The 100707-nt window shown below is 71.5% G+C and carries 96 protein-coding genes, 3 tRNA genes, 1 pseudogene and 1 riboswitch (1 of these 101 cut by a window edge); of the genes and pseudogenes, 26 read left to right on the top strand and 74 right to left on the bottom strand.

The window, feature by feature from the left end:
• Positions 1–207: pseudogene (locus CGQ25_RS05595) on the bottom strand (IS481 family transposase); the annotation flags it as partial.
• A gap of 389 nt (positions 208–596) precedes the next feature.
• Here CGQ25_RS05595 and CGQ25_RS05590 point away from each other — a divergent pair.
• Genes CGQ25_RS05590 through CGQ25_RS05580 form a run of 3 tightly spaced genes read left to right on the top strand, consistent with a single transcriptional unit; the run spans position 597 to position 2754 of the window.
• Positions 597–1385, top strand: coding sequence for an ABC transporter ATP-binding protein (locus CGQ25_RS05590; protein ID WP_208712183.1), 789 nt, complete (start codon positions 597–599; stop codon positions 1383–1385).
• An 8-nt stretch (positions 1386–1393) separates the two neighbouring features.
• On the top strand, positions 1394–2137 hold the full coding sequence (locus CGQ25_RS05585; protein ID WP_222703728.1) for an ABC transporter permease: 744 nt from the start codon (positions 1394–1396) through the stop codon (positions 2135–2137).
• A complete protein-coding gene (locus CGQ25_RS05580; RefSeq protein WP_208712181.1) occupies positions 2134–2754 on the top strand; it encodes a TetR/AcrR family transcriptional regulator in 621 nt (206 codons plus the stop codon). Before CGQ25_RS05585 ends, CGQ25_RS05580 begins: the two co-directional genes overlap by 4 nt.
• Here CGQ25_RS05580 and CGQ25_RS05575 read toward each other — a convergent pair.
• Genes CGQ25_RS05575 through CGQ25_RS05545 form a run of 7 tightly spaced genes read right to left on the bottom strand, consistent with a single transcriptional unit; the run spans position 2751 to position 9315 of the window.
• On the bottom strand, positions 2751–3539 hold the full coding sequence (locus CGQ25_RS05575; protein WP_208712180.1) for a hypothetical protein: 789 nt from the start codon (positions 3537–3539) through the stop codon (positions 2751–2753). The two genes, CGQ25_RS05580 and CGQ25_RS05575, sit on opposite strands and share 4 nt — an antisense overlap.
• A gap of 41 nt (positions 3540–3580) precedes the next feature.
• On the bottom strand, positions 3581–4390 hold the full coding sequence (locus CGQ25_RS05570) for a GNAT family N-acetyltransferase (protein ID WP_369802301.1): 810 nt from the start codon (positions 4388–4390) through the stop codon (positions 3581–3583).
• A 31-nt stretch (positions 4391–4421) separates the two neighbouring features.
• Entirely contained in the window at positions 4422–5588 is a 1167-nt protein-coding gene (gene ispG / locus CGQ25_RS05565) for a flavodoxin-dependent (E)-4-hydroxy-3-methylbut-2-enyl-diphosphate synthase (RefSeq protein ID WP_208712179.1), read from the bottom strand.
• A 41-nt stretch (positions 5589–5629) separates the two neighbouring features.
• Positions 5630–5920, bottom strand: a complete 291-nt coding sequence (locus CGQ25_RS05560) for a YciI family protein (RefSeq protein WP_208712178.1) — start codon at positions 5918–5920, stop codon at positions 5630–5632.
• A gap of 37 nt (positions 5921–5957) precedes the next feature.
• Positions 5958–7292, bottom strand: a complete 1335-nt coding sequence (locus tag CGQ25_RS05555; RefSeq protein WP_208712177.1) for an RIP metalloprotease — start codon at positions 7290–7292, stop codon at positions 5958–5960.
• Between the two features lie 12 nt (positions 7293–7304).
• Entirely contained in the window at positions 7305–8543 is a 1239-nt protein-coding gene (gene dxr, locus CGQ25_RS05550; RefSeq protein WP_208712176.1) for a 1-deoxy-D-xylulose-5-phosphate reductoisomerase, read from the bottom strand.
• Between the two features lie 37 nt (positions 8544–8580).
• The gene (locus CGQ25_RS05545) at positions 8581–9315 is read right to left on the bottom strand and encodes a sulfite exporter TauE/SafE family protein (RefSeq protein ID WP_208712175.1); all 735 of its coding nucleotides are present in this window, start codon (positions 9313–9315) and stop codon (positions 8581–8583) included.
• 272 nt (positions 9316–9587) lie between these two features.
• Here CGQ25_RS05545 and CGQ25_RS05540 point away from each other — a divergent pair, with 272 nt between their 5' ends.
• On the top strand, positions 9588–10943 hold the full coding sequence (locus tag CGQ25_RS05540; RefSeq protein WP_208712174.1) for an MFS transporter: 1356 nt from the start codon (positions 9588–9590) through the stop codon (positions 10941–10943).
• Positions 10944–11006: 63 nt separating this feature from the next.
• Positions 11007–13010, top strand: a complete 2004-nt coding sequence (locus CGQ25_RS05535) for an acetoacetate--CoA ligase (RefSeq protein WP_208712173.1) — start codon at positions 11007–11009, stop codon at positions 13008–13010.
• Positions 13011–13014: 4 nt separating this feature from the next.
• On the opposite strand, the gene CGQ25_RS05530 is transcribed toward CGQ25_RS05535, so the two are convergent.
• From CGQ25_RS05530 to CGQ25_RS05520, 3 genes are read right to left on the bottom strand one after another with little or no spacing between them, the layout of a single operon-like run.
• The gene (locus tag CGQ25_RS05530) at positions 13015–13812 is read right to left on the bottom strand and encodes an IclR family transcriptional regulator (protein ID WP_208712172.1); all 798 of its coding nucleotides are present in this window, start codon (positions 13810–13812) and stop codon (positions 13015–13017) included.
• A gap of 15 nt (positions 13813–13827) precedes the next feature.
• The gene (locus CGQ25_RS05525; protein WP_208712171.1) at positions 13828–15132 is read right to left on the bottom strand and encodes an MFS transporter; all 1305 of its coding nucleotides are present in this window, start codon (positions 15130–15132) and stop codon (positions 13828–13830) included.
• 2 nt (positions 15133–15134) lie between these two features.
• Complete coding sequence (locus tag CGQ25_RS05520) at positions 15135–15896, bottom strand: SDR family oxidoreductase (RefSeq protein ID WP_208712170.1); 762 nt, start codon at positions 15894–15896, stop codon at positions 15135–15137.
• A gap of 208 nt (positions 15897–16104) precedes the next feature.
• Between CGQ25_RS05520 and CGQ25_RS05515 the strand changes: the two genes are divergently transcribed.
• A complete protein-coding gene (locus tag CGQ25_RS05515; RefSeq protein WP_208712169.1) occupies positions 16105–16596 on the top strand; it encodes a GyrI-like domain-containing protein in 492 nt (163 codons plus the stop codon).
• A 31-nt stretch (positions 16597–16627) separates the two neighbouring features.
• Here CGQ25_RS05515 and CGQ25_RS05510 read toward each other — a convergent pair whose 3' ends face one another.
• The 7 genes from CGQ25_RS05510 to CGQ25_RS05480 all read right to left on the bottom strand — a co-directional run bounded on the left by CGQ25_RS05510 (position 16628) and on the right by CGQ25_RS05480 (position 24400).
• On the bottom strand, positions 16628–17470 hold the full coding sequence (locus CGQ25_RS05510) for a CoA ester lyase (protein WP_208712168.1): 843 nt from the start codon (positions 17468–17470) through the stop codon (positions 16628–16630).
• A 9-nt stretch (positions 17471–17479) separates the two neighbouring features.
• A complete protein-coding gene (locus tag CGQ25_RS05505) occupies positions 17480–18001 on the bottom strand; it encodes a MaoC family dehydratase (protein WP_208712167.1) in 522 nt (173 codons plus the stop codon).
• On the bottom strand, positions 17985–18671 hold the full coding sequence (locus CGQ25_RS05500) for a CoA transferase subunit B (RefSeq protein WP_208712166.1): 687 nt from the start codon (positions 18669–18671) through the stop codon (positions 17985–17987). Before CGQ25_RS05500 ends, CGQ25_RS05505 begins: the two co-directional genes overlap by 17 nt.
• Positions 18672–18674: 3 nt before the next feature.
• On the bottom strand, positions 18675–19433 hold the full coding sequence (locus CGQ25_RS05495; protein ID WP_208712165.1) for a CoA transferase subunit A: 759 nt from the start codon (positions 19431–19433) through the stop codon (positions 18675–18677).
• A 76-nt stretch (positions 19434–19509) separates the two neighbouring features.
• A complete protein-coding gene (locus CGQ25_RS05490) occupies positions 19510–20685 on the bottom strand; it encodes an acyl-CoA dehydrogenase family protein (protein WP_208712164.1) in 1176 nt (391 codons plus the stop codon).
• Positions 20686–20715: 30 nt separating this feature from the next.
• Positions 20716–22785, bottom strand: a complete 2070-nt coding sequence (locus CGQ25_RS05485; RefSeq protein ID WP_208712163.1) for a biotin carboxylase N-terminal domain-containing protein — start codon at positions 22783–22785, stop codon at positions 20716–20718.
• A 7-nt stretch (positions 22786–22792) separates the two neighbouring features.
• On the bottom strand, positions 22793–24400 hold the full coding sequence (locus tag CGQ25_RS05480) for a carboxyl transferase domain-containing protein (RefSeq protein ID WP_208712162.1): 1608 nt from the start codon (positions 24398–24400) through the stop codon (positions 22793–22795).
• A 108-nt stretch (positions 24401–24508) separates the two neighbouring features.
• On the opposite strand from CGQ25_RS05480, the gene CGQ25_RS05475 reads away from it, so the two are divergent.
• Positions 24509–25111 (top strand): TetR/AcrR family transcriptional regulator, encoded by a 603-nt coding sequence (locus CGQ25_RS05475; protein WP_208712161.1) that lies wholly within the window; start codon positions 24509–24511, stop codon positions 25109–25111.
• Between the two features lie 3 nt (positions 25112–25114).
• Here the strand turns inward: CGQ25_RS05475 and CGQ25_RS05470 are convergent, their stop codons facing one another.
• From CGQ25_RS05470 to pdhA, 3 genes are read right to left on the bottom strand one after another with little or no spacing between them, the layout of a single operon-like run.
• Positions 25115–26509, bottom strand: coding sequence for a dihydrolipoamide acetyltransferase family protein (locus CGQ25_RS05470; RefSeq protein WP_208712917.1), 1395 nt, complete (start codon positions 26507–26509; stop codon positions 25115–25117).
• A 2-nt stretch (positions 26510–26511) separates the two neighbouring features.
• The gene (locus CGQ25_RS05465) at positions 26512–27534 is read right to left on the bottom strand and encodes an alpha-ketoacid dehydrogenase subunit beta (protein ID WP_208712160.1); all 1023 of its coding nucleotides are present in this window, start codon (positions 27532–27534) and stop codon (positions 26512–26514) included.
• Between the two features lie 2 nt (positions 27535–27536).
• Complete coding sequence (gene pdhA, locus CGQ25_RS05460) at positions 27537–28667, bottom strand: pyruvate dehydrogenase (acetyl-transferring) E1 component subunit alpha (protein WP_208712915.1); 1131 nt, start codon at positions 28665–28667, stop codon at positions 27537–27539.
• 173 nt (positions 28668–28840) lie between these two features.
• Here pdhA and CGQ25_RS05455 point away from each other — a divergent pair, with 173 nt between their 5' ends.
• Positions 28841–29317 (top strand): Lrp/AsnC family transcriptional regulator, encoded by a 477-nt coding sequence (locus CGQ25_RS05455; protein ID WP_208712159.1) that lies wholly within the window; start codon positions 28841–28843, stop codon positions 29315–29317.
• A gap of 16 nt (positions 29318–29333) precedes the next feature.
• Positions 29334–29858, top strand: a complete 525-nt coding sequence (locus CGQ25_RS05450; protein ID WP_208712158.1) for a hypothetical protein — start codon at positions 29334–29336, stop codon at positions 29856–29858.
• A 98-nt stretch (positions 29859–29956) separates the two neighbouring features.
• On the opposite strand, the gene CGQ25_RS05445 is transcribed toward CGQ25_RS05450, so the two are convergent.
• Positions 29957–31561 (bottom strand): cation acetate symporter, encoded by a 1605-nt coding sequence (locus CGQ25_RS05445; protein ID WP_208712157.1) that lies wholly within the window; start codon positions 31559–31561, stop codon positions 29957–29959.
• Entirely contained in the window at positions 31558–31953 is a 396-nt protein-coding gene (locus CGQ25_RS05440; protein ID WP_208712156.1) for a DUF485 domain-containing protein, read from the bottom strand. Before CGQ25_RS05440 ends, CGQ25_RS05445 begins: the two co-directional genes overlap by 4 nt.
• 172 nt (positions 31954–32125) lie before the next feature.
• Here CGQ25_RS05440 and CGQ25_RS05435 point away from each other — a divergent pair, with 172 nt between their 5' ends.
• Genes CGQ25_RS05435 through CGQ25_RS05420 form a run of 4 tightly spaced genes read left to right on the top strand, consistent with a single transcriptional unit; the run spans position 32126 to position 35992 of the window.
• Complete coding sequence (locus CGQ25_RS05435; RefSeq protein ID WP_208712155.1) at positions 32126–33352, top strand: sensor histidine kinase; 1227 nt, start codon at positions 32126–32128, stop codon at positions 33350–33352.
• 5 nt (positions 33353–33357) lie between these two features.
• On the top strand, positions 33358–34089 hold the full coding sequence (locus tag CGQ25_RS05430; RefSeq protein WP_208712154.1) for a LytTR family DNA-binding domain-containing protein: 732 nt from the start codon (positions 33358–33360) through the stop codon (positions 34087–34089).
• The gene (locus CGQ25_RS05425) at positions 34086–34499 is read left to right on the top strand and encodes a hypothetical protein (RefSeq protein ID WP_255405595.1); all 414 of its coding nucleotides are present in this window, start codon (positions 34086–34088) and stop codon (positions 34497–34499) included. The genes CGQ25_RS05430 and CGQ25_RS05425 overlap by 4 nt, the downstream gene beginning before the upstream one ends.
• Positions 34496–35992, top strand: coding sequence for a cation acetate symporter (locus tag CGQ25_RS05420; RefSeq protein WP_208712153.1), 1497 nt, complete (start codon positions 34496–34498; stop codon positions 35990–35992). Before CGQ25_RS05425 ends, CGQ25_RS05420 begins: the two co-directional genes overlap by 4 nt.
• Before the next feature lie 77 nt (positions 35993–36069).
• Here the strand turns inward: CGQ25_RS05420 and CGQ25_RS05415 are convergent, their stop codons facing one another.
• The 6 genes from CGQ25_RS05415 to rpsB form a co-directional block, all read right to left on the bottom strand.
• A complete protein-coding gene (locus CGQ25_RS05415) occupies positions 36070–36645 on the bottom strand; it encodes a DivIVA domain-containing protein (RefSeq protein WP_255405594.1) in 576 nt (191 codons plus the stop codon).
• 55 nt (positions 36646–36700) lie between these two features.
• Entirely contained in the window at positions 36701–37657 is a 957-nt protein-coding gene (locus tag CGQ25_RS05410; RefSeq protein WP_208712151.1) for a phosphatidate cytidylyltransferase, read from the bottom strand.
• On the bottom strand, positions 37657–38214 hold the full coding sequence (frr, locus tag CGQ25_RS05405) for a ribosome recycling factor (RefSeq protein WP_208712150.1): 558 nt from the start codon (positions 38212–38214) through the stop codon (positions 37657–37659). The genes CGQ25_RS05410 and frr overlap by 1 nt, the downstream gene beginning before the upstream one ends.
• A gap of 100 nt (positions 38215–38314) precedes the next feature.
• Positions 38315–39103 (bottom strand): UMP kinase, encoded by a 789-nt coding sequence (pyrH, locus tag CGQ25_RS05400; protein ID WP_208712149.1) that lies wholly within the window; start codon positions 39101–39103, stop codon positions 38315–38317.
• Positions 39104–39233: 130 nt separating this feature from the next.
• Positions 39234–40070 carry a translation elongation factor Ts gene (gene tsf / locus CGQ25_RS05395; RefSeq protein ID WP_208712148.1) on the bottom strand — a complete coding sequence of 279 codons (837 nt, stop codon included), beginning with the start codon at positions 40068–40070 and terminating at the stop codon, positions 39234–39236.
• Between the two features lie 128 nt (positions 40071–40198).
• On the bottom strand, positions 40199–41065 hold the full coding sequence (gene rpsB, locus CGQ25_RS05390; protein ID WP_208712147.1) for a 30S ribosomal protein S2: 867 nt from the start codon (positions 41063–41065) through the stop codon (positions 40199–40201).
• A gap of 501 nt (positions 41066–41566) precedes the next feature.
• Here rpsB and CGQ25_RS05385 point away from each other — a divergent pair.
• Positions 41567–42094 carry a M23 family metallopeptidase gene (locus tag CGQ25_RS05385; RefSeq protein ID WP_222703706.1) on the top strand — a complete coding sequence of 176 codons (528 nt, stop codon included), beginning with the start codon at positions 41567–41569 and terminating at the stop codon, positions 42092–42094.
• A 71-nt stretch (positions 42095–42165) separates the two neighbouring features.
• Here the strand turns inward: CGQ25_RS05385 and CGQ25_RS05380 are convergent, their stop codons facing one another.
• The 13 genes from CGQ25_RS05380 to CGQ25_RS05320 all read right to left on the bottom strand — a co-directional run bounded on the left by CGQ25_RS05380 (position 42166) and on the right by CGQ25_RS05320 (position 53769).
• Positions 42166–43350 carry an acyl-CoA dehydrogenase family protein gene (locus CGQ25_RS05380; RefSeq protein WP_208712145.1) on the bottom strand — a complete coding sequence of 395 codons (1185 nt, stop codon included), beginning with the start codon at positions 43348–43350 and terminating at the stop codon, positions 42166–42168.
• Between the two features lie 122 nt (positions 43351–43472).
• Positions 43473–43546, bottom strand: a tRNA-Ile gene (locus CGQ25_RS05375).
• An 85-nt stretch (positions 43547–43631) separates the two neighbouring features.
• Positions 43632–44858 (bottom strand): glycosyltransferase, encoded by a 1227-nt coding sequence (locus tag CGQ25_RS05370; protein ID WP_208712912.1) that lies wholly within the window; start codon positions 44856–44858, stop codon positions 43632–43634.
• Between the two features lie 68 nt (positions 44859–44926).
• Positions 44927–45862, bottom strand: coding sequence for a DMT family transporter (locus CGQ25_RS05365; protein WP_208712144.1), 936 nt, complete (start codon positions 45860–45862; stop codon positions 44927–44929).
• Positions 45862–46503 (bottom strand): CDP-alcohol phosphatidyltransferase family protein, encoded by a 642-nt coding sequence (locus CGQ25_RS05360; RefSeq protein ID WP_208712910.1) that lies wholly within the window; start codon positions 46501–46503, stop codon positions 45862–45864. Before CGQ25_RS05360 ends, CGQ25_RS05365 begins: the two co-directional genes overlap by 1 nt.
• A 31-nt stretch (positions 46504–46534) precedes the next feature.
• Positions 46535–47377, bottom strand: a complete 843-nt coding sequence (locus tag CGQ25_RS05355; RefSeq protein WP_255405738.1) for a phage holin family protein — start codon at positions 47375–47377, stop codon at positions 46535–46537.
• 170 nt (positions 47378–47547) lie between these two features.
• Positions 47548–47958, bottom strand: coding sequence for a hypothetical protein (locus CGQ25_RS05350; RefSeq protein WP_208712142.1), 411 nt, complete (start codon positions 47956–47958; stop codon positions 47548–47550).
• A gap of 71 nt (positions 47959–48029) precedes the next feature.
• Positions 48030–48102 (bottom strand) — tRNA-Asn (locus tag CGQ25_RS05345).
• 13 nt (positions 48103–48115) lie between these two features.
• Positions 48116–48188: transfer RNA gene (locus CGQ25_RS05340), tRNA-Asn, on the bottom strand.
• Positions 48189–48241: 53 nt separating this feature from the next.
• Positions 48242–50140 carry a DNA primase gene (dnaG, locus tag CGQ25_RS05335; RefSeq protein ID WP_208712141.1) on the bottom strand — a complete coding sequence of 633 codons (1899 nt, stop codon included), beginning with the start codon at positions 50138–50140 and terminating at the stop codon, positions 48242–48244.
• A 13-nt stretch (positions 50141–50153) separates the two neighbouring features.
• Entirely contained in the window at positions 50154–51437 is a 1284-nt protein-coding gene (locus CGQ25_RS05330; protein WP_208712140.1) for a deoxyguanosinetriphosphate triphosphohydrolase, read from the bottom strand.
• Positions 51430–52581: a tRNA dihydrouridine synthase DusB gene (gene dusB / locus CGQ25_RS05325; protein ID WP_255405737.1), complete on the bottom strand. Its 1152-nt coding sequence runs from the start codon at positions 52579–52581 to the stop codon at positions 51430–51432. Before dusB ends, CGQ25_RS05330 begins: the two co-directional genes overlap by 8 nt.
• A gap of 141 nt (positions 52582–52722) precedes the next feature.
• Positions 52723–53769, bottom strand: coding sequence for a hypothetical protein (locus CGQ25_RS05320; protein WP_208712139.1), 1047 nt, complete (start codon positions 53767–53769; stop codon positions 52723–52725).
• A 257-nt stretch (positions 53770–54026) separates the two neighbouring features.
• On the opposite strand from CGQ25_RS05320, the gene CGQ25_RS05315 reads away from it, so the two are divergent.
• Positions 54027–54866: a 1-acyl-sn-glycerol-3-phosphate acyltransferase gene (locus CGQ25_RS05315; protein ID WP_208712138.1), complete on the top strand. Its 840-nt coding sequence runs from the start codon at positions 54027–54029 to the stop codon at positions 54864–54866.
• Between the two features lie 9 nt (positions 54867–54875).
• Here the strand turns inward: CGQ25_RS05315 and CGQ25_RS05310 are convergent, their stop codons facing one another.
• From CGQ25_RS05310 to CGQ25_RS05295, 4 genes are all read right to left on the bottom strand, one after another.
• Positions 54876–56327: a YibE/F family protein gene (locus tag CGQ25_RS05310; RefSeq protein ID WP_208712907.1), complete on the bottom strand. Its 1452-nt coding sequence runs from the start codon at positions 56325–56327 to the stop codon at positions 54876–54878.
• Positions 56328–56500: 173 nt separating this feature from the next.
• Complete coding sequence (locus tag CGQ25_RS05305; RefSeq protein ID WP_208712137.1) at positions 56501–57529, bottom strand: GNAT family N-acetyltransferase; 1029 nt, start codon at positions 57527–57529, stop codon at positions 56501–56503.
• Between the two features lie 4 nt (positions 57530–57533).
• Positions 57534–58919 (bottom strand): glycine--tRNA ligase, encoded by a 1386-nt coding sequence (locus CGQ25_RS05300; protein ID WP_208712136.1) that lies wholly within the window; start codon positions 58917–58919, stop codon positions 57534–57536.
• A gap of 115 nt (positions 58920–59034) precedes the next feature.
• Positions 59035–60015 carry a DMT family transporter gene (locus CGQ25_RS05295; RefSeq protein WP_208712135.1) on the bottom strand — a complete coding sequence of 327 codons (981 nt, stop codon included), beginning with the start codon at positions 60013–60015 and terminating at the stop codon, positions 59035–59037.
• 39 nt (positions 60016–60054) lie between these two features.
• On the opposite strand from CGQ25_RS05295, the gene CGQ25_RS05290 reads away from it, so the two are divergent.
• Positions 60055–60315, top strand: coding sequence for an RNA-binding S4 domain-containing protein (locus CGQ25_RS05290; RefSeq protein WP_208712134.1), 261 nt, complete (start codon positions 60055–60057; stop codon positions 60313–60315).
• 133 nt (positions 60316–60448) lie between these two features.
• Here the strand turns inward: CGQ25_RS05290 and CGQ25_RS05285 are convergent, their stop codons facing one another.
• Positions 60449–61150, bottom strand: coding sequence for an alpha/beta hydrolase (locus CGQ25_RS05285; RefSeq protein WP_208712133.1), 702 nt, complete (start codon positions 61148–61150; stop codon positions 60449–60451).
• Between the two features lie 83 nt (positions 61151–61233).
• Between CGQ25_RS05285 and CGQ25_RS05280 the strand changes: the two genes are divergently transcribed.
• A complete protein-coding gene (locus CGQ25_RS05280) occupies positions 61234–62097 on the top strand; it encodes an SGNH/GDSL hydrolase family protein (RefSeq protein WP_255405591.1) in 864 nt (287 codons plus the stop codon).
• Positions 62098–62109: 12 nt separating this feature from the next.
• On the opposite strand, the gene CGQ25_RS05275 is transcribed toward CGQ25_RS05280, so the two are convergent.
• The 9 genes from CGQ25_RS05275 to CGQ25_RS05240 all read right to left on the bottom strand — a co-directional run bounded on the left by CGQ25_RS05275 (position 62110) and on the right by CGQ25_RS05240 (position 69748).
• The gene (locus tag CGQ25_RS05275; RefSeq protein ID WP_208712132.1) at positions 62110–62337 is read right to left on the bottom strand and encodes a ferredoxin; all 228 of its coding nucleotides are present in this window, start codon (positions 62335–62337) and stop codon (positions 62110–62112) included.
• The gene (locus CGQ25_RS05270) at positions 62334–63548 is read right to left on the bottom strand and encodes an NADH-ubiquinone oxidoreductase-F iron-sulfur binding region domain-containing protein (protein ID WP_208712131.1); all 1215 of its coding nucleotides are present in this window, start codon (positions 63546–63548) and stop codon (positions 62334–62336) included. The genes CGQ25_RS05275 and CGQ25_RS05270 overlap by 4 nt, the downstream gene beginning before the upstream one ends.
• 6 nt (positions 63549–63554) lie before the next feature.
• Positions 63555–64109 carry a ferric reductase-like transmembrane domain-containing protein gene (locus CGQ25_RS05265; RefSeq protein ID WP_208712130.1) on the bottom strand — a complete coding sequence of 185 codons (555 nt, stop codon included), beginning with the start codon at positions 64107–64109 and terminating at the stop codon, positions 63555–63557.
• A complete protein-coding gene (locus CGQ25_RS05260; protein ID WP_222703705.1) occupies positions 64106–65032 on the bottom strand; it encodes an FAD:protein FMN transferase in 927 nt (308 codons plus the stop codon). The genes CGQ25_RS05265 and CGQ25_RS05260 overlap by 4 nt, the downstream gene beginning before the upstream one ends.
• A 1-nt stretch (position 65033) precedes the next feature.
• The gene (locus tag CGQ25_RS18280) at positions 65034–65369 is read right to left on the bottom strand and encodes a hypothetical protein (protein WP_222703704.1); all 336 of its coding nucleotides are present in this window, start codon (positions 65367–65369) and stop codon (positions 65034–65036) included.
• 90 nt (positions 65370–65459) lie between these two features.
• Positions 65460–66536: a homoserine O-acetyltransferase gene (locus CGQ25_RS05255; RefSeq protein WP_255405736.1), complete on the bottom strand. Its 1077-nt coding sequence runs from the start codon at positions 66534–66536 to the stop codon at positions 65460–65462.
• A 98-nt stretch (positions 66537–66634) separates the two neighbouring features.
• A complete protein-coding gene (locus tag CGQ25_RS05250; protein WP_208712129.1) occupies positions 66635–68062 on the bottom strand; it encodes a bifunctional o-acetylhomoserine/o-acetylserine sulfhydrylase in 1428 nt (475 codons plus the stop codon).
• Between the two features lie 13 nt (positions 68063–68075).
• Positions 68076–68188: riboswitch (SAM riboswitch) on the bottom strand.
• Positions 68189–68249: 61 nt separating this feature from the next.
• Positions 68250–69521, bottom strand: coding sequence for a type II toxin-antitoxin system HipA family toxin (locus tag CGQ25_RS05245; RefSeq protein ID WP_208712128.1), 1272 nt, complete (start codon positions 69519–69521; stop codon positions 68250–68252).
• Positions 69518–69748 carry a helix-turn-helix transcriptional regulator gene (locus CGQ25_RS05240; RefSeq protein WP_208712127.1) on the bottom strand — a complete coding sequence of 77 codons (231 nt, stop codon included), beginning with the start codon at positions 69746–69748 and terminating at the stop codon, positions 69518–69520. Before CGQ25_RS05240 ends, CGQ25_RS05245 begins: the two co-directional genes overlap by 4 nt.
• Positions 69749–69894: 146 nt before the next feature.
• Between CGQ25_RS05240 and CGQ25_RS05235 the strand changes: the two genes are divergently transcribed.
• From CGQ25_RS05235 to CGQ25_RS05215, 5 genes are all read left to right on the top strand, one after another.
• Complete coding sequence (locus CGQ25_RS05235) at positions 69895–70638, top strand: phosphatase PAP2 family protein (RefSeq protein ID WP_208712126.1); 744 nt, start codon at positions 69895–69897, stop codon at positions 70636–70638.
• A 6-nt stretch (positions 70639–70644) separates the two neighbouring features.
• On the top strand, positions 70645–71280 hold the full coding sequence (locus CGQ25_RS05230; protein ID WP_208712125.1) for a VTT domain-containing protein: 636 nt from the start codon (positions 70645–70647) through the stop codon (positions 71278–71280).
• A 76-nt stretch (positions 71281–71356) separates the two neighbouring features.
• Positions 71357–72043 (top strand): response regulator transcription factor, encoded by a 687-nt coding sequence (locus tag CGQ25_RS05225; RefSeq protein WP_208712124.1) that lies wholly within the window; start codon positions 71357–71359, stop codon positions 72041–72043.
• Complete coding sequence (locus CGQ25_RS05220) at positions 72040–73074, top strand: sensor histidine kinase KdpD (protein WP_208712123.1); 1035 nt, start codon at positions 72040–72042, stop codon at positions 73072–73074. Before CGQ25_RS05225 ends, CGQ25_RS05220 begins: the two co-directional genes overlap by 4 nt.
• Positions 73075–73121: 47 nt before the next feature.
• Positions 73122–73760, top strand: coding sequence for a VOC family protein (locus tag CGQ25_RS05215; RefSeq protein WP_208712903.1), 639 nt, complete (start codon positions 73122–73124; stop codon positions 73758–73760).
• A gap of 100 nt (positions 73761–73860) precedes the next feature.
• On the opposite strand, the gene CGQ25_RS05210 is transcribed toward CGQ25_RS05215, so the two are convergent.
• Positions 73861–74661, bottom strand: a complete 801-nt coding sequence (locus CGQ25_RS05210) for a CPBP family intramembrane glutamic endopeptidase (RefSeq protein ID WP_208712122.1) — start codon at positions 74659–74661, stop codon at positions 73861–73863.
• 81 nt (positions 74662–74742) lie between these two features.
• On the opposite strand from CGQ25_RS05210, the gene CGQ25_RS05205 reads away from it, so the two are divergent.
• Complete coding sequence (locus tag CGQ25_RS05205; RefSeq protein ID WP_255405589.1) at positions 74743–75423, top strand: histidine phosphatase family protein; 681 nt, start codon at positions 74743–74745, stop codon at positions 75421–75423.
• A gap of 6 nt (positions 75424–75429) precedes the next feature.
• Here CGQ25_RS05205 and CGQ25_RS05200 read toward each other — a convergent pair whose 3' ends face one another.
• From CGQ25_RS05200 to CGQ25_RS05150, 11 genes are all read right to left on the bottom strand, one after another.
• Positions 75430–76689, bottom strand: a complete 1260-nt coding sequence (locus CGQ25_RS05200) for an amidohydrolase family protein (protein ID WP_208712121.1) — start codon at positions 76687–76689, stop codon at positions 75430–75432.
• A 10-nt stretch (positions 76690–76699) separates the two neighbouring features.
• Positions 76700–77839, bottom strand: a complete 1140-nt coding sequence (locus tag CGQ25_RS05195) for an FAD-binding oxidoreductase (protein WP_208712120.1) — start codon at positions 77837–77839, stop codon at positions 76700–76702.
• A 50-nt stretch (positions 77840–77889) separates the two neighbouring features.
• Positions 77890–79122 (bottom strand): glycine C-acetyltransferase, encoded by a 1233-nt coding sequence (locus CGQ25_RS05190; protein WP_208712119.1) that lies wholly within the window; start codon positions 79120–79122, stop codon positions 77890–77892.
• Between the two features lie 26 nt (positions 79123–79148).
• Positions 79149–80195, bottom strand: a complete 1047-nt coding sequence (gene tdh, locus CGQ25_RS05185) for an L-threonine 3-dehydrogenase (protein WP_208712118.1) — start codon at positions 80193–80195, stop codon at positions 79149–79151.
• A gap of 48 nt (positions 80196–80243) precedes the next feature.
• On the bottom strand, positions 80244–80768 hold the full coding sequence (locus tag CGQ25_RS05180) for a DUF6069 family protein (RefSeq protein WP_208712117.1): 525 nt from the start codon (positions 80766–80768) through the stop codon (positions 80244–80246).
• 88 nt (positions 80769–80856) lie between these two features.
• Complete coding sequence (locus tag CGQ25_RS05175; RefSeq protein WP_208712116.1) at positions 80857–81492, bottom strand: hypothetical protein; 636 nt, start codon at positions 81490–81492, stop codon at positions 80857–80859.
• 81 nt (positions 81493–81573) lie between these two features.
• Positions 81574–81945, bottom strand: coding sequence for a VOC family protein (locus tag CGQ25_RS05170; protein ID WP_208712115.1), 372 nt, complete (start codon positions 81943–81945; stop codon positions 81574–81576).
• 105 nt (positions 81946–82050) lie between these two features.
• Positions 82051–83562: an Asp-tRNA(Asn)/Glu-tRNA(Gln) amidotransferase subunit GatB gene (gatB, locus tag CGQ25_RS05165; RefSeq protein ID WP_208712114.1), complete on the bottom strand. Its 1512-nt coding sequence runs from the start codon at positions 83560–83562 to the stop codon at positions 82051–82053.
• A gap of 14 nt (positions 83563–83576) precedes the next feature.
• Positions 83577–85109, bottom strand: coding sequence for an Asp-tRNA(Asn)/Glu-tRNA(Gln) amidotransferase subunit GatA (gene gatA, locus CGQ25_RS05160; RefSeq protein WP_208712113.1), 1533 nt, complete (start codon positions 85107–85109; stop codon positions 83577–83579).
• A 3-nt stretch (positions 85110–85112) separates the two neighbouring features.
• Positions 85113–85409: an Asp-tRNA(Asn)/Glu-tRNA(Gln) amidotransferase subunit GatC gene (gene gatC, locus CGQ25_RS05155; protein WP_208712112.1), complete on the bottom strand. Its 297-nt coding sequence runs from the start codon at positions 85407–85409 to the stop codon at positions 85113–85115.
• Positions 85410–85596: 187 nt separating this feature from the next.
• Positions 85597–87051, bottom strand: coding sequence for a CitMHS family transporter (locus CGQ25_RS05150; protein WP_208712111.1), 1455 nt, complete (start codon positions 87049–87051; stop codon positions 85597–85599).
• Positions 87052–87218: 167 nt separating this feature from the next.
• On the opposite strand from CGQ25_RS05150, the gene CGQ25_RS05145 reads away from it, so the two are divergent.
• Both CGQ25_RS05145 and CGQ25_RS05140 read left to right on the top strand, forming a co-directional pair.
• Entirely contained in the window at positions 87219–88946 is a 1728-nt protein-coding gene (locus tag CGQ25_RS05145) for an ATP-binding protein (RefSeq protein WP_208712110.1), read from the top strand.
• Complete coding sequence (locus tag CGQ25_RS05140; RefSeq protein WP_208712109.1) at positions 88939–89622, top strand: response regulator; 684 nt, start codon at positions 88939–88941, stop codon at positions 89620–89622. Before CGQ25_RS05145 ends, CGQ25_RS05140 begins: the two co-directional genes overlap by 8 nt.
• Before the next feature lie 67 nt (positions 89623–89689).
• Here the strand turns inward: CGQ25_RS05140 and CGQ25_RS05135 are convergent, their stop codons facing one another.
• Genes CGQ25_RS05135 through ligA form a run of 3 tightly spaced genes read right to left on the bottom strand, consistent with a single transcriptional unit; the run spans position 89690 to position 93422 of the window.
• Positions 89690–90214 (bottom strand): GNAT family N-acetyltransferase, encoded by a 525-nt coding sequence (locus tag CGQ25_RS05135; RefSeq protein WP_369802300.1) that lies wholly within the window; start codon positions 90212–90214, stop codon positions 89690–89692.
• Between the two features lie 5 nt (positions 90215–90219).
• The gene (locus CGQ25_RS05130; RefSeq protein ID WP_369802299.1) at positions 90220–91077 is read right to left on the bottom strand and encodes an inositol monophosphatase; all 858 of its coding nucleotides are present in this window, start codon (positions 91075–91077) and stop codon (positions 90220–90222) included.
• Positions 91074–93422: an NAD-dependent DNA ligase LigA gene (gene ligA / locus CGQ25_RS05125; RefSeq protein ID WP_369802298.1), complete on the bottom strand. Its 2349-nt coding sequence runs from the start codon at positions 93420–93422 to the stop codon at positions 91074–91076. The genes CGQ25_RS05130 and ligA overlap by 4 nt, the downstream gene beginning before the upstream one ends.
• A 162-nt stretch (positions 93423–93584) precedes the next feature.
• Here ligA and CGQ25_RS05120 point away from each other — a divergent pair, with 162 nt between their 5' ends.
• The gene (locus CGQ25_RS05120) at positions 93585–94922 is read left to right on the top strand and encodes an HNH endonuclease signature motif containing protein (RefSeq protein ID WP_208712108.1); all 1338 of its coding nucleotides are present in this window, start codon (positions 93585–93587) and stop codon (positions 94920–94922) included.
• Positions 94923–95089: 167 nt separating this feature from the next.
• Here the strand turns inward: CGQ25_RS05120 and CGQ25_RS05115 are convergent, their stop codons facing one another.
• The 3 genes in view from CGQ25_RS05115 to CGQ25_RS05105 are tightly spaced (at most 47 nt apart) and all read right to left on the bottom strand, a layout consistent with a single transcriptional unit that may run on beyond the window.
• Positions 95090–99556 carry an FtsK/SpoIIIE domain-containing protein gene (locus CGQ25_RS05115; RefSeq protein ID WP_208712107.1) on the bottom strand — a complete coding sequence of 1489 codons (4467 nt, stop codon included), beginning with the start codon at positions 99554–99556 and terminating at the stop codon, positions 95090–95092.
• Positions 99557–100384, bottom strand: coding sequence for a hypothetical protein (locus tag CGQ25_RS05110; protein WP_255405585.1), 828 nt, complete (start codon positions 100382–100384; stop codon positions 99557–99559).
• 47 nt (positions 100385–100431) lie between these two features.
• Positions 100432–100707, bottom strand: the final stretch of a protein-coding gene (locus tag CGQ25_RS05105; RefSeq protein WP_208712106.1) for a serine/threonine-protein kinase. It continues 1548 nt past the right edge of the window; the window shows 276 of its 1824 coding nt (coding positions 1549–1824); its start codon lies beyond the right edge, outside the window; it ends in the stop codon at positions 100432–100434.

Genomic DNA, 100707 nt, shown 5'->3' with positions numbered 1-100707 from the left:
CCGGCACGGGCTGGTCAGCGGACGGTTCGACCCGACTTCGGTGGCGGCCCACGTCCCCTCGGCCCGGGCCTTGGCGAGGACCTTGTAGAACCAGGCCCGTGAGACACCGTGCCTGCGGCAGAACTGCGCCACCGCTCCGCGCGGGGCGTCATCGGGCCACTGGGCCACACGCATACGGACCTTCAGATCAGGCTCATGGATGCTCATGCCGTGATCTGAGCGGTGAAGTGTCCACACACTCGTGAGACACACCGTCCACGATCTCCTGAGACAGAAGTGTCCATTCAGTCCCGAGACTTCACATCAGCGCCCTGACGCTCTCGGGTACGCGAGAACCGCTGCCTAACGCTCTCGGGTACGCCGATTCCGGTCATTGTGCATGCGGCAAGCCAGAGCCGTGGGTCGGGGGGTCCTCAGGACGCGCATTTCGCGCACCCGAGACGGCGACAACGCGTATTCCGCGTACCCGAGACCGCGTGCGCTGGCATTTCGCGTACCCGAGACGGCAGGGGGGTGATTGACGCCGCCGGACCGCGGACCTACCCTCAATTCATCACGTGATGAATTGAGCGTCTTCGTCCCCTCGGGAGCCAGCCATGCCCCACGTCCCGTCCCACGCCGCCCCCACCGCTCCGGCGATCGAGGCCGATTCCCTCTCCGTCCGCATCCGCCGCTCGCCGATCCTCCACGACCTCGGATTCACGGTTCCCACCGGCCGCATCACGGGCCTCCTCGGTCCCTCGGGCAGCGGCAAGAGCACACTCATGCGCTCGATCGTCGGAGTCCAGCGGATCGCCCGCGGAACCCTCACCATCCTCGGGCGTCCGGCCGGGACGGCCTCCCTCCGGCGCGAGGTCGGGTACATGACCCAGGACGCGAGCGTGTACCGCGACCTGACCGTCCTCGACAACGTCCGCTACTTCGGCGCGCTCCACGGTCGCTCGGCGGCCGACGCGCGGGAGGCCGTCGCCGCCGTCGGGCTCGCCGACCTCGCCAAGCGCAAGGCCGCGGACCTCTCCGGCGGCCAGTTCAGCCGGGTGTCCCTCGCGTGCGCGCTGGTCGGCGACCCGACGCTGCTCGTGCTCGACGAGCCCACGGTGGGACTCGACCCCGTGCTCCGCGTGGACCTCTGGGACCGCTTCCGGGCGCTCGCGGACCGCGGTGCCACGCTCGTCGTCTCGAGCCACGTCATGGAGGAGGCGAGCCGCTGCGACTCGCTCCTCCTCCTGCGCGAGGGGCGGCTCCTGGCGCAGCTCAGCCCCGACGCCCTCCGCGAGCGGGGCGGGAGCGCGGACCTCGAGCAGGCCTTCCTCGGCATCATCCGCGCCGACCTCGAACGGCAGGCCGCCGGGCTCCCGGCCAGGACGAAGGAGCATGCAGCGTGAATCCCCGGATGCTCGGCGCGACGGCCGCCCGGGTCCTGACCCAGCTCCGCCACGACCACCGCAGCGTCGCCATGATCCTGGTGGTGCCATCGGTCCTCCTCGCTGTCGTGTACTGGCTCTTCGAGAACGAGACCCTGCCGCCCGGGGCCCCCCGCACGTTCGACCGTGTGGGCCTCATCATGCTCGCGATCTTCCCCTTCGTGATCATGTTCCTCATCACGTCCATCACGATGCTCCGCGAGCGCACGACCGGAACCCTCGAACGGCTCATGACCACGCCGATCCACCAGGCCGACCTCCTGTTCGGCTACGGCATCGCGTTCTCGGTCATGGCCGCCCTCCAGTCAGCGATCGCCACGGGCGTGGCCTACTGGGTGTTCAACCTCGACATCAGGGGCAACGGCGGCTACGTGGTGCTGGTCGCTGTCGTGAATGCCGTGCTCGGGGTGGCGCTGGGCCTGTTCTGCAGCGCGTTCGCGCGCACGGAGTTCCAGGCCGTCCAGTTCATGCCCGTCGTCGTGATCCCGCAGATCCTCCTGTGCGGGCTGTTCGTCGCGCGGGACCACATGAACGACGTCTTCCACGCGCTCTCCGACTGGATGCCCCTGAGCTACTCGGTCGACGCGCTCCAGGAGATCGCGAAGAACGCGGACGCCACGGAGGCGATGTGGCGCGACTTCGGGATCATGGGCGCGATCGTCCTGGGGCTGCTCGCCCTCGCCTCGTTCACGCTCCCGCGGAAGAGCTCGTGACCCCGCTCCGGCGCGGCAGGCCCGACGACGGCGGCGACCGCCGCGCCCGGATCGTCGCCAGCGCGACGCGGCTGTTCGCCGACGAGGGCTTCGACGCGGTCAGCCTGCGGCAAGTGGCCCGTGACGCCGGCGTGGACCCCGCGCTGGTCCACCACTACTTCTCCGGCAAGGACGAGCTGTTCGCCGCGTCGGTCGAGCTCCCCGCCGACCCCGACGACGTCCTCGCCGGCATGGCCTCCCTCACGGCGCAGGACCGGGGCACCGCGCTCCTGAGTGCGATCGCCAGACTCTGGGAGGGGCCGCAGCGCCACGCCCTCGCAGCCTTTGTCCGGGGCTCGCTGGGCTCGCGCGCACGCACGGCGGCGGTACGCGAGGTGTTCCGGGCACGGGTCATGCCGCGCGTGCTCGAAGGGCTGGAGGGCCCCCGCGAGGAGCTCGAGCTGCGCGCCACCCTGGCCGCCACCCAGGTCATGGGGTTCATCCTGCTCCGGTACGTCGTGCAGCTCGAGCCCCTCGCGTCCCTCCCGCGGGAGCAGGCCATCGCCCTCGTGGCCCCCACGCTGCAGCACTATCTCACCGGTGAGCTCGCGGACCCGGATACCGGCCCCGGCCGCTAGAGGGGCAGCCGGTCCAGCGCCATGTCCGCGTAGGCACGCACCGTCGCCGCAGCATCCTCGGGGCGCGTGTCCACCAGGACCACCTCCACGGCCACGGTGCCCTTCGCCGCGACGGCCCGAACGATGCTGCGCTCCTGGGGAGCGCTCCCTCCGGCGGGGTCAGGGACCTGCGCCGTCGAGACGACCATGACTGCGTGGGGCGCGTCCGCGGCGGGGTCGGCGGCGCGGGCCACGACGGGGACGCGCTGGCCGCCCAGCGTCGCATCGTAGCGCGCGCACGACGCCGCGAGGGCACCGAGCGCTGTGACGGCCGCCGCCGCGGCGGCCGGCGAGGCGTGGCTGGCGAAGCCGATGGCGGTCGTCTGCGCCCGCGCGTCGGAGGGCGCGACGATGAGGGCGGCGGAGGCCTTGTCGAGCCCCGTGGGGGTCGCCGGCGTCGTGAGTGCGGCGCACGACGCCGGCCCCGCACCGGTGAGCGGCGAGGGCACCGCCCGCTCCCCCTGCGCCGCGAGCTGGCCCTGGTCCAGCACGGATCCCCCGAGCCGCAGCGCTGTCCTGGTCTCGGCCGCGGCCGTGACCAGTTCCTGCGCGCTGAACGACCGCTGGGTGCCGGAGGCGTTGAGGCCGGGGCGGCCCTCGCCGCCGGGCGGCGGCACCGCGAGCCCGGGCCGGCAGCCGGCCAGGGCCAGGACGGCCGCGGCGAGAAGCAGGACGGTCCTCCCCGCCCGCCGCCTCCCGCGCGCAGTGCGGCCGGTCCGGGCGCGGCTCATCGGTGGCATGGGCATGCTGGTTCCCCCCAAGTGCGAGTCGTGGCGGCGCGGGTCGATCAGAAGAGGACTGTGGCGAAGGTCCCCACCTGCTCGAAGCCGACCTTGCGGTAGGCCGCGCGGGCGCGGTGGTTGTAGTCGTTGACGTACAGGCTCACGATCGGCGCTATGGCCCTGGCATGCTCGACGATGGCAGCCATCCCCCCGTGGCTCAGGCCCGTGCCGCGGTGCCGGGGGTCCACCCAGACGCCCTGGACCTGCGTGGCGGCGGAGGAGACGGACCCGAGCTCCGCCTTGAACACGACCTCGCCCCGCTCGCCGAAGCGCGCGAACGAGTGCCCTGCGGCGATGAGCTGGCGGACGCGGCGGTAGTAGTTCTCGCTCCCGCCGGCCACCGGCGAGTATCCGACCTCTTCCTCGAACATCGACACGCACGCGGGGGCGAGGACGTCGAAGTCGGCCTCGGTCGTGACCCGCACGAGGGGGTCGACCGGCACGGCCGGCGGCCCGTCGAGGGCGAGGAGCGGCTGGTCGGGGCGCACGTCACGGGCGGGAGCACCGTCGAGCGCCGAGAAGATTGCGAGCGTGGCCTCGGCGGGCCCGAAGATGGACGCGAAGCGGCGGTGCGAGCCCCGGATGGCCTGGGCGTATGTGGGCGCGTGCGCCGGCACGACCTCGACGGGGACGATGTTGGCGCCCAGCCAGCAGGCGCTCGTGAGCCGCCCGTCGCCGTCGAACGCGCCGACGATCTCCGCGCCGCTGCCCACGGCCGCCGCGGAGCCGGTCGCATCCAAGTGGGCGGCGACGAACACGTTGGCCACCGGGTCCACGGAGACGAGCTCCGCGAGCGCCGGGGTGTCCTCGTGCACGAGCCGCCGCACCTGGGGCGCGGCGCTGCGGCTACGAGACGGTGACCACGGGGCCGCCTTGGACAGCATCTTCGCCACCGGCCTCCCCCATCTCCTCCGCGATCTTCATCGCCTCTTCGATCAGGGTCTCGACGATGTCCGCCTCGGCCACGGTCTTGATGACCTGGCCCTTGACGAAGATCTGCCCCTTGCCGTTCCCCGACGCGACGCCGAGGTCCGCCTCGCGCGCCTCGCCCGGGCCGTTCACGACACAGCCCATGACGGCCACGCGCAGCGGCACTTCCATGCCCTCGAGGCCCGACGTGACCTCCTCGGCGAGCTTGTACACGTCCACCTGCGCGCGGCCGCACGAGGGGCACGAGACGATCTCGAGCTTGCGCGGGCGCAGGTTCAGGGACTGCAGGATCTGGATGCCGACCTTGACCTCCTCGACCGGAGGGGCCGAGAGGGAGACGCGGATCGTGTCGCCGATGCCCTTCGACAGGAGCGCCCCGAACGCGGTCGCGGACTTGATGGTCCCCTGGAACGCGGGCCCCGCCTCAGTCACGCCGAGGTGGAGCGGCCAGTCGCCGCGCTCGGCGAGCATCTCGTACGCGCGCACCATGACCACCGGGTCGTTGTGCTTGACGGAGATCTTGAAGTCGTGGAAGTCGTGCTCCTCGAAGAGGCTCGCCTCCCACAGCGCGCTCTCGACGAGCGCCTCCGGAGTCGCCTTGCCGTACTTCTGCAGCAGGCGCGGGTCGAGGGAGCCCGCGTTGACTCCGATGCGCAGGGAGGTCCCGTGGTCCTTCGCGGCCTGGGCGATCTCCTTGACCTGGTCGTCGAACTTGCGGATGTTGCCCGGGTTCACGCGGACTCCCGCGCAGCCGGCCTCGATCGCGGCGAACACGTACTTCGGCTGGAAGTGGATGTCGGCGATGACGGGGATCTGCGACTTCTTCGCGATGATCGGCAGGGCCTCGGCGTCGTCGGCGGACGGGCAGGCCACGCGGACGATGTCGCAGCCGGCGGCCGTCAGCTCAGCGATCTGCTGGAGCGTGGCGTTGATGTCGGTCGTGGGCGTCGTCGTCATGGACTGGACGCTGACCGGGGACTCGGAGCCGACGCCCACCGAGCCCACCCTGATCTGACGGGTCGGGCGCCTCGGGGCGAGGACGGGTGGCGGTGCGGCTGGCATTCCGAGGCTGACCGAGGTCACTGGGTGGCTCCTTCGAGGTGCTTCAGGATGGGTGCGGGGGCTCAGGCGGCCGCGGACTCGGCCAGGAGGCCGATGATCGGGTTCCACTCCGTCGCGGTCTTCTCGGCGACGAGCCCCGCAATGGGGTCCTGGGCGAGGAGGGCGTCGAGGGACCCGCGGTCCTCGGCGCGGAAGACGATCAGCGCGCTCGAGCCGTCCGCAAGCGGTCCGCTCGCGAGGACGGTGCCCTCGGCCGCGAGCCCGCTCAGCCAGGCACGGTGGGCGGGGCGGACTTCGGCGATGCGCTCATCGGCGCCGGACTCGTAGCGGTATTCGACGGCGAAGACAGTCATGGGTCCAGCCTATCCCTCCTCGGGCCGGCGGCCGTCCTCAGCCGAACAGCTTCACGGGTTTGACGATGTCCGCGTAGATGAGCAGGACACTCATCGCGATCAGCACACTGGCCACGGCGTACGTGAGCGGCAGGAGCTTCGCGATGTCGAACGGCCCGGGGTCGGGGCGCTTCCGCCAGGCGGCCACGCGCCGTCGTGCGCCCTCGTAGAGCGCGCCGGCGACGTGCCCACCGTCGAGCGGCAGGAGCGGGACCAGGTTGAACACGGCGAGGGCGAGGTTGACGCCCGCGAGGATGCCGATGAGCGTCCCGATCCGGGCCTCGAGCGGCACCTCCTCCATCGCCGCGACCTCGCCGGCGACACGACCGACGCCGACCACGCTGATCGGGCCGTTCGGGTCCCGCTCCTCGGGGCCGAAGGCCGCCTGGGCGACGGCGACGACGCGTGCCGGGAGGTTGACGACGACGCCGGTCACCTGGGCGATGTTCTCTCCGACGGTGGGCAGGACGGTGGTGGCAGGCTGCGGGGTGAGCTCCTGGCGGGGGGCGATGCCGAGGAAGCCCGCCTGCGTGGTCTGGTACGAGCCGTCGGCGTTCTTGACCGGCTTGCCGTCCGTGCCGAGCACCGGGCGCTCGTTGAGCACCGGGGTGACCGTCGCGGCGACCTCGGCGTCGCCCCGCTTGAGGGTGACGGCGACCTCCCGCCCGGCGGAGGCGCGGATCCACGTGGTGAGCTGGTCCCACCCCGTGACCGTGCGGCCGTCGAATGTGAGCACGGTATCGCCCGGCTGGAAGCCCGCCGCCGCGGCAGGGGTCTTCGTGCAGGTGGACTGGTCCACGTTCTGCTGGTCGCTGCCCTCGGCCACCATGCAGGCCGAGACGCTGGCGACCTGGGTGGTGGGCTGGGGCGTGCCGAAGCCCATGAGCAGGATCGCGGTGAAGATGACGCCCAGGACGATGTTCATCGCCGGGCCGCCGAGCATGATGATGATCTTCTTCCAGACCGGCAGCTGGTAGAAGAGCCTCCCGTGGTCCTCGGGACGGACCTCCTCGTGGGCCGCGTCCCGCGCCGCCTCCGCGAGGCCCTGGAACATGCCCGTGCTCGAGGACCGCACCGACCCGTCCCGCCGGTTTGGCGGGTACATGCCGACCATCGCCACGTAGCCGCCGAGCGGGAGCGCCTTGATCCCGTACTCGGTCTCGCCCCGCTTCCTCGAGAACACGGTGGGCCCGAAGCCGATCATGTAGCGGGTCACGCGGACGTTGAACAGCTTGGCGGGCAGCAGGTGCCCCACCTCGTGCAGGGCGATCGAGGCGGCGATGCCGAGCGCGACGAACAGCACGCCGAGGATGAAGAGGACGACAGGGGTCACGGACACATCTCCTTAGTTCCGTGTTCCCAAACGCTCATGGGCCCGCGCGCGTGCCCACTCCTCCGCCGCGAGGACGGAATCCACAGAGAGCTCGGAGGAGCCACTGTGCTCGGCGAGCACGGTCTCGACCGTCGCGACGATGTCGGTGAACCGGATGCGGCCGGCGTGGAAGGCCTCGACGGCCTCCTCGTTGGCCGCGTTGAAGACCGCCGGGAAGGTGCTGCCCCTCTGCGCGGCGTCGCGGGCAATCCCCACCGCGGGGAAGGCCACCTCGTCGAGGGGCTCGAACGTCCATGCGGAGGCGGACGTGAAGTCGCAGGGCGCGGCCGCGTGCGGAACGCGCTCGGGCCAGCCGAGTCCGAGGGCGATCGGCAGGCGCATGTCCGGCGGCGAGGCCTGGGCGATGATCGAGCCATCGGCGAACTGCACCATCGAGTGCACGATCGACTGGGGGTGCACGACGACGTCGATCGCCTCGAGCGGCACCCCGAACAGCAGGTGCGCCTCGATGAGCTCGAGGCCCTTGTTCACCAGGGTCGCCGAGTTCGTCGTCACGACGCGTCCCATGCTCCACGTGGGGTGGTCGAGCGACTCGGCGGGGGTCACGCCGTCGAGCTCGGCACGGCTGCGCCCGCGGAACGGGCCGCCCGAGGCGGTGAGGATGAGCCGCTCCACCTCGTCGCGGCGTCCGGACCGCAGGCACTGGGCGATCGCCGAGTGCTCGGAGTCGACGGGGACGATCTGGCCGGGTCCCGCCGCGCCCGTGACGAGGGCGCCGCCGACGATGAGGCTCTCCTTGTTCGCCAGCGCAAGGGTGGCACCGGAGCGCAGCGCCGCGAGCGTCGGCGCGAGGCCGATGCTCCCGGTGATGCCGTTGAGCACGACGTCGGCGGGGCCGCTCGCGCCGTTCCATGCGGCGATGCGGGTGGCCGCGTCGGGGCCGGTGAACAGCTCGGGGTCATAGCCCCCGACGCCGCGCATCTCGGCGGCCTCCTCGATCGCGACGCGCAGCTCGTCCGCGCTGCCCACGGCGATGCCGACGGCCTCCGCGCGGGTGTGGACCGCCTGGCGGGCGATCGCGTCGATGCTGGCGCCCCCGGCTGCGAGCGCGGTGACGCGGAAGCGGTGGGGCGCGTTGTCGATGACCTCGATCGCCTGGGTCCCGATGCTCCCGGTCGAGCCGAGGAGGATGACCGAACGCTGTGCCTCGGGTGAGGCGGGCGTGCGCTGCTCGGCGCCGGGGTTCTGCATGTGCCCAGTATCCCCGCTGCCCGTGGCCGCGGCGAAACTACAGCCGGGCGGCACCGTTGGCGATCGCCATCGCCGCGCCGGCGTAGGCGATGCCGACGACGGTGCGGCGCACCGCGTGCCCGGGCAGCCGGTGGGCAAGCAGGTCCCCCATCGCGATCCCTGCGAGCATGCACGCCAGCACCGCGCCCCACTGCCACGCCTCGAGGGCCGGCCAGTGCCAGCCGGTGGCGAAGGCCTTGGAGACGATGGAGGTGGTGCCAGTGGTGAGGAAGAAGGGCTGGAGCGTGGCGCTGAAGCGGCGCTGGTCCCAGCGGCTCAGGACGGCGTAGGCCGTCACCGCCGGGCCTCCGACCGCGGCGGCCGCGTTCATCAGCCCGGACGCGAACCCGCACCCCGCCATGACCCCCAGCCCGTCGATCCGGCGTCTGGCCCGCGCCACGAGCTGCGAGGCCACGAGGGCGGCGATCAGCGTGAGCCCGATCCCCATTTCGAGGGGGGCCGCCGGAACGCGGCTCGCGAGCAGGGCACCGAGGGCGATGCCCGCGAAGCCGGGGACGATGAGGCCCACGTAGCGACCCCACTCCACGTCGCGCCAGACGCGGGCGAGGATGAGCGCCGAGGATGCGGCGCCGCACGCATTGACGATCATGACGCCGTCAAGTGGGCCGAGCAGGACGACGAGCACGGGCGAGACCATGAGCCCGAAGCCGAGGCCGGCCACCCGCTGGGCCATCGCCCCCACCACGACGGCCAGGAGGACGAGGGCGAACACCCCTCGATTCTAGGACGGCCGCCGCGGGCGGTTGTATATTCCTCATCGCGGAATATTGGATGCAGATTTCTGACGAAGCGGCTGGCGGACGGCATCGAAACAGGCACAAAGACACAATCGTGTCGCACAGTTGAGCAGGTTCGTTGATGTTCTCAATGATTCCTCTGTAGGGAATGTTTGTCGAAAGTATCGCAACTCACTTCTCCCCGTGATTACAGTCACTGTGAACGAGGCCCAAGCCTCAGTCCCACACTCACCTCAAGGAACTCACCGTGGACGTTCTCTCCGATATCCGCCGGTCCCCCATGGGCCGGTTCCAGGTCGTGGCAGTCAGCATCGCCCTCGTCCTGATCCTCATCGACGGATTCGATGTGGCTGTCATGTCCTATGCAGCGCCCGCCATCTCGCGGGAATGGCACATCGACCCGGTGATGCTGGGCTACCTGCTCAGCGCCAGCCTGTTCGGCATGGCGGCGGGCTCCATCCTGCTGACCCCGCTGGCAGACCGCATCGGGCGGCGTCCGCTCACGCTCATCTCGATGGCCGTCATCAGCGTCGGGATGGTCCTCTCCGTCGTCGCGGCCGACGCCGGCCAGCTCCTCGCGTTCCGCGTCCTCACAGGGCTCGGGGTCGGCGGCATGATGGCCAACCTGAACGTGCTGGTCTCCGAGTACGCCTCCGACCGGCGCCGCGGCCCCATCATCGGCATCTACGCGGCCGGGTACCCGATCGGCGCGACCATCGGCGGCCTCGCCGCAGGCCCCCTCATCCCCGCCTTCGGATGGCACTCCGCCTTCCTGGTGGGCGCAGTCCTGAGCGTCGCCATGCTCGTCGCCTCCGCCGTCTGGCTCCCCGAGTCGCTCGACTTCCTGCTGGTCCGCCGCCCGGCCAACGCCCTCGGCCGCGCCAACGCCATCCTCGCCCGCATGGGGCGCCCCGCCCTGGCAGAGCTGCCGTCCATGGCCTCCGGCGCGCCGGTGCGCGGCAACGCGGCCGTCCGCGAGGTCCTCGGCACGGAGAAGCTGTTCCGCACCGTGATGCTCTGGATCGGCTACGCCTTCCTCGTCGCCGCGTACTACTTCGCGAACACCTGGACTCCGAAGATCATGGCCGGCGTCTCGGGCAACGACTCCCTCGGCGTGACCGTGGGGACCGTGGCGAACTTCGGCGGCATCCTCGGCTGCTTCATCTTCAGCGCGCTCGCGATCCGCTACCGCAGCAACCGACTCCTCGCCGGATCCCTCGTCGCCGCAGGGGCCGCCTACGTGGTCTTCGGCCTCGCCTTCAGCCAGGTCGCGCTCGCCGTGGCGCTCGCCGTCCTCCTCGGCATCCTCACGACGGCGGGCATCGCCGGGTTCTACGCCATTGCCCCGGGCGTCTACTCTGCAGGCGCCCGCGCCACCGGGCTCGGCTGGATGATCGGACTCGGGCGGCTCATCTCCATCGTCGCCCCGATCCTCGTCGGCTACCTCATCTCGGGAGGCTGGGCCCCGCAGAACATCTTCTTCCTGTTCGCCCTCCCCCTGCTCGGCGCCGCCGCCGCCGTCGTCGCACTGGGCGTCTCGCTGCGCCGCGCCGGCGCGGGCCGCGCGGGCGAACCCCAGCCGACGGACGCCGTCGCCCGCTGACGGCGTCGCCGCCGCCATCTCCCAGCCACCGCCACGCACACAGAACTGGACTCAAGGAACGCCATGTCGCTCTCCCGCACCCCCACCGGCACGCTGCTCCGCCCCGCTCCGGCCCGCAGCGAATGGAACCAGCACCGTCTGGGACGGTTCCTCGAAGGAGTCGAGGCGCGAACCGGCGAACGCTTCGACGACTACGAGGCAGCATGGCGGTGGTCCGTGGAGAACCTCGACGATTTCTGGCAGTCGGTGTGGGACGAGTGCGGCCTCGTGGCGCAGACCCCGTTCAGCGCGATCCTCGGCGACCGCTCGATGCCCGGAGCCGAATGGCTCCCGGGGGCGAGGCTGAACTACGCCGAGCACATTGCCCGTTCCCTGGCCGATCGTCCCGACGCCGTCCGGCTCCTCTCCCGCAGCCAGACCACCGGGAGCACGGACTGGACGGGCTCCCGCCTGCTGGAGGAGATCGGCCGGATCCAGCGCGGCCTCGTCGCCCTCGGGGTCCGCGCGGGCGACCGGGTCGCGGGCTACATCCCGAACATCCCCGAGGCCGTCGCGGCCTACCTTGCCGCAGCTGGGCTGGGTGCGGCGTGGTGCTCGGTGCCGCCGGAGATGGGTGCCCGCAGCGCACTGGACCGTCTCACGCAGCTCGAGCCGAAGGTGCTCATCGCCGTCGACGGCTACCGGTGGGGCAAGCGTGACGTGAGCCGCGCAGATGAGCTCGCGCGCCTCGCCGAGGGCCTTCCCGGGACCCAGACCGTGTTCCTGCCGTACCTCGATGCGGACGCCGAGGCGCCGGCGGGTGCCCTCGCCTACCGGGACTTCACGGCGGAGGCCGCGGAGCCGCAGTTCGTGCCCCTTCCGTTCGCGCAGCCGCTCGTCGTCCTGTTCTCCTCGGGAACCACCGGCAAGCCCAAGGCCATCGTGCACACCCACGGGGGCTTCCTGCTCGAGCACTCCAAGGCGGTGCACCTGCACTTCAGCCTCGACGCGACGGACCGCGCCTTCTGGTTCAGCACGACCGGCTGGATGGTGTGGAACCTGAGCGTGTCGACCCTGCTCACCGGGGCGTCACTCGTCATCGAGGACGGCGACCCGAACTGGCCCTCGCCCGACGGCGAGTGGTCCCAGTGGGCGATCGCCGCCGAGACGGAGGCAACCTACTTCGTCACCGGGTCCGCCTACCTGGCGGCCTGCGCCCATGCCGGGCTCCGCCCCGGGGCCACGTGGGACCTGAGCCGGATCCGCGAGATCCAGTGCTCCGGGTCGCCGCTGTCCGCAGACGTCGCCGGGTGGGTCTACGCCGAGGTTGGACAGGACCTGCTGCTGGCGCCCACCTCGGGCGGCACCGACATCTGCGGGGCCTTCATCGGCGCCTCGCCGCTCACCGCGGTCCACGCGGGCGAGATGGCCTGCCGGCCCCTCGGCGTGGCGGTCGACTCGTGGGACGCCGACGGCCGCCCAGTGAGGGAGCAGCCGGGCGAGCTGGTCTGCACCCAGCCCATGCCCTCGATGCCCGCGTTCTTCTGGGGCGACGCCGACGGGGAGCGCTATCGCAGCAGCTACTTCAGCGTGTACCCAGGGGTGTGGAGGCACGGCGACTGGCTCGTGGGCACCGAGCGTGGCACGTGGGTCATCACCGGCCGCTCGGACGCGACCCTCAACCGCGGCGGCGTGCGCCTCGGGACGGCGGAGTTCTACGAGGCCCTCGACCCCGTCCCGGGCCTGGCGGACACGATGGTCCTTCATTTCGAGGACGACGGCGGCATGGGCAAGCTCGTGCTCATCGCCCAGACCGACGCCAGCGTGGACGACGCCGCGTGGCCGGTCCTCGAGGCACGCATCCGCACCGTGCTGCGCACCGAGCTCTCGCCGAGGCACGTGCCCGACGTGGTCGTCCGCGTCCCTGCGGTCCCCAGGACGGCGACCGGCAAGAAGCTCGAGATCCCGCTCAAGCGGATGGTCCAGGGGGCCGAGGCGGGCACCGCGTTCGACAGCGGTGCGGCCGTCGGTGCGGCCGGACTGGATGAGACGGTGGGGCGGATCCAGGCGGTCCTGGCGCAGGCATGACCGTCTAGCCCTCGGCGGCGGCCCGCCTGAGGCTCTCGGCGAGGGCCTCAGCGGCGTCGTGGAGCGCCGCGACGATCGGCGCGGTCTCCTCGCGGCGGAAGCGCACCGACGGGACCGCGGCCGTGAGCGCGGCGACGGTCTTCCCGTCCGGTCCCTTCACGGCGACCCCGAGGCCGCGCACGCCCTGTTCGGTCTCCTCGATGCTCGTGCCGTAGCCGACCCTGCGGACGGTGGCCAGATTGCGCTTGAGCGCCGTGAGCGTGCTGAAGCGTGCCGTGGGCCACGGCGTCAGGCCCCCGCGGTAGAGGGCCTCCAGCTCCGGGTTGGCGATCTCCGCCAGGATCGCCTTGCCTCCCGCGGAGCAGTACGCAGGCATGAGGTCGTTGCGCCGCGCCCCGATCCGCAGGTTCCGGTCGGTGGCCTCGACGCCGTCGAGGAAGCGCACGCTGTTGCCGCTCAGCACCATGACCTGGACGGTCTCGTGGATGCGCGCTCCGAGGTCCTGGAGCACGGGCAGGGCGAGGTGGCGAAGGGTCTCGTGCGGGACCTCCGCCGGCCGGCCGACGAAGACGGGACCGGCCGTGTAGGACCGGTCCCTCTCCTGGACCGCGAAGCCGCGGTGCACGAGAGCGTTCAGGAGCCTGTGTGCGGTCGACGGCGCGACATCCAGGAGCTGCGCGGCGCCGGCCACGGTCAGCGGCTCCCCCGCGCGGAGCGCCAGCGCGAGCCGCAGGGCACGGTCGACCGATTCGACGGGCGACGCTCCCGCCGGGGACTTCGCGTTCACAGGTTCCTCCGCCATGGTTCTCCAGTGACCCTAGCCCACGGTGGCCGGGGAGCCAGCCTCCGGCGACGGCGTTCCCAGGGCGTCCTCGACGTAACGGCCGGGCCTCGCCATGATGACGGCGCCGAGGGCCATGGGCACGAATGTCGCCACGTACACCCACAGGGGCGCGGCCCAGCCGCCGGTCGCGGCGAAGAGCCCTCCGCCCACGAGCGGGCCCAGGGTGCCTGCGAGGTAGCCGATGCCCATGGCGAACCCGCCCACGCCGGCCGAGCCCGCCGTCGTGCGCGTGCGCAGGTTGAACATCGCGATCGCGAAGGGGAAGGCGCCGCCAGAGATACCCGCCACGAAGACCCAGACCCAGGCGGGGCCCGCGTGGCTCAGGAGGCCGAGGTAGCCGGCGGGCAGTGTCGCGGCGAGTGCCACGGCCAGCCACGTCGGGTTCCTGAGGCGGTTCGCGAGCAGTGGCGTGACGACAGCCATCGGGAGGGTCATGAACGTGAAGATCGAGAACGCGCCCGCGGCGTCTGCCTTCGACAGGCCCCCGTATTGGGCGAGGATGGTGGGCAGCCAGGCGAGCATGGCGTAGGTGTTGAGCGAGGCCATGGCGTAGAAGACTGCGGTGCCCCACGCGACCGGGCTCCTCACGAGCTCACCGAAGCCCACCTTCGGCGCGGACGACGTCGGCACCCGGGTGCCGCTGCCGGCGTCGTGCCTGGCGCGGAGCGAGGCGACGAACTGGGCCGCCCACGGGAGCACGGCGATCAGGGAGAGCAGGCCCCATGAGGCGAGGGAGCCCTGCCAGCCCACGGTGTTGGCCAGGGGCAGCGCCGTCATCGCGGGGAGGGTGGCACCGGCCTGCATCAGGAGCGAGAACAGGGTGATCATGGACGCCTGGCGGTCCGGGAAGTACTTCTTCACGAGCGGGGCACCGGCCACGTTCCCGAGGCCCATGCCCACGAGCGCCACGGCGGTCAGCCCGAGGAACGGCAGCGTCCCGCCGCCGAACGGCCTCAGGAGGGCGCCGACCGCAGCGAGCACGACGGCGATGAGCGCCGTCGCCTCGGGCCCCCACCGGCGCACGAGGGCCGGGGCGAGGAAACCGCCCACGCCGAAGGAGAGCGTCGGCAGCATGCCGAGGAGGGTGGCGCCGGCAGTGTCGATGCCCAGGGCGGCGCGGACGTCGGAGAGGAGGGGAGACATCCCGGTGATCGCGTACCGGAGCCCGATGCCCAGGAGGACGAGGCCGACGATGACGGCGCCGCGTCCCTTCCACAGGCCACGGCGGGCGTCGGGGTTCTCCAGTGCCCGTCCGGCGGAGGCTGCGAAGGCGGCCATTCCTACTGCGCCGCCTTCGAGTCGCCGTCGATCGGGAACATCTGGCCCGAAATGGTGCGGGCGTGCGGGCCCGCGAGGAACAGGATGAGGGCGGCGATGTCGTCGGGGTCGATGAACTTCTTCACCGACTGGTTGGCCATGGCGCTGTCGATCTCCTCCTGCACGGTGCGGCCGGAGACCTTGGCGCGGCCCTCGAAGACGCCCATGATGCGGGGGCCGTCGACGGCACCGGGGTGGATGGTGTTCGAGGTGATGCCGAAGGGACCGAGTTCCATCGAGAGGGTCTTGGCGAAGCCCACGAGCCCCCACTTGGTGGTCGAGTAGGCGACCCGGTTCGGGTAGCCGAAGCGGCCGGCGAGGGAGGACATAGTGATGATCGAGGCCGCCTCGGATTCCTTCAGGAGGGGGATCGCACGCTGGGTCACGGTGAATGTTCCGATGAGGTTGACGCCCAGCACGGCGGCGAAGGTGTCGGCCGGGTACTCCTCCACGGGAGCGGTGGCGCCTGCGATGCCGGCGTTGTTGACCAGGACGTCGAGGCCGCCCAGCTGCTCCCGGACGTCGGCGAACAGCGCGTCGACGTCCTCGGGCCTGCTCACATCGCCAACGCTGCCGGTGATGCCAGGGTTCTCGGCCACGATCTTGGCCACCGCGTCCGCGTTGATGTCCGAGATGTGCACGCGGGCGCCCTGGGCTACGAAGGCCTTGGCGACGGCGAGCCCGATGCCGCCGGCACCGGCTGTGATGAGTACGCGCTGAGACATTGCAATGCTCCTTGCTGGATTGATGGACTGCGTCCCGCGCGGCGGGGCGTTATTCCTTACAGTGCAATGATCCTCGGAAACATTCCGCCTGGGGGGATTCCGGGCGAACGTCACACTGCGGCGAGACCCACGGCACACCACCCCCTTGATCGGCCCGAGGGCCGCGTGGGCCCTTTCGCCGCACCGGCAGGCCCGGCAGGATGGGCGTATGACTGAGTTCAGGCTCGAAGAGCTGACCGAACAGCCCACTGCCGTCGTCCGCGACCGCATCCCGATGGACCAGCTCAAGTCCTTCTTCGACAACGTCTACGGCACGGTGATGGCCGCCCTCGGCAAGCAGGGGGCGCAGCCGGTCGGGCCGCCGTTCGCCAAGTACACGGGCATGCCCTCCGACACGGTGGACGTGGAGGCCGGCTTCCCGGTCGAGGCCGGGTTCACGGAGGGCGACGGCGTCTCGGCCAGCACCCTCCCTGGCGGCCGGGTGGCCGCTGGAACGCACCTCGGCCCCTACGAGGGGCTCTCGGAGACGTACCAGAGCATGGCCGCCTGGATCCAGGGGCAGGGGTTCGCCCCGGGACAGGCCGTGTGGGAGGTCTACATGTCGGACCCTGGCCAGGAGCCGGACTCCTCCACGTGGCGCACCGATGTCTACTGGCCCGTGGTCGAGACGGGCGCCGGCAGCACGCCCGATCGTCCCTAGTCCGGACCCGCCCCTAGTCCAGAGCCGCCCCTTAGTCCAGGCCTGCGCGTCGCAGCACGGCCTCGGCGTGCCTCAGGATCGGGCCGTCGATCATCTTCCCGTGGAACTGGAATACGCCCGCCCCGGCTTCCTGGGCGGCGGCGAGCAGCTCCCGCGCGGCCTCAACCGCCTCGGGCGTGGGCGCGTAGGCCGCGCGGACGGCCCCGACCTGTGACGGGTGGATGCACGCCTTCGCCGCGAACCCTGACGCGACGGCGTCCGCGGACTCGGCGGCGAGCCCGTCGAGGTCGGGGATGTCGGTGTAGACGGCGTCGATCGCGGCCTTGCCGCATGCCCCGGCGGCAAGCAGCACCGAGGAGCGCGCGTGCAGCGCCACGGCGCGGTAGGCGCCGTCGCCGGCGCGGCTCGAGGTGCCGCCGAGGGAGGCGACGAGGTCCTCCGCGCCCCACATGAGGGCCACCGCGTTCGGCTCCGCCGCGATCGACGGCGCGGCGAGCACGCCCGCGGCCGTCTCGCACAGCGCGATGACGCGGTACTGGCGCAGGAGCGCGAGCTGGTCCGCGGACTCGGCCTTGGCGAGCATGACCGTGCGGTAGGGGGTGGCCTCGAGCGCCTCGAGATCGGCCTCGAAGTCCCCCGAGGAGAGCGTCGGACCGGCCGAGTTGACGCGCACGATGGTCCGCTCGGGGTCGAGCGGGACCTCGGCGAGGTTCAGGCGCGCCTCCGCCTTCGCGTCCGGGGAGACCGCGTCCTCGAGGTCGAGGATGACGGCGTCGGCGCGCTCGGCCGCCTTGGCGAAGCGCTCGGGGCGGTCGGCGGGGCAGAACAGGAGGGCGGGGCCCATGGAGAACCCGGGCGAGCTGATCGGCGTCATGCGCCCAGCCTAGGCGCCTGAGCGGTGCGCGTCGCGGAGCCACATGAGGCACGAGCGCCGTGCCCGGCCCACCACGACGCCGTCCTGGTTGCGTCCCGTGAGCTCCATGGTCACGATCCCCTGTCCCGGCCGCGAGGACGAGAGCCGCTTCTCGGTCACCACCGTGTCGGTGTAGAGGGTGTCGCCGTGGAAGAGGGGGTGCGGGAACGCGACGTCGCCGAGGCCCAGCTGGGCGACGATCGTGCCCTGGGTCAGCTGCGCGACCGACTGGCCGACCATCGTGGACAGCGTGAACATCGAGTTCACGAGCCGCTGCCCGAACGGCTGGCCGGCGCTCCACGCGGCGTCGAGGTGGAGCGCCTGGGTGTTCATCGTCAGGGTCGTGAAGAGGACATTGTCCGCCTCCGTGACGGTCCGTCCCGGCCTGTGCGCGTAGACCACGCCTTCCTCGAGCTCGTCGTAGTACAGCCCCCGCTGCTCGACGACCCGCGGGTTCTCGCCGCCGGCTGCAGGATCAGGGCTCGTTGTCATGGATCTCCACCTCGAGGTCCACGCCCGTCTTCCCCGCGACCTCGTCCTCGGTCACACCGGGAGCGAGCTCGCGCAGCACCAGCACGGAGCCGGTGCCGGGTTCCATCCCGGCGCCCACCCCGTCGCGCACGACGTCGATCACCGCCAGGTCGGTGATGATCCGGTCCACACACCTGCGGCCGGTCAGGGGCAGCGTGCATTCTCGCAGGATCTTGGGGTTCCCGTTCCGGTCGGTGTGCTCCATCATGACGATGAGCCGCTTGGCGCCGAAGACGAGGTCCATGGCGCCGCCCATGCCCTTGACCATCTTGCCCGGGATCATCCAATTGGCGAGGTCCCCGGACTGGGAGACCTCCATGGCCCCCAGGACGGCCACGTCCACGTGGCCGCCGCGGACCATCCCGAAGGAGGTGGCGGAGTCGAAGAACGCGGCGCCCTTGTTCACGGTCACGGTCTCCTTGCCCGCGTTGATGAGGTCCGGGTCCACCTCGTCCTCGTGGGGGTAACGTCCCGTGCCGAGGATGCCGTTCTCGGAGTGCAGGACCACCTCCACACCGGCGGGGATGTAGTTGGGGATGAGCGTGGGCATCCCGATGCCCAGGTTCACGTACTGTCCGTTCCTCAGCTCCCGCGCCACGCGGGCGGCGAGCTCGTTGCGCGTCCAGGGCATGGTTCAGGACACCGTCCTCTTCTCGATCCTCTTCTCGCTGTGCGGGCTCCCAGCGGGTACGTGCACGATCCGCTGGACGAAGATGCCCGGCAGGTGGACGTGCTCGGGGTCGAGCTCTCCCGGCTCGACGAGCTCCTCGACCTCGGCGATGGTGATCCTCCCTGCCATGGCACAGAGCGGGTTGAAGTTCATGGCCGTCGCATGGAACACGAGGTTGCCGTGGCGGTCGGCCTTCTGGGCGTGGACGAGCGCGAAGTCCGGGGTCAGCGACTCCTCCAGGACGTAGTCGGCCCCGTTGAAGGCGCGCACCTCCTTCGGCGAGGAGGCGAGCACGACGTTCCCCTCGGCGTCGTACCTCTGCGGGAGGCCGCCCTCGGCGACGAGGGTCCCTACACCGGCCGCCGTGAAGAACGCCGGGATGCCGGCCCCGCCTGCACGGAGCTTCTCCGCGAGGGTGCCCTGCGGGGTGAGGACCACCTCGAGCTCGCCAGCGAGGAACTGCCGCGCGAACTCCTTGTTCTCCCCCACGTAGGAGCTGATGGTCCGCCGGATGCGACCGTCGGACAGGAGGATGCCGAGCCCCCAGTCGTCCACGCCGCAGTTGTTGCTGATCGTGGTGAGGTCCCTCGTGCCCTGGCGGTGCAGGGCGTCGATGAGCGCCACGGGGATGCCGCACAGGCCGAAGCCTCCGACGGCGAGCGACGCGCCGTCGCCGATGTCCGCGACCGCCTCCTCGGCGCTCGCCACCACTTTGTCGATCACGTGCCCCTCCTCGTTCCGTATGAAGTCCGCTGTCCCCATCCAACGGCAGGCCCGCGGAGTTTGGCTAGAGGCCGATTCACAGCCCGAGCTCGCGCGCGATGAGCATGAGCTGGACCTCGGTGGTGCCCTCGCCGATCTCGAGGATCTTCGAGTCCCGGTAGTGCCTCGCCACGGCGGACTCGTTGATGAACCCGTAGCCGCCGAACACCTGGGTCGCGTCGCGCGCGTTGTCCATGGCGGCCTCCCCGGCGACCATCTTCGCGATCGCCGCGTGCGTCTTGAACGGCTTCCCGGCGAGCATCCGCGCCGCCGCGTCGTAGTACGCGAGCCGGGCCGTGTGCGCCCGGGCCTGCATGCGCGCGATCTTGAACTGGATCGCCTGGTAGGTGCCGATGTGGTGCCCGAACGCGCTGCGCTCCTTGGCGTACTTCACCGAGAGGTCGACGCAGCCCTGGGCGGCGCCTGTGCCCAGGGCAGCGATCGCGATGCGCCCCTCGTCGAGGGCGGTGAGGAAGTTCGCGTACCCGCGTCCGCGCTCGCCCAGGAGGTTCTCCTCGGGGACGCGCACGTCCTTGAACGAGAGGGGGTGGGTGTCCGAGGCGTTCCAGCCGACCTTGTTGTAGGCCTTCTCCGCCCGGAAGCCCGGGGTTCCGGACGGGACGATGATCGTGGAGATCTCCTTCCGCGGGCTCCCGTCGTCGCGCTGGCCGGTGCCGGTGACGGCGGAGACCGTCACGAAGCTCGTGATGTCCGTGCCTGAGTTCGTGATGAACTCCTTCGAGCCGTTGAGGACCCACTGCTTCCCGCCCGGCCCGTCCTCGAGCCGCGCGGTCGTCTTCGTGCCCCCGGCGTCGGAGCCCGCCTCCGGTTCGGTGAGCCCGAAGCCGGCGAGCTTCTTCCCGGCCGCGAGGTCCGGGAGCCACGTCTGCTTCTGCTCCTCGGTGCCCCACTTGTAGATGGGCATCGCGCCGAGGGAGACGCCGGCCTCGAGCGTGATGGCGACGGACTGGTCCACCCTGCCCAGCTGCTCGAGCGCGAGGGCGAGGGCGAAGAAGTCCCCTCCCATGCCGCCGTACTCCTCGGGGAAGGGAAGCCCGAACAGGCCCAGCTCCCCCATCTGCGCGATGACCTCGTAGGGGAAGCTGTGCTCCTCGTCGTGCTTCCCTGCCACGGGGGCGACCACCTCGTCGGCGAACTCGCGCACCGTGTCGCTGAGCTCCTTGTACTCGTCGGACAGCTGGAAGTCGACCATGGGGGTCCTCCTGGGGTGGTTGGCGGGCTGTCAGCCAGCGGCGGGGGTGATGGTGGCGACGGCCTGGTCGGCCTTGACCAGATCGCCCGGGGTCACGTGGAGCTGGACCGTTCCGGCGAGGGCGGCGACGAGCTGGTGCTCCATCTTCATGGCTTCGACCGCGACGAGGGGCTGGCCCTCCTCGACGTGCGCGCCCTGCTCGACCGCAACCGAGACGACGGTGCCGGGCATCGGCGTGCGGACCTCGGGATCGGCCTCGCCCTCGTGGCGGTGCACCGCCGCGCGCACCCGTTCGAGGCGGGAGGCCCGGCCCAGGACCGGCAGCGCGACCGACCACCCGGCGTCGCCGAGGAGGACGGTGCGCTCCCCCGTCGGTTCAGTTGCCTCCGCCCACGTGAAGCGGCGGTCCTCGCCGTCGAGGGTGAGCACGACGGCGCCCGGCCCGTCCGGGGCCAGGGTCGCCTTGCGCTCCGGCCCGCCGTCGAGGCGCACGGTGGAGGGCCCGACGCTCACCGTGGCGATGCCCCCGTCCGGAGTGCCGAGGGTGACCCGCCGCGGCGCCGGGGCGCTGATCCGCCAGCCGTCCGGCGCCCACGGGCCCGCGCCGGCCGGGCCCGTTCCTGCGGGGCCGGCCGGGTCCTGCACGGCGATGAGGGCGGCTGCGGCGTACTCCGGCTCGCCGGGCGACCTGAAGGCGAGGTGCTCGAGGCGGCGCTCGATGAGCGTCGTGTCGAGGTGGCCGGCGCGCACGTCGGCATCCGCCAGGAGGAGGCGCAGGTACTCGATGTTGGTCGCGACGCCGAGCACGGTGTAGTCGGCGAGCGCGGCGTCGAGGGCCGAGAGGGCCTCGGCCCGGTCGCGGCCCCACGCGATGCACTTGGACAGCATCGGGTCGTAGTCCGAGCCGATGGTGAGTCCCGTCAGGAGCGAGCTGTCCACGCGCACCCGGGCGCCGGCGTCGTGCGTGGCTGCCCGCACGGGTGCGCCCTCCGGGTCAGCGGACCCGGGTTCGCGCAGCAGCTCGACGCGGCCGGTCGCCGGGAGGAACCCGCGCGCTGGGACCTCGGCATAGACCCGAGCCTCGATCGCGTGCCCGTCCAGGCGGACGTCGCCCTGGGCGATGGCCAGCGGCTCCCCGGCGGCGACCCGGAGCTGCTGCTCGACGAGGTCGACCCCCGTGACCATCTCGGTGACCGGGTGCTCGACCTGGAGCCGGGTGTTCATCTCCATGAAGAAGAACTCGTCCGGGGCCTCGTCGGAGACGAGGAACTCGACCGTTCCCGCGCCGACGTACCCGACCGACCGTGCGGCGTCGCACGCGGCCGCTCCGATCCGCTCACGCGTCTGCGCGTCGAGGAGCGGGGACGGCGCCTCCTCGATGACCTTCTGGTGCCTCCGCTGCAGTGAGCACTCGCGCTCGCCGAGGTGGATCGTGGTGCCGTGGACGTCCGCGAGGACCTGGACCTCGATGTGCCGGGGCGACCGGACGAGCCGCTCGAGCAGGAGCGTCCCATCCCCGAACGCCGCAGTCGCCACGCGTCGGGCGGCCGCGAGCGCGGAAGGGAGCTCGGCCGCGGACTCGACGACGGCCATGCCCTTGCCGCCGCCCCCGGCGGAGGGCTTGATGAGCAGCGGATACCCCACGCCGTCGGCCTTCGCCACGAGGTCCGCGTCGGACAGGCCCGGTTCCGAGACTCCCGGGATGACCGGGACGGCGTAGCGCGCCACATGGTTCTTGGCCCGGATCTTGTCCCCCATGACGGCCAGCGCCTCGACGCCGGGGCCGACGAAGACGATGCCTGCGTCCGCGAGCGCCTGCGCGAAGGCCGCGTTCTCGCTCAGGAAGCCGTAGCCGGGGTGGACCGCCTCCGCGCCCGAGGCCCTGGCCGCCTCGACGATGGCCGGGATGCTCAGGTAGCTCTGGGCCGCGGCCGCCGGGCCGATGCGGACGGACTCGTCAGCCTCGCGCACGTGGCGGGCCGCGGCATCGGCGTCGCTGTAGACCGCGACCGAGGCGATGCCGAGGCGCCGGAGCGTGCGGATCACGCGGCAGGCGATCTCGCCGCGGTTGGCAACAAGGACCTTCGTGAAGGGGGTCACGGTGCGCTCACATCCTGAAGACGCCGAAGGACGTCTCCGGCAGGGGGGACTGGGCGACGACGGCGAGGGCCATGCCGAGCACGCGGCGCGTGTCGGCGGGGTCGATGACACCGTCGTCCCAGAGCCTGGCTGTGGAGTAGTAGGGGCTGCCCTGGGCCTCGTACTGGGCGCGGATGGGCGCCTTGAAGGCCTCCTCGTCCTCGGCGGGCCAGTCCTCTCCACGGGCTTCGAACTGGTCGCGCTTGACCGTCGCGAGGACGCTGGCGGCCTGGTTCCCGCCCATGACGGAGATGCGGCTCGCGGGCCACATCCACAGGAACCTCGGCGAGTACGCGCGGCCGCACATCGAGTAGTTGCCGGCCCCGAAGGAGCCTCCGATCACCACGGTCAGCTTGGGCACGCGGGTCGTGGCGACGGCCGTGACCATCTTGGCCCCGTGCTTCGCGATCCCCCCGTGCTCGTAGTCGCGGCCGACCATGAAGCCGGAGATGTTCTGCAGGAACACGAGCGGGATCCCGCGTTGGTCGCAGAGCTCGATGAAGTGCGCGCCCTTCATCGCGGACTCGGAGAACAGCACTCCGTTGTTCGCCACGATGCCGACGGGGTGGCCGTGGATGTGCGCGAACCCTGTGACGAGCGTGACGCCGTAGTCCTTCTTGAACTCATGGAACGCGCTGCCGTCCACGAGCCGCGCGATGACCTCGTGCACGTCGTACTGGGCGTTGACGTCGGTCGGGACGGCCCCGTAGAGCTCCGACGCCTCGGCCTTGGGCTCGACGGCGGTACGCACCTCCCAGGACGGCGCGGCCGGTGGCGGGAGGGTCTCCACGATGCTGCGGGCGATCTCGAGGGCGTGCTCGTCGTTGTCCGCGAGATGGTCCGCGACTCCGGAGACCTTCGCGTGGACGTCTCCCCCGCCGAGCTCCTCGGCCGTGACGATCTCCCCGATCGCGGCCTTCACGAGCGGCGGCCCGCCCAGGAAGATCGTGCCCTGGTTGCGCACGATCACGGTCTCGTCGCTCATGGCAGGCACGTACGCCCCGCCGGCGGTGCAGGAGCCGAGGACGGCGGCGATCTGCGGGACCTTCGCCGCCGAGAGGCGGGCCTGGTTGTAGAAGATGCGGCCGAAGTGCTCGCGGTCCGGGAACACCTCGTCCTGCTTCGGGAGGAAGGCGCCCCCCGAGTCGACGAGGTAGATGCACGGGAGGCGGTTCTCGAGTGCGATCTCCTGGGCGCGCAGGTGCTTCTTGACCGTCATCGGGTAGTACGTGCCGCCCTTGACCGTCGCGTCGTTCGAGACGACCATCACGTGGCGGCCGCGTACGAGGCCGATGCCGGCGATGACTCCCGCTGCCGGGCACTCGCCGTCGTACATGCCGTCCGCCGCGAGGGGGGCGATCTCCAGGAAGGGCGAGCCGTCGTCGAGCAGGACGTCGATGCGCTCGCGCGGGAGCAGCTTGCCGCGCGCGACGTGCCGCTCGCGCGACCTCTCCGGGCCGCCGAGCGCGGCCGCCGCGAGCCGCTCGTGCAGCTCGGCGGCGAGGGCCCGCTGGGCGGCGTCGTTCTCGGCGAAGGCGGCCGCTGCGGGGTCCACCCGGCTGAGCAGGGTCTCCATTGAACCTCCGGTCCGACGAACTCGGTTAGTGACGGCTAACTGGATTCTAAGTTAATGTGGATTAACTGTGATGTCCAGCACAGGGTTCCCCTGAACCGCAGGAGTGACATGGGAGAGGCAGCCAGCCCGCGCATCCAGGCGAAGGCCGAGCGCCGCCGGGCCATCCTCGACGCCGCGGCCGGCCCGTTCTCCGCGCAGGGGTACGCGGGGGCCTCCCTCGAGGACCTCGGCGCCGCTGCCGGCGTGAGCGGGCCGGCCATCTACCGGCACTTCCCCGGCAAGCAGGCGGTGCTCGGTGCGCTGCTCGTGGGGGTCAGCGAGGAGCTCCTCGCGGGGGGCCGGCGCGTGGCGGGGGCGGAGCACGACGACGCCGCGCGGCTCGGTGCGCTGGTCGCCTTCCACGTGGACTTCGCGCTCACGCGGCCCGACGTGATCCGGGTGCAGGACCGGGACCTGGCCTCCCTCGCCGAGGGCGACCGCGAGCGCGTGCGGTCCCTCCAGCTCGCGTACGTGGACGTCTGGCGGGCGGCCCTCGCTCCGCTCCACCCCGACGAGGACCCCGCGCGGCTGCGCATGCGCGCCTTGGCGGTGTTCGGGCTCATCAACTCGACCCCGCACTCGGTGCGCCGGCACGGGGGGCGCGTCCCGGCGTCGTCCGCCCGCCGGCTCCTCGAGGCGATGGCCACGGCGGCCCTCACAGCCCCCGCGTGACGGTCAGACCATGGTGATGACCAGGCCCGGGTCCGCGAGGATCGCGCCGAGGTCGGCGAGGAAGCGGGACGCCTGTTCGCCGTCGACCAGCCGGTGGTCGAACGACAGCGAGAGCGTCATGACCTCGCGCAGCGCGACCTCGCCGTGGAACTCCCACGGCAGCCGGCGCACCTGGCCCATGGCGACGATCGCCGCCTCGCCCGGGTTGAGGATCGGCGTTCCGGCGTCGATCCCGAACACGCCGATGTTGGTGATCGAGATCGTTCCCCCGGAGAGCTCCTCGGGCGTGGGGCGGCCGTCCCTGGCGTTCTGCGCGAGCACGGCAATGGCCTCGGCGAGTTCCGGCAGCGTGAGGTCCTGCGCGTCCTTGACGTTCGGCACGACGAGCCCGCGCGGCGTCGCAGCCGCAATTCCCAGATTGACGTAGTGGTACTGGACGATCTCCTGAGCCGCCTCGTCCCAGTGCGAGTTGAGCGACGGATTCCGCCTCAGCGCCACGAGCACGGCCTTCGCCACGAGCGTGAGCGGCGTGACCTTCAGGCCGGAGTACGCGCGGTTCTCCCGCAGCCGCGCGAGCAGCTCCATCGACGCCGTGACGTCGACCGTCAGGAACTCGCTCGCGTGCGGCGCAGTGAACGCGCTCGCGACCATCGCAGCCGCCGTGAGCTTCCGCACGCCCTTGATCGGGGTCCGGGTCTCGCGCTCGCCCCGGCTCGGGCGCACGACGCCGGCCGCCTCCTGAGCGGACCCCGCACCGGCGTCGGGGGTTCCGACAGCAGCAAGGACGTCGTCGCGGGTGATCAGCCCGTGGGTTCCGGTGCCGGTCAGCGATTCGAGGTCGATGCCGAGGTCTTTGGCGAGCTTCCTCACCGGCGGGGTGGAGCGGGGGCGCTCAGCCCGAGGCTCCGGCTTCGCCTCCGGGTTCGGCTCCGGGTTCGGCTCATGCGCCGCCTCCGGCTCCGGTGCGTGCGCCTGCTCCGTTCCGCCGGGCTCGGCTGGCGCTGGTCGCACCCCGGCCCAGGCCCTCGTCTTCCGGGCCGGGCGGCCGGTGCCCTCGATCGCGGCGCCGTACCCGACCAGGTTGGGCTCGCGCTTAGGCTTCGCCGCCGCTCCCCGAGAGCCCTCGGCGGGGGGCCGCGCCGCCTCCGCGGCGACCTCGAAGGCGACGATCGGCGTTCCCACCGCGACGATCGTGCCGGGCTCGGCCAGCAGCCGAGCCACTCGCCCCGAGTACGGGCTCGGGAGCTCGACCACGGCCTTGGCCGTCTCGACCTCTGCGATGACCTGGTTGAGCGACACCGTGTCGCCCGGGGAGACTCGCCAGGCCACGATCTCGGACTCGGTCAGCCCCTCCCCCAGGTCGGGGAGGCGGAACTCGCGGATCACCGTCTCGGCCACGGTCACTGGCCCTCCTCCAGCCCGCTGAGTGAGTTCGGCCGGCCGAGGGCGCGGTCGACCCCGTCGAGGATCCGGTCGAGGTCCGGCAGATGGTGGTGCTCGATCTTCGAGTAGGGGTACGGGATGTCGAAGCCGGTCACGCGGACGGGTGCGTGTTCGAGGTGGTAGAAGCAGCGCTCGGTGATGCTCGCGGCGATCTCCGCGCCGAGCCCGCCGGACTCGCCTGCCTCATGGGCGACGACGAGCCGGCCCGTGCGCCGCACCGACGCCTCGAGCGTCGGGTAGTCCACGGGCGAGAGCGAGCGCAGGTCGATCACCTCCACGGACACCCCCTCGTCGGAGGCGGCCACGGCGGCATCGAGGCAGGTCTTGACGAGGGGCCCGTAGGCGACGAGCGTGACGTCGCCCCCCTCGGCCGCGACCCGGGCCTGGCCCATGGACAGTCCACCCGGCCCCTCGAGCCCGACCGACTCGTCGACCTCGCCCCGGTCGTGGTACCGCCGCTTGGGCTCGAAGAACACCACAGGGTCGTCGGAGGCGATGGCCTGCTGGACCATCGAGTACGCGTCCTGGGGATTGGACACGGCGACGACCCGCAGGCCCGACGTGTGCGTGAAGTACGCCTCCGGCGACTCCGAATGGTGCTCCGGGGAGCCGATGCCTCCGCCGAAGGGGATGCGGATCGTCAGGGGCATCCTGACCATCCCCCGCGTCCGGTAGTGCAGCTTGGCGACCTGGGACACGATCTGGTCGAACGCGGGGTACACGAAGCCGTCGAACTGGATCTCCACGACGGGCCGGTAGCCGCGATACGCCATGCCGATCGCCGTGCCCATGATGCCGGCCTCGGCCAGCGGCGTGTCGATGACGCGGTGCGCGCCGAAGTCCTTCTGCAGCCCGTCGGTGATGCGGAAGACTCCTCCGAGCCTGCCGATGTCCTCGCCCATGAGGACGACCTTCGGGTCGCGCTCGAGGGCGCGTCGGAGGCCGGCGTTGAGGGCCTTGCCGAATGTCATCTCGGCCATGGTCAGGCTCCTTCCGCGGCGGGGCCGTGACCGGCGTCGAGCCCCGCGAGGTAGCGCTCGTAGTGGTCACGCTGGCGGTCCAGCCAGGAGTTCGGCTCGGCGTAGACGTGCTCGAACACCGCCTCGTGGGGCGGATCGGGCATATGGATGGTCTCGTCGCGGAGGCGCGCGGCGACGTCGTCGGCCTTCGCGGCCACGCGCGCGCGGAGCGCGTCGTCGAGGATCCCCCGCGCCGCGAGGTAGGACTCGAAGCGGGCGATCGGGTCGCGTTCCCTCCAGTCCTCGAGCTCGTTCGCGTCGCGGTAGCGGGTCGGGTCGTCCGCCGTCGTGTGGGGGCCCATGCGGTAGGTGACCGCCTCGATGAAGGAGGGGCCATTGCCGCTGCGGGCCCGCTCGAGGGCCTCCCGCGTCGCGGCGAGGCACACGAGCACGTCGTTGCCGTCCACCCTGACGCTGGGGATGCCGAACCCCGGGGCGCGGTGGGCGATCGGCACGTGGGCCTGCAGGGCCACGGGCTCCGAGATGGCCCACTGGTTGTTCTGGCAGAAGAACACCACCGGCGCCTGGAAGCTGGCGGCGAAGACCATGGACTCGTTGACGTCGCCCTGGCTAGTGGCGCCGTCGCCGAAGTACGTGATGGCCGCGGACTCCCCGCCGTCGAACTGGATGCCCATCGCGTACCCGGTCGCGTGGAGGGTCTGGGCGCCGATGATCACCTGGGTGGGAGCCATGTTGACGGCGAAGGGGTCCCAGCCCGCGTTCGCGTTGCCCCGCCAGACGCGCATCATGTCCCCAACCTCGACCCCGCGGCAGTATGCGACCGCGGTCTCGCGGTAGCTCGAGAAGACGAAGTCGTCCGGCCGCAGCGCGCGGCCCGAGCCGATCTGCGCGGCCTCCTGCCCCAGGAACGGCGGCCAGAGCGCGAGCTCGCCCTGCCGTTGGAGGGACGTCGCCTCGGCGTCGATGCGCCGAACCACCACCAGGTCCTCGTACAGCCCTGCGAGGACCTCCTCGCCGTCCGGGCCGTCGACGTCGGCCAGGTACTTGTCGAAGCGCGCGTCGTGGGCGCGCCTGCCGTCCGCTGCCAGGAGCTGGACGGGTTGGCCGTCGGCTCCCGCGGTCATCTGGTACATCGACACGTTCTCTTCTCCACTGCTCGCCACTGCCGGTACACATCGCCGTCGGGGCGCGTCCGCCTCGAATTACTGTGACCATACTCACAAGGCACAGGGGGCACAACTGAATGAGCCAAACATGGGCAGGATGCACAATCCGGGGGTGAGACGCCGTGCTAGCGTTGCGCAGCATGCACGTCGTCGACGCCACCGACGCCCGTATTCTGCGGGCCCTCGCCGAGGACCCGCGCCGCACCGTGGTGGCCCTCGCCCAACAGCTCGGACTGTCCCGCAATACCGTCCAGGCCAGGCTCTCCCGCCTCGACGCCGGCCATGTGTTCCTTGGCTTCGACCGACGGATCAATCCGTCCTCGCTCGGGTATCCGCTGCTCGCCTTCATCACGGTCCACGTCCAGCAGCGCAAGCTCGCCTCCCTCACAGCGGAGATCGCACGGATCCCGGAAGTGCTCGAGGGGCACGGGCTCACCGGCACGGCGGACTTGCTCCTGCGGGTGGTCGCGGTCGACGCCGAGGACCTCTTCCGCATCAACGGCAAGATCCTCGCGTGCGACGGGGTCGAGCGCACCGACACCGCCTTGGCGATGGGCGACCTCATACCATTCAGGATGGACCCGCTGCTCGAGCGGGGCCCGCGACCGCCCGCCTAGCGCCCAGGACACCGCCATGACCTTCCCGTCCCTGCCGAACCAGAGCCACGCCAGCCCTTCCCGGCCGCGGCAGCCCACCCAGCAGGAGCTGTGGAACAGCCCGGGTGGCCGGGCGCCACGGGACCGGCGCTGGCTCTGGATCGGCCTCGGGGTGGGCGGCGGGGCGGTGGCAGTCGCCGTGGCCGCCGCCGTCGTGCTCGCTCTGGTCGTGTTCAGCCCCGGCGCGGGGGTCAAGCGCGCCTCGGAGCAGATGATCGAGGACCTCGCTGCGGGTCGGCTCGACGCCGCGCACGCCCAGTTCACCCCGGCCCTGAAGCAGAACCTCTCCGTCACGGATCTCAGGAGCAGGCTCACCGAGCTCGCCCTGGACGGTTCCTGCTCGGCCGACATCCAGCAGGCCGAGTCGCTTGCCCGGGCGGGGCAGCGGCCGCGCGGCACCGCCTCGGGTGTCCTCGTGTGCGGAAGCCGCGCGTTCGACCTCTCCTACGTGTGGGAGGGCGACCCGCTCCTCCTCGACGGGCTCAAGATCCAGCCGCGGTGACACCGCGGGAGCTGGCCGGCACGCGCGACGGCGGCCGGCCCACCTGGGTGGGCCGGCCGCCGTCGTGCGCCCCTCCGGGGCGGTGCGAGCGCGGACCGCTAGTGCGAGACCGCCTTCTCCGCGCCGATGCCGGTGAGGGAGCGGACCTCCATCTCGGCCTGCTTGGCCGGGTCCTCGCGCCGCTTGTCGAGCACGGTGCCGAGCCAGCCGAGCAGGAATGCGAGCGGGATCGAGACGATGCCCGGGTTGCTCAGCGGGAACCACGCGAAGTTGGCGCCGGCGATCATCGAGGTCTTCGTGCCGGAGACGACCGGCGAGAAGGCGATGAGCAGGATCGCCGAGCCGAGGCCGCCGTAGATGCTCCACAGGGCGCCCTGGGTGGTGAACTTCTTCCAGAAGAGCGAGTAGAGGATCGTGGGCAGGTTGGCCGACGCCGCGACCGCGAACGCGAGGGCCACGAGGAACGCCACGTTCTGGCCGTTGGCGAAGATGCCGCCGATGATCGCGAAGATGCCGATCACGATCACGGTACGGCGGGCCACCTTCACCTCGGAGGCGGGCGTGGTCTTGCCCTTGGCGAGGACGTTGGCGTAGATGTCGTGGGCGAACGACGCCGCCGCCGTGATGGTCAGGCCGGCGACGACGGCGAGGATCGTCGCGAACGCGACCGCCGAGATGAAGCCCAGCAGGAGCGGTCCGCCGAGCTGGAACGCGAGCAGCGGGGCCGCCGAGTTCACCCCGCCCGGGGCGGCCTTGATCGCGTCCGCGCCGATGAGGGCTGCGGCGCCGTAGCCGAGGACGAGGGTGAAGAGGTAGAACGCGCCGATGAGCCAGATCGCCCACACGACCGACTTGCGGGCCTCCTTGGAGGTGGGCACGGTGTAGAAGCGCATGAGCACGTGCGGGAGGGCGGCGGTGCCGAGCACGAGGGCGAGGCCGAGCGAGATGAAGTCGAGCTTGGACGTGTCGGACTTGCCGTACTGCAGCCCCGGGTTGAGGATCTTCTCGCCGCCTGCGCCGGCCGCCTCGACCGCGCTGCCGAGGAGGGTGGAGAGGTTGAAGCCGTTGATCGCGAGGACCCAGATGGTCATGGCGAAGGCGCCGATGATGAGCAGGACGGCCTTGATGATCTGCACCCAGGTGGTGCCCTTCATGCCGCCGAGCAGCACGTACATGATCATGAGGGCGCCGACCACTGTGATCACGACCGACTGGCCGGCCCAGTCCGAGATGCCCAGGAGGAGGGCGATGAGCCCGCCCGCGCCGGCCATCTGGGCCAGGAGGTAGAAGAAGCACACGGCGAGCGTGGAGATGGCCGCGGCGATGCGGACCGGCTTCTCGCGGAGGCGGAACGAGAGGACGTCCGCCATGGTGAACTTGCCGGTGTTCCGCAGGAGCTCGGCGACGAGCAGGAGCGCGACGAGCCACGCCACGAGGAACCCGATCGAGTACAGGAAGCCGTCGTAGCCGTTGACGGCGATCGCGCCTGTGATGCCCAGGAACGAGGCGGCCGAGAGGTAGTCGCCGGCGATGGCGGTGCCGTTCTGGCCTCCGGTGAAGGAGCGGCCGCCGGCGTAGTAGTCGGCGGCGGTCTTGTTGTTCTTGCTGGCGCGCAGCACGATCACGATCGTCACCGCGACGAAGAGCGCGAAGATCGCCATGTTGAGCCAGGAGCTCTCCTGCAGGTTGGCTGCGAGGTTCATCGCGCGGTCTCCTCTCCGGCCGAGGCGGTACGGGCCGTGGCGTCGAAGTCGTGGTGCTCGATCTCGCTGCGGATCGCCTCCGCGGCCGGGTCGAGCTTCTTGTTGGCGTGGTGGACGTACCACGCGGTGATGCCGAAGGTGCTCACGAACTGGAGCAGGCCCAGCACGAGTCCGAGGGTGATGTTCCCGCCGACCTTGATGGACATGAAGTCGTGCGCGTAGTCGGCCAGCAGCACGTACAGGAAGTACCAGAGCAGGAACGCTCCGGCGAGGGGGAAGACGAAGCTGCGGTGGCTCCTGCGCAGTTCGCGGAACTCTCCGCTGGACTGGACCAGCTGGAAGTCGGGATGCGCGGCCTGTGCCGTCGCGTCCCGCGAGGCGTCATTGCCCAATGGATCCTCCTCGGGAGGCCGGGATCACGGCCCCGGCATGTGGGTGATGCACATCACTCTCGCGTGCGCCCGGAGTGCCGTTCCAGAGGTTTCGCGCCTCCATCGCCCAGCGGAGGCGGGCGTGCGCCGAACGGCGCACCCTCGACGGCGAGCGGCGGATAGCCTTGGCTCCATGTCCCAGGATGCGCTCTCGCTCGCGGTCATCGCGCTCGTGCTGGTGGCGGGCGCCGTCGTGGCCCTCGTCGCCTGGCGCGTGGGGCGCTCGCGGAGGGACTTCGGCAGCGACGCGGAGCGCGCCAGCTACACGATCCTCCACTCGGCCGCCCAGGCCGGCCGGTACCTGCGGGGCGGCCTCGACCCGGACGGCGCCGCGAAGGCCGCGGGACACCTGCGCTCGATGCTGGGCGCTCCCGCACTGGCGCTCACCGACGAGTCGCGGCTCATCGCCTGGGACGGCGCCGGGAGCGCCCACCAGGGCACCGTCATGGCCCTCGCGCAGCAGACCCTTGCCGCCGGCCGCACGCGCGTCGTGGACGACGCCGAGCTGGACTGCGCCGCCGCAGGCTGCACCGAGCGCGACTGCCCGGTGCGCGGCGCGGTGGTCGCCCCGGTGCGTGCCGCGAACCGCGTGATCGGCACCGTCGTGGCGTTCTCGGCGTCGCCGGGGGCAGGGGCCGGGCTGGTGCGGGCCACGGGCGAGGTCGCGGACTGGGTCGCGACCCAGGCCGAGCTCGCCGAGCTGGACCGGTCCAGGACGCTTCTGATGGAGGCCGAGGTGCGGGCGCTGCGGGCCCAGATCAGTCCGCACTTCATCTACAACTCGCTCAACGCCATCGCCTCCTACATCCTCACCGACCCCGCGCGCGCGCGGGAGCTCGTCGTCGAGTTCGCCGACTTCACCCGCTACTCGTTCCGCCGCCACGGGGAATTCACCACCCTCGCCGAGGAGCTGAAGAGCATCGACCGGTACCTCCTTCTCGAGCGGGCCCGGTTCGGCGAGCGGCTCCAGGTGAGCCTGCGCATCGCGCCCGAGGTGCTCGGCACCGTCGTGCCGTTCCTGAGCCTCCAGCCCCTCGTCGAGAACGCCGTCCGCCACGGGCTCGAGGCCCGCGAGGGCGTCGGGCACATCTCGATCACGGCCGAGGACTCGCCGAACGAGGCCATCGTGCGGATCGAGGACGACGGCGCCGGCATGGACCCCGAGCGGCTCCGCGAGGTCCTCGCGGGGCACGCCGGCGGGGTGCACGTGGGGCTGCGGAACGTGGATGCCCGCCTGCGCCAGGTGTACGGCGACGACCACGGCCTCGTCGTCGAGACGGCGCCCGGGGAGGGCACGCTCATCACGCTGCGCATCCCCAAGTCTCAGCCCCAGCACGACGTGCGGCCGCCACTAGACTGAGGCGCATGATCACCGCCCTCGTCGTCGACGACGAGCTGCCCGCCGTCCAGGAGCTCTCCTACCTCCTCGGCCGCGACGAGCGCGTCTCGACGGTCCACACGGCGACCTCGGGGACGGAGGCGCTCAAGGTCCTCGAGCGCGAGGACGTGGACGCGATCTTCCTCGACATCCACATGCCCGGCCTCACAGGCCTCGAGCTCGCCCGCGTCATCGCCCGCTTCGCCTCTCCCCCGGCGGTCGTCTTCGTCACTGCCGACGATGACCATGCCCTCGAGGCCTTCGACCTCGCGGCCGTCGACTACCTCCTCAAGCCGGTCCGGCCCGAGCGGCTCGAGCGCTGCGTGGGGCGGATCGTGGACCAGCACGACGGCGCGCGCTCCCACCCCGACGCCGCGCCGGAGGTCATCACCGTGGAGCAGGGAGGGGTGACCCGGATGATCAGGCGGGACGACGTCGCGTTCGTCCAGGCACAGGGCGACTACGCGCGCCTCCACACGCCGGAGGGCTCGTACCTCGTGCGCGTCCCGCTGACCGACCTCGAGCGGCAGTGGGGCCCGGCCGGGTTCGTGCGCATCCACCGCTCCTACCTCGTCGCCATGGACGCGGTCCAGCAGCTGAGGCTCGGGGGCCCGCAGCCGTTCGTGGTCGCCGGCGGCGCAGAGCTGCCCGTGAGCCGCCGGCTCCTGCCGGGGCTCCGCGAGCGGCTCGCGGCGACCAGGATCAGGCCGCTGACGTGAGCACCGCACCGGGCGGCGAGGACCCGGAGGCGATGCGCGCCGTCGACCGCTCCAAGCGGGTCCGGGTCACGGCGCCGGTCTCGAGCGCCGCGCCGGCCCCGCGCTCCCCCTCGCTCTCCCGCGAGGTCGCCGAGCAGTCGGACGTGGGCGGCGTCGTCCTGCGGTCCCTGATGCGCTCGCAGCTGCGGCTCGCGCTCGTGGTCGCGGGCGCGTTCCTCGCGGCGATCGGTTCGGTGTGGGCGGTCTCCGAGCTCGCCGCGCAGCTGCCGTGGCTCCCCGGGCTGCCGCTCGTGTGGCTGCTCATCGGCGGCCTGCCGTACCCGGCCGCGGTTGTCTGCGGCATCGCCTACTACCGCGCCGCCACGCGGAACGAGCAGCGCTACGCCGAGCTGCTCGAGGACCGGCCGTGACCCCCGCGATCGGCCTCTCCGCGATCGGGCTCGTCGCCGCGGCGACGGTGCTCGTGGGCTTCTACGGGCTCAGGATCTCCCGCACCACGGGGGACTTCTATGTCGCCTCCCGGACCGTCCGGCCGTGGTGGAACGCCTCGGCCATCGGGGGCGAGTACCTCTCGGCGGCGAGCTTCCTCGGCGTCGCCGGCCTCATCATGGTCACCGGCGCGACCGGGCTCTGGTACCCGGTCGGGTACACCGCCGGGTTCCTCATGCTGCTCCTCTTCGTCGCGGCCCCCCTGCGCCGGTCCGGCGCCTACACCGTGCCGGACTTCGCCGCCGCGCGCCTCGGGTCGCTCGCGGCGCGGCGCACCACCAGCGTCCTGGTCGTGCTCATCGGCTGGCTGTACATCGTGCCCCAGCTCCAGGGCGCCGCGCTCGCGGTGCGCATCACCACGGGCCTGCCAGGCTGGACCGGCTCCGCGGCGGTGGTCGCGGTCGTCGTGCTTGCCGTCATGCTGGGCGGGATGCGCTCCATCACCTTCGTCCAGGCGTTCCAGTTCTGGCTCAAGCTCGCGGCCATCGCCGTCCCGGCGGTGTTCCTCGCGCTGCACTTCGCGGGCCAGGGCGTGGAGCCGTCGTCGGCCCCCTCCTCGCTCGAGGCCATCCCGTACCAGCTCGGCACGCCCGACGGCGGCTACCGCACCGTCTCGCTCATGGTCGCCCTGCTCTTCGGGACCCTCGGGCTCCCCCACGTCCTCGTGCGCTTCTACACCAATCCCGACGGGCGCACCGCGCGCAGGACCACCGTGATCGTGCTCGGGCTGCTGTCGGTGTTCTACGTGTTCCCGACCATGTTCGGGGTCCTGGGCCGCCTCGCGGCGCCGGAGCTGGCCGGCGAGGGGGACGCCCTCGCCATCCTGCTGCCGCAGCGCCTCGTGCCGGGGCCGCTCGGGACGGCCCTCTCGGCGCTCGTGCTGGCCGGGGCCATGGCGGCGTTCCTGTCGACCACGTCGGGCCTGCTCGTGTCCGTCGCCGGCGTCATCAGCCAGGAGTTCTTCGGGGGCAACGTGCGGGGGTTCCGCGCGGCTGCGGCGCTGTCCGCGCTCGTCCCGCTCGTCGCGGCGCTCAGCGCGGGCCCGCAGGCCCTCGCCGGCAGCGTGGGGCTCGTCTTCGCCTTCACCGCCTCGACGATCTGCCCCCTGCTCGTCCTCGGGATCTGGTGGCGCCGGCTCACGACCGTCGGCGCGGTCGCCGGGATGGTGACGGGCGCCCTCGCGTGCGGGGGCGCCCTCGTCGCCTCCGGGGTGCTCGGCGCCGCGGCGGCCGCCAGCGGTCCCGTCGATCCCGCCGTGAAGGTCGCCGCCGCGATGTGTGCCCAGCCCGCGGCGTGGACCGTTCCCCTCGCGTTCGCCGTCATGGCGATCGTGTCGCGGGCCAGCCGGCGGCGCGTCCCCCGCGGGGCGGACCGCTTCCTCGTGCGGATCCACTCGCCCGAACCGACCGACTGACCGCGCAGCCCGGCTGGGCTGCGCCCACGCCGGGCTGCTTCGCGCCCGCACTGCACGGGCGTCAGCCGGTCCCGGCGTCAGTCGATGGCGGCCATGAGCTCGACCACGCGGTCGAGGAACGCGTCGACCTGGGTCTCTTCGTAGCCTTCCTGCCCCGTCACCGTGCGGAAGACGGCGGTGCGCACCTCGTCGGCGCTCATCGGGGAGCCGTTCTCGAGGTAGTCGAGGAGCCGCACGCACAGGGCGTCGACGTCCTGGACCTGGTACGACGGCGCCTTCTGGCTGCTCGGACGGCGGAAGCGCTCGCCGTCGTGCCTCGCCAGCCGGCCCCGCAGGACCCCCGCGAGCTGGCCGATCTCCCTGAGCCAGGCCTCCTCGCCCGAGCGCTCGATGAGCTCCTCGCGCTCTCGCCGCGCGAAGGCGTCCTCGAGGCGGTCGAGCGCCGCGTCGACCTCGCTCGCGTCGAAGCCGCCCCGGACGGCGTCGAAGGACACCATGCGTACTTGGTGGCTTGTCACGGCGGGTGCCGAGGAGTCCTCCAGGTAGGCGCGCGCGGCGGCCATGAACTTCTCCACCTGCTTCGGGCTGTACCCGAGGTCGCCGCGCCCCACCCGGTCGAAGCCTGCAGCAGCGCTGTCGTCGGTGTGCGCCACGGTGCCGCGTCCTCCCCTTCTGTTGACTAGCTCCATCATGCCTCCTGCTCGCCCACTAGGAACCCGGCACCAGCGCGAACACGAGGTACGCCGCCGGCGTCGCGAACAGGATCGAATCGAGCCTGTCCATCATGCCGCCATGGCCCGGGAGGATGCTGCTCATGTCCTTGATCCCCAGCTCCCGCTTGACCATGGACTCCGCGAGGTCGCCCGCCGTGGAGGCGGCGACCATGACGACTGCGAGGACGACGCCGAACCACCACGGCCTGCCCAGGAGCAGCATGACCCCGAGGACCCCCACCACGATCGCCCCGCCGGCCGAGCCGGCGAACCCCTCCCAGGACTTCTTCGGACTGATCTTCGGCGCCATCGGATGCTTCCCGATGCTGGCGCCCACGATGTAGCCGAAGGTGTCGTTGGCCACCACCAGCAGGAGCGTGAGCACGAGCTGGAGCGTGCCGGCGGGGACCACACCGCCCGGCCACAGGCCGAAGCCCGGCGGGACCGGCGCGTCATGCAGCGGCAGGACCGCGTACCCCACGAGGAACGGGACCCACAGGATCACGAACACGCCGGCGAAGACGCTCTTGGCGGCTCCCTCCGGGTGTTCGAGGCTCTGCCACAGGAGCACCGCCGCGCAGCCGAGCACGAGGGTGAAGAGCTGCGCCTCCTGACCGCCGAAGTACGCCGCCACGGGAATGGCGAAGGTCGCGGCCATGACAGGGACGATCGGCACGTGCGTGCCGTGTGCCTCGAGGGCCCGGGATACCTCCCACGAGCCGAGCAGCACCGCCGTCAGGGCGATGAGCAGGAAGCCCAGGGGCCACAGGAACAGGCCCGCGAGGAGCGCGGCCAGGAGCACCAGACCGACGGCGACTGCGGCCGGCAGGTTGCGTCCGGCGCGCGAGACCCTTGCGGCGCGCAAAGCCTTCCGCGCCCGGGGGTCGCCAAGGTCCGGGCCGCCCTGTGCGGGAGGTCCGGACGCCGGCACCTCGGGATGCGGGGTGCTCATCAGACCTCGAGGAGTTCCGATTCCTTGCGCTTGACGAGCTCGTCGACCGCGTCGACGTGCTTCTTGGTCAGGACGTCGAGCTCCTTCTCACCGCGCACGCCGTCGTCCTCGCCGACCTCGCCGTCCTTGACGAGCTTGTCGAGCGACTCCTTGGCCTTGCGGCGGATGCTGCGGATGGAGACCTTCGCGTCCTCGCCCTTGCCCTTGACGATCTTGACGTACTCCTTGCGGCGCTCCTGGGTGAGCTCCGGAAGCACCACGCGGATCACGTTGCCGTCGTTGGACGGGTTGGCGCCGACCTCCGAGTCGCTCAGCGCCTTCTCGACCTCGCGCAGGGCGCTCTTGTCGTAGGGCGTGATGAGGATCGTGCGGGCATCGGAGACCTGGAAGGAGGCGAGCTGCTGGAGCGGCGTGGGAGTGCCGTAGTAGTCCACCATCACCTTCGCGTAGAGGGCGGGGTTGGCACGGCCGGTGCGGATCGACGCGAAGTCCTCCTTGGCCACCTCGACGGCCTTCTCCATCTTGTCGGTGGCTTCGAGCAGGGTCTCTTCGATCACGTCTGTCTCCTAGAAGGGAATCGTTGCAGCTCAGGGTGCGGCCGGTACGGTGCCCGGTCGCTGGGCTAGGAACATCCTAGCCGCGAGGAAGGGGTCCTGCTTAGACGGTCACGAGCGTGCCGAGGCTGTCGCCGCGGATGGCCTTCGTGACGTTGCCCTCGCCCTCCATGCCGAAGACGACCATGTCCAGCTTGTTGTCCTTGCACATGGTCATGGCGGTCTGGTCCATGACACGGATGTCGCGGCGCAGGGCGTCGTCGTAGGTGAGCCGGTCGAGCTTCTCGGCAGTGGGGTCCTTCTTCGGATCGGCGGTGTAGACGCCGTCGACCCCGCTCTTGGCCATGAGCACGACGTCGGCGTGCACCTCGAGCGCGCGCTGGGCCGCGACCGTGTCAGTGGAGAAGTACGGCAGGCCGGCCCCGGCGCCGAAGATCACGACCCGCCCCTTCTCCATGTGGCGGATGGCCCGGCGGGGGATGTAGGCCTCCGCGACCTGGCCCATCGTGATGGCGCTCTGGACGCGGGTCTCGACGCCCGCCTGCTCGAGGAAGTCCTGGAGGGCGAGGCAGTTCATCACCGTGCCGAGCATGCCCATGTAGTCCGCGCGCGAGCGGTCCATCCCGGACAGGGAGAGCTCGGCGCCGCGGAAGAAGTTGCCGCCCCCGACCACGATGGCGATCTCGACGTCGTCGACCGCCGCGGCGATCTGGTCTGCGATCCCCCGGACGGTGGCCGGGTCGACGCCGAGCTTGCCGCCGCCGAACACCTCCCCGGAGAGCTTGAGCAGCACGCGTCGGCGCCGCTGCGGGCGGGGATCGCTGTCCCGGGCATCCGGCTCGGGGAAGGCGGAGGGGGCGAGGTCGGCGTCGGTGGTCTGAACGGTATCCATGAGTGAGTCCCCTCGGGCGAACGTGGGCGAAAGGCCTTGGTCTAGAGTAGCGGCACGGGCTGGGCGTGACACGCGATGGTCGGCACAGCAAAGGGGCGGCCACCGAAGTGGCCGCCCCTCTACGGGAGTGCTAGGCGCCGACGCGGAAGCGGGCGACGGCGGTCGCCTCGACACCCGCCTCGGAGAGCACCTGGCCGACGGACTTCTTGGCGTCCTTGGCGAACGCCTGGTCGAGGAGGACCTCGCCCTTGTAGAAGCCGGTCACGCGGCCTTCGACGATCTTCGTCATGGCGGCCTCCGGCTTGCCCTCGGCCTTGGCGGTCTCCTCGGCGATGCGGCGCTCCGACTCGACGAGGTCGGCCGGGACGTCCTCACGGCGGAGGTAGTTCGGGGCCATCGCAGCCACGTGCACCGCGACGTCGTGCGCGGCCGTCTGGGCGGCCTCGCCCTCGCCGTCGACCGCGAACAGGACGCCGACCTGGGCCGGGAGGTCCTTGGACGTCTTGTGGAGGTAGGCGTCGACCGTCTTGCCCTCGATGCGGGCGATGCGGCGGACGGCGACCTTCTCACCGAGGACCGCGCCCTCCTCGACGACGAACTCGCTCAGCGGCTTGCCCTCGACGTCGGCGGCCAGGAGCGCATCGAGGTCGGCGGCACCGGAGGCGACGGCCGTGGCCAGGACCTTGTCGGCGAGCTCGATGAACTTGGCGGACTTGGCCACGAAGTCGGTCTCGCAGTTGACCTCGACCATGACGCCGACGCCGTTCTCGACCTTGGCGGCAACGAGGCCCTCGGCGGTGGAGCGGCCCTCGCGCTTGGTGGCGCCCTTGAGGCCCTTGATGCGGATGATCTCGATGGCCTTCTCGGAATCGCCGTTGGCCTCGTCGAGAGCCTTCTTGACGTCCATCATGCCGGCACCGGTGCGCTCGCGCAGGGCCTTGATGTCAGCAGCAGTGTAGTTCGCCATGTGAACCCCTTACGTCAGTTGTTCTGCAGTTCTCTTCCGGCCGCGAGGATGGCACCCCCTGACGCAGGGGGCGCCATCCTCGCGGCGGCCTCCGTGTCCCGGGAGTCACGGAGAATTCGTGGATCGAGTTACTCGGCGGACTCGCCGGCAGCCTCGGCAGGAGCCTCAGCAGCGGCCTCGGCGGGAGCAGCAGCCTCGGCGGGGGCCTCGGCTGCAGCGGCCTCGGCCTTCTGCCCCTCGAGGAGCTCGCGCTCCCACTCGGCGAGCGGCTCGGCCTGGGCGCCCTCGTTGCCGGCGGCGCGGTTCGTGCGGGCGATGAGGCCCTCAGCGACGGCGTCGGCGACGACACGGGTGAGCAGGTTCACGGAGCGGATGGCGTCGTCGTTGCCCGGGATCGGGAAGTCGACCTCGTCGGGATCGCAGTTCGTGTCGAGGATCGCCACGACCGGGATGCCCAGCTTCTTGGCCTCGTCGACCGCGAGGTGCTCCTTCTTGGTGTCCACGATCCACAGCACCGACGGGGTGCGGGTGAGGTTGCGGATGCCGCCAAGGGTCTTCTCGAGCTTGTCCTTCTCGCGCTCGAGGATGAGGAGTTCCTTCTTGGTGCGGCCCGAACCGGCCACGTCCTCGAAGTCGATCTCCTCGAGCTCCTTGAGGCGCTGGATGCGCTTGGCGACCGTGGAGAAGTTGGTGAGCATGCCGCCCAGCCAGCGCTGGTTGACGAACGGCTGGCCGACTCGCGTGGCCTGCTCGGCGATGGCCTCCTGGGCCTGCTTCTTGGTGCCGACGAAGAGCACAGTGCCGCCGTGGGCAACCGTGGCCTTGACGAACTCGTAGGCGCGGTCGATGTAGGACAGCGACTGCTGGAGGTCGATGATGTAGATGCCGTTGCGCTCGGTGAAGATGAAGCGCTTCATCTTCGGGTTCCAACGGCGGGTCTGGTGACCGAAGTGGACGCCGCTGTCGAGCAGCTGGCGCATGGTAACGACGGGCATGCCGACGCTCCTTCCGGCAGGTCTTCTTGTACGAGGGCGCCTCGCGGCGGCCCTTGCCCCTGCCATAGTTGACGGTTGTTGACGACGTTCGGCCTGGTTGGCCGCGCGCCCCTGGCACCCCCTGCCCGCCCGAGCCGCCGAGACGGACCGTCAGACGTGCAGTGCGCACCCCCATGCTCTGGCCGAAGAGCACGTGACACATGGGGAAGCGCGCTGGATGCGCGGAGTCGGCCCTCGCGCCACCGCCGGGATACTCACCCCGTGGGGATCGTGGCACAGCAAAGGAGGCGCGAAAAGCCGCGGTCCCCAGTGTACTACAGGGGTTGTGCCCTCCGGCCCGCCGCTCCCCGGCCCGCTCCGCCATCCTCCCCGGCCCGCCCCCCCTTGTGGAACGATGCGCCGAGGAGGTCATTCGCCCTCCACAGGACGCGGCACCGGCGCGTCGTCCACATGGCCTACGCGGCGCCGGCGGGAAGGCCTGCGGCAGGAAAGGCTGGGGCCATGAAGCCGATCCGCCGCATCACGCCGCTGCTGCTGCTCGCCGCAGCACTCCTCGGCGCCGCCCCCGCGGCGCCGCGCCCGGTCGAGGCGCCGGTTCCCCACGCGGCCTGGTCGTGGCCGCTCGAGCCGCGACCCGCCGTCGCGCATCCCTTCGACCCTCCGGAGCGCCCCTGGCTGAGCGGCCACCGCGGCGTGGACCTGGCGGCTTCCGCTGGCACCACCGTAGGTGCTCCGGCCCCGGGGACCGTCGTGTTCGTCGGCTGGGTGGTGGACCGGCCGGTGGTGACCATCGACCACGGCGACGGCCTCAGGAGCAGCTTCGAGCCGGTAGACAGCCCATTGGCGGTCGGGGTTGAGGTTGAGAAGGAGGCGCCTCTCGGGACTCTGGGGTCGGCAGATGCTGGCCACTGCGCCCCCGCTGCCTGCCTCCACTGGGGCGTCAGGCGCGGAGACGAGTACGTCGACCCGCTTCAGTTCATCGAGGACCGCAGGCCTTCGGTCCTCCTGCCGTGGGCCGGTCCACCGTGAGCGCGTTAGTGCCGCCCGAGGCGCGACCTGATCGCCGGATGGCCCCTGCTGGCGGAAGGCGCCGCGAGGCCTCACACGATGGCGGAGTGACCGGTGATGGCCCGTCCCGCGACCAGCGTGTTCACCTCGTGCGTGCCCTCGTAGGAGTAGATCGCCTCGGCGTCGGCGAAGACCTTGGCCATCTCGTAGTCGGTGACGATGCCGTTCCCGCCGAGGAGCCCGCGCCCAAGGGCCACCGACTCACGCATGCGTGAGGTCGTGAACGCCTTTGCCAGAGCCGACTGCTCGTCCCGGGCCTGGCCGGCCTCCTCAAGCTGGGCGAGGCGAACCATCATGCCGAGTGAGGCCACGGTGTTGCCGAGGATCGTGACCAGCTGGTCCTGCACCAGCTGGAAGGAGGCGAGGGGGCGACCGAACTGCTCGCGGCCGAGCGTGTAGCGGCGGGCCACGTCGAAGGCCGCCATCTGGAGGCCGACAGCCTGCCAGGCCACAGCGAGCCGCGTGACCTTGAGGACCTTGTTGACGTCCCGGAAGCTGTTGGCATGTGCGAGCCGGAAGTCGGCGGGGACGCGGACGCCCTCGAGTGCGATATCGGCGTTCTGGACGGTCCGGAGGGAGATCTTGTTCTCGATCCGGGTGGCGCGGAATCCCGGCAGGGTCGTGTCGACCAGGAAGCCCTTGACCTCGTGGTCCGCCTCGTCGCGGGCGAACACCACGACCCAGTCGGCGAAGGTTGCGTTTCCGATCCACCGCTTGGCCCCGTTGAGAACCCAGACGTCGCCCTCGCGCCGTGCGGTGGTGCGGATGCCGCGGGCGACGTCCGAGCCACCGAGGGGCTCGGTGAGCCCGAACGCGCCGATCTTCTCGAGCGAGTAGGCGTCGGGCAGCCACTCCGCCTGCTGCTCGGCAGAGGCGAGGAGCTCGAGCGTGCCGGTGAAGAGGCCGTCGTGGACGCCCATGAACGTGGCGATGGAGGCATCTGCGCGCGTGAACTCCGCATGCGCGAGGCCTGCGAGGAGCTGGGAGTGGCCCTGGCGGCGGATCGGGCTCACGACGTCGAGCTCGGCGATCTTCGGGACGATGTGGTGGGGAAACTCGGCTCGGTTCCAGCAGTCGACGGCAATGGGACGGACCTCTCGCCCGAGCCACTCCCGCACCTCGTGCAGCCGGTCGCGCTCCTTCTGCGACAGGAGGGCCTCGAACGAGTAGAAGTCGCCGTCCGCATAGGGCAGGGAAGCAGGGCCGGTGTGCGCCACGAGATCCTCCAGGGGGCTACCACGAATAGTTACTGACCAGTAACTTATCCCCGATCCCCCGCGCTGACAAGCCGTAAGACGCAGAAGGGGCTCGGAACGCTGTGGTTCCGAGCCCCTCGAGGTAGGGCGTGTGGGACTTGAACCCACGACCAAGGGATTATGAGTCCCCTGCTCTAACCGGCTGAGCTAACGCCCCCCGTCCCGGCGTCCGGGACTTCTCCATCCTAGTGCCCCGGCGGCCACCCCTCTGCGGAGTAGCGCGAGTGGAATCGGCACTCGGCTCAGCCGAGGTCCTTCGCGGTGTCGGCCCCGCGGTAGAGCGCCTCGAACGTGTCCATGGTGGCCTTGATGCCGTGCTTCTGCACCATCCGGTGGCTCTCCGCTCCCATCCGGCGGAGGTCCTCGGCAGGCTGGGCAAGCACGGCGGTGAGCTTCTCCGCCAGATCGTCGCTGTCGTTCGGGCGGAAGAGGTAGCCGTTCACGCCGTCCTCGACCAGGTGCGGGAGCGCCATGGCGTCCGCGAGGACCACCGGCGTCGACGCGCTCATCGCTTCCAGCGTCACGAGCGACTGGAGCTCGGCTGTCCCGGGCATGCAGAAGACGTCGGCCCTGAGGTAGGCGAGCCGCAGCTCGTCGTCGGGCGCGAGGCCCAGGAACCTGACGCGGGAGCGGACGCCGAGTCGGTCCACCAGCTGCTCAAGGGCCGGGCGCACCTCTCCCCCGCCGACGATCTCGAGGTGGACATCCAGTTCGGCGGGGGTCTTCGCGATGGCCTGGATCAGCACGTCGACGTGCTTCTCCTCGGCGAGCCGGCCCGCGAAGAGGACCGTGGGGTAGGGGTTCTTCTCGACCGTCTCGCCCGGTCTGGGCTCGTAGGCGGAGACGTCGATCCCGTTGGAGAGGGGCATCACCTCGCGCAGGAACGCATGGTCGTGCATGGCCTTCGCCGCCAGCGGAGTCGGTGTCGTGACGACATCCGCCTGCCCCATGACCTTGCCCATGTCCTTCCAGGAGATCCGCCCCACGATGTTCAGGAACCACTGGGGGAACGGAAGGAACGGGTTCAGATTCTCGGGCATGAAGTGGTTTGTCGCAATGACACGGATGCCGCGCTTGACCGCCTCGTAGAGGACGTGCTCGCCGATCATGTAGTGGCTCTGGATGTGGACGACATCGGGCTGCACGTGGTCGAACAGGAGGGAGATCTCCTTCTTGACCTCCCAGGGGAAGACGATCCGGAAGTACTCGTGCGTCGGCACCGAATGGGAGCGCAGCCGGTGGACCACGGCTTCAGGACGGGTCTCGGTGAAGCTCCTGCCCTTCTCCGAACGGCTCGCCACCACGTGCACGGTGTGGCCGCGCGCCGTCATGCCCTTCGCGAGCCGGTAGCCGAACTGGGCCGCCCCGTTGACGTGCGGCGGATACGTGTCTGCGCCGATGAGGATCGTCAGGGGCCTGGTGCCGTTGCTACGGGGGTTCTGGGTCGGTTCCGTCTCGGGGTCAGGCATCGTCACGATGGTCTCCTGGTCGGGCGGTCCGGCGGTTCCGGTCCGCGTGCCCGGCGGCACGCTGGACATCAGCCGCCGGTGTGGGATCGCGCCTCCGGCCCGCCGCCCCCGCGGAGCTCGCGCGCGGCGTCCTTCCTCCGCTTCGCGACCTCCGGGTGGTGCCGGGACAGGGCAATGACCCCCACGATAGCAACGACGGCGGCGGCGGCCATGGCCACGGCCAGCACGGCGGGGACATCGGGTCGCAGCTCACCCAGGATCGTGATGCCGATCGCGATGCCGACAATGGGGTCCACCACCGTCAGCCCCGCGATCACGAGATCGGGGGGCCCAGACGAGTACGCGCTCTGGACGAACCACGACCCGAGGCCGCCCGCGGCGGCGATGGCGAGGACGGAGTACCACTGGACGTTCAGCAGGAACTGCCCGTTGGGGTCCAGGAGGTCGCGGCCGATGATCCGGGTGAGCACCGCGACGAATCCGAAGAGGACTCCCGCGCCGATGATGTAGACGAACGCGCTCATGCGGTGCCGGAACATGGCCGCGAGGCTGCCGAAGATGCCGACGGCGAGGGCGAGGAGGAGTACGATCGCCAGTTCCTCGTCCGGTTCGACATTGTGGTTCTCGACCGTGGCGTTGACTGCGAGGAGCACGAAGAGCGCGGACCCGGTCACGCAGGACGAGATCGCGACGATGGTCGGCCGATTGAGCGTGATGCCCTGGTCCTTGGAGTTCACAACCGTCGTGATCACGAGGGCGATCGCCCCGATCGGCTGGACGACGGTGAGCGGCGCGGAGACGAGGGCGATCATGTTGCACACCATTCCCGTCGCCAGGAGCAGCAGGCCGAAGATCCATCGCGGGTTGCGGACCAGCCTGAGGGCACTGCGGGAGCTGAGTGCGAGGCCGCCCATGTCGGCCTTCACGGCACTGCCCTGGCGTTGGGCACCGAACGCGAGGAAGAACGCGCCCAGGACGGCGAGGAAGACGGCGAGCCACACCATCAGCGGCCCGCCTCGCCGTCGCGGTCCTCAAGGCGTCCCGTGCGGACGGGGCGCCCCTTCCGGACGATGGCGCGGAAGTAGTTCACGGCCGCGATCCAGTGCCCCACCAGCCCGAGGGCCAGGAGGATCCACGCGATCACGGCATACGCCGCTGCGCCGGGAATGGCGAGCTTGGACAGGACCAGCAGCGGTGTCCCCGCGAGCAGCAGGGCGGTCCGGACCTTGCCCACGCGCGAGACAGGGAGGTCGGGGTGGCTGCGGAAGTAGAACAGCGACGAGATGCCCAGCACGAGGTCCGGGACGAGCAGAGCGGCCAGGTACCACCACAGGACGACGCCGGCGAGCACCAGCGTGACCGCCACCGCGATCAGCGCGAGGCGGTCGGCAGCGGGGTCCAGCACTCGGCCCAGCTTGGACGTCTGGTCGAATCGTCGGGCGACATAGCCGTCGACCCAGTCGGTGCTGCCCATGACGGCGAGCACGACGACTGCCCAGCCGTACTCCTTCTGCGCCAGGACAAGCCACATGAACAGCGGAACGCCCAGGAAGCGGACCACCGTGAGCACGTTGGGGACGGTCACGACCCTGTCGTGGTCGATCTGCTCCTGGCCGGGCCTGGCGCCCGCCCCGAAGATCCTCATCATGCCGAGTGCGCCACAGGACCTGGGCCGGTCAGCTCTTCACCAGCTTGCGCAGGAACACGACGAAGGCGGTGGTCGAGACGGCGAACACGGTGAGCGGTGCCCAGCGTTCTCTGATCATCTCCGCGGCATCGGAGCCCTTGGACCCGGCCTGCAGCTTCGCCGAGAGGCCGCTCGCCGTCGTGCGGGCAGAAGTGCCTGAGGCGAAGCGGGCCCTGACGTCCTCGGCGAGGTGGCCCGCCTGGCGCTTGACGTCGAACTCCTTGACGAGGTCTTCCCTGACATCCAGGAGGTGCGCGCGGCGCTTGTCGAGGCGGTCCCGCAGCTCGGTCTCCGTGGGCGGCGGGAGGTGCACCTTGCCGTGGGCCCGGTCCTGGGCTTCCTTCTCGGCCTTGGCGCGCGCCTTCTCGGCCTCCTTCGTGGCCTGGGCCCTCTTGTACTGGATCGTCGTCGGGTCGAGGAGCCGCGGGTCGAAGGTGCGCCCCTCCGTCACGATCCCGACGTCGTAGCGCAGCCCGCGGATCGCGTCCTCGGGCATCAGCGGCATGGCCTTCTTGACGTTGCCGAAGCCGATGAGCGCCGCGATCGCGAGAATGACGAGGAACGCAGCGCCCACGAGCAGGGCTGCAAGCCATCCGGGCATGATGGTGGCAAGCCCGAGGATCGCCGCGACGACGAGCGCGATGACCAGCAGGCCGAGGAAGACGAGGGCCACGACGAACAGCGCGGCGCCGATGCCGGCGTTGACGCCCTTCTTCTTCAGCTCGATCCGGGCGAGCGCGATCTCGTCGCTGAGCTGCCGCGGCGCAAGGCGGGCCGCAAGCCCGACGAGATCCGGCAGTGCGGCGAGCCGCGGCCGCCGGTCCACGGGCATACTGTGGCGTCCACTCATCGTCGGGCCCCTTCCTGTCGGTCCGGAACGCGTGAGGCGCAATCCTCGACCAAACTATCATCTGGGCCCCCAGAGGCGGGGGCGAAGGGCCCATTCGCCACAGTCGGGCGTTTCACCCCGCGCGGCGCCGGATGCGGCGGTGCGGGGACTTGTCAGCCGAGGGCACCGAACGTCGCCTCGACCTGGAGGAACTGCTCGGCGGCCTCGACCGCGCCCGTGAAGGCGTCGGCGTCGGTCGTCGAGCCACGCGGCCCGCGGGGCATCCACTCGTGGCGGGCGGTCTCGACGGTCTGGAAGCCCTCACGGGGCGGCGCGTAGTAGATCGCGAACCGCTGCACGGGCCAGGCGGCCGGAGACGCCGGCGCCACGAGCACTGCGGAACGGAGGCCGTAGTTGATCCACTGGGCGATGGGCCGGCGGTGGTCCCGCACGAGCATTCCGTCGGCGAAGGAGTTGGCCGCCGCCTCGCCGTAGACCGCCTCGTACCTGGACCGCCAGATGGTCAGCAGCGGTCCGTCGTAGCGGGTCCATCCGGGCGGAAGGGGTCGCGACGGCGCGGACATAGCTTCATCATAAATGCCGAAGGCCCCGCCGTGGCGGGGCCTTCAGCCTTCCGGGGCGACCGGGAGGCAAGCTCCCCCGACTGGACTCGAACCAGTAACCCTTCGATTAACAGTCGAATGCTCTGCCAATTGAGCTACGGGGGAATGGCTGCAATTGCTCCCCCGACTGGACTCGAACCAGTAACCCTTCGATTAACAGTCGAATGCTCTGCCAATTGAGCTACGGGGGATTGCAGCGGGATCTACCCTAGCAGGGCTGTGCCGCTGAGGCGAAATCGGCGCTTCAGTCCCGGGAGCGGAGCGCGCGGCGCCGCAGCTCGAGTTCCATCAGCCTCCGGTTGAGCTGCTGGAACTCCTCAGGTGAGGCGGCGGCGTCGAGCCTCTGGAGGCGTCCCATCAGCTCGGCCTTCTGCGCGGTGATCTGCAGTTCGGCGAGCCCGGCGAGGATGTCCCGGCAGTAGCGCTCGAGCGACTCCTCCGTGGTCGCCGGCAGCGGCGTCACGGCGAGCTCGGCCAGGAGCGGGCGGAGCCCCTCGGGCAGCTCGTGGCGGACCCGTTCTATCCACGCCGAGACCGCCTCCTGCTCCCCCTGTCTGCCGGCTGCCGCGATGGCGGAATGCAGGGCGGCGTGGGCCGGTGCCACGAACCGGGCCGCCGCGAACTCATCCCACGCGGCCGCGTCGAGCATGGCCGGCTGCTGGAGGACAACCTCGAGCGCCTGGCGTTCCATGACGGCCACGGGGTCGCGCGGATCCGGCCGCCACGCCGCGGGCGACGGCATCGCCTCACCTGGAGGTGCCCCCTGTGCCGGGCGGCGGCCCGCCTCGGGACCGGGGCCTCCGTGCGGTTCGGACGATGGCCGGCGTGCCGCGGAGGCCACCGCGCGCGTCACGTCGTCGAGGGGCACCCCGATCCACTTGGCCAGCTCCCGGGCATAGGCGGGCCGGATGGCGTGGTCGCGGATGCGCGCAACGACCGGGGCCGCCTCGCGCAGTGCGGCGACACGGCCCTCGACGGTCTCGAGATTGTGGCGGCGGAGCGAGGCCTGGATGGCGAACTCGAAGAGCGGACGACGGCTCTCAATGAGCTGCTGGACGGCGGCGTCCCCCCGGTGCTGGCGGAGGTCGCACGGGTCCATGCCGTGCGGCTCGACGGCCACATAGGTCTGGGCGACGAAGCGCTGGTCCTCGTCGAAGGCCTTCAGAGCAGCCTTCTGGCCGGCCTCATCACCGTCGAAGGTGAAGATGACCTCCCCTCCGGTGCCGTCATCGGTCAGGAGCCTGCGCGCGATCTTGATGTGCTCGGTCCCGAAGGCCGTTCCACAGGACGCAACAGCGGTGTCCACGCCCGCCAGATGGCACGCCATGACGTCGGTGTAGCCCTCTACGACGACAAACTGGCGCTTCCTGGCGATGTTCCGCTTGGCCATGTCGATCCCGTACAGCACCTGGGACTTCTTGTAGAGCGCTGTCTCCGGGGTGTTGAGGTATTTCGGGCCCTGGTCGTCTTCGAACAGCCTCCGCGCTCCGAAGCCGATCACGTCTCCGGCGATGTCCCGGATCGGCCAGATGAGGCGTCCCCGGAACCGGTCGTACAGGCCCCGCGAGCCCTCGGAGAACATTCCGGTGAGCTTGAGCTCCTCGTCACGGAAGCCCTTCGTGCGCAGGTGCTTGAGCAGGCTGTCCCATCCCTGGGGGGCGAAGCCGACCCCGAACTGCTCCGCGACGTCCCGCTCGAAGCCGCGCTCGAAGAGGAACTGCCGCGCCGCGGCCGCACCCGGGGTCAGGAGCTGGGCCTGGAAGTACTCGGCGGCGACCTTGTGCGCGTCGAGCAGCCGCTGCCGCCGACCGACCTCTTCCCGCCGCGGCCCGGCACCGTCCTCGTAGTGGAGCTCGTAGCCGATCCTTGCGGCGAGCTTCTCGACAGTCTCCGCGAACGCGGTGTGGTCCATCTTCATGACGAAGCTGATGACGTCGCCGCTCTCGCCGCAGCCGAAGCAGTGGTACGTGCCGACCTGGGGTCGCACATGGAAGGACGGCGTGCGCTCGTCGTGGAACGGGCACAGGCCCTTCCACGACCCGATCCCTGCGCTCCTGAGGGTCACGTATCCCTCGGCGACCTCCCTGATGTCCGTGCGCGAGCGGACTTCCGCGATGTCCTCGGGTTTGATCAGGCCTGCCACTGGACCACCTTAGTCACCAGAGGCTCGGAAGGCTGCCCACCAGCCGCTCGTACCAGGCCAGGGCCGACCCGTCGGTGAGCGAGGCCACCTGGTCCACGATGACACGCAGCCGTGCGGCGTCGTCGTCCGCCGCCCTCCAGTCGGCCGCGAACATCGGCTCCAGATGCCGGTCGCCCGAGGCGCTCAGTGCAGTGACGAGGGCGTGGAGGACCTCGCGCTGGCGCTCGTAGATGGGCTGGCGGTGGTCCGTGGTCATCACGAACGTCGTCGCGAGGCCCTTCATCACCGCGATCTCCTGGACCGTCTCCTGGGGCACCATGACCTCGCCCGCGTACCTCGTGAGCGGGGCCTCGCCGTAGGCTGCGCGCGTGAGCGACAGGGCGCTGTCGCAGAAGCGACCTATGAGCTGGCTCGTCATGTTCTTGAGCGCCGCCATCGAGCGGCGTGACCCGTCGGCCTCGCGCACCCACACCGGTGTGGACTCGAGCCTGGCAAGGGCGGCGTCGATCTCGGCCGGGTCGCTGTGCGGGAGGTACCACTGCTGCGTGTAGCCGATGACACGGGCCCGGTGGTCGGGGTTCTCCATCCAGCGCAGCTGGAACTTGCCGGCGACGATGGCGTCCTCGACATCGTGCACCGAGTAGGCGATGTCATCGGAGAGGTCCATGACCTGGGCCTCGATGCATGACCTGCCGGATGGGGCACCCTCGCGGACCCAGGCGAAGATCCTGAGGTCGTCCTCGTAGGCGCCGAACTTGCTCGTCCGGTGCCCGTGGATGATCGGCGCGTCCACCGCGGTCCACGGGTACTTGCAGGCGGCGTCGAGGCTTGCCCGCGTGAGATTGAGCCCTGCGGGCCGGCCTTCGGCATCGAGGACCTTGGGCTCCAGCCGCGTCAGGAGCCGGAGTGTCTGCGCGTTGCCCTCGAAGCCGCCGATGGCGTGGGCGATGTCGTTCAGGGCGCTCTCGCCGTTGTGACCGAAGGGTGGGTGGCCTAGGTCGTGGCTCAGGCACGCGGCGTCGACCACGTCCGGGTCGCAGCCCAGGACCCGTCCCAGTTCGCGGCCCACCTGCGCCACCTCGAGGGAGTGCGTGAGCCGGGTGCGGACGAAGTCGTCGGTGTCCGGGGCGACGACCTGTGTCTTGGCGCCGAGCCGGCGGAGCGCCGAGGAGTGGAGGACCCGCGCGCGGTCCCGCTCGAAGTCGCTCCGGTAGCCCTTCTTCGGGGGCTCGACGACCCAGCGGGTGGAGTCCTGGACCGAATAGCCGCGGGTGTCCTCGGCCACTGTCTCAGCCACCGGACACGTCCAGTTCCGCCGCGGCGATGTCACGGGTCTGCGCGTCGTCCATGGTGCGGCTCTCGAGCCACCTGTGGGGCAGCGCCGGGCGCTTGGGCGACCCAGCGCGGCCCCGCGGGCCCTCGGCGTCAGTGCCGGGGTAGGGGGCCTCAGGGTCAAGGGTGTCGAGCAGTCCACGAAGCTCGTCCAGGGTGTTCACCTGGGCGAGCCGGGCCCGCAGCTCACCTCCGACCGCGTAGCCCTTGAAGTACCACGCGACGTGCTTGCGGATGTCCCGCAGCGCCTTGCCCTCGTCCTCGAAGTACTCGACGAGGAGCTGCGCGTGCCGGTAGAAGGCCTCCCCCACGTCTGCCAGCCCCGGCTGGATACGCTCGGCACGTCCCTCGAAGGCGGCCTGGAGGTCGCCGAAGAGCCACGGCCTGCCCTGGCACCCGCGCCCGACGACGACGCCGTCCACTCCCGTCTCGTGGACCATCCGGACGGCGTCCTCGGCGCTCCAGATGTCCCCGTTGCCGAGGACCGGGATGTCCGGAAGCGCCTCGCGCAGCCGGGCGATGGCGCTCCAGTCCGCTGTCCCGGAATAGAACTGGGCCGCCGTCCGGCCATGGAGGGCCACGGCGGCGACGCCGGCGTCCCGGGCAATCTTCCCGGCCTCGATGTAGGTCAGGTGGTCGTCGTCGATGCCCTTGCGCATCTTGATGGTGAGGGGGACCCCTCCCCGATCCGCCTCGCGCACGGCGGTCTGGACGATCTGGGTGAAGAGGTCCGTCTTCCAGGGAAGCGCGGACCCGCCGCCGCGCTTGGTGACCTTGGGCACCGGGCAGCCGAAGTTGAGGTCGATGTGGTCTGCCCGGTCCTCGTCGACGAGCATCCGGACCGCCTGCCCCACCGTGACCGGATCCACCCCGTACAGCTGCACCGAGCGCACCTGCTCGTCGCCGTCGTGCTTGATGATGCGCAGCGACTCCGGGTGCCTCTCGACGAGGGCACGCGAGGTGACCATCTCGGACACGTACAGGCCGCCGCCGTACTCGCGGCACAGTCGCCGGAAGGCGGTATTGGTGATACCGGCCATCGGCGCGAGCACGACCGGGGTGTCGATCGTCAGCCTGCCGAGACTCAGGGGCGGCAGCTCGAGGCGCACCGGCTGGGCGTCCTGGCTGGCCTCCCGACGGGCCTGGTCTGGGCCCGCAGGGGCGGAGGGAAGGGCGGTTGGCACTGCAGTCACCCGTCTATTGTGTCAAAGCGGGGCAAATTCCAGCGGCGCGCCGCCCTGAGGCCGCCATCATGCGACCTCCCAGTAGTCGCCGTCTGGGCCAGCGACGGCACGCATGACGCTCGCCGGGAGCGTCAGCGCCAGGGCGCCGTCCTCGTTCGAGGTCGCCGCCTGGACCTGTTCGCCGGGACGCCACCAGTACAGGTGGCCGCTCAGTGGCGCGATCTCCTCCTTCCCGAGGATCGCGTTGAGGCCGAGCATCCCTTCGAGTCCCTCGACCGTCGTTTCCTCGTCCACGAGGTGGAGGGTGATCATCCGCAGTGCCGGAACCCCGAAGAAGACGCCGAGCCTGCCCGGCTCAAGGCCCAGCTCGGCCATGAGCCGGTCGGGATAGGCGAGCCAGGAGGCCATGCGCGGATGGTCGCCCTCGAGGTGGAGAACCGTGACGCCGTCCTTGGCGTAGGCCTGCACCTCATCGAAGCCCGCGGAGAAGAGATTCGCCTCGGCAGCTTCCCACGCTGCCTCGAGCCCGCCGGCCTTGGCCAGATGGACGTCGGCAAGCAGGAGGGACGTCTCCTCCCTGCGCAAAGCGAGGAGGAGCGGGAGCCCGGCGATCCTGCGCGCGTACGTGTAGTCCTCCCCCAGTACCTCGTCAGGGATCCGTCCAGGGGCCGAGAACCTCGGGAACAGCCGCTCCCGCAGGGCCTTCCCTGCGTAGCCGAGCCCGCTTCCGGGCCGGCCGCCTCCGGCCTGCGCCGCCTCGAGCGCGCCCCCGACGAGCTGTCCCACGATGCTGCTCGCCACCTCGCCCCACGCCTCCTCGGGCACACGCGCTGCGGCACGCGCGATGGAGGTCAGCCCCAGCTGGGCCCCGGATCCGCGGAAGGGGCCTCCCGTGACGGCCAGATGGCTCCCGAAGTCACGCGCCCGCAAGCCCAGCGCCCGTACCGCCTCGGCGCAGTGTCCCCTGAGCAGGTCGGCCTGCCGGCCGGTGAATCCGGGGATGAACCGGTCCGGCCCCGAGAGGTCCTCGCCCGCGACGGATTGGACCGTCTCCGAGGCCGACGTCCTCATGGCGTCTGCCCGCGCTGCCCGGTTCCGCTGTGCCTTGCCCATCCCGGTTCCCCTTCGCTCTGCTGGGCGCCGTGCCGGCGCCTCGCCATCGACGCTATGCAGCGATCCGCCGGCGGGCAGCACCTCGGGCCCCTATGTGGACAACGCCAAGGAACACCGAGGAACACAGCCCAGGGCTCCTCCGGACCTCTGCCTGTGGAGGACCAATCGGCAACCTGTTCAGGCCACCCTCGCAGGCGCCTGTGCAGGACCACGGCGCCCGCGGCCCGCGCCAGCGCGGGCGGGCCTACGCTAGCCCCATGAGCAGCTCCGCAGGCGTTGACGCAGGCGTCGGCGTCCGCGCCGCCCGGCGCGGGAACCTCTGGCTCTACGACACTGCACGGCGCGTGGCCGGCTGGCTTGTCCGTGCCCTCCGACTCCGGATCATCCCCACGGGGCTCTCTGAGGTGCCCCAAGGGCAGGTGGTCCTCGCCGTCACCCACTTCGGCTACGGCGACTTCGCGCCGGTTGCCCTCGCCTGGTGGGCGGACAGGCACGACCGGCTGCGCTTCCTGGTCGGGCCACGGCCGTACCGGAGCCGGCTGCTCGGCGCTGCGATCACCGCCTGCGGCGGCGTGGCCGTGCTGGGCGGGGCCGACCACGCGAGCCTGTCCGCGGCGATGCGCGCCCTCGACGCCGGCTGGAGCATCGCCCTCTTCCCCGAGGCGGGCGTGAGCAGGAGCTTCACGGTGCGCCGCTGCCACACCGGTGCCGTCCGCATGGCCCTTGCCACGGGCGTTCCCCTCATCCCCGTCGGGGTGTGGGGCGGACACCGCATCACGACGCGCGGCCACGGCCCGCGGAACCGGACGCACCGCGGCTCGGTCCGCGACGCCTGGATGGCACCCGTCCGCGTGCACTTCGGTCCACCGGTCGCCTTCGGCGAGGGCGAGCCGCCCGAACAGTCGGCCCGACGGCTGCAGCGGGCCCTCCAGGAGGCGGTCGACGTCGCGGCCGGGGACTTCCCGCTCGGGCGCCCCCGAGGTGCATGGTGGGTCGCTGCCAAGGACGGGGGCGGGGCGCCCACCGAGGCCGAGAGGGACATCTGGGACGCCTTCGACGCCTCGCACGGCCTGCGGCCGGACCGCGACAAGATGTGAGGGCCCGCGTCAGCGGCCGCGGCGGGACCTCCGGGTCGGGTACTCCCCTGCTCCGTCGTCCTGCGCGACTCCGTCATCATCGGCCCCATCAGCATCGGCCCGGGCGCCTGCCCCGACTCCGGAGGCGCCGGTGGCTGTGGCAATGCCGGTGGCGACGGCGTGAGCGCCGCCGTCGTCCGGGCCGGAAGCCGAGCCGGCCTCGCCGCGGCGCGTGCCCGCCGTCGTGCGCGGTGACCGGCCGGCGGCGAGGCGGTCCGTCTCCTCGCCCGCGAGCAGGGCTGCCTCGGACGGCCGGCCCTCGAACCGGGAGGCACCTGTGGCCTTGACGACGGCGACCGCGACAGCGGTGGTCATCGGAATCGCGAGCACGAGGCCCACGGAGCCGACGAGGGTGCGCACGACTTCCTCGGCGAGCTCCGAGCTCGTAATGGCCTCGAGGAAGGGCCGGTCGTAGAGCGAGACGATGATGAGCAGGGGCAGCGCGGCCCCTGCGTAGGCGAACGCGATCGTGTACACGGTCGAGGCGATGTGGTCCCGCCCGATCCTCAGGGCGGAGGTGAACAGCTTGCGGGCGGGGGTGTGCGGGGCGAGCTCGTAGAGCTCCCACACCGCCGAGGACTGGGTGATCGTGACGTCGTTGAGCGCTCCGAGTCCCGAGATGATCAGCCCGCAGAGGATGATGCCCGAGATCGAGATGTTCCCGCCGACGTTGACCAGACTCGCCGCGTCGTGGCTGCCCACACCGGTGAGGTAGGCGGCGTCGGTCGACCAGGCGGCGAGCAGGGCAGTCACGCCCAGGCCGAAGATCGTCCCCAGCAGCGCCGTCGAGGTGCGGGCCGAGAGCCCGTGGGCGAAGTACAGGACGCCCATCATGATGACCGTCGACCCCACGAGGGCCAGCAGGAGCGGAGGCTTCCCCTCGACGAGGCCGGGCAGGACGAAGGCGACCAGCACTGCGTACGCGCCCCCGAGTCCGAGCAGGGCGCGCAGCCCCCGCCATCGGGCGACGGCCACGACCACGACGGCGTACAGCGCCGCGAGGAGCAGGATCGGGACCGTCCGGACGAAGTCCGTGAAGACGTAGGCCGGAGCGCCGCTCGCCTGCTGGGCCGCGCCGCCCTGGGCCGAGCTGCCCTGGGCCGAGCTGCCCTGGGGCTGGTGCTGGATGCGCGAGAGGTTGAGGTACCGGATCCGGTCCCCGGGCTTGACCCCGTGCGACTTCACGATGTCCGGGTTGAGTGCCACGCGCACCTCGGCCCCGCCGGCGTCAGGCTGGGTCGACGCGAAGCTGCACGTGCTGGCGGACGTCCCGGAGGAGGCAGCGGACGACGACGCGCCCGGGCAGGCCTCGGACGTCACCGTCCTGACCGTGCCAGTGTCCATCGTGACGCCCTGCGCGACGGAGTAGGGGTTGGAGAGCTGGAGCCCCGAACGGTCGCCCGAGGGCCAGAGCGAGACCATCCCGACGAGGGTGAGGAGGCCGAGGGGGACGAGGACCGCCGCCAGGATCCACGTGGCACGCCGGCGGGCCGCCGCCGCGGCGGGGCCGGCGGGCGGGCCCCCATGGCTGTGCCCATGACCGGCGTGCCCGTGCCCCGCGGACCCGTGCCCGGTCCCGTGTCCCGCGCCCACGCTCAGTCCCCGACGGTCAGCGTGTCCGCGCCGACCTGTTCGGCGGCGCCGGCAGCGAGCAGCGGCTCGACGGTCGCGCGGAGCGCCGCCATCGAATCGTCCAGCTCGAGGCTCACGGGGTGCTGGTACGCGATGAGCGCCAGGAGACCGCGGACGGCGTCCCGGGCGTCCTCCGCGTCGAGCCGGACCTCATGGCCGAGGAGCACCTCGCTCGGGTCGTCCGCCGCCGCGCCGCCCGGCGCGGCATAGCTGACGGCGAACGCGCGCAGGCGCCCCTTCCGCTTCGACGGGGCGACGGCGGAGCCGAAAGCGCTCTCCGCCGGAGCGCGCAGCACGACGGCGCCGTGGGCGCCGGCCGCGTCCGAGAGGAAGAGCTGCTGGGCGCGCCCGACGCTGATCGGCGCAGGCGGGTCCCAGTCGTTGATCTCGGTGTAGTAGCGCGCCACGGCGTCCGAGAGCTCGACCGAGCCGGTCGCGAGGTCCTCGACGAGCGGGGAGTCGCCGGAGTCCTCGCCGTCGCCGAAGACCGGCAGCTTGAGCGAGCCCGGCCGCACCACCACGTGGCGCGACCGCTGCAGGGCGCCGAACCCGCGCGCTGCGGCGAAGTCCGCCCCCGGCGTGCCGGCAGTCACCCGTGAGCGCAGGGCCGCGACGCCCGACGGCGAGGCTTCCGCCGCCTCGCGCAGCCGGCGCAGGAGCTCCGTGCCGACGCCCTGCCGCCGGTGGTCCCGGGCCACCTCGACGTACGCCCAGTGCCGCTGGGGATGCAGCGCCGAGGCGTACACCACGCCCGCGGCAACAGGGATGCCCTGGTCCTCGGCCACGACGCAGCGCCGCCACGCCCCCGGTGCCGAGCCGGCGCCGTCGTGCGCGTCCCCGTCACCGGCGGCGGCACCCTGCTGGGCGCCGTCGGAGTCTGGACCGAAGGCGCCGCGGAACTGCTCCGCGGCGGCGCCCTCAGCGTCACCCCAGAGCTGCAGGAGGACGTGGTCGTCGCCGTCGCGCCAGGGGCGGTACGTCAGCTGGGCCATGGGCTCAGTTCTTCTCGAGGCGCTCGAAGAGGTACCCCGCCACCTTGTCGAGGGAGACGCGGTCCTGGCCCATCGTGTCGCGCTCGCGGATGGTCACCGCCTGGTCCTCGAGGGTGTCGAAGTCCACCGTGATGCAGAACGGAGTGCCGATCTCGTCCTGGCGGCGGTAGCGACGGCCGATGGCGCCGGCATCGTCGAACTCGATGTTCCAGTGCTTGCGCAGCTGGGCCGCGAGGTCGCGGGCCTTGGGCGAGAGGTCCTCGTTGCGGCTCAGCGGCAGCACCGCGGCCTTGACCGGCGCGAGGCGCGGGTCGAGCTTGAGCACCGTGCGCTTGTCGACGCCGCCCTTCGTGTTGGGGGCCTCGTCCTCGGTGTACGCGTCGACGAGGAAGGCCATCATCGAACGTGTGAGGCCGAACGAGGGCTCGATCACGTAGGGGATGTAGCGCTCGTTCGTGGCCTGGTTGAAGTAGGCGAGCTCGTGGCCGGAGGCCTTCGAGTGGCTGCCCAGGTCGTAGTCGGTGCGGTTGGCGATGCCCATGAGCTCGCCCCACTCGTTGCCCTGGAAGCCGAAGCGGTACTCGATGTCGATCGTGCCCGCGGAGTAGTGGGCGCGCTCGTCCTCGGGGACGTCGAAGCGGCGCATGTTCTCCGGGCTGATGCCCAGGTCCACGAACCAGTTCCAGCACTCCTCGACCCAGTGCTTGAACCACTCGTCGGCCTCGCCGGGCGCCGTGAAGTACTCGATCTCCATCTGCTCGAACTCGCGGGTGCGGAAGATGAAGTTGCCGGGGGTGATCTCGTTGCGGAACGCCTTGCCGATCTGGCCGATGCCGAACGGCGGCTTCTTGCGGCTCGTGGTAACGACGTTGTTGAAGTTCACGAAGATGCCCTGGGCGGTCTCGGGGCGCATGTAGTGCAGGCCCTCGGCGTTGTCCACGGGGCCGAGGAACGTCTTCATGAGGCCCGAGAACATCTGCGGCTCGGTCCACTTGCCGGTGGTCCCGCAGTTCGGGCAGACGATGGAGTCCATGCCGCCCTCAGGCGCGCGGCCCTTCTTCGCCTCGTACGCCTCGATGAGGTGGTCCTGGCGGAAGCGGTGGTGGCACTGGAGGCACTCGACGAGGGGGTCGGTGAACGTGGCGACGTGGCCGGAGGCCTCCCACACCTGCTTGGGCAGGATCACGGAGGAGTCGAGGCCCACCATGTCCTCGCGGCCGCGGACGAACGTCTGCCACCACTGCTCCTTGATGTTCTCCTTGAGCTCGACGCCGAGGGGGCCGTAGTCCCAGGCCGAGCGGGAGCCTCCGTAGATCTCACCCGCCTGGAAGACGAATCCGCGGCGCTTGGCCAGGGAGACGATCGAGTCCAGTGGGGTCTTCGGTGCCAAGGGGGTTCCTCCGTACTTCTCAGGCCGCTGGGTGCGGTCCGGCGGTGTGCACCAGTGAGTCAGGCGCACAGACGAGCGTGCAGTGACAAGCCTACCGGCGCACGACGCCGGCCGGTCACCTCGTGCGGATCATGCGCCGGTTCCACGGCAGGGTCGCCAGGACCATCGCGACGAGGGTCGCCACGGTGCCGACGACAGTGGGGAGCGCGACGACGGTGCCCGGCGCGGGCGCGAACGCGTCGAGCGCGAGGGAGCCGAGCAGCTGGCCGGCGATCATGCCGAGGCCCGTCAGGAGCACTCCGAGGCGACGGACGAGCACGGTGGCGACGGCGATGAACACGACGCCGAGGGGGCCGCCCGTGTAGTACCACCAGTCCGCCGGGAAGTCGGCCGGAAGGGGCCTGCCGGGGCCTGCCACGGCGACCTTGACCGCCCACGCGACCGTGAGCCCTACGATGCCCGAGACGAAGTTCATGAGCGTGGCCGCGAGGAGGCTGCTGTAGGCCACCGCGCTGGCCCCGTTCATGGCGGACTGGAAGCTCTGCGCGAACCCTGCCGCGAAGGGCAGGACCACGAGGGCGGTCAGCGCGGCGAGGTCCTGCGCTGCTCCGAACTTCGGCGCCACGGCATAGGCGACCGAGGCGAGGGTGAGGACGGTCGCGAAGACGCGCATGCCCGTGAGCGGACGCTGCCGGCCCTGCGCGAAGCCCACCCGGTCCACGAGCAGGCCGCTCATGGTCTGCCCGGTGACGGCGGCGATGGTGAAGACCGCGATCCCGAGGACGCCGACGGTGACAGCCTGCGCGACGACGAAGAGTGCCCCGCACAGGCCCGCCCCGAGGTACCACCACGGGATCGTGCCCGACCGCACGGCCGACCCGATGCCCCGCACCCCTGCGCGGCCCGAGGGCAGGACCGCCGCCAGGACCGCGAGGACTGCGAGCCCGGTGCCGAAGCTGGTCAGCGCCGCGGCGACGCCATCGCCGAGGCGAGCGCCGAGCGCCCCGTTGATGCGGCCCTGCGCAGGAACGGCGACGCCGGCCGCCACGGCCGCGGCGAGGCCGAGCGGAAGGGGAAAGGGTCGGGGCGCGGTCACTGGAGACAGCCTAGGGGCTGCACGGCCTACAGTTGCACCATGCCCCCCAGCGAACCGCGCAGCACGCCCGCCCCCGACGACGGCCTCGACACGGTCGAGATCCGCGAGGGGACGATCCGCCTCGGACAGGTCCTCAAGCTCGCCTCCCTGGTCGAGGACGGGGTCGAGGCCGCAGAGCTGATCCGCAACGGGCTCGTCAAGGTAAACGGCGAGATTGAGGAGCGCCGGGGGCGCCAGCTCAGCGCCGGGGACGTGGTCGAGGTCAATGGCGCGCGGGTGCGGCTCGTGTCGCGGGGCTGACCGCTCGGGCGGCCGGGCGCCGTCGTGCGTACCCGAGACGCTCAGGGGCGCGATTTCGCGTACCCGAGACGCTCAGGGGCGCGGTTTCGCGCACCCGAGACGCTCAGGGGCGCGGTTTCGCGTACCCGAGACGTCAGGGCTTGAGGACGGCCTGCTCGAGGAACTCCTTGACGTGGGCGATCTCCGGCCCGCTGACGCTGTGGCCGATGCCGGGGTAGGTGATCTTGGTCAGCGCGACGTGGCCGCGCACCCAGCCCATCGTGTACTCGACCTTGTCGGCCGTGATGACGGGATCGGCCTGGTCGCGGCCCCAGAACAGGGGCACGGTGCCGGTGAGCTCTGCGTCGCGGAAGTAGGAGTAGTCCGCTGCCCCAGCGGCGGCGGGGTCGACGGCGAAGCCGGAGAGGCCCACGACGGCGGCGAAGTCCGCCGGGCGCCGGCGCAGGAGGGAGGTGGCCATGGCCATGCCCATCGAGAATCCGAGGAGGGTCACGGAGGAGTGCTGGGAGCGGACCTCGTCGAGCCATGCGAGGGCGTACTCGACGGCGGCCTCGACGGAGTCCATCGTGAAGTCCTGGGCGGCCATGAGGGGGAACCACTGGTAGGCACCCGGCGCGAGCGTCTGGGGAGCGCGCAGCGCGGCGACGGTGAAGTCCTCGGGAAGGTAGCCCGCGAGTCCCATGAGGTCGGCCTCGTTCGAGCCGTACCCGTGGAACATCACGATGAGCGGTGTGCCGGCACGCTCGGCCTCCGGCCGGCTCCACAGGATCTGGTGGTCGGGGTAGTCGGCGGGGTAGGCCTCGGGACGCTGGGCATCGGCAACGGCATCAGTCATGGGTCCATTCTTGCACATAGTTGAACTGTCAACTAAATAGCGGCCGTCTTGGACTCCACGCTCCCCCGGCGCACAATGTACCCGTGAGTACGATCTCTGACCGGCTCTCCCCGGGCGTCGAGGACGGACCCGACGGCTACCACCACCCGTGGCACCGCTACGTTGCCCTCGGCGACTCCTTCACGGAGGGAATCGGCGACCCCGACCAGAACAATCCCGGACGCCACCGCGGCTGGGCCGACCGCCTCGCGGAGGAGCTCTCCCACGGCACCCCCGACTTCGCCTACGCCAACCTGGCGATCCGCGGAAGGCTGCTGGGACGCATCCTCGACGAGCAGCTCGAGCCCGCGCTCGAGCTGCGCCCGGACCTTGTCTCGCTCTCCGCGGGCGGCAACGACCTCCTCCGGCCCGGCAGCGACCCGGACGCCCTCGCGCTCAGGCTCGACGGCGCCGTCGGCCGCCTGGCGGACTCGGGTGCGACGGTGCTCCTGTTCAACGGACCGGACATCGGCTCGACGCCCGTGCTCTCGGCGATCCGCGGCAAGGTCGCGATCTACAACGAGAACCTGCGGGTCATCGCCGCGCGCCACGATGCCGTCATCGCCGACATGTGGGCGCTGCGCAAGCTCTCCGACCCGCGCATGTGGGACAGCGACCGGCTCCACTTCTCCCCGCTGGGCCACCACACGATCGCGATCATGGCCCTCGAGGCCCTCAACGTGAGGCACAGCCTCGAACCGATGGAACCCCGCCCGATGCCCGCGCGCAGCTGGCGCGCGGCCCGCAGCGAGGACCTCGTGTGGGCGCGCGAGTACTTCGTCCCGTGGGTGGTCCGACGGCTCCGGCACAAGTCGAGCGGCGACGGCATCCTGGCCAAGCGCCCGACGGCGCAGCCCGTCTTCGGCGCGGGCGCCCCCCTCGGGTCCGGGGAGGCCAGCGCCAGCTGAGGCACTCGCGGGTCAGTCCCGTCCGGCCGACCGCAGCCTCAGGGCCTGCACCGGGCACAGTGAGACGGCGTCCTGCGCCGCCCCGGCGAGCCCGGAGGGAACCGGCACGTCCCGGCCGCCGCGTCCGAGCGGGTAGCCCCAGTCGTCGCGGACGAGGAGTTCGGGCAGCAGCTCGGTGCAGAGGCCACGCCCGTCGCACCGCGTGAAGTCGATGTGCAGCGCGAGGCGTTCCCGGCTCATGGCTGCCACCCCCGGGTGCCCGTGCAGTCCCCGTTCAGATGGGCACGCACCTCCTGCCGGAACACCGTCAGCGTGCTGCGGACGAACCCTGCCGTCGCGTCGGGGTGGTGGCACGCTCCCCTGCCCGTGATAAGGCCCGCCAGTCGCTCGGCCTCGGCCGCGAGCCAGGGGCTCCGCTCCCCGCCGGCGATCCGTTCGAGGACGGCCGCCATGGCGGGCAGCCCGAACGTGCACGGCCCGCACTGGCGCGCCGAGCCGTCGGCGAGGTAGCGGGCGATGGGTGCGGCCGCCGCCAGGCCGCAGCGCCCCGCGGCGAGGGCGAGGAGCACCCCGGCGCCGGGCCGGGCGCCGTAGTCCGCGAGGCCCGCGGCGCTCGCGCGCCGGTCCAGGGCCTTCGCCGGCACCCAGGCGCCGTGGAAGCCTCCGACGAGGACGGCGGCCAGGGAGCCCGGGTCGGCCCCGGCGCCGAGGAGGATGTCGCGGAGCGATGTGCCGCCGGGAACCTCCGCGACGCGGGGCGTCGGCACGTCCCCCGAGACGCTGACGAGACGGGTGCCCGGATCGTCGTCGGTCCCTGCGGTGCGGAACCAGTCGGCGCCGTACCGGGCCACGAGGGCGAGCTGGGCGAGCGTCTCGACGTTGTGCACGAGGGTCGGCAGTCCCCGGTACCCCGCGGTGGTCAGGCGCGCCGCGCTGTCCCGCGGCAGGGCGAGCCCCGTCTCGAGCGCCGAGACGACCGCGCTGGCCTCGCCGGAGACGAACGTCCCCGGCGATTCGACGAGCGAGATGCGCCGTCCGTCGCGGCGTTCGGCCAGGGCGGCGGCCACGCCCGCGAGCGATGCCGCGGGCGCGTAGACGAAGAGCTGCGACGCGTTCAGCGCCTCGGCCGCTGTGAGGAGACCATCGAGGACGAGGTGGGGCGCCCCCGTCAGGAGCGCGGCGTCCTTGCGGCTCAGCGGCTCGCCCTCGGCGCCGTTGGCCACGACGACGGCGCGCCGCGCTCCGAGCGAGGACAGCTTGCGCCAGGCGGGGAATCCGGCGCCTCCGCGCCCGGCGAGACCCGATGCCTCGAGCTCCGCGAGCAGCGCCTCGCGGGTCCAGCCGGTCCTCCGCGGGCCGTAGGCTGCCTCATGGGCTGCCAGGTCCGGGCCGGCGGACGCGAAGAGCCGTCCGGTGCCCAGGGCCGGCAGTCCGAGAGCCGTCTCAGTCATGCACGCTCACACCCGCCCGAACCGTGCAGCGGCAGTCTCCGCGAATCCCGCGCTGAGGCGCCAGAGCACGGCGGATGCCGCGGCCCCGGCGCAGGCCCACGCGTAGGCCTGGAACCACAGCGACCCCGCGTCGGTCCCCGAGCCCAGCGCGTGGGCGAACGCGACCGGCCAGAGGGCGTAGGCGGCCCAGTGGATGGCCCGGAAGGCCCGCTGCCCGAACCGGTGGCGCAGCAGTCCCGTCACCACGAGGGCCACCACGAGGTCGAACGCCGTCGTGCCGAGTCCCACCCAGAACGGGTTCCAGCCCGCCAGGAAGGGCACGACGGCGTCGCCCAGGCCGAGCTTCGCATGCGGGTCGAGCATGAGGGTGCCAACGTGCAGCACCAGGAACGTGACGGCGGTCAGGGCGGTGCTGCGGTGGACGAGCGCCACCGAGAAGCGCGGAAGCCCGGCGAGCGGACGCCCCGAGCGGCTCACGATGCCCAGGACGAGCACGGCGGTGAGCAGCGCGAGGGAGACGATCCCGCTCGCCCGGCCGAAGGCCCACAGGACTTCGTTCATCGCCGCGCCCCTGCCGCGAGGGACGGCCGGTGGTCCGCGGAGTCGGCGGGCCAGCCGTTGAGCTCCACCACGTCGCCGTCTGCCCGCACGAGGCGCGCGGGGTATCCCAGGCCGCGGAGCCATGCGACAGCAGCAGTCCCGCGCACGACGGCGGCGGTGCTCGCCGTGTTCGCGCTGACGCAGTCGGGGGCCGCCACCGTGACGCTGCGCCAGGCCTCTGGGGCGGGAAGGGCCGTCATGGGGTCGAGGATGTGGTGCGCCTCGAGCGTCCCCGAGCGCCGCCGTCGCTTCTGCGTGCTCGACGTCGCGATCGCCCAGCCGCCGGCCAGGCTCACCTGGCATGCGGGGTCGGCGGGAAGGTCCTGCACGAGCACCTCCCACGCGGCGTCGCCCGCCGTGGCGAGGTCCCCGCCGAGGGAGACGAGGACGGACGTGCCGAAGCGGGCGTGCACTTCCGCCGCCGCCCGGTCGGCCGCCGCCGCCTTCGCCGTGGCGCCGAGGTCGAGGCGGACGCCCGGCGGGATGGCGAGCACGCCGGCGTCGAGCGTGACCTGCCGCCAGCTCTCCGCGGGGAGCGGGCGGGTGGACACCGTCGGGCCGGCCGCCGCGCGAGCGTCCTCCCGTGGCGGCCCGAAGCCCAGATCGATCAGCTCGCAGCCCAGTGTCGGGACGACGGCGCCCCCGGAGCGGTCAGCGGCGTCGAGCGCAGTGCGGATCAGGCTCGCCAGCAGCGGCGTCACCGCCCCTCCCCCGGCGCGCTGCACCCGGCTGAGCTCCGAGTCGGGGCGGAAGCTGCTGGCGGCCTGGTCGACCCGGCCCAGGAACTCCTGGACGTGGGCGAGGGCGGGGCCGAGAGCGGCGGGGTCCGTGACGGCCAGGCGGCACGCACAGGTGAACGCCTCGAAGTCCGCGACAGCTGCCACGTCAGGACCCCATGGAATGGCCGACGGCGCCGCCGCCGCGCGAGGGGCGGAGCCCCTGCTGGGACTGCTGGCTTCCGGAGCTGGAGCTCGAGCCCGGCGACCGGTGGCTCTGGGTTCCCGGGCCCGAATGCTCCTGGGGCCCCTCCTCCGAGTACCCGCCGGACCCGCTTCCGTCGTCCGAACCGGTCGTGCTGCCCACGGTCGTCGATGCTGCCTGCGCGGCCGGAATGTACACGGCTGCCGCGACGGCGCCCGCGGCGACGGCACTTGCCGCGCCGACCGCCATGGCCGTCAGGCGCGCCCGCCGCCGTCCCGTCTCACGGATGCCCTCACCCATCGCGTCCTCCTCTGGTCTGGTTCCAGCATGGACGCGCGAGTTATGCCTTCAAAGGGAGAAAGCTGTGTGCAGGCTGTGCTTTCGCACCGGTCAGAGCGTGAAGACCTTCCGCCGCAGCTCGCCGCCGAGCTGGCCGATCTCGGTGAGGAACCCGTCGTGGCCGATCTTGGCATCGATCGAATGCACGGGGACCTCGCCGGGGAGGGCGCGCGCGAGCTCGTCGCTCTGCTCGGGGAAGTAGAGCCGGTCCGAGTTGACGGAGGCGAGGAAGAACTCCGCCTTGGTCTTCGCCAGTGCCCTCACGAGGCCGCCGCGGCCGCGGCCCACGTCGTGGCTCATGAGCGCCTCCGTGATGGCGATGTAGCTGTTGGCGTCGAACCGGTTCACGAGCTTGGCGGCCTGGTGGTCGAGGTAGCTCTCCACCTGGTAGCGGCCGCGCTCAGCGGCGGGGCCGGGGGCCTCGATCGGGTTCTCGGCGCCCTGGCCGCGGCGGCCGAAGCGGAAGTTCAGCTCCGGCTCGGAGCGATAGGAGATGTGGGCGATCCGGCGTGCCAGCCCGAGCCCGGCCACGGGAGTCGGGCCGCCATAGTAGTCGCCGCCGTTGAAGTGGGGGTCCTGCCGGATGGCGAGGACCTGCGCCTGCGCGAGGGCGATCTGCTCGGCGGTCGAGTAGGCGCCGATGGCGACGACGACGCAGTGCCGCACCCGCTCCGGGTACGTTGCCGCCCACTCGAGCGCCCTGGCGCCGCCCATGGACCCGCCGAGGACCGCGTGCCAGGCACGGACTCCCAGCCGGTCAGCCAGCCGGGCCTCGGCGCGGACCGAATCGCGGATGGTCACGAACGGGAACCGCGAGCCCCACGGCACGCCCTCGGGGTCGAGGCTGCTCGGCCCGGTCGAGCCGTAGCACCCGCCGAGCATGTTGGCCGCGACCACGAAGTACTTCTCGGTGTCCACCGGCTTCCCCGGGCCGACGAGGGCCTCCCACCAGCCCGGCTCGTCGCCCTCGCCCTGGGCCACGTGCGTGTCCCCGGTGAGCGCGTGCTGGATGAGGACCGCGTTGGTCCCGTCGGCGTTGAGCGTTCCCCACGTCTCGTAGGCCAGCTCGACCTCGGGGAGGGCGCCGCCAGCCTCGAGCTGGAGGGCGCCCACGGCCGTGGTGCGCACGACGCCGTCCTGCCTGGTCCCGCTCGGAGGCGTCGCCGTCGTGCGCTCGCTGCTCCCGCCGGGGGCGGCGCCGTCGATGGCCGACCGGTCGAGGATCGTCACGCGACGGGCTCCGCGACCGGGTCGGCCCCAGCCTCCGCGGCCGAGGCGTCGGCCGCGCTCTCCCCGGGCGCGCTGTCCTGGGCGGCGGAGGCCGCGGCGGCGAAGCCCTTCTCGAGGTCGGCCAGGATGTCGTCGATGTGCTCGATCCCCACCGCGAGGCGCACGAGGCCCGGCGTGACGCCGGCCGCTCGCTGCTGCTCCTCGGACAGCTGGGCATGGGTGGTCGACGCCGGGTGGATCACGAGGGAGCGCACGTCGCCGATGTTGGCCACGTGGGAGTGCAGCTCGAGGGCGTCGACGAAGGCGGCGCCGGCAGCGGCGGGGGAAACGCCACGGGCATCCTCCAGGGCCAGCTCGAAGGAGACGATCGCGCCGGCGCCCTTGGGGGCGTACTTCTGGCCCAGCCCGTACCACCGGCTGGACTCGAGCCCGGCGTAGGCCACCGACGCGACGTCGGCGCGCGCCTCGAGCCAGCGGGCCACCTTCTGGGCGTTCTCGACGTGACGCTCGACGCGGAGCGAGAGGGTCTCGAGGCCCTGGGCGATGAGGAACGCGTTGAACGGCGCGACCGCGGAGCCGAGGTCGCGCAGGAGCTGGACCCGGGCCTTGAGGATGTACGCGAGGTTGGCCCCGAGGAGCCCGTCCGCGCCGAGGTCGCGCGCGAAAACGAGCCCGTTGTAGCTCTCGTCCGGCGTGTTGAAGCCCGGGAAGCGCTCGGGGTCACGGGCGAAGTCGAAGGAGCCGCCGTCCACGATCACCCCGGCGATCGCGGAGCCGTGCCCGCCGAGGTACTTCGTCGCGGAGTGCACCACGATGTCTGCCCCGTGGTCGAGCGGGCGGACGAGGTACGGGGTCGCGACAGTGTTGTCGATGATCAGGGGGACGCCGGCCGCGTGGGCGATGTCCGCGACCGTCTCGATGTCCAGGACGTTCTGGCGCGGGTTGGAGATCGACTCGGCGAAGAACGCCTTGGTGTTCGGCCGCACCGCGGCCTTCCACTCCTCGACACTGTCGGGGTCCGTGACGAACGTGACCTCGATGCCGAACTTCCGGAAGGTGTGCTTGAGGAGGTTGTAGGTGCCGCCGTAGAGGCTCGCGCTCGCGACGACGTGGTCCCCGGACTCGGCGACGTTCAGGAGCGAGTAGGTGGTCGCGGCCTGTCCCGAGGAGAGCAGGAGGGCCGCGAGGCCGCCCTCGAGGCTCGCGATGCGCTGTTCGACCGCGTCCTGGGTCGGGTTGCCGATGCGGGTGTAGATCGGGGCCAGCTCGGCGAGCGCGAACCGCTTCGCGGCGCTCTCGGCGCTCGGGAACACGAACGAGGTCGTCTGGTAGATCGGGAGGGCGCGGGCGCCCGTCTCGGAGTCCGGGGTCTGGCCGACGTGGATCTGGCGGGTCTCGAAGGACCACTCGGGGTTGCTGGACATAGCAAGCTCCTTTGCGCTGCGCTTGACCGGCGGCTCTCGCCGGACCAGGTCTTCACCCGGGGCACCCCACCGCATCAGGAGGGTTGCCGGCCAGCAAACCGGGGTTTCGCGCTGGCACTCATGACCTTTTCAAGAGTCTAGGGAACGCTGCGAAGGGGCAGGCAACTCTGTGACGGTCTGTGACCCCTCACCCCTCCATGAGCCTCCGCCGGTGCCGCAGCTCCCTGACCCACGCCCGAGTCTGCGCGGGGGCGAAGGGCGAGGGGCCGCCGTCGTCCGCCTCGAGGGAGGCCAGCAGCGGGCCCGCCGCCCGGAGCGCCACGGCGAGCACCCCCTCGGCGGCGCGGGCCGGCAGCCCCAGTTCCCCCGACCACGCGAGGAAGTGGCGGCGGGAGATCCCGGAGCGCTTCCCGCCCAGGGGGAGGGCGAGGGTCCGGTCGCCGTAGGGGACGGTCGAGGGGATGTCGTACACCGGTGCGACACGCCACTCCCCCGGCGCCTCGGCCGTGGCGGGACCGGGCGCGGTCCTGACGAGGGAGACGTTCTTGGCGTGGAGGTCCCCGTTGCCCGTGAGCCAGGCGAACGCCCCCTGCAGCACGAGGTTGCGCAGGGCCGGGAGCGGCGCCGCGCACCGGCGCGCCATCTCCGAGATGAGCTCGCCATAGCCCACGTTGTACTTGTCCGCCGGATAGAGGCCGAACAGCTGGGAGCCGTCCTCGACCGCGAGCCGCACGGTCGCCGCCCCGGGCGCGCTGCCGGCAGGCTGGGGCGGGCGGTCGAAGCGCTCCACGAGGAGCCCGGCGCGGCCGGCGACGTCGTGGACGATCCTGGCCGTGCTCACCGGGATGCGCAGCCTGGCCGCGTGTCGGTACATGAGGTGCTCGTTCTCCACGACATGGGGGAACTCGGGGGCGTTGAGCTTGAGGATGTAGCGCCGGCCGGACTGGGCGGCCGGAACCGAGATCATCCCCGCGCTGACCTTGTCCTGGACCCCCGCGAGGGCCTTCGGGTCCACGAGCGACGGGTCGTCGACGAGGGCCGCGAAATCCGGCGGCCGGCGGGGGTCGAGCTCGAGGGCGTGCTCCGGGCCCTCCGCCGGGACGCCGGTGCCCGCGTCGGCGGGCAGGGGCTCGCCGTGGGGGACGATCTGCACGTCGCCCACCGGGTCCGATCCGGCGGCCATGAGGAGCCCCAGCTCGTCGTCCGCGCTGGTCTTGACGGCGCGCCGCAGGGATGCGAGGCGGCGGCCCTCCGGGAGGAGGCCGGTGAAGAACGGCGGGACCGCGCCGGATCCGGTGTCCACGGGGCGGTCGGTGAGGGGCAGCGTCGTCGCGACCGGCTCGCCGCGGGAGGCGAGGTAGGCCGGGAGGTAGGAGAAGCGCGTCCCGCCCTCGAAGCGCTCGAGCCGTGCCGCGAGGACGCCGGCCTTGTAGACGTCCGCGATGCGGTGGCGCGTCATGTGCCCCTCCTGCGGACCACGAGCTCGAGTCCGAGCGCGTCGAGGACGGCGAGGAGCGCGTCGAGCTGGATGCTGGGCTTGCCCTGCTCGACGAAGCGCACGAACCGCTCGCTCACCCCCGCGAGGTCGGCGAGGTCCTGCTGGCTCAGCCCGAGCGCACGACGCCGCCCCCGCACCTCTGCGGCGAGGGCGAGGCTCACGTCAGGTGAGGGGACCGGCACGTTCATTCCGTTTTCTAGCGTGAGCACCGGAAGGCTGTGAGTCAAGCCACACACCAGCGGACGGATCGGCACGATCGTTCCGCTCTCTCCGACCCGGAACGCGCTTCCCGGTTCTTAGAACCGTCTTAGACCGCCCGGCGCACGATGGACCCATGACTCCACAGAACGACGCAAGGCTCAGCGTCGAGCCGGCGCGCGAGCGCCCTGCCCGCAGCCGGCTCCTGCAGCTTCCCGAGCTCCGTCACTGGATCGCGGTGCCTTTCGCGATGAGCATCGTCGTGTTCGCGCTCGGCCTCGCCGCCATGACCCCGGCGTACCAGTCCTCCGAGCTCGCGATCGACCAGCGGCTCAGCACCGAGCACGTGGCCTGGCTCAACGCCGTCTCGCTCGCGATCGAGCAGATCCTCGGCCCGCGCGGGGCGATCGCGATCCTCGTGCTCCTCCTCATCGGCCTGTGGGTGGTGCGCCGGACGCCGGTGGACGCGATCGCCGTCGTGGGCGTGACGGCCTTCGGCTGGGTCTTCAGCCTGATCTTCAAGTACGCGATCCATCGGCACCGCCCGGATCCGGGCCTGCTCGCCGACCCGCTCTCCCCCGAGATGGATCCCAACAGCTTCCCGAGCGGCCACGTGTGCTTCGCCGTCTCGCTCACCATCGCGCTGTACTTCCTGCTCCGCCACCGGCGGTGGAGCCCGTGGATCCTCGTGGCCGGCTTCGCGGTCTCGGCCTTCGCGGCATGGACCCGCGTGTACGTCGGCGTGCACTACCCCATGGACGTCCTCGCCTCGTTCCCCGCCTCGATCGCGGGGATCCTGCTCTTCTCCGGGATCTGGAACCGTTTGGCCCCGCCGGTCCTCGGGAAACTCCCCTTCATTGCCCGTCTCGAGAGCCGCTGATGCCCCATGCTTGATCCCACATCCCTCCTGTTCGACGCCGGCCCCTGGGTCCTCGGCGTCGTGGCCCTGCTGGTCTTCATCGAGTCGGGGCTCCTGTTCCCGTTCCTGCCCGGCGACTCACTGCTGTTCACGGTGGGCCTCCTGCACGCCCAGCTCGGACTGAGCCTGCCCCTCCTCATGCTGGTCGTGGCGGGGGCGGCCGTCGCCGGGGACCAAGCGGGGTACCTCCTCGGCAAGTTCGTGGGGAAGAGGTGGTTCCGCGCGGACGCGAAGGTCCTCAAGCTCTCCTACCTCGACAGCGCCGAGGAGTTCTTCGGACGCTACGGCGGGAGGGCGCTCGTCCTGGCCCGCTTCGTCCCGATCGTGCGCACGTACGTCCCGCTCGTGGCCGGCATGGCGCACTACCCGTACCGGAAGTTCCTCGGCTGGAACGTGCTCGGGGGCGTCGCGTGGGCCGTGTCCATCACCCTGCTGGGCGTCTGGCTCGGACACGTCGAGTTCATCGCCAAGAACATCGACGTCCTGTCCGTGCTGATCGTCGCGGCGTCCGTCATCCCGATCACCATCGAGATCGTCCGACGGCGGCGCAAGGCCGGCCAGCCCGAGCCGGAGCCCGTCCGCGTCCGCGCCGACGAGGACTGACACCCCCCTTCGCTCTGGGGGTAACGTCCTGGGGGTCACCTCCTGCGAGTCAGGTCCGCTTGGCACAATGGCAGCCATGGAGCCCAGACATCCGCGGACGGGGCCGCCCCGCGTCCTCCTCGTCGAGGACGACGGCCAGCTCGGCCCCCTCGTTGCCGAGCTGCTCGGGGATGCGTTCGCCGTCACCCTCGCCGCGGATGGCCGCGAGGGCCTCCGCCTCGCGCTCGGGGAACCGTGGGATGCCCTCGTCGTCGACCGCGGGCTGCCGCTCGTGGACGGCGTCTCCCTCGTGAAGGCCCTGCGGGCGAAGGGCATCGGGACCCCGATCCTCATGCTCACAGCCCTCGGGGGCGTGCGGGACAAGGTCGAGGGGCTCGACGCCGGAGCCGACGACTACCTGCCCAAGCCCTTCGACTCGGAGGAGCTCGCAGCCCGGCTGCGGGCGCTCACCCGCACCTACGAGGCGCCGCCGCCCGCGCTGCTGTCCGTCGGCGCCTGGGACCTCGACGCTGCGGCACGCGTCCTCACCTCGCCCTACGGCGACCGGGTCGAGCTCTCCGCCGCCGAGTCCGCCCTCCTCGCGCGCCTCGCCCGGGAGCCAGCGCGGGTCCACTCCCGGGCCGAACTCCTTGCAGCCGTGTTTGACGCCGGCGACACCCCCGGCGTCGTCGACACATATGTCCACTACCTCAGGAAGAAGACGCACAAGACCGTGATCAGGACCGTGCACGGGGTCGGCTACCAGCTCGGCGGCCTCGAATGAGCCCCCGCCTCTGGACCCCTCGACCGCCGCGGCGGCCCCTGAACTCGGACGAGATGGCGCTGCGGCGCGCCGCCCTGAGGGTGGGGACGCAGATCGCCGCGGCCGTCGCCGTCGTCGTCGTCGCGATGATCGCCGCAGCGGCGGTGTACGTCGCCGTCAAGTCCCAGCCCAGCCAGGTCCTCGCCCACCTCGAGCGGGACCAGCCGCAGGTCGTCCTCGACACCGTCGACGTCCTGCTCGCCCTCGTCGTCGGCGGCGTCGCGGGCATCGTGCTCGCCGGAGTGGTGGGGGTCCTGGTGGCGCGGCAGGCTGTGAGGCCGCTCGGCGAGTCCCTGGCGCTCCAGCGCCGGTTCGTCCAGGACGCGAGCCACGAGCTCCGCACGCCGCTCACGGTCATCGACACGCGCATCCAGCTTGCGCAGAAGCGTCTGGGTCCGGACAGCGAGGCCGCTGGGGTGCTCGCCGAGCTGCGCGGGGACTCGGCGAAGCTCGCCGCGGTGATCGAGGACCTCCTCCACAGCGTCTCCGGCGGCCCTGATGTCCCCACTACGCCCACCGACCTCGCTGACCTCGCCCGCGACGTCGTCGGCGACCTTGCCGTGGTCGCTGGAGACCGCGGGATCGCGCTCTCGGCCCTGGCCCCGACCGACCCCGTGCCCGTAGCCGTTGCCCCCGCACCGCTGCGGCGCGTCGTCGTCGCCCTTGCCGACAATGCGCTCAAATACACGCCCGACGGCGGCCGGGTCACCGTGGGCGTGCGGGTCGCCGAGGGCGGGCGCGGCCCGGGAGGCGCGACGGCGGTGCTCACCGTGGCGGACACCGGTCCCGGGATTGCCGGACCGGCCCCCGAGCGGGTGTTCGAGCGGTACGCCGGCGGCGCCGTCCCCGCGCCGGGCGGGAGGCGGAGCTTCGGGCTCGGGCTTGCCCTGGTACGGGACATCGCCGTGCGCAACGGGGGCTCGGTGCGCATCGCGCAGACGGGGTCCGGCGGGACCACCATGGAGGTCTCCCTGCCCCTCGCCGCTACTTAGGCAAACCTAAGCTGAGGCGCCCATCACAAAGTGGCACCATGACTTCCATGCGTATGGACCATGTTTCTTATGCCTGCGAAGCGGACGGTCTGCTGGCCACGACGGAGCGGATCGCCGACGCCCTCGGTGTCGAGGCCGTCAAGGGCGGCGTCCACCCGCGTTTCGGTACCCGCAACATGATCATCCCCCTCACGGACCACCACTACCTCGAGGTCGTCGAGGTCCTGGACCACCCGGCGTCGGACAAGGCGCCGTTCGGTCAGGCGGTGCGCGCCCGCAGCGCCGCGGGCGGCGGCTGGATGGGCTGGTGCGTCGAGGTCAAGGACCTCGCGCCGTTCGAGGAGCGGCTCGGGCGCCAGGCCGTTCCCGGCAACCGGAAGTTCCCCGACGGGCGCGAGCTCGTGTGGAAGCAGATCGGCATCCTCGGGCTCATCGCCGACCCGCAGGTCCCGTACATGCTCAAGTGGGAGGGCGACCCGTCCCTCCACCCCTCGAACGCCTACCCGGCCACGGTGCGGATGAGTCGGCTCACGATCGCCGGCTCGGCGGAGCGTGTCACCGAGTGGCTCGGCGAGCCGGTCGAGAAGCCTCTCGAGGACGTCGAGGTCGAGTGGGTCTCCCCCAAGGGCACCCCCGGGATCATGTCGGTCACCTTCGAGACGGCGAACGGCGCCGTCACGATCTGACCGGAGCACCGGACGACGGGGTGCACGGGACCCCGCATTCGACGGGACGGGACCCCGCAACGTTGCCGGGTCCGGTCCCGCTTGTTGCGGGGTCCCGTCCCTACCCCAGGCCCATGGCCTTGCCGGCAACGCTGAAGCCCACGAACGCGACGATGTCCAGCAGGGCGTGCGCGATGACCAGCGGCATGACCCTCCCGTACCTGCGGTACACGAAGGCGAACACGACGCCCATCACCGCGTTCCCCACGAACGGCCCGATCCCCTGGTACAGGTGGTAGCTGCCGCGGAGGAGCGCGCTCGCAGCGACCGCCGCCGGTACCCCCCACCCCAGCCGCCGCAGCCACCCGAGCATGAACGCCACGACGATGACCTCCTCGACGAGCGCGTGCCGCACGGCCGAGAGGATGAGCACCGGGACCGTCCACCAGTACTGGTCGAGCCCGCTGGGGATGATGGCCGTGGTGATTCCCAGCACTCGCCCCGCCCAGTAGAGGCCGAGGGACGGGATCCCGATCGCGAGGAACAGCCCCGCGCCCCACAGCCAGTCCCGCCCCGGGCGGGCGAGGTCGAGCCCGAGGCGCGCGAACGGCGTCGTCCATCTGGCGGCGGCGGCACCCCGGCGCGCCGCCGCGTCCCACACGAAGTAGAGCACCAGCGCCACCGGCACGAGCGCGAACAGGATGTCGAGCAGCTGGTAGGTGAGGTCGAAGTACTCGCGCGAGTTGAGGGACCGGTTGAGGGTGGAGGTCCCCTCGGACAGCGGCGCGCGGGTCGCCTTGTCGATCAGCTGCACGACCGAGTAGACGGCCGACTGCCCGAGCGAGAGCCCGAGGACAATGAGCAGCTGGGCCTGCCAGCGGGGACGGGACGCGGAACGGACGACGGCGGGTGCTTCCGGCATGCACCTATCTTGCCTGCCGTCGCTGGGCGCCTCCTGCAGGTTGGGCGCCTCCTGCAGGGCGGCTGGCCTACGCTGGGGTCCATGAGCGCGCCGCGGCAGATCATCATGGTCCGGCACGGCCACTCGGCCGCCAACCTGGACACGAGCATCTACGAGCGCGTCCCCGACTACCGGATCCCCCTGACCGAGCAGGGCGTCGACGAGGCGCGCCGGGCGGGCCGGCAGATCCGGCGCCAGCTCGAAGGCGAGCGGGTCCGCGTCTACGTCTCGCCGTACCTGAGGGCCTACCAGACGCTCGAGGCCCTGGGGATCGAGGACCTCACCGACAGCGTCGTCGAGGAGCCGCGGCTGCGGGAGCAGGACTGGGCGAACTACCAGGTGCCCGAGGAGATCGAGGAGCAGAAGCGGCTCCGGGACACCTACGGCCACTTCTTCTACCGGTTCCGCGACGGCGAGTCCGGCAGCGACGTGTACGACCGCGTGACCGGCTTCATGGAGACCCTGTACCGCCACTGGGCCAGGCCGGCCTACCCGCCGAACGCCCTCCTGGTGACGCATGGGCTGACCATGCGCCTGTTCTGCATGCGCTGGTTCCGCTGGACGGTCGAGTACTTCGAGTCGCTCAACAATCCCGAGAACGCCGGAGTCCATACCCTCGTCCGCCAGCCCAGCGGGCGGTACCGGCTCTCTCCGCCGTTCAGCCAGTGGGCGCCGCGCTCCACCCGGGACACCGTCGTCGAGACCACCTTCGACGAACTGTAGCGCTGCCTACCGCACGCGCCGCCCCGCTCGCCAGACGGCGTGGGTGAGCGGCATTCCCGGCCGGTAGGCGAGGTGCGTCGCGGAGGGCGCGTCGAGCACGTGCAGGTCGGCGCGGTGCCCGACGGCGATCGAGCCCACCGCCCGCCGCCCGTCCTCGTCCCGGCCCGCATGACGGCGCAGGGCGAGCGCGCCGCCGAACGTGGCCGCCCGCACGGCCTCCTGGACGGAGAGCCCCATCTGGAGGACCGCTGTCGTGACGCAGAAGTTCATGGAGCTCGTGTAGCTCGTGCCGGGGTTGCAGTTCGAGGCGATCGCGATCTGGACGCCGGCGTCGAGGAGGGCCCGGGCCGGGGCGAGGGGGGCGCGGGTCGAGAGGTCGCACGCGGGCAGGACGGTCGCGACGGTGCCCGCTGTCGCAACCATGCCGGCGTCGCCCGGTGATCCCGCAGGGGCCCACCCCTCCCACGTCCCGGCGAGCGCCTCGAGGTCCGCCTCATCGAGGAAGTTCACGTGGTCCACGCTCGCGGCGCCGACCTCGACGGCGAGCCGCACCCCCGCCCCGTGGCCGAGCTGGTTGCCGTGCACCCGTAGCCCGAGCCCAGCGTCGCGGCACGCGAGCAGGACCCGCCGCGACTGCTCCTCGGTGAAGGCTCCCCGCTCGCAGAAGACATCGGCCCAGCGCACGTGCGGCCGCACGGCCTCGAGCATCTCGCCGCACACGAGCTCGGTGTACGCGTCCGGATGCGCCCCCGCCGGGACGAGGTGCGCCCCGAGATAGGTGACCTCGTCGGCGGCCTCGCCCGCGAGGACGGCGCTGCGCCGCTCGTTCTCGACGTCGAGCCCGTACCCGGTCTTGGTCTCGAGGTACGTCGTGCCTCCCGCGACGGCCTCGGCGAGGCGGGCGGCGAGCAGGCGCCGCAGCTCGCCGTCGGACGCGGCGCGGGTGGCCGCCGTCGTGACCCCGATGCCGCCCGCCGCGTAGGGCTGGCCGGCCATGCGCGCCTCGAACTCGGCGGTCCGATCGCCGGCGAAGACGAGGTGCGAGTGCGAGTCGACCCAGCCCGGCAGGACGGCCCGGCCGCCGGCATCGTACCGGTCGTCGGCGGCGGGCGCGGCCGACGACCGTCCCACCCACGCGATCCGCTCCCCCTCGAGCACGACGGCGGCGCCGCGGATGACGCCGGCGGCCTCGCCGGAGCCGGGGCTCGCCTCGCCCGTGAGGTGCTGGGTGGACAGCTCGCCGATGTTGTCGATGAGGAGGGTCATGCCTCCATCTTCACGTCCGGACCGAGAGGCGGTGCGGATCCAGGGCCCGCTGTGTCTCCGATACCGGACTCGCCCCCGAGCGGAGGGCATCGGGACCCGCCAGCAGCGCGGCGGCCGCATCCTCGGCGAGCGCCGAGGAGGTCTGGAAGCCGTAGCCGCCCTGTCCGGCGAGCCAGAAGAACCCGGGGCCCTCGGGGTCGAAGCCCATCACTGGCAGGCCGTCCTTCGGCGAGGTCCGCAACCCGGTCCACGCTTTGACGATGCCGGTCGGCTTGAGGTCTGCGACGGACCGGATGAGCCCCAGCGTGGCCTCGATGTCGCCGGGGCGCGGGACGGCGTCCTCGGCCCGGCTCGGCTCGGCCTCGCTCGGGGAGACCAGGGCTCCGGCCTCGTCGGGGCGGAAGTACCACGTGTTGTCCGCGGCGGCCACCATGGGCAGGTCCGGATCGAGCGGCTCGGCGAGCGAGACGAGCGCTGCGGTGCGCCGGTAGGGCTGGAGGCCGAGCCGCTCGACGCCGAAGAGGATGGCGAGGTCGTCCGCCCACGCGCCGGCGGCGTTGACCACGTTGGCCGCGTGGAAGCCCTCTGCACCCGCGCCCACAAGCCAGCCCTCGCCGACCCTCTGGGCCGTGTGGACGGGCGAGCCGACCTGGATCTCGACGCCGCCAGCCCGGGCCCTCTCCTCGTGGTAGGCCAGCAGCGCGGCAGCGTCCACGCGGACGGAGTCCGGGTCGAGGGCGGCGGCCTCGAAGGCGTCCTCGCGGAGCTGGGGTACGAGGGTGCGGGCCTGGTCGCGGCTCAGCGGCTGCATACCGGCATGGGAGGCCTGGCCCACGTCCGCCCAGGTTCCCACGAGCATGAAGCGGCTGGGCCACACGAGCGGGCGGCCCCCGGCCGCAGAGCCTGCGTCCGCCGCTCCCGCGAGCTTGGCGAGGGTGCGGCGGGTGAGGTCCTGGACGGGCGCGGGGCCGTAGCTCGGGATGAGCTGCTGCGCCGAGCGTGCTGACGTGTGGTACGCGAGGGAGGGTTCGGCCTCGACCAGCGCGACGCGGCACTTGCCGGCGAGCGCGGAGGCGAGGGAGAGGCCGGCGATGCCGCCTCCCACGATGAGGACGTCGACGTCATGGGTGCTGTTCGTGGTAGCGCTCATGGCCTCACTGTAGCCCGCGTGTGACGGGGGCCACAGGGGGCCGGCGGACTCTAGCCAGCCCCTGTCGCCTGCCCGGCGACCGCCTTGCGGGCCGCGGCGAACGCGTGCACGGCAGTCTCGACGTCGTCGGCTGTGTGGGCGGCGGAGAGCTGGACGCGGATCCGGGCGAGGCCCTTCGGGACCACCGGGTATGAGAACGCAGTCACGTACACCCCGTGGGCGAGCATCTCGGCCGCGATGCGCCCGGCGAGCGCCGCGTCGCCGAACATGACGGGCACGATCGCGTGCTCGCCTGGAAGCAGGTCGAAGCCCTCCTCGCCCATGCGGCGCCGGAAGAGGGCCGCGTTGGCGAAGAGCCGCTCGCGCAGCTCGCCGGACTCGGCCACGAGGTCGAGGGCGCGCAGGGTCGCGGCGACGATGGCGGGGGCCACTGAGTTGGAGAACAGGTACGGCCGGGCCCGCTGCCGCAGCATGGCGACGATCTCCGCGCGTCCCGAGACGTACCCGCCGGAGGCGCCGCCGAGGGCCTTGCCGAACGTGCCCGTGTAGATGTCCACCCGGTCCGAGACGCCCGCATGCTCGGGGGTGCCGGCGCCGGTGGCGCCCATGAAGCCCACAGCGTGCGAGTCGTCGACCATGACCATCGCGCCGTACTTCTCGGCGAGGTCGCAGATCTCGGCCAGGGGGGCGAGGTAGCCGTCCATCGAGAACACGCCGTCGGTGACGACGAGCACCCGACGCGCCCCGGCGCCGTCGTGCATCGCCGCGGCCTCCTGGAGGCGGGCCTCGAGCTCTCCCATGTCCCGATTGGCATAGCGCAGCCGGGCGGCCTTGCAGAGGCGGATCCCGTCGATGATCGAGGCGTGGTTGAGGGCGTCGGAGATGACGGCGTCCTCGGGCCCGAGGAGCGCCTCGAACACGCCGCCGTTGGCGTCGAAGCAGCTCGAGAACAGGATCGTCGCCTCGGTGCCGAGGAACTCGGAGACACGGCGCTCGAGGGCGAGGTGTGCGTCCTGGGTGCCGCAGATGAACCGCACCGAGGCCATGCCGAACCCGCGCTCATCGAGGGCCTGCTTGGCGGCCGCGATGAGGTCCGGGTGGTCGGCGAGGCCGAGGTAGTTGTTGGCGCAGAAGTTCAGGACCTCCCCCGCGGGCTGCCCGAGGTTGCCGGCCTGGATGTGGGCGGACTGCGGCGAGTCGATGTGCCGCTCCTCCTTGAAGGTCCCGGCGGCGCGGATCTCGTCGAGCTCCGCGGCCAGCTGCTCCCTGATTCCTGCGAACATCTCTTCTCCTTGTCCCCTCGTCCCGCTCAGACGCCGGACCAGTCCAGCACCACTTTGCCGCCGGTGCCAGAGCGGGCGACGGCGAAACCCTCCTCCCAGCGCTCGGCCGGGAGGACGTCGGTCACCACCGAGGCGACGTGGCGCCGCAGGACGGGGTTCGAGGACAGCATGGCGCTCATGGCGTACCAGGTCTCGAACATCTCGCGGCCGTAGATGCCCTTGAGCGTGAGCATGTGGGTGACGACCTTGCCCCAGTCGATCTCGGCAGCCTCGGCTGGCAGGCCCAGGAGGGCAATCCGTCCGCCGTGGTTCATGTTCTCGATCATGCCCTGCAGCGCGGCGGGACGCCCGGACATCTCGAAGCCCACGTCGAACCCCTCGAGCATGCCGAGCTCGCGCTGAGCCTCGGCGACGGTCATGCGCGAGACGTCGACCGCGAGGTCCGCGCCCATCTGCCGTGCAAGGTCAAGCCTCTGGGCAGAGACATCGGTGATGGCGATCTTCCGAGCCCCCGCGTGCCGGGCGACCGAGATGGCCATGAGCCCGATCGGCCCTGCCCCGGTGATGAGCACATCCTCGCCGACGAGCGGGAAGCTGAGCGCCGTGTGGACGGCGTTGCCGAACGGGTCGAAGATCGCGCCGAGTTCGGGCGTGACCGACGGGTCGTGGTGGACCCAGGCGTTGGCCTCGGGGATCACGACGTACTCGGCGAAGGCCCCGTCGCGCTGCACGCCGACGCTGACGACGTTGATGCACATCTGGCGGCGGCCTGCCCGGCAGTTGCGGCACATCCCGCACACGATGTGGCCCTCGCCCGAGACGCGGTCCCCCACCCGGACCTCCCGCACGTCCTCGCCGACCTCGACCACCTCGCCGTAGAACTCATGGCCCGGGACGAGCGGGGTGACGAGCATCGACTGGGCGCTCGCATCCCACGACTGGATGTGGAGGTCGGTCCCGCAGATCCCGGTGGCGAGCACCCGGATCTTGACGTCCGCGGGCCCAGCCTGCGGCTCGGGTCGGTCGGTGAGCTCGAGGCCGGGCTGCGGGCCGGGCTTGTAGAGGGCCTTCATGGGCCCATTCAAGGCCAGACGCCGGGTCAGGACAACGGGGGCGCGCGATCAGCGGAGCCGGTTGCGCCCTGCGGCGCGGACTCCCGGGCTGCGCTGCGGCGCGATGAGCACGAGTGCCGGGTAGGTGATGAGCGCGAGGGCCACGTGCATAAGCACGAGCACGCCGACGGCCGGCGCGGGCTGGCCCTTCAGGAGGATCCATGCGTCGGGCGCGAGGCCGGCCGCCGTCACCGCCACGGCAAGCCACAGGAAGGGCTTCCACGCCCTGGAGGAGAGCCACGCCATGGCCGGCCAGGCGAGGCACGCGAGCACCACCCCGACCACGGTCAGCTTCGTGTACTCGCCGAACTGGAAGTGCTCGTAGCCGGCCAGGTCCGGCATCGCGGCGACGGCAGCGGCAGCGAGCGCTGCGCAGGCCATGACCGACCCGACAACCGCGACCACGCTCGCGACGACGAAGCGTGCGAGGGAGGGCTGGCGCCGCCCCTTCGGGAAGTCCAGGTCGAAGGCGCGCGCGGCGCGCTCGGCCAGAGAGCTCCGAAGGGCTCGGGCGGTGGGGTGCTGCTCGGACACGCGGTTCCTCCTGGGACAGGCTCAGATGAAGCAGTCCCAGACTAGGAGCGCGGTTCTAAGAGGCCTCTAAGAAGAGGCCTGCAGGGCTTCAGGAGGAGACCGAGCCAGTTGCCGACGGGCTGGGCGACGGCGACTGCGGCTGGGCCGGGCTGCTGCCGTTCTGGTGCTTCATGTGGCCCTTGCCGTTCTGGCTGTTCTGGCCGTTCTGACTGCCCGGCGTCGGGAACGGCCCCTTCATGACCTGCTCGGCGGTGTCCGTGCTCCCCGAGCGCAGGGCCCGCACCGCCACCTCGTCTCCGACCTTGAGGTCCCCGGCGGTCAGCGCGGCGCCCTTCTGGCCGGCAGCGTGGATCTTGGTGTCGCCGCCGAGGGTGTAGGAGTGCTCGTACCCGTCCTCGCTCTTGACCGTGAGCTTCGTGCCCGTGGCCTCGGTGACGGTCCCGCGCTGGGAGACGACCGTCGCGAACGTCCCGTCGCCCTTCTTGACCGTCATCTCGCCGTGGAGGCCGCCCAGGGCCAGGCCGCGCCCGAAGGCGTGCCCCTTCCCCTGGCTGCCCTGCCCCTGGCCGCCCTGCGAGGGTGCCGAGCCCTGCGAGGGCGCGGATGGAGAAGGCGACGGCGTCGAGGCGGCCCAGACGGCGGCGCCGCCCCCGCCTGCCAGCCCGAGGGCGAGGGCTCCGATGACGATGGCGCGGCGAACGCGATGTGGCGTGGTAGAACTCATGACTCCATCTTGCGCCCGCGGGGCCGCAGGCAGTGCGGAACCCGTGGCAACTGACAGGAAACCACTAGGAGCGTCACAGGTTCAGTTCTCGAAAAGGCAGAACGGGTGCCCGTCCGGGTCGAAGAACACGAGGACGTCGTCCTGGGGCTGGTGGTCGGCCCGCCGCGCACCGCACTCCTTTGCGTGCGCTGCCGCCTTGTCGAGGTCGTCGACGAACAGGTCGAGGTGCATCATCATCTGCTGCTTCCCCGGTTCCTCGGGCCAGACGGGACGCTCGAAGCCCTCCTCGAACTGGAACGAGAGCTTCGGCCCGCCCGCAGGGTTGAGGACCGTGGCCCACTCCCTCTCGTCGTCGCCCAGTTCCCAGCCCAGCAGGTTGGCGTAGAAGCGGGCCGCAGCCTGGGGATCCGGGGTGCCGAGGACGGTAGCGTGGTACTGGATGAGCGGCGACATGGGGCCACCCTACGCACGAGGCGCCCCGCGCCGGAAGGTTCCATGGTCCCTTCCGGTTCGGGGCGCCGTCGTGCGCCTGCCGTCCGTACGACGGCGGCGGGCTGGCTACGCGTTGACGCCGAGCCTCTCGAGGATCAGCTCCTTGACGCGGCCGGCGTCGGCCTGGCCGCGAGTGGCCTTCATGACGCCGCCGACGATCGCGCCGACGGCCTGAACCTTGCCGCCGCGGATCTTGTCCGCGACGTCGGGCTGGGCGGCGAGCGCGGCGTCGATCGCCTCGAGGAGCGGGCCGTCGTCGGAGACGAGCACGAGGCCGCGGGCCTCCATGACCTGGGTCGGGGTGCCCTCGCCGGCGATGACGCCGTCGAGCACCTGGCCGGCCATCTTGTTGTTGAGCTTGCCGCCTTCCACAAGGCCGTTGAGCTCCACGATCGCCGCGGCCGTCACGCCGAGCTCGGCCGGGTCCACGTCGGCGGCCTTGGCGCGGCCGACGATCTCGCCCATCCACCACTTGCGCGCGGCCTGCGGGGTCGCGCCGGCGGCGATGGTCTCCTCGATCGAGTCCATGACCCCGGCGTTGACCACGTCGCGGAACTCGGCGTCCGCGTAGCCCCAGGCCTCCTTGAGCCGCTTGCGGCGCTCGGCCGGGGGCTCGGGAAGGGACGCGCGGAGCTCCTCGACCCACTCGCGGCTCGGGACCACGGGCACGAGATCCGGCTCGGGGAAGTAGCGGTAGTCGTCGGCGTCGCTCTTGGGGCGGCCAGCCGTCGTCGTGCGCGTGTCCTCGTGCCAGTGGCGCGTCTCTTGGGTGACCTTCTCCCCCGCCGACAGGACGGCGGCGTGGCGCTGGATCTCGAAGCGCACGGCGTGCTCGACGGAGCGGAGCGAGTTGACGTTCTTCGTCTCCGATCGGATGCCGAACTGGGTGGCGCCCTTGGGCATGAGCGAGACGTTCGCGTCGCAGCGGACGTTTCCGCGCTCCATGCGCGCGTCGGAGACGCCGAGGTTCTTCACGATCTCGCGGATCGCCGACACGTACGCCTTGGCCAGTTCGGGGGCGCGGGATCCGGCGCCGACGATGGGCTTCGTGACGATCTCGACGAGCGGCACGCCCGCGCGGTTGTAGTCCACGAGGGAGTACTCGGCACCGTGGATGCGGCCGGTGGCACCGCCCATGTGGGTGAGCTTCCCAGCGTCCTCCTCCATGTGTGCGCGCTCGATCTCGACGCGGAACACAGTCCCGTCCTCGAGCTCGATGTCGATCCAGCCGTCGTGGGCGATCGGCTCGTCGTACTGCGACGTCTGGAAGTTCTTCGGCGTATCCGGGTAGAAGTAGTTCTTCCGCGCGAACCGGCAGGACTCGGCGATCTCGCAGTTCAGGGCGAGGCCGATCTTGATGCTCGACTCGACGGCGGCCCTGTTGACCACGGGCAGGACGCCGGGCATGCCGAGGTCCACCTCGTTGACGTTCGAGTTCGGCTGGTCGCCGAACACGTTCGGGGCCGAGGAGAACATCTTCGTCTTGGTGTTCAGCTCGACGTGGACCTCGAAGCCGAGGACCGGGTCGAAGCGCTCCATGGCCGTCTCGAAGGAGAGGATCTCGTCAGTGGATGCCATCGTTCGTTCTCTCCTTAGAGGGCCGGGGCCTGGGCGAGCAGCGGGCCGCCCCACTGCGCCTCGAGCAGGGATTCGAGCGCCGCGCCGACACGGTACAGGCGCGCGTCCTCGCGGGCGGGGGCGAGGAGCTGGATGCCCACGGGCAGGCCGTCCTCCTCCGCGAGACCGCCCGGCAGCGACAGGCCGGGGACGCCGGCGAGGTTGGCCGGGATCGTCGCGACGTCGTTGAGGTACATGGCCAGCGGGTCGTCGAGCTTCTCGCCGAGCGGGAACGCCGTGGTGGGCGCCGTCGGGGAGATGAGGACGTCCGCCTGGGCGAAGGCGTTGTCGAAGTCGCGCTGGATGAGCGTGCGGACCTTCTGCGCCGAGCCGTAGTAGGCGTCGTAGTAGCCGGCCGAGAGGGCGTAGGTGCCGAGGATGATGCGGCGCTTGGCCTCGTCGCCGAACCCGGCGGCGCGGGTCGCGCCCATGACGCGCTCGATCGTCATGGGGCCGTCCTGGGGCAGGACCCGCAGCCCGTACCGGACGCCATCGAACTTGGCGAGGTTGGAGGAGACCTCGCTCGGCATGATCAGGTAGTACGCGCCGAGGGCGTACTTGAAGTTCGGGCAGGAGACCTCGACGACCTGCGCGCCGGCGCCCTTGAGCAGCTCGAGCGCCTCGTGGAAGCGGGTCTCGACCCCGGCCTGGAAGCCCTCACCGCTGAGCTCCTTGACGACGCCGATGCGCACGCCCTCGACACTGCCGGCCTTCGCGGCCGCCACCAGGGTGTCGAACGGGTCGGTGAGGGAGGTCGAGTCGAACGGGTCGTGGCCGCCGACGAGCTCCTGGAGAAGCGCCGAGTCCAGGACGGTGCGCGAGACGGGGCCGATCTGGTCCAGGCTCGATGCCATGGCGATCGCGCCGTACCGGGACACTGCGCCATAGGTGGGCTTGACGCCGACAGTGCCGGTCACGGCCCCGGGCTGGCGGATCGAGCCGCCCGTGTCGGTGCCGAGGGCCAGCGGGGCCTCGAAGGCGGCGACGGCCGCGGCGGAGCCGCCTCCGGAGCCGCCGGGGATGCGGTCCAGGTCCCACGGGTTGCGGGTCGGCCCGAACGCCGAGTGCTCGGTGGAGGAGCCCATGGCGAACTCGTCGAGGTTGGTCTTGCCGAGGATCGGCAGCTTCGCAGCCCGGATCTTCCTGATCACGGTCGCGTCGTAGGGGCTCATCCAGCCCTCGAGGATGCGGGAGCCCGCCGTCGTGGGCTGGCCCACTGTGACGATGAGGTCCTTGATGGCGATCGGCACACCCGCGAGCGGGTGGAGGGCGGCGGCGTCGTCCCCGCCGGCGGCGCGGGCCGAGTCGACCTCGCGGGCGACGGCGAGCGCCTCCTCCGTGTTGACGTGCAGGAACGCGTGGACGCCGCGCTCCCCGCCGTCGACCTCGGCGATGCGGTCGAGGTGCGCCTGCGTGACCTCCTCGGAGGAGACCTCCTTGGCGGCGAGCCTCTCGGCGAGGGCCGAGGCGCTGGACGTGATGAGGTCGCTGAGGTTCTTCTCGCTCATGGGTTACTCCTCGTCCAGGATGGCCGGGACCTTGAAGCGGTCCTCGTCCGAGTCGGGGGCGCCTGAGAGCGCCTCGGCGGGGGTCAGGACGTGGCCGACGACGTCCTCGCGGAAGACGTTGCTCAGCGGGATCGGGTGGCTCGTGGCCGGGACGTCGGGCCCGGCGGCCTCGCTCACGCTCTTGACGGCGTCGACGATGTGGGCGAGCTCGCCCGCCATCTTGTCGAGTTCCGCCTCGCTCATCTCGATCCGCGCGAGCTGCGCGAGGTGCGCAACGTCGTCGCGAGTGATCTCAGCCATGGATCTCCCTGGGTGGGTGGTGACAAAGGTTCGCGGTCCAGTCTAGTCGCGGGCGGGTGCGGACGACGGCGACGGCTCCCGCGCAGAGCCTCCCCACGCCCGAAGGTCACCTCCTGTTGGCCAATGTGCGGACAAAGACCAACAGGAGGTGACCTTCAGGACGTGACCCCCAGACGGAGGGTGCGGGCTAGCCGATCGCGATCGCCCCCACGAGGACTCCGACCGCGAGCATGACGAGCGAGATGACCGCCGTCCGCCACAGGACCAGCTTGTGGTGGTCGCCGAGCTCGACCTTCGCGAGCGAGACGAGCAGCAGGATCGCCGGGACGAGCGGGCTCTGCAGGTGGAACGGCTGGCCGGTGATGGAGGCGCGGGCCATGTCCGCCGCACCGATCCCGTAGTGCGCGGCCGTCTCGGACAGGACGGGCAGGACCCCGAAGTAGAACGCGTCGTTGCTCATGAAGAACGTCATCGGGATGGACAGGATGCCCGTGATGACCGCCATGAACGGGCCTGCGTCCGCCGGGATGACCGAGACGAGCCAGTTGGACATCTCCGTCACGATGGTCGTCTCGCCGATCTTGCCGGTCAGCACGCCGGTGAGCACGGAGGCGGCCATCACCATGGACACGACCGCGACGACGCTCGGCGCGTGGGCGATGAGCTGCGCCGCCTGGTCCTTCACCCGCGGGAAGTTGACCACGAGCGCGACGGCCGCACCGACCATGAACACGTACGCCAGCGGCAGGACGTCCGCCACGAGCAGGACCATGATGCCCACGGTGAGGGCCAGGTTGAACCAGAACAGCTTGGGGCGCAGCGTCCTGCGGTGCGGGTCAAGCGCGGTGTCGGCCATGGCCGAGTCCATCTGGTCGACCAGCTCCGGCGCGTCGAGCAGCGCAACCCCGCCACCCGGCGTCGTGCGCGAGCCCTTCGGCGAGCCGAGGCCGCCGCTGTGCGAGGCGCCGCCTGCAGCGCCAGCAGAGCCTGCAGCGCCCGCCTCCGGGCCCCACAGCTCGGGGCGCTCGACGGCGAGCCGCTTGCGCTCGCGCAGGCCGAGCCGCCACGCGAACAGCATGACGATCGCGAGGCCGGCGATGAGCGAGGGGACCATCGGGACGAAGACGTCGTTGACGTCGATCTTCAGCGCGGTCGCGGCGCGGGCGGTCGGGCCGCCCCACGGCAGGATGTTCATGGTGCCGTTCGCGAGGCCCGCGACGCAGGTCAGCACCACCGGGCTCAGCCCCAGGCGCAGGTACACCGGCAGCATCGCCGCGGTGGTGAGGATGAACGTGGTCGAGCCGTCGCCGTCGAGCGACACCGCCGCGGCCAGGATGGCCGTGCCGAGCACCACCTTCGCCGGGTCGTTGCCCAGCTTGCGGAGGATGAACTTCACGAGCGGGTCGAACAGGCCCACGTCGATCATGAGGCCGAAGTACACGATCGCGAACATGAGCAGGGCGGCCGTGGGGGCCATGGACTTCAGGGACGTCATGACCATCGGGCCGATCCCGAGCCCCGCGCCCGCGAACAGGCCGAAGATGGTCGGGACGATGATCAGCGCAAGCACCGGGGTGAGCTTCTTCGTCATGATGAGCGCCATGAACACGGCGATCATCGCGAAGCCGAGCACTACCAGCATCGGTGGCTCCTCTCTTGTGAACCGCATCACCGCGGTGTGATGCGCGCTACGAAAGTAGCTGGGCGGCAGGACGCGCTCCGGGTTTGCCGGCATTGGCTGATGTTCTGCTCATTCGACGGGTTCTGCGCATTCTGCTCACGGGGTGAGGCCGGGCCTACGATGGGCAGATGCGCTTCTCGACCCGCACCCTCCTGCTGCAGGTCGGGGCGGTCGCGCTCGCCGTCGTGCTTGCGGCGGGGGCCCACCTCTGGCTCGCCTACGAGCGCCTCTGGACCGAGGCAGAGCAGAACGCCCTCACCCTCGGCCGCGCCGTGGCCTCCGACCCGGTGCTGCGGCGCACGACGGCGCAGATCGCCGCCGGCGCCGGCACTCCCCCGCCCGCCGAACTCGCTTCGGGGCCGGTGATGGCAGCGGCGGAGTCGGCACGGGCCAGCACGGGGGCGCTGTTCGTCGTCGTGACCGACGAGGAGGGGCTGCGGCTGGCCCACCCCGACCCGGCGCGGCTCGGCGAGCGGGTGAGCACGCCCCCGGATGTGGCGCTGTCCGGGCGCGAGGAGACCACCAGGAACACCGGGACCCTCGGCCCGTCGGTGGGCGCGAAGGTCCCCGTCTACGCGCCGGCCGGCGCTCCCCAGGGCGAGGGCTCGGTGGTGGGCGAGGTGAGCGTCGGCTACGCGCGCTCGGGCGTGGCCGAAGGGCTCGGCGCCGATGCCATCGCCGTCGGGACCACCGCGGTGCTGGCCCTCGCGGCCGGCGTCGTCGCCTCGCTCGCGCTGCGGCGCCGGCTCGCGCGGCTCACGCTCGGGCTCGAGCCCGAGGACATCGGCACCCTCGTCCAGGACCAGGAGGCCGTGCTGCGCGGGATCGACGAGGGCGTCGTCGGTGTCGGGCGGGACGGCCGGGTCACCGTCGCGAACGACGCCGCGCGGCGCTTCCTCGGCGTCGACCTCACCGGAGAGCGGTGGGACTCGGCGTCGGTGCCGGCCGAGCTGCGCGAACTGACGGCCGGCGACGTTCCCGCGGAGGCCGACGGCGGGACAGGGCGGCAGCTCGTCGTGGGCGAGCGGGTGCTCGTGGCCAGTGCGCGGCGCGTCGTGCATGCGCGGGAGGAACTCGGGTGGGTCGTCATGCTCCGCGACCGCACGGAGCTGCGCGGTCTCACCCGCCAGCTCGACGCGGTCGGCGCGCTCAGCGAGGCCCTGCGCGCCCAGCGGCACGAGTTCTCCAACCAGGTCCACACGGTGGCCGGTCTGCTGGACCTCGGCGAGGTGGCGGAGGCCCGCTCAGTGCTGGGGCGGCTGGGTGCGACCGGCCCGCTGAGCTTCCCGCTCGAGCAGGCCGAGCTGCTCGGCGACCCGAGCCTGCAGGCCTTCCTCGGGGCGAAGGGCATCGAGGCCTCGGAGCGCGGCGTCGTCCTGCGGCTCGGCGCCGAGACGCTCGTCCGGAACCCGGTGGCGGCCGCGCAGGACGTGACCACGGTGCTCGGCAACCTCGTCGACAACGCGGTGAGCGCCGCCGTCGCCGGCTCTCCGGATCCCGGCGGCGAGCGCTGGGTGGAGGTCGAACTGCTCGACGACGGCCCCACGCTTCACGTCGTCGTCGCCGACTCGGGTGACGGCCTCCGCGGGATCGAGCCGGAGCAGCTGTTCGAGCGGGGGTTCACGACAGCTCTGCCCGCGGCCGAACAGCCCGGCGGCCACGGCCTGGGCCTGCACCTGTCGCGTCAGCTGGCGCGCCGGCACGGCGGAGACGTGTGGGTGATCTCCCCCGGGCGCCCCGGCGGGCCGGGGGCCGTCTTCGGTGCTCGCGTCGTGGGGCTGACGGACGAGGAGAAGGCGGACCGGGACTCGAGGCTCGGGAGGGCCGGTCCCAGGGGGAGGACGGGGAATGGCTGATCTGAGGGTGCTCATCGTCGACGACGACTTCCACGTCGCCCGGCTCCATGCCACGTGGGTCGACGCGGTTCCGGGCTTCACGGCGCTGGCCCCGGTCGGGACGGCGGCGCTCGCGCTCCAGGCCGCCCACTCGCTGCGGCCCGACCTCGTGCTACTCGACACCTACCTTCCGGACACGACCGGGCTCGAGCTCCTGCGCACGATCGACACGGACGCGATCATGCTCACGGCCGCCGCCGATCCGGAGTCCGTGCGGACGGCCCTGCGCCGCGGGGCGCTCGGGTACCTCATCAAGCCGTTCAGCGCCGACGACCTCGCCGCAGCCCTGCGCGGCTACGCCCGGTACCGGCGGGTGCTGGCGGGGACCGGCTCGCTCGACCAGGCTGGGGTCGACCGGGCCCGGCGCGCGCTGCTCGGGGGCGGGGACGCGCCGTCGTCGGCGGGTCCGAGCCGGTCCCGATCAGCGACCGAGACCGCCGTGCTCGAGGCTCTCGCGCAGGGTCCGGGCTCCGCCCGGGCACTGCTGTCCGCGGCCGAGGTCGCCGCCGTCGTCGGCGTCTCGCGGGCCACGGCGCAGCGGTACCTCGCGGCGCTCGCCGAGGACGGCGCGGTGGAGATCCAGCTCCGCTACGGCTCGACGGGGCGCCCCGAGCACCGCTACGGCCTCCCCGGCTGACCCGAGATCACCCCGTGTGGCGCCGAGATCACCCCTTGTGCCGCCGAGGTCACCCCGTGACCTGAGTTCAGAGCGGTTTGACGTACACGGGCAGCCAGATGTCGGTGCCCGGAATAGGCCAGTCGCGCTCGGGCGCGCGTTCGTAGCCCAGCCGCGGGTAGAGGGCGTTCGGCCCCTCCCAGCCCACCCCTGTAGTAAGCACGACGGCGGTCGCGCCGGCGCGCCGGGCCCTCGCCTCGACCTCGCGCACCAACGCGCTCCCCGCCCCGCTGCGCTGGACTGCGGGGTCGACGACGAGGAGCCGGAATTCGAACTCGCCCTTCGTGGCGACCTGCTCGAAGCCGTCTCCGAACGCCATGACCGTGACGGAGGCGACGACCCTCCCGCCGCTTTCGGCCACGAGAACGGTGCCGCGCGCAGCCCGGTATGCGACGTCTGCCACCTGCCTCATGTACGGGTGCTCCGGGTCCTCGAAATACCCTGCCGCGAGGTACGCGTCGGCGGCAATGCGGGCGATCTCGGGATAGTCCTCCGGAGTCGCCTCGCGAATGGCCAGGGACGCGGCGATCTCGCGTTTCGACGGGTCAGCCACTCCGGTCACTCGATCGGGAAGCGCCCGGAGAACTCGATGCTGCCCGCGCACGTCCAGGCGGCAAGGCGTTCGGCATCGGAGGGACCGCCGTCGAGGGGACTGGTGAGGGCAGGCCGGCGCACCCAGCAGCCGGCCTCCTCGGCGATGAGGGCGCCCGCGGCGAAGTCATGCTCGTTGAGGCCACGCTCGCCGTAGGCGTCATGCGTGCCATCGGCCACGAGGCAGAGGTCCAGCGCTGCAGATCCGAGACGGCGCATGTCCCCGAAGCCGTCCATGAGGCCCGGCAGGAAGGCCGCCTGTTCTGCGCGGACACCCGGGTCGTAGCTGAACCCGGTCGCGAGGAGCGCGGACCCGGCGCTGGCGCGGCCCGGTGCGGGGCCTTCCAGCTGGCGCGGGTCGTCACGCCCGTCGGAGCGGAACGCTCCCCCGCCCCGAACGGCCCAGTACTCCCGGTCTAGCGCCGGCGCGCTCACGACGCCGGCGAGCCAGTGGCCCTCGGCATCGGCGACCGCGACGCTCGTGGCGTAGTAGACGATGTCCCGGATGAAGTTCGTGGTCCCGTCGAGCGGGTCGATCGACCAGCGGAAGCCGCTCGGATCCTCGACGGTTGTGGTCCCGTCTTCCTCGCCCGTGATGACGTCGCGGGGCCGTTCCGACGCGAGGACGTCCCTCACGGCCTTCTCCGCTGCCAGGTCGAAAGCGGTGACCCAGTCGCTGCCGGAGCTCTTCGTCTCCTGCTCGGCGTCACCCACGGGAAGGGTCCCCGCCGCGCGGCCGGACAGGACCGCCGCCCCGGCGGCAGCCGCGCGCCGGGCCGTCGCGAGCAGGCCCGCCAGCAGGTCCAGTGAGTACTGGGCGCTCACGGCGCTGCCTCCTCGTCCGTCTCCGCGTCCTCCTCGGCCTCGCCGATCCGGGCGGCGAGCTCCTCGCCCGTGGAGGCGCCGTCGTCGACCGCGGGATGCCCCGCGACCGGTGCCGCTTCGCCCTCATCCACCGCAGCCTCCGCATTTCCCGGGCCTTCGGCGAGGAGCTTGACGAAGCCCGCCTCGTCCAGAATGGGCAGACCGAGCTGTTCGGCCTTGTCGAGCTTGGATCCTGCGCTCTCGCCGGCCACCACATAGTCGGTCTTCTTGGACACGCTGCCGGAGGCCTTGCCGCCGCGGATGATGATGGCCTCCTTGGCCTCGTCGCGGCTGAAGCCCTCCAGGCTTCCAGTCACGACGACGGTGAGCCCCTCGAGCGTGCGGGCCGCAGACGCGTGCTGCTCGTCGGCCATCGCCACGCCCGCGGCCTTCCAGCGGTCGACGATCTCGCGGTGCCAGTCCTCGGCGAACCATTCGATGAGAGCGTCCGCGATGATCGGCCCGACCCCGTCGACCTCAGAGAGCTGCTCGCGGGCGTCCGGGGCCGCGAGCACCGCACGCAGGGCATCCATGGACCCATAGCGGGTTGCGAGTGCGCGCGACGCCGTCGGCCCCAGGTGCCGGATGGACAGCGCCACGAGCACGCGCCACAGCGGCTGGGACTTGGCCTTCTCGAGCTCGCGGAAGAGCTTCTCGGTGTTGGCCGTGGGCTTCGACGGCGTCTTGGCCGTGGGCTTGGTGTAGAAGTACGGCACGAGCTCCCATTCCCCCGTGCCCGCCCCCTTGGCGCGCTTCTCGCGGCGGATCATGACGTCGCGAAGGTCCTCCGGAGCGAGGTCGAAGATGCCCGCCTCGTTCTCAAGCGGAGGAGTCTCGGGAGCGGCGGGCTGGGTCAGAGCGATCGCTGCCTCCCAGCCGAGCGCCTCGATGTCGAAGGCCCCGCGGCCTGCCAAGTGGAACACGCGCTCGCGCAGCTGGGCGGGGCAGGAGCGCGCGTTGGGACAGCGGACGTCCACTTCGCCTTCCTTGGACGGCGCCAAGGGCGTGCCGCAGAAGGGGCACTCGGAGGGCATCACGAAATCCCGGACCGGCGGATCCTGCTGCTCGCGGAGGGCGAGGACCGGCCCTACGATCTCCGGGATCACGTCGCCGGCCTTGCGCAGCACGACGACGTCGCCGATCTTGACGCCCTTGGCCTTCACGACGTCCTGATTGTGGAGGGTGGCCATCTCGACGGTCGAACCGGCGACCTTCACGGGGACCATGACGCCGTAGGGGGTGACCCTGCCTGTGCGACCCACGTTCACGCGGATGTCGAGGAGCTTGGTGTGCACCTCCTCCGGCGGGTACTTGAAGGCGACCGCCCAGCGCGGGACGCGCGAGGTGTGGCCGAGCGCGCGCTGTGTCGCGAAGTCGTCCGCCTTGACCACGATCCCGTCGATCTCGTGGATGAGGCTGTGGCGCTTGTCGCCGTAGCGCTCGATGAAGGCCAGAACCTCCTCGTAGGTGTCGAGGACCTGGTAGTAGGGGCTCGTGGGCAGGCCCCACGCCTTGAGGAGCTCGTAGGTCTCGGCCTGGCTCGACGACGCGAGGCCCTCCCGGGCACCGATTCCGTGGACGAACATGCTCAGGGGCCGCTTGGCGGTCTCGGCCGGATCCTTCTGACGCAGCGAACCCGCGGCGGCGTTGCGGGGGTTGGCGAGCGGCGCCTTGCCCTCGGCGATGAGCGCCTCGTTGAACTCGTTGAACGCCTTGGTGGGAATGTAGACCTCGCCGCGGATCTCCACCTCGTCGGGGTGGCTGTTCCCGGCCAGACGCTGGGGAATGTCCTTGATGGTGAGGACGTTGTGGGTGACGTCCTCACCGGTGCGCCCGTCGCCGCGGGTCGCCGCGCGGACGAGCTCGCCCTTGCGGTAGAGGAGGTTGACGGCCAACCCGTCGATCTTCAGCTCGGTGAGCCATTTCGCGGGCGGAAGTCCGACGGCGGCAACGCTCGCCTCTGCGCGGCGGATCCACGCTTCGAGCTCGTCAATCGAGAAGACGTCCTCGAGGCTGTACATGCGCGCGAGGTGTTCGACGGGCGCGAACGCAGCCGTCGCTTCGCCTCCCACCTCCTGGGTTGGCGAGTCGTTCGAGACGAGTTCGGGGTGCAGGGCCTCGAACTCCTCCAGGCGCCGGTACAGGACGTCGTACTCGGCGTCGGAGATGAGCGGCGCATCCTCGTTGTAGTACGCGGCGCGGTGCCTGCGCACCTCGTCCGAAAGGGCTTCGTACTCCTCCCTCAGGGACTCGGGCGGGACTACGGCCTCGTCGGAGACGGCTTGGCTCACGGATTCAGCGCTCACGGTGACTATCTTGCCCTAACCCTCCGACACTGTTCGCCGACGGGGATAGGCGAGTGGCGCTTCCGTTGCCCTGAGGACCCGGGACGCGGGAGGCGGCGCGGTCGCTTCGACGGGGCCGCCGCAGGCCTTCCATTCTTCGAAGATATCTTCTAATCTTTGTGCATGGGGGAAGAAGAAAGGTTCGAGCAGAAGCTTCAGGGGTGGGAGGCTGCCGCCATGGTGTCCGAGCCCATCGGGGAAGCTCTGGAACCGCCGGGGTGGCTGGAGGCCGAGTGGGCGCTTCGGGACGTTTCGTACGGCTACGGCTCGGGCGCTGGCGCAGGACCTGCTCACGGCGCGGGAGCCGAACTGGCTCCTCGCGTCCTCGCGTCCTCGCTCCAGGAGGCAGCCGCCGACGACCTCGTGGATCATCTCCTGCACCTCGAAAGACTCGAATCGGCGCGGATCGCCGAACGGGCGGCAACGATCACGGCGCTCGTTCGAGCATGCGGGCCTGAGATTGACCCGGATTGGAGGGCCGATGCGGCATCGGTCGCGGCGTCCGAGGTCTCGGCAGCCCTGAAGGTCTCCGCGAGGACGGCCAAGGGAATGGTGGCTGAGGCACAGGCGCTTACCGAGCCTGCTGCCAATGCAGTCCTTGAAGCTCTCGCCGATGGTCGCCTCTCACAGCGACGGGCAACGGCGGTCATGGATGCCGCTGTTCCGGTGCCGGCGGAGAAGCTGAGTGGATTCTTCGGGGCCGCCGTCGCGGCAGCCTGCCCCGAAGACCCCGACCGCGTGCCGAACCCGAGCGCCCTGCGGAGGAAGCTCAATCGTCTGGCAGAAGAATACGCAGTCGAGCCCCTGTCGGCGCGCCGGGCCAAGGCCATCACGGAGCGGAGAGTGGACCTGGAGGCGGCCGCTGACGGCATGTGCCGGCTCACTGCCTATCTGCCTCTCGAGGTGGGAAGCGCCATCGACACGTACCTGGAAGCGGTTGCACGCTCGCTCCAGTCGCCCGATGAGCACCGTACGCTCGCACAGCTGCGCGCGGACGCCTTGGCAGACCTCGCCCTCGATTGTGGGGCGCCGGCGTCGGACCGGGAGACCGTGCGTGGTCGCGCGGCGTCCGGCATCTGGTGTGAAGTGGTGGTGACGATCCCGGCGGCAACGCTCGCGGGCAGTGCGGACAGGCCGGCTGAGATCGTCGGCTATGGCCCCCTCGACGCCGAGACGGCCCGGGCCCTCGCTGGAGAGGCAGCAACCTGGACGAAGCTCTGGGTGGACCCCTCGAATGGGACACCGCTCGCGATCGGCCGGGCCCGGTACGCGCCGACCGCGGCGATGCGACGGTTCCTTGGCGCGCGCGACCGCACGTGCCGCTTTCCCGGGTGTGACCAACCTGCAGCGGCCACCGAGGCAGACCACACGCACGAGTGGGCCGACGGCGGGGCGACCGAGACCGACAATCTCGCCCTCCTGTGCCGGGAGCACCACCGGCTCAAGTCCTTCGGCCACTAGACAGTGGCGCAGATCGGCGCCCGGCAGGACGATGCGGTCGCCCGGGGACGAGCGGCGATGGACGCCCCTGCGGATCCGCAACCACCGGGCACGCTCGAATGGACGTCACCCTCGGGCCGGACCTACGTGACCTATCCGCACAACGACGCACCTCCGCCATGCTGATGTCAGACGGTCAGGTCCTCGTACGCCGTCTGGACCTTGAGCGCCCGTCCGCGGGCCACGTAGTAGCCGCGGCCGGGGACGTACTTGGGGTTGCGGATCCTGCCGAGCGACGTGCTGAGCAGCGAGTCCCCGTCCATCTCGGTCGGGTTGAGCAGGAGCCCGCGCCGACCGTTCTTGAACGGCTGGGACAGGCTCCACGCGGAGCTCCAGCCCGAGGTCTCGGACTCCCCGACCACCCACAGGCCTTCCCGGTCCATCGAGGTGATCAGCGACGAGAGCCCGGCCTCGGCAAGCGTCGAGTCGAACTCTGGCAGCCCTTCGACGAACAGGGCGAACTCGCGCACGCCGACGTCCAACTGGAGCCCGTCCGCCGCGGCAGCGATCGCGTCCTCCCCGACATAGCTCGCGTCCCACAGCGGCAGCCCCGCGATGGGGGACTTCCGGGACCCGACGTACACGCGCCGCACCTCGGGTCGCGCGCGCCGCAGCGCCGCCGCGAGGGCCACCAGCGCAGTCGTGCGTCCAGACCCCGGGGGCCCGCTGAGCATGAAGGCCCCGGACGGGTCGATGAAGAGCGGTTCGAGGGTCGAGTCCTCGAGGCCGAGCGCAACGCGGCCGCTGTCGAGCGGGAGGTCGGCGCCCATGACGACGTCGGGCAGGTTCCGGATGCCCGGCGCCTCCGCGACGCCCTGACGCCGCATCGCCGCGGCAAGCCTGACCACCTCGCGCGCCTGGACAGCGACGTTGGCGTTCCCTCCCAACACGGCGAGCTGGACTTCGAGGCCGTCGACGACGCCGCGGCCCGGAGGAGACTGGGGCGTCACGACATCCTTCGGCTGGCCGAACATCATGTAGTCGTCTTCGCCGGTCATGCGCAGGACGATGCGCTTCTGGACGCTCGCCGCGATCGAGGCCGGGATGGAGTTGGTGCGGTCGCCCGTCATGACGAGGTGGACGCCGACTGCACGGCCATCCGACGCCAGCTGCGTGAGCAGGTCGAACACGTCGTTGTCCGCAGAGTACTCGTAGAGCTCGCGGAACGCGCCCATGCCGTCGATCAGGACGATGATGCGTGCCTCGTCAGGGCGGTCCGCGAGCCGGCGGTACTCGCCGATCGTGCCCGCGCGGGCGGCGGCGTAGCGGTCCGAGCGCTCGTCGACCAGAGCGGCAAGGTGCCGCATGAGCCGCCCCACGCGCTCGGCGTCGTCCGCGTCGATCACCGCGCCGACGTGCGGCAGGTCGGCGAGCATGTGCAGGCCACGCGACCCGGCGTCGATCCCGTACACGTGGACGGGGCCGCCGCGCACCGTGACGGCAGAGGCGACCGCGATGGTCCGCAGGGCGGCCGACTTGCCGGCGCCGCCCGTGCCGTAGAGGGCCATGTTGCCGTCCCGGTCCGGCTCGTAGGAGAACGTCGGCTGGCTCTGGTGTGCCGGGTCGTCCACGACGCCCAGCAGGAGCCGCTCGTCGGTGCGGGGGTTGGGGAGCTTCGCGAAGTCGTACGTCTGCGGCAGCTCGGCCAGCCACGGCTTGCGGGGAACGTCGATCGCGAGGCGGTCCGCCGCCGTCGACACGGTGCGGACCATGCGGGCGATGTCGTTGGGACCCTCAGTCTCCGGGCCGCGGTCCGAGGGGTCGACCGGGGACTCCCAGGAGGCTCCCGTGCCGAAGTCCATCTCGGCGATGTCGATCCGTGGCTTCGCCGGCCGGTCTGTGGTCCACCCGGAGGCGTAGCCAGTCTGGAACCCCTGGACCCGGCCCGGCCCGGTCTTGGCCGCGCCGCGCCCCGGAATGGACGGGTCGAAGTAGGCAGCGGTCCTCTCGCCGAGGATGTCCTCGGAATCGGCCTCGTCCGCCATGCGCAGTGCGATGCGCAGGTTCGTGTTGGCCCTCAGGTTGTCCTTGATGACGCCGGCGGGCCGCTGCGTGGCGAGGATGAGGTGCAGGCCGAGGGACCGCCCGCGCGCCGCGACGTCCACGACGCCGTCCACGAATTCGGGCACCTCGGTGGCGAGCGCGGCGAACTCGTCGACGACGATCACGAGGTACGGAGGCGTGTCGGGGTCTCCCGCCCGCTCCATGGCGAGGAGGTCCTTCGCCTTCTTCCGGTTGAGCAGGTGCTCCCGGTAGTGCAGCTCGGCGCGCAGGGAGGTCAGCGCCCGGCGGACCAGGTGCGGGGACAGGTCGGTGACGAGGCCCACGGTGTGCGGGAGGTGGACGCAGTCCGCGAACGCGGCGCCGCCCTTGTAGTCGACGAACAGGAAGGTGACCCGGTCTGGGCTGTAGGCGCTCGCCATGCCGAGGACCCACGACTGGAGGAACTCGGACTTGCCCGCGCCGGTCGTGCCGCCCACCAGCGCGTGCGGGCCGTCGTTCTTGAGGTCGAGGAAGAACGGCTCGACCCCTTTGGAGCCCACGAGCGCGCGGAGGCTCCCCTTCGCCTTCGGGTTCGGCACGGCGGTCCCGCGCACCGAGTTGGACTGCCTCCAGCGCTCGGCGACCGTGCCGGCGTCGTCCGCGATGTCCTTCCCGGCGAGGGTGACGTAGGAGACGGACCGCGGGAGGTCGGAGTCGTCGTCCACGGGCTTGCCGACGTCCACGACCGGCGTCATCATCCGGCCGAGCTGGACGGCGAGCGCCGCGTCCACACTCTCGCAGCTCACGGGGTACGTGTGCCGGCCGAGGCGGACCTGGCCGCTCGTGGCCCCGTGCTCGGCGTCGACCACGATGAAGTCGCGGCAGCACTGCGGAAGCTGCTCGGCACCGGCGGCTACCCACACGACGTGGATGCCGACGTCGGGCCCCAGCTCGGCGATCCGCGTCAGACGTCCCCGGTCCACGGGAGCGTCGTCCTCGACGAGGACGACGACGGTCGGCACGATCGCCTCGGTCGTGCCCTCGTGCTCGTCCTTGACGGCGCCGCGTCGGCCTCCCGCGGCCCGCAGGTCGGCCGACGACGGGTCGGCCCCGGCGCGCACGTTCAGGAGCTCCTCGAGCCGCGTCAGCAGGAGGCTACCCGCGGCCGACCCGGCCGCAAGGTGGTCGCCGGCGAGGGGCGAGTGCGGGGACCCGACGTGCGGGAGCCACTGGAGCCAGGCCCACCGCTCCTTCGACTCGTGCGAGGCGAGCCCGGCGATCGCGACCTCGGCGGGCGAGTGCAGCCCCGCGATCTGGAGCACGACGCCGCGCGCGACGTTCTCGACGAGGCCGCGCGGCCCCGCGATCCCGAGTCCGCCGCCCTGCCGCAGGCTCGCCGTGATGGGCACGGCGTCGACGACCGCGAAGCGCTCGGCGGCCTCGTGCAGCCGCCGGGTGAACTCGGGCAGGGTCTGGCCCTCCTTGGGGACCGAGACCCGGACGCGGCTGGGTGCCGCTCCGAGCCCGAGCCGGACGGAGAGGAACTCGCGGTGCTCGGGGGCGTGGGTCCACAGCAGCGGACCGAGCCGGTAGACCGAGTCAACGGTCTCGGCCACGGACGGCGCCTCCTGCAGGCGCACCGCCCGTTCGACGTCCTGCAGCTCGGTCATCTGCCGGGCGAACTCGGCGAGCCGCTCCTCGAAGATGCGCGTCTCCTCGCGCAGCTCCTTCCTCGTCTGGCGCCGGAACTCGAGCCACATCCCGATGGCGAACAGCGGCATCATCGCCATGAAGACGATCGACAGGACGCTCTGAAGGACCACGAACATGACGACGCCCATGACGATGGGCAGCATGATCATGACGACCGGGAACGGCTGGTCCTTGGGCCGCTGCGGTCCCTCGGGCAGCTCGCGCTCCTGCTGCGGGAAGCGGGGCACGACCCGCGGCGACCGGTTGAACGGAACGAGCGGAGACGTCTGCGACCGGCCGGCACCGTGCCCGAGGCCGACCACCGAGACCGTGGTGTCCCCGAGCGTCACGGCGTCCGACGACGCGAGCACGGCCCGCGAGACGGTGTGCCCGTCCACGACGAGGCCGTTGGACGAGTTGAGGTCCGCGATCTCGATCGTCTCCCCGACCGTGATGCGGGCGTGGCGCTTCGAGGCCAGGGGGTCCGTGAGCGGCACGTCGGCGCCGTCGCCCCGGCCGATGAGGCTGGCCCCGGCCGGGAGCGAGAACTCCTTGCCCGCGTCCGGCCCGCTGAGCACGCGCAGGGTCGCTGCGGCCGGCCCGCGGTCGATCCGCCCGGCCGGGGAGTCCGGGTCGACGCGCGAGATCGACACCGTAGATCCCTGCCGCAGCCCCGACTCGAGCAGGTTCGCGGCCGGGTCGAGGACCCGGCCGGTCATGCCCCCAGCGAGCACCGACTCGTCCACGCGGAGCGTGAGGCCCGAGAGCGCTCCAGGGCTGATGTGTCCCTCCTGACGGCGAGCGGGGTCAGCGAGCCACAGCTCGCGTGCCACGTCGCCGACCGTGGCGAGGCCGTCCACGGTCACGGCGAGATCTGCCGCGGCCTCCGGGTCCCGCCGCAGCGTGAGCCTGATCCGCACCTAGTCCCCCTCTGCCGCGTGCTGTGCGCGCCCCGCCTCGGCCTCGCTGTCCAGCAGCGCCAGATCGGCGGGCGTCACGAGGTGGGAGCTCACGGCGTGCTCGACGAGCCGCGCCCTGCGGTTGGTGGCGAGCTTGCCCCCGCCGGCGCGCAGGCCCACGACGCCGACCCGGTCGAGCTTGTCGCACACGTTGTCCAGCTTGCGGTTGAACTTCGTCAGCGCCCAGCCGAGCCGCTTCGCAGCGGCAGCGGAGGTCGGGATGGAGCTCAGGCCGGTCCCGTCGCGGCGCAGCATCGGCTCGGCGAGCGCCACGATGACGGCCTTCTGCGAGTCGGTGAACGTGATGGGACCGATGGTGGTCTCGCCGATGTCGTCGCCGGGGTCCTCAGCAGGGCGCTGCCGGAAGGCCGGGGTGCGCAGGTGGACCGAGAACTCGTACGTGGTCGACCCCGCCGTGAAGATCACGTTGGTGTGGCCGAACACGAGCGGGATGCGCGCCCCCGGCACGACCCACGCCTGCAGCCCGCCGCTCACGTCGGCGACCGTCGCGGACAGCAGCGACCCCACGTTGGCGAGCCACCAGATCCCGTCCACATGGGAGATCTCGAGGAAGCGGCGGTGGAGGTACGGGTTGTCGTCGACCTCGAGGTCGCCCTCCCGGCCGATGCTGAACACGTCCTCCGTGTCCGGCCGGAACAGTTCGCCGCAGAACTCCACGACGAGGTCGTGCGCGGCAGCCCCCGGGCCGCCGTCGGTCTGCGCTGTGCCGTCGGTCTGTGCAGTGCCGTCGGTGTGTGCAGTGCCGTCGGTGTGTGCAGTGTGGTCCATGTGCCTTTCGCTCCCCAGCTCGGCGTGTGGTTGTCCCGCGTCCCGTCTCAGCCGGGGACGCATGCGCTCGGTGCGCTCTCGTCCATCGCTCCGGCACTCCCGTCGCTGCGCCGCACGACGACGCGCACGCATGTCTGCCCCGGTTCTTTCGGGACGGTGACGCTCGGCTGCGTGACCGAGGTGGGCGGCTGCTGCCCCGTGACCCGGAGGACGGTGACCATGTACGCGTCGCCGGGCTTCGGATCGGGGTTCTTCCAGGTGAAGGTGACCCCGGAGGCCGCCGCCGTCCCCTTGAGGTCTGCCACGCTCGGCACGGCTCCCGA

It is taken from the genome of Sinomonas sp. R1AF57, assembly GCF_002224485.1.
Lineage (GTDB): Bacteria > Actinomycetota > Actinomycetes > Actinomycetales > Micrococcaceae > Sinomonas > Sinomonas flava.
Note: the sequence above shows the minus strand (reverse complement) of the source record. Positions and strands in the feature narration are given on the sequence as shown.

Coding starts and splice junctions, on each gene's coding strand:
- CGQ25_RS05560 (WP_208712178.1), bottom strand. CDS start 5,920: ATGACTGTCTTCGCCGTCGAATACCGCTACGAGTCCGGCGCCGATGAG.
- CGQ25_RS05525 (WP_208712171.1), bottom strand. CDS start 15,132: ATGGCCGCCTTCGCAGCCTCCGCCGGACGGGCACTGGAGAACCCCGAC.
- CGQ25_RS05225 (WP_208712124.1), top strand. CDS start 71,357: ATGGAGCCCAGACATCCGCGGACGGGGCCGCCCCGCGTCCTCCTCGTC.
- CGQ25_RS05220 (WP_208712123.1), top strand. CDS start 72,040: ATGAGCCCCCGCCTCTGGACCCCTCGACCGCCGCGGCGGCCCCTGAAC.
- CGQ25_RS05290 (WP_208712134.1), top strand. CDS start 60,055: ATGCCCCCCAGCGAACCGCGCAGCACGCCCGCCCCCGACGACGGCCTC.
- gatC (WP_208712112.1), bottom strand. CDS start 85,409: ATGGCTGAGATCACTCGCGACGACGTTGCGCACCTCGCGCAGCTCGCG.
- CGQ25_RS05320 (WP_208712139.1), bottom strand. CDS start 53,769: ATGGGCAAGGCACAGCGGAACCGGGCAGCGCGGGCAGACGCCATGAGG.
- CGQ25_RS05120 (WP_208712108.1), top strand. CDS start 93,585: ATGGGGGAAGAAGAAAGGTTCGAGCAGAAGCTTCAGGGGTGGGAGGCT.
- CGQ25_RS05510 (WP_208712168.1), bottom strand. CDS start 17,470: ATGACGCCGATCAGCTCGCCCGGGTTCTCCATGGGCCCCGCCCTCCTG.
- CGQ25_RS05360 (WP_208712910.1), bottom strand. CDS start 46,503: ATGAGGATCTTCGGGGCGGGCGCCAGGCCCGGCCAGGAGCAGATCGAC.
- CGQ25_RS05285 (WP_208712133.1), bottom strand. CDS start 61,150: ATGACTGATGCCGTTGCCGATGCCCAGCGTCCCGAGGCCTACCCCGCC.
- rpsB (WP_208712147.1), bottom strand. CDS start 41,065: ATGCCCGTCGTTACCATGCGCCAGCTGCTCGACAGCGGCGTCCACTTC.
- CGQ25_RS05315 (WP_208712138.1), top strand. CDS start 54,027: ATGAGCAGCTCCGCAGGCGTTGACGCAGGCGTCGGCGTCCGCGCCGCC.
- CGQ25_RS05145 (WP_208712110.1), top strand. CDS start 87,219: ATGCGCTTCTCGACCCGCACCCTCCTGCTGCAGGTCGGGGCGGTCGCG.
- CGQ25_RS05480 (WP_208712162.1), bottom strand. CDS start 24,400: ATGGAGACCCTGCTCAGCCGGGTGGACCCCGCAGCGGCCGCCTTCGCC.
- CGQ25_RS05535 (WP_208712173.1), top strand. CDS start 11,007: ATGTCGCTCTCCCGCACCCCCACCGGCACGCTGCTCCGCCCCGCTCCG.
- tdh (WP_208712118.1), bottom strand. CDS start 80,195: ATGAAGGCCCTCTACAAGCCCGGCCCGCAGCCCGGCCTCGAGCTCACC.
- dxr (WP_208712176.1), bottom strand. CDS start 8,543: ATGCAGAACCCCGGCGCCGAGCAGCGCACGCCCGCCTCACCCGAGGCA.
- CGQ25_RS05190 (WP_208712119.1), bottom strand. CDS start 79,122: ATGTTCGCAGGAATCAGGGAGCAGCTGGCCGCGGAGCTCGACGAGATC.
- CGQ25_RS05465 (WP_208712160.1), bottom strand. CDS start 27,534: ATGGCCGAGATGACATTCGGCAAGGCCCTCAACGCCGGCCTCCGACGC.
- CGQ25_RS05240 (WP_208712127.1), bottom strand. CDS start 69,748: ATGAACGTGCCGGTCCCCTCACCTGACGTGAGCCTCGCCCTCGCCGCA.
- CGQ25_RS05305 (WP_208712137.1), bottom strand. CDS start 57,529: ATGGCCCAGCTGACGTACCGCCCCTGGCGCGACGGCGACGACCACGTC.
- CGQ25_RS05450 (WP_208712158.1), top strand. CDS start 29,334: ATGACCTTCCCGTCCCTGCCGAACCAGAGCCACGCCAGCCCTTCCCGG.
- gatB (WP_208712114.1), bottom strand. CDS start 83,562: ATGGCATCCACTGACGAGATCCTCTCCTTCGAGACGGCCATGGAGCGC.
- CGQ25_RS05250 (WP_208712129.1), bottom strand. CDS start 68,062: ATGTCCAGCAACCCCGAGTGGTCCTTCGAGACCCGCCAGATCCACGTC.
- CGQ25_RS05430 (WP_208712154.1), top strand. CDS start 33,358: ATGATCACCGCCCTCGTCGTCGACGACGAGCTGCCCGCCGTCCAGGAG.
- CGQ25_RS05520 (WP_208712170.1), bottom strand. CDS start 15,896: ATGTCTCAGCGCGTACTCATCACAGCCGGTGCCGGCGGCATCGGGCTC.
- CGQ25_RS05350 (WP_208712142.1), bottom strand. CDS start 47,958: ATGTCCGCGCCGTCGCGACCCCTTCCGCCCGGATGGACCCGCTACGAC.
- CGQ25_RS05365 (WP_208712144.1), bottom strand. CDS start 45,862: ATGGTGTGGCTCGCCGTCTTCCTCGCCGTCCTGGGCGCGTTCTTCCTC.
- CGQ25_RS05205 (WP_255405589.1), top strand. CDS start 74,743: ATGAGCGCGCCGCGGCAGATCATCATGGTCCGGCACGGCCACTCGGCC.
- CGQ25_RS05215 (WP_208712903.1), top strand. CDS start 73,122: ATGCGTATGGACCATGTTTCTTATGCCTGCGAAGCGGACGGTCTGCTG.
- pyrH (WP_208712149.1), bottom strand. CDS start 39,103: ATGGATACCGTTCAGACCACCGACGCCGACCTCGCCCCCTCCGCCTTC.
- CGQ25_RS05515 (WP_208712169.1), top strand. CDS start 16,105: ATGACTGAGTTCAGGCTCGAAGAGCTGACCGAACAGCCCACTGCCGTC.
- CGQ25_RS05265 (WP_208712130.1), bottom strand. CDS start 64,109: ATGAACGAAGTCCTGTGGGCCTTCGGCCGGGCGAGCGGGATCGTCTCC.
- CGQ25_RS05475 (WP_208712161.1), top strand. CDS start 24,509: ATGGGAGAGGCAGCCAGCCCGCGCATCCAGGCGAAGGCCGAGCGCCGC.
- CGQ25_RS05175 (WP_208712116.1), bottom strand. CDS start 81,492: ATGAGTTCTACCACGCCACATCGCGTTCGCCGCGCCATCGTCATCGGA.
- CGQ25_RS05275 (WP_208712132.1), bottom strand. CDS start 62,337: ATGAGCCGGGAACGCCTCGCGCTGCACATCGACTTCACGCGGTGCGAC.
- CGQ25_RS05170 (WP_208712115.1), bottom strand. CDS start 81,945: ATGTCGCCGCTCATCCAGTACCACGCTACCGTCCTCGGCACCCCGGAT.
- CGQ25_RS05385 (WP_222703706.1), top strand. CDS start 41,567: ATGAAGCCGATCCGCCGCATCACGCCGCTGCTGCTGCTCGCCGCAGCA.
- CGQ25_RS05200 (WP_208712121.1), bottom strand. CDS start 76,689: ATGACCCTCCTCATCGACAACATCGGCGAGCTGTCCACCCAGCACCTC.
- CGQ25_RS05230 (WP_208712125.1), top strand. CDS start 70,645: ATGCTTGATCCCACATCCCTCCTGTTCGACGCCGGCCCCTGGGTCCTC.
- CGQ25_RS05270 (WP_208712131.1), bottom strand. CDS start 63,548: ATGACTGAGACGGCTCTCGGACTGCCGGCCCTGGGCACCGGACGGCTC.
- CGQ25_RS05355 (WP_255405738.1), bottom strand. CDS start 47,377: ATGCCCGTGGACCGGCGGCCGCGGCTCGCCGCACTGCCGGATCTCGTC.
- CGQ25_RS05245 (WP_208712128.1), bottom strand. CDS start 69,521: ATGACGCGCCACCGCATCGCGGACGTCTACAAGGCCGGCGTCCTCGCG.
- CGQ25_RS05445 (WP_208712157.1), bottom strand. CDS start 31,561: ATGAACCTCGCAGCCAACCTGCAGGAGAGCTCCTGGCTCAACATGGCG.
- CGQ25_RS05140 (WP_208712109.1), top strand. CDS start 88,939: ATGGCTGATCTGAGGGTGCTCATCGTCGACGACGACTTCCACGTCGCC.
- CGQ25_RS05210 (WP_208712122.1), bottom strand. CDS start 74,661: ATGCCGGAAGCACCCGCCGTCGTCCGTTCCGCGTCCCGTCCCCGCTGG.
- gatA (WP_208712113.1), bottom strand. CDS start 85,109: ATGAGCGAGAAGAACCTCAGCGACCTCATCACGTCCAGCGCCTCGGCC.
- CGQ25_RS05435 (WP_208712155.1), top strand. CDS start 32,126: ATGTCCCAGGATGCGCTCTCGCTCGCGGTCATCGCGCTCGTGCTGGTG.
- CGQ25_RS05490 (WP_208712164.1), bottom strand. CDS start 20,685: ATGGTCGACTTCCAGCTGTCCGACGAGTACAAGGAGCTCAGCGACACG.
- CGQ25_RS05370 (WP_208712912.1), bottom strand. CDS start 44,858: ATGCCTGACCCCGAGACGGAACCGACCCAGAACCCCCGTAGCAACGGC.
- pdhA (WP_208712915.1), bottom strand. CDS start 28,667: ATGTACCAGATGACCGCGGGAGCCGACGGCCAACCCGTCCAGCTCCTG.
- CGQ25_RS05585 (WP_222703728.1), top strand. CDS start 1,394: ATGCTCGGCGCGACGGCCGCCCGGGTCCTGACCCAGCTCCGCCACGAC.
- CGQ25_RS05500 (WP_208712166.1), bottom strand. CDS start 18,671: ATGCCCTGGACGCGCAACGAGCTCGCCGCCCGCGTGGCGCGGGAGCTG.
- CGQ25_RS05110 (WP_255405585.1), bottom strand. CDS start 100,384: ATGGACCACACTGCACACACCGACGGCACTGCACACACCGACGGCACT.
- CGQ25_RS05150 (WP_208712111.1), bottom strand. CDS start 87,051: ATGCTGGTAGTGCTCGGCTTCGCGATGATCGCCGTGTTCATGGCGCTC.
- CGQ25_RS05235 (WP_208712126.1), top strand. CDS start 69,895: ATGACTCCACAGAACGACGCAAGGCTCAGCGTCGAGCCGGCGCGCGAG.
- CGQ25_RS05310 (WP_208712907.1), bottom strand. CDS start 56,327: ATGGTCTCGCTCTGGCCCTCGGGCGACCGTTCGGGGCTCCAGCTCTCC.
- CGQ25_RS05575 (WP_208712180.1), bottom strand. CDS start 3,539: ATGCCCATGCCACCGATGAGCCGCGCCCGGACCGGCCGCACTGCGCGC.
- CGQ25_RS05530 (WP_208712172.1), bottom strand. CDS start 13,812: ATGGCGGAGGAACCTGTGAACGCGAAGTCCCCGGCGGGAGCGTCGCCC.
- CGQ25_RS05505 (WP_208712167.1), bottom strand. CDS start 18,001: ATGACAACGAGCCCTGATCCTGCAGCCGGCGGCGAGAACCCGCGGGTC.
- CGQ25_RS05410 (WP_208712151.1), bottom strand. CDS start 37,657: ATGAGCACCCCGCATCCCGAGGTGCCGGCGTCCGGACCTCCCGCACAG.
- CGQ25_RS05455 (WP_208712159.1), top strand. CDS start 28,841: ATGCACGTCGTCGACGCCACCGACGCCCGTATTCTGCGGGCCCTCGCC.
- CGQ25_RS05195 (WP_208712120.1), bottom strand. CDS start 77,839: ATGAGCGCTACCACGAACAGCACCCATGACGTCGACGTCCTCATCGTG.
- CGQ25_RS05590 (WP_208712183.1), top strand. CDS start 597: ATGCCCCACGTCCCGTCCCACGCCGCCCCCACCGCTCCGGCGATCGAG.
- CGQ25_RS18280 (WP_222703704.1), bottom strand. CDS start 65,369: ATGGGTGAGGGCATCCGTGAGACGGGACGGCGGCGGGCGCGCCTGACG.
- tsf (WP_208712148.1), bottom strand. CDS start 40,070: ATGGCGAACTACACTGCTGCTGACATCAAGGCCCTGCGCGAGCGCACC.